General features: G+C 71.6%; 86 protein-coding genes and 1 pseudogene. 68 read left to right on the forward strand and 19 right to left on the reverse strand.

The annotated features are described in order from the left end of the window. Positions 1 to 24: 24 nt before the first annotated feature. The 3 genes and pseudogenes from rho to RH864_RS15645 all read left to right on the forward strand — a co-directional run. Positions 25 to 1,932 (forward strand): annotated as a pseudogene (gene rho / locus RH864_RS15635) (transcription termination factor Rho); the annotation flags it as partial. Positions 1,933 to 1,939: 7 nt separating this feature from the next. Continuing rightward, positions 1,940 to 3,010, forward strand: a complete 1,071-nt coding sequence (prfA, locus tag RH864_RS15640; protein ID WP_310518502.1) for a peptide chain release factor 1 — start codon at positions 1,940 to 1,942, stop codon at positions 3,008 to 3,010. A 310-nt stretch (positions 3,011 to 3,320) separates the two neighbouring features. Further along, positions 3,321 to 4,274: a hypothetical protein gene (locus tag RH864_RS15645; protein ID WP_310518503.1), complete on the forward strand. Its 954-nt coding sequence runs from the start codon at positions 3,321 to 3,323 to the stop codon at positions 4,272 to 4,274. A 226-nt stretch (positions 4,275 to 4,500) separates the two neighbouring features. On the opposite strand, the gene epsC is transcribed toward RH864_RS15645, so the two are convergent. Continuing rightward, a complete protein-coding gene (gene epsC / locus RH864_RS15650; RefSeq protein ID WP_396129993.1) occupies positions 4,501 to 5,085 on the reverse strand; it encodes a serine O-acetyltransferase EpsC in 585 nt (194 codons plus the stop codon). Between the two features lie 18 nt (positions 5,086 to 5,103). Beyond that, entirely contained in the window at positions 5,104 to 6,039 is a 936-nt protein-coding gene (gene cysK / locus RH864_RS15655; protein WP_310518504.1) for a cysteine synthase A, read from the reverse strand. Positions 6,040 to 6,116: 77 nt separating this feature from the next. Between cysK and prmC the strand changes: the two genes are divergently transcribed. Then, positions 6,117 to 7,001, forward strand: a complete 885-nt coding sequence (gene prmC, locus RH864_RS15660) for a peptide chain release factor N(5)-glutamine methyltransferase (RefSeq protein WP_396129994.1) — start codon at positions 6,117 to 6,119, stop codon at positions 6,999 to 7,001. A gap of 141 nt (positions 7,002 to 7,142) precedes the next feature. On the opposite strand, the gene RH864_RS15665 is transcribed toward prmC, so the two are convergent. After that, positions 7,143 to 8,084, reverse strand: coding sequence for a TetR/AcrR family transcriptional regulator (locus RH864_RS15665; RefSeq protein WP_310518505.1), 942 nt, complete (start codon positions 8,082 to 8,084; stop codon positions 7,143 to 7,145). A gap of 139 nt (positions 8,085 to 8,223) precedes the next feature. Between RH864_RS15665 and RH864_RS15670 the strand changes: the two genes are divergently transcribed. Then, on the forward strand, positions 8,224 to 9,177 hold the full coding sequence (locus tag RH864_RS15670) for an ATP-binding cassette domain-containing protein (RefSeq protein WP_310518506.1): 954 nt from the start codon (positions 8,224 to 8,226) through the stop codon (positions 9,175 to 9,177). Then, a complete protein-coding gene (locus RH864_RS15675; RefSeq protein WP_310518507.1) occupies positions 9,174 to 9,995 on the forward strand; it encodes an ABC transporter permease in 822 nt (273 codons plus the stop codon). Before RH864_RS15670 ends, RH864_RS15675 begins: the two co-directional genes overlap by 4 nt. A gap of 72 nt (positions 9,996 to 10,067) precedes the next feature. Here RH864_RS15675 and RH864_RS15680 read toward each other — a convergent pair whose 3' ends face one another. Continuing rightward, a complete protein-coding gene (locus RH864_RS15680; RefSeq protein ID WP_310518508.1) occupies positions 10,068 to 10,718 on the reverse strand; it encodes an HAD-IA family hydrolase in 651 nt (216 codons plus the stop codon). A 93-nt stretch (positions 10,719 to 10,811) separates the two neighbouring features. On the opposite strand from RH864_RS15680, the gene RH864_RS15685 reads away from it, so the two are divergent. The 14 genes from RH864_RS15685 (at position 10,812) to RH864_RS15750 (ending at position 22,546) form a co-directional block, all read left to right on the forward strand. Then, positions 10,812 to 11,618 (forward strand): L-threonylcarbamoyladenylate synthase, encoded by an 807-nt coding sequence (locus RH864_RS15685; RefSeq protein WP_310518509.1) that lies wholly within the window; start codon positions 10,812 to 10,814, stop codon positions 11,616 to 11,618. After that, on the forward strand, positions 11,615 to 12,916 hold the full coding sequence (locus RH864_RS15690) for an MraY family glycosyltransferase (RefSeq protein ID WP_310518510.1): 1,302 nt from the start codon (positions 11,615 to 11,617) through the stop codon (positions 12,914 to 12,916). Before RH864_RS15685 ends, RH864_RS15690 begins: the two co-directional genes overlap by 4 nt. Continuing rightward, complete coding sequence (locus tag RH864_RS15695; protein WP_310518511.1) at positions 12,913 to 13,386, forward strand: hypothetical protein; 474 nt, start codon at positions 12,913 to 12,915, stop codon at positions 13,384 to 13,386. Before RH864_RS15690 ends, RH864_RS15695 begins: the two co-directional genes overlap by 4 nt. A 181-nt stretch (positions 13,387 to 13,567) precedes the next feature. Then, complete coding sequence (gene atpB, locus RH864_RS15700; RefSeq protein ID WP_310518512.1) at positions 13,568 to 14,356, forward strand: F0F1 ATP synthase subunit A; 789 nt, start codon at positions 13,568 to 13,570, stop codon at positions 14,354 to 14,356. Between the two features lie 42 nt (positions 14,357 to 14,398). Beyond that, positions 14,399 to 14,635 (forward strand): ATP synthase F0 subunit C, encoded by a 237-nt coding sequence (gene atpE / locus RH864_RS15705; protein ID WP_108390493.1) that lies wholly within the window; start codon positions 14,399 to 14,401, stop codon positions 14,633 to 14,635. A 29-nt stretch (positions 14,636 to 14,664) separates the two neighbouring features. Then, positions 14,665 to 15,231, forward strand: a complete 567-nt coding sequence (locus RH864_RS15710; RefSeq protein WP_310518513.1) for a F0F1 ATP synthase subunit B — start codon at positions 14,665 to 14,667, stop codon at positions 15,229 to 15,231. A 3-nt stretch (positions 15,232 to 15,234) separates the two neighbouring features. Continuing rightward, a complete protein-coding gene (locus RH864_RS15715) occupies positions 15,235 to 16,029 on the forward strand; it encodes a F0F1 ATP synthase subunit delta (protein ID WP_310518514.1) in 795 nt (264 codons plus the stop codon). Positions 16,030 to 16,138: 109 nt separating this feature from the next. Beyond that, positions 16,139 to 17,776: a F0F1 ATP synthase subunit alpha gene (gene atpA, locus RH864_RS15720; protein WP_310518515.1), complete on the forward strand. Its 1,638-nt coding sequence runs from the start codon at positions 16,139 to 16,141 to the stop codon at positions 17,774 to 17,776. Between the two features lie 47 nt (positions 17,777 to 17,823). Continuing rightward, positions 17,824 to 18,723 (forward strand): F0F1 ATP synthase subunit gamma, encoded by a 900-nt coding sequence (locus RH864_RS15725; RefSeq protein ID WP_310518516.1) that lies wholly within the window; start codon positions 17,824 to 17,826, stop codon positions 18,721 to 18,723. A gap of 20 nt (positions 18,724 to 18,743) precedes the next feature. Then, positions 18,744 to 20,204 (forward strand): F0F1 ATP synthase subunit beta, encoded by a 1,461-nt coding sequence (atpD, locus tag RH864_RS15730; protein ID WP_310518517.1) that lies wholly within the window; start codon positions 18,744 to 18,746, stop codon positions 20,202 to 20,204. A gap of 2 nt (positions 20,205 to 20,206) precedes the next feature. Further along, positions 20,207 to 20,467, forward strand: a complete 261-nt coding sequence (locus RH864_RS15735) for a F0F1 ATP synthase subunit epsilon (RefSeq protein WP_310518518.1) — start codon at positions 20,207 to 20,209, stop codon at positions 20,465 to 20,467. Positions 20,468 to 20,477: 10 nt separating this feature from the next. Continuing rightward, entirely contained in the window at positions 20,478 to 21,050 is a 573-nt protein-coding gene (locus RH864_RS15740; RefSeq protein WP_310518519.1) for an AAA family ATPase, read from the forward strand. 15 nt (positions 21,051 to 21,065) lie between these two features. Next, complete coding sequence (locus RH864_RS15745) at positions 21,066 to 21,824, forward strand: YaaA family protein (protein WP_310518520.1); 759 nt, start codon at positions 21,066 to 21,068, stop codon at positions 21,822 to 21,824. 71 nt (positions 21,825 to 21,895) lie between these two features. Continuing rightward, a complete protein-coding gene (locus RH864_RS15750; RefSeq protein WP_310518521.1) occupies positions 21,896 to 22,546 on the forward strand; it encodes a DedA family protein in 651 nt (216 codons plus the stop codon). Between the two features lie 4 nt (positions 22,547 to 22,550). Here RH864_RS15750 and RH864_RS15755 read toward each other — a convergent pair whose 3' ends face one another. Both RH864_RS15755 and RH864_RS15760 read right to left on the reverse strand, forming a co-directional pair. Beyond that, positions 22,551 to 23,150, reverse strand: a complete 600-nt coding sequence (locus tag RH864_RS15755; protein WP_449224135.1) for a DNA-3-methyladenine glycosylase I — start codon at positions 23,148 to 23,150, stop codon at positions 22,551 to 22,553. Beyond that, on the reverse strand, positions 23,147 to 23,638 hold the full coding sequence (locus RH864_RS15760; RefSeq protein WP_310518522.1) for a methylated-DNA--[protein]-cysteine S-methyltransferase: 492 nt from the start codon (positions 23,636 to 23,638) through the stop codon (positions 23,147 to 23,149). The genes RH864_RS15755 and RH864_RS15760 overlap by 4 nt, the downstream gene beginning before the upstream one ends. Before the next feature lie 193 nt (positions 23,639 to 23,831). On the opposite strand from RH864_RS15760, the gene RH864_RS15765 reads away from it, so the two are divergent. Next, positions 23,832 to 25,091, forward strand: a complete 1,260-nt coding sequence (locus tag RH864_RS15765) for a DUF4192 family protein (protein ID WP_310518523.1) — start codon at positions 23,832 to 23,834, stop codon at positions 25,089 to 25,091. Here the strand turns inward: RH864_RS15765 and RH864_RS15770 are convergent. From RH864_RS15770 to RH864_RS15780, 3 genes are read right to left on the reverse strand one after another with little or no spacing between them, the layout of a single operon-like run. Next, a complete protein-coding gene (locus tag RH864_RS15770) occupies positions 25,066 to 26,493 on the reverse strand; it encodes an NAD(P)/FAD-dependent oxidoreductase (protein WP_310518524.1) in 1,428 nt (475 codons plus the stop codon). The two genes, RH864_RS15765 and RH864_RS15770, sit on opposite strands and share 26 nt — an antisense overlap. A gap of 22 nt (positions 26,494 to 26,515) precedes the next feature. Then, a complete protein-coding gene (locus RH864_RS15775; protein ID WP_310518525.1) occupies positions 26,516 to 27,907 on the reverse strand; it encodes an aspartate aminotransferase family protein in 1,392 nt (463 codons plus the stop codon). A gap of 25 nt (positions 27,908 to 27,932) precedes the next feature. Further along, positions 27,933 to 28,412: an Lrp/AsnC family transcriptional regulator gene (locus tag RH864_RS15780; protein WP_310518526.1), complete on the reverse strand. Its 480-nt coding sequence runs from the start codon at positions 28,410 to 28,412 to the stop codon at positions 27,933 to 27,935. A gap of 183 nt (positions 28,413 to 28,595) precedes the next feature. Here RH864_RS15780 and RH864_RS15785 point away from each other — a divergent pair, with 183 nt between their 5' ends. From RH864_RS15785 to RH864_RS15850, 14 genes are all read left to right on the forward strand, one after another. Continuing rightward, positions 28,596 to 30,032: an aminobutyraldehyde dehydrogenase gene (locus RH864_RS15785; protein WP_310518527.1), complete on the forward strand. Its 1,437-nt coding sequence runs from the start codon at positions 28,596 to 28,598 to the stop codon at positions 30,030 to 30,032. 51 nt (positions 30,033 to 30,083) lie between these two features. Beyond that, on the forward strand, positions 30,084 to 31,043 hold the full coding sequence (locus RH864_RS15790) for an FHA domain-containing protein (RefSeq protein WP_310518528.1): 960 nt from the start codon (positions 30,084 to 30,086) through the stop codon (positions 31,041 to 31,043). Continuing rightward, entirely contained in the window at positions 31,040 to 31,825 is a 786-nt protein-coding gene (locus RH864_RS15795; protein ID WP_310518529.1) for a PP2C family protein-serine/threonine phosphatase, read from the forward strand. Before RH864_RS15790 ends, RH864_RS15795 begins: the two co-directional genes overlap by 4 nt. 109 nt (positions 31,826 to 31,934) lie before the next feature. Beyond that, the gene (locus tag RH864_RS15800) at positions 31,935 to 33,341 is read left to right on the forward strand and encodes a serine/threonine-protein kinase (RefSeq protein ID WP_310518530.1); all 1,407 of its coding nucleotides are present in this window, start codon (positions 31,935 to 31,937) and stop codon (positions 33,339 to 33,341) included. Then, positions 33,338 to 38,854, forward strand: coding sequence for an Ig-like domain-containing protein (locus RH864_RS15805; RefSeq protein WP_310518531.1), 5,517 nt, complete (start codon positions 33,338 to 33,340; stop codon positions 38,852 to 38,854). Before RH864_RS15800 ends, RH864_RS15805 begins: the two co-directional genes overlap by 4 nt. Positions 38,855 to 38,873: 19 nt before the next feature. Then, positions 38,874 to 39,845: an AAA family ATPase gene (locus tag RH864_RS15810; protein WP_310518532.1), complete on the forward strand. Its 972-nt coding sequence runs from the start codon at positions 38,874 to 38,876 to the stop codon at positions 39,843 to 39,845. Next, positions 39,842 to 41,149: a DUF58 domain-containing protein gene (locus RH864_RS15815; RefSeq protein WP_310518533.1), complete on the forward strand. Its 1,308-nt coding sequence runs from the start codon at positions 39,842 to 39,844 to the stop codon at positions 41,147 to 41,149. The genes RH864_RS15810 and RH864_RS15815 overlap by 4 nt, the downstream gene beginning before the upstream one ends. After that, on the forward strand, positions 41,146 to 43,485 hold the full coding sequence (locus tag RH864_RS15820) for a transglutaminase family protein (protein WP_310518534.1): 2,340 nt from the start codon (positions 41,146 to 41,148) through the stop codon (positions 43,483 to 43,485). The genes RH864_RS15815 and RH864_RS15820 overlap by 4 nt, the downstream gene beginning before the upstream one ends. Beyond that, positions 43,482 to 44,051: a zinc-ribbon domain-containing protein gene (locus RH864_RS15825; RefSeq protein WP_310518535.1), complete on the forward strand. Its 570-nt coding sequence runs from the start codon at positions 43,482 to 43,484 to the stop codon at positions 44,049 to 44,051. Before RH864_RS15820 ends, RH864_RS15825 begins: the two co-directional genes overlap by 4 nt. Positions 44,052 to 44,157: 106 nt before the next feature. Continuing rightward, entirely contained in the window at positions 44,158 to 47,139 is a 2,982-nt protein-coding gene (locus RH864_RS15830; protein WP_310518536.1) for an FtsK/SpoIIIE domain-containing protein, read from the forward strand. Between the two features lie 186 nt (positions 47,140 to 47,325). Further along, on the forward strand, positions 47,326 to 48,492 hold the full coding sequence (locus RH864_RS15835; protein ID WP_310518583.1) for an ABC transporter substrate-binding protein: 1,167 nt from the start codon (positions 47,326 to 47,328) through the stop codon (positions 48,490 to 48,492). 13 nt (positions 48,493 to 48,505) lie between these two features. Beyond that, positions 48,506 to 49,723 (forward strand): ABC transporter ATP-binding protein, encoded by a 1,218-nt coding sequence (locus RH864_RS15840; RefSeq protein ID WP_310518584.1) that lies wholly within the window; start codon positions 48,506 to 48,508, stop codon positions 49,721 to 49,723. A gap of 1 nt (position 49,724) precedes the next feature. Then, positions 49,725 to 50,636 (forward strand): ABC transporter permease, encoded by a 912-nt coding sequence (locus RH864_RS15845; protein WP_310518537.1) that lies wholly within the window; start codon positions 49,725 to 49,727, stop codon positions 50,634 to 50,636. Positions 50,637 to 50,749: 113 nt separating this feature from the next. Next, positions 50,750 to 51,532: an ABC transporter permease gene (locus RH864_RS15850; RefSeq protein WP_310518585.1), complete on the forward strand. Its 783-nt coding sequence runs from the start codon at positions 50,750 to 50,752 to the stop codon at positions 51,530 to 51,532. Positions 51,533 to 51,588: 56 nt separating this feature from the next. On the opposite strand, the gene RH864_RS15855 is transcribed toward RH864_RS15850, so the two are convergent. Both RH864_RS15855 and gabT read right to left on the reverse strand, forming a co-directional pair. Next, a complete protein-coding gene (locus RH864_RS15855) occupies positions 51,589 to 52,578 on the reverse strand; it encodes an asparaginase (RefSeq protein ID WP_310518538.1) in 990 nt (329 codons plus the stop codon). A 3-nt stretch (positions 52,579 to 52,581) separates the two neighbouring features. Beyond that, on the reverse strand, positions 52,582 to 53,961 hold the full coding sequence (gene gabT / locus RH864_RS15860) for a 4-aminobutyrate--2-oxoglutarate transaminase (RefSeq protein WP_310518539.1): 1,380 nt from the start codon (positions 53,959 to 53,961) through the stop codon (positions 52,582 to 52,584). A gap of 103 nt (positions 53,962 to 54,064) precedes the next feature. On the opposite strand from gabT, the gene RH864_RS15865 reads away from it, so the two are divergent. Then, the gene (locus RH864_RS15865) at positions 54,065 to 54,541 is read left to right on the forward strand and encodes an OsmC family protein (protein ID WP_310518540.1); all 477 of its coding nucleotides are present in this window, start codon (positions 54,065 to 54,067) and stop codon (positions 54,539 to 54,541) included. A 9-nt stretch (positions 54,542 to 54,550) separates the two neighbouring features. Here RH864_RS15865 and RH864_RS15870 read toward each other — a convergent pair whose 3' ends face one another. Together RH864_RS15870 and RH864_RS15875 are read right to left on the reverse strand one after the other, a co-directional pair. Beyond that, complete coding sequence (locus tag RH864_RS15870) at positions 54,551 to 55,459, reverse strand: hypothetical protein (RefSeq protein WP_310518541.1); 909 nt, start codon at positions 55,457 to 55,459, stop codon at positions 54,551 to 54,553. 79 nt (positions 55,460 to 55,538) lie between these two features. Further along, positions 55,539 to 56,300: a lysophospholipid acyltransferase family protein gene (locus tag RH864_RS15875; protein WP_310518542.1), complete on the reverse strand. Its 762-nt coding sequence runs from the start codon at positions 56,298 to 56,300 to the stop codon at positions 55,539 to 55,541. A gap of 77 nt (positions 56,301 to 56,377) precedes the next feature. On the opposite strand from RH864_RS15875, the gene RH864_RS15880 reads away from it, so the two are divergent. The 6 genes from RH864_RS15880 (at position 56,378) to RH864_RS15905 (ending at position 62,027) form a co-directional block, all read left to right on the forward strand. Next, entirely contained in the window at positions 56,378 to 57,010 is a 633-nt protein-coding gene (locus RH864_RS15880; RefSeq protein WP_310518543.1) for a hypothetical protein, read from the forward strand. A gap of 95 nt (positions 57,011 to 57,105) precedes the next feature. Continuing rightward, positions 57,106 to 58,194 (forward strand): 1-deoxy-D-xylulose-5-phosphate reductoisomerase, encoded by a 1,089-nt coding sequence (gene dxr, locus RH864_RS15885; protein WP_310518544.1) that lies wholly within the window; start codon positions 57,106 to 57,108, stop codon positions 58,192 to 58,194. Between the two features lie 62 nt (positions 58,195 to 58,256). Next, positions 58,257 to 59,582, forward strand: a complete 1,326-nt coding sequence (locus RH864_RS15890; RefSeq protein WP_310518545.1) for a M50 family metallopeptidase — start codon at positions 58,257 to 58,259, stop codon at positions 59,580 to 59,582. Positions 59,583 to 59,739: 157 nt separating this feature from the next. Further along, complete coding sequence (locus tag RH864_RS15895; protein WP_310518546.1) at positions 59,740 to 60,897, forward strand: sensor histidine kinase; 1,158 nt, start codon at positions 59,740 to 59,742, stop codon at positions 60,895 to 60,897. A 10-nt stretch (positions 60,898 to 60,907) separates the two neighbouring features. Continuing rightward, positions 60,908 to 61,570 carry a response regulator transcription factor gene (locus RH864_RS15900; protein WP_310518547.1) on the forward strand — a complete coding sequence of 221 codons (663 nt, stop codon included), beginning with the start codon at positions 60,908 to 60,910 and terminating at the stop codon, positions 61,568 to 61,570. Between the two features lie 139 nt (positions 61,571 to 61,709). Next, positions 61,710 to 62,027, forward strand: coding sequence for an SHOCT domain-containing protein (locus RH864_RS15905; protein WP_310518548.1), 318 nt, complete (start codon positions 61,710 to 61,712; stop codon positions 62,025 to 62,027). Here the strand turns inward: RH864_RS15905 and RH864_RS15910 are convergent, their stop codons facing one another. Beyond that, positions 62,028 to 63,209: an acetyl-CoA C-acetyltransferase gene (locus tag RH864_RS15910; RefSeq protein WP_310518549.1), complete on the reverse strand. Its 1,182-nt coding sequence runs from the start codon at positions 63,207 to 63,209 to the stop codon at positions 62,028 to 62,030. It abuts the gene before it with no gap. A 206-nt stretch (positions 63,210 to 63,415) separates the two neighbouring features. Here RH864_RS15910 and RH864_RS15915 point away from each other — a divergent pair, with 206 nt between their 5' ends. From RH864_RS15915 to rbfA, 8 genes are all read left to right on the forward strand, one after another. Next, positions 63,416 to 64,537 (forward strand): YihY/virulence factor BrkB family protein, encoded by a 1,122-nt coding sequence (locus RH864_RS15915; RefSeq protein WP_310518550.1) that lies wholly within the window; start codon positions 63,416 to 63,418, stop codon positions 64,535 to 64,537. Positions 64,538 to 64,567: 30 nt separating this feature from the next. Then, on the forward strand, positions 64,568 to 65,698 hold the full coding sequence (gene ispG, locus RH864_RS15920; protein ID WP_310518586.1) for a flavodoxin-dependent (E)-4-hydroxy-3-methylbut-2-enyl-diphosphate synthase: 1,131 nt from the start codon (positions 64,568 to 64,570) through the stop codon (positions 65,696 to 65,698). A 23-nt stretch (positions 65,699 to 65,721) separates the two neighbouring features. Next, a complete protein-coding gene (locus RH864_RS15925; protein WP_310518551.1) occupies positions 65,722 to 65,916 on the forward strand; it encodes a hypothetical protein in 195 nt (64 codons plus the stop codon). 61 nt (positions 65,917 to 65,977) lie between these two features. Next, positions 65,978 to 67,744 carry a proline--tRNA ligase gene (locus tag RH864_RS15930; protein ID WP_310518552.1) on the forward strand — a complete coding sequence of 589 codons (1,767 nt, stop codon included), beginning with the start codon at positions 65,978 to 65,980 and terminating at the stop codon, positions 67,742 to 67,744. 66 nt (positions 67,745 to 67,810) lie between these two features. After that, positions 67,811 to 68,809 (forward strand): transcription termination factor NusA, encoded by a 999-nt coding sequence (gene nusA / locus RH864_RS15935; RefSeq protein WP_310518553.1) that lies wholly within the window; start codon positions 67,811 to 67,813, stop codon positions 68,807 to 68,809. Positions 68,810 to 68,866: 57 nt separating this feature from the next. After that, positions 68,867 to 69,112: a YlxR family protein gene (locus RH864_RS15940; protein ID WP_310518554.1), complete on the forward strand. Its 246-nt coding sequence runs from the start codon at positions 68,867 to 68,869 to the stop codon at positions 69,110 to 69,112. Positions 69,113 to 69,196: 84 nt separating this feature from the next. Further along, complete coding sequence (infB, locus tag RH864_RS15945; RefSeq protein WP_310518555.1) at positions 69,197 to 72,037, forward strand: translation initiation factor IF-2; 2,841 nt, start codon at positions 69,197 to 69,199, stop codon at positions 72,035 to 72,037. Positions 72,038 to 72,100: 63 nt separating this feature from the next. After that, positions 72,101 to 72,607 carry a 30S ribosome-binding factor RbfA gene (gene rbfA / locus RH864_RS15950; RefSeq protein ID WP_310518556.1) on the forward strand — a complete coding sequence of 169 codons (507 nt, stop codon included), beginning with the start codon at positions 72,101 to 72,103 and terminating at the stop codon, positions 72,605 to 72,607. 133 nt (positions 72,608 to 72,740) lie between these two features. Here rbfA and RH864_RS15955 read toward each other — a convergent pair whose 3' ends face one another. Next, positions 72,741 to 73,628 carry an HhH-GPD family protein gene (locus RH864_RS15955; RefSeq protein ID WP_310518557.1) on the reverse strand — a complete coding sequence of 296 codons (888 nt, stop codon included), beginning with the start codon at positions 73,626 to 73,628 and terminating at the stop codon, positions 72,741 to 72,743. Between the two features lie 62 nt (positions 73,629 to 73,690). Here RH864_RS15955 and RH864_RS15960 point away from each other — a divergent pair, with 62 nt between their 5' ends. Further along, positions 73,691 to 74,278, forward strand: a complete 588-nt coding sequence (locus RH864_RS15960) for a nucleoside/nucleotide kinase family protein (RefSeq protein ID WP_310518558.1) — start codon at positions 73,691 to 73,693, stop codon at positions 74,276 to 74,278. Between the two features lie 31 nt (positions 74,279 to 74,309). On the opposite strand, the gene RH864_RS15965 is transcribed toward RH864_RS15960, so the two are convergent. Next, positions 74,310 to 75,302 (reverse strand): ketopantoate reductase family protein, encoded by a 993-nt coding sequence (locus RH864_RS15965; RefSeq protein ID WP_310518559.1) that lies wholly within the window; start codon positions 75,300 to 75,302, stop codon positions 74,310 to 74,312. A 39-nt stretch (positions 75,303 to 75,341) separates the two neighbouring features. Between RH864_RS15965 and truB the strand changes: the two genes are divergently transcribed. The 5 genes from truB (at position 75,342) to RH864_RS15990 (ending at position 79,315) form a co-directional block, all read left to right on the forward strand. Beyond that, complete coding sequence (gene truB, locus RH864_RS15970; protein ID WP_310518560.1) at positions 75,342 to 76,235, forward strand: tRNA pseudouridine(55) synthase TruB; 894 nt, start codon at positions 75,342 to 75,344, stop codon at positions 76,233 to 76,235. Beyond that, positions 76,232 to 76,600 carry a hypothetical protein gene (locus tag RH864_RS15975; protein WP_310518561.1) on the forward strand — a complete coding sequence of 123 codons (369 nt, stop codon included), beginning with the start codon at positions 76,232 to 76,234 and terminating at the stop codon, positions 76,598 to 76,600. The genes truB and RH864_RS15975 overlap by 4 nt, the downstream gene beginning before the upstream one ends. An 86-nt stretch (positions 76,601 to 76,686) precedes the next feature. Continuing rightward, positions 76,687 to 77,127 (forward strand): hypothetical protein, encoded by a 441-nt coding sequence (locus RH864_RS15980; protein WP_310518562.1) that lies wholly within the window; start codon positions 76,687 to 76,689, stop codon positions 77,125 to 77,127. Beyond that, positions 77,124 to 78,053, forward strand: a complete 930-nt coding sequence (locus RH864_RS15985; protein ID WP_310518563.1) for a bifunctional riboflavin kinase/FAD synthetase — start codon at positions 77,124 to 77,126, stop codon at positions 78,051 to 78,053. Before RH864_RS15980 ends, RH864_RS15985 begins: the two co-directional genes overlap by 4 nt. Continuing rightward, positions 78,050 to 79,315 (forward strand): MFS transporter, encoded by a 1,266-nt coding sequence (locus RH864_RS15990; protein WP_310518564.1) that lies wholly within the window; start codon positions 78,050 to 78,052, stop codon positions 79,313 to 79,315. Before RH864_RS15985 ends, RH864_RS15990 begins: the two co-directional genes overlap by 4 nt. 8 nt (positions 79,316 to 79,323) lie before the next feature. Here the strand turns inward: RH864_RS15990 and RH864_RS15995 are convergent, their stop codons facing one another. After that, entirely contained in the window at positions 79,324 to 80,256 is a 933-nt protein-coding gene (locus RH864_RS15995; protein ID WP_310518565.1) for an ROK family protein, read from the reverse strand. Positions 80,257 to 80,394: 138 nt separating this feature from the next. Here RH864_RS15995 and RH864_RS16000 point away from each other — a divergent pair, with 138 nt between their 5' ends. The 6 genes from RH864_RS16000 (at position 80,395) to RH864_RS16025 (ending at position 87,416) form a co-directional block, all read left to right on the forward strand. Next, positions 80,395 to 81,339 (forward strand): sugar-binding transcriptional regulator, encoded by a 945-nt coding sequence (locus RH864_RS16000; RefSeq protein ID WP_310518566.1) that lies wholly within the window; start codon positions 80,395 to 80,397, stop codon positions 81,337 to 81,339. 58 nt (positions 81,340 to 81,397) lie between these two features. Then, complete coding sequence (gene deoC, locus RH864_RS16005) at positions 81,398 to 82,405, forward strand: deoxyribose-phosphate aldolase (RefSeq protein WP_310518567.1); 1,008 nt, start codon at positions 81,398 to 81,400, stop codon at positions 82,403 to 82,405. A gap of 21 nt (positions 82,406 to 82,426) precedes the next feature. After that, positions 82,427 to 84,061 carry an aldehyde dehydrogenase family protein gene (locus RH864_RS16010; protein ID WP_310518568.1) on the forward strand — a complete coding sequence of 545 codons (1,635 nt, stop codon included), beginning with the start codon at positions 82,427 to 82,429 and terminating at the stop codon, positions 84,059 to 84,061. Continuing rightward, a complete protein-coding gene (locus RH864_RS16015; RefSeq protein WP_310518569.1) occupies positions 84,058 to 84,918 on the forward strand; it encodes an aldehyde dehydrogenase family protein in 861 nt (286 codons plus the stop codon). Before RH864_RS16010 ends, RH864_RS16015 begins: the two co-directional genes overlap by 4 nt. Before the next feature lie 62 nt (positions 84,919 to 84,980). Further along, entirely contained in the window at positions 84,981 to 86,453 is a 1,473-nt protein-coding gene (locus tag RH864_RS16020; protein ID WP_310518570.1) for an SDR family oxidoreductase, read from the forward strand. A gap of 78 nt (positions 86,454 to 86,531) precedes the next feature. After that, positions 86,532 to 87,416 carry a glycerophosphodiester phosphodiesterase gene (locus RH864_RS16025; RefSeq protein ID WP_310518571.1) on the forward strand — a complete coding sequence of 295 codons (885 nt, stop codon included), beginning with the start codon at positions 86,532 to 86,534 and terminating at the stop codon, positions 87,414 to 87,416. 3 nt (positions 87,417 to 87,419) lie between these two features. Here RH864_RS16025 and RH864_RS16030 read toward each other — a convergent pair whose 3' ends face one another. Beyond that, entirely contained in the window at positions 87,420 to 87,698 is a 279-nt protein-coding gene (locus tag RH864_RS16030) for a metal-sensitive transcriptional regulator (protein ID WP_310518572.1), read from the reverse strand. Between the two features lie 42 nt (positions 87,699 to 87,740). Between RH864_RS16030 and RH864_RS16035 the strand changes: the two genes are divergently transcribed. Beyond that, complete coding sequence (locus RH864_RS16035; protein ID WP_310518573.1) at positions 87,741 to 89,597, forward strand: DUF2207 domain-containing protein; 1,857 nt, start codon at positions 87,741 to 87,743, stop codon at positions 89,595 to 89,597. A 15-nt stretch (positions 89,598 to 89,612) separates the two neighbouring features. On the opposite strand, the gene RH864_RS16040 is transcribed toward RH864_RS16035, so the two are convergent. After that, complete coding sequence (locus RH864_RS16040) at positions 89,613 to 89,831, reverse strand: hypothetical protein (protein ID WP_310518574.1); 219 nt, start codon at positions 89,829 to 89,831, stop codon at positions 89,613 to 89,615. A 328-nt stretch (positions 89,832 to 90,159) separates the two neighbouring features. On the opposite strand from RH864_RS16040, the gene RH864_RS16045 reads away from it, so the two are divergent. The 5 genes from RH864_RS16045 (at position 90,160) to RH864_RS16065 (ending at position 96,634) form a co-directional block, all read left to right on the forward strand. Further along, a complete protein-coding gene (locus RH864_RS16045; RefSeq protein WP_310518575.1) occupies positions 90,160 to 92,283 on the forward strand; it encodes a DEAD/DEAH box helicase in 2,124 nt (707 codons plus the stop codon). 139 nt (positions 92,284 to 92,422) lie between these two features. Continuing rightward, positions 92,423 to 93,457, forward strand: a complete 1,035-nt coding sequence (locus tag RH864_RS16050; RefSeq protein ID WP_310518576.1) for a 6-phosphofructokinase — start codon at positions 92,423 to 92,425, stop codon at positions 93,455 to 93,457. 132 nt (positions 93,458 to 93,589) lie between these two features. Next, positions 93,590 to 94,768, forward strand: coding sequence for an inorganic phosphate transporter (locus RH864_RS16055; RefSeq protein WP_310518577.1), 1,179 nt, complete (start codon positions 93,590 to 93,592; stop codon positions 94,766 to 94,768). Positions 94,769 to 94,796: 28 nt separating this feature from the next. Further along, positions 94,797 to 95,120: a peptidase gene (locus RH864_RS16060; RefSeq protein ID WP_396129995.1), complete on the forward strand. Its 324-nt coding sequence runs from the start codon at positions 94,797 to 94,799 to the stop codon at positions 95,118 to 95,120. A 65-nt stretch (positions 95,121 to 95,185) separates the two neighbouring features. Continuing rightward, entirely contained in the window at positions 95,186 to 96,634 is a 1,449-nt protein-coding gene (locus RH864_RS16065; RefSeq protein WP_310518579.1) for an NCS2 family permease, read from the forward strand. The last annotated feature ends 91 nt before the right edge of the window (positions 96,635 to 96,725 follow it).

A 96,725-nucleotide genomic window follows, 5' to 3' on the forward strand; every position in this document is an offset into this window, starting at 1 on the left:
GCACGGATCCGCCAATCGCGGTCGCCGGCGGGGTCGTCGATCGTCTGCTCCACCCCCCAGACCCCCCCGGGGCCGCCGCCTCCCGCCGAGGCATCCGAAAGCACGCCGCCGCGCCGTGGCCGTCAGCCGCGCCGGGCGACCAGCGCGACCGCTGCCGCGCTGCACGTGAACGGTGGAGGCGCCGGCGCAACGCTCGTGCCCCCGGCCGAGGCCGACGACGCGGCCCGTGAGGCCGCGCGCGCGGCGGTTCGTGAGGAGCTCGCCGCCGCCACCGGTTCTGCGCCCCGCGAGGGCAACGGTGCCAGCGGCGCCGAAGGCGCCGAGGATGAGACGCCCGCCGAACAGCCCCGCCAGGGCCGTGGCCGAAACCGCGGCCGCCGTGGCGGCGACCGCGAGCGCGGCGGTGAGCGCGATGGTCAGAAGTCCGGCGACGAAGGCCAGCGCCAGCAGAACGGCGACGGCGGCCGCAAGGCCGAGGAGTCGCGCGGCGACCGGCAGGGCGAGGGCGACCGCGCCCAGAGCGACGGCCGCAACGGTGAGCGCGGCGACAAGTCGGGCGACAAGTCGCAGGGCGATCGCGGCCAGGGCGAGAAGAACCAGAACGAGAAGAACCAGGGCGACAAGGGCCAGAGCGGCCGGCAGCAGCAGGGCCAGCAGGCCGACGGCGAAGGCGGCCGTCGCAACCGGTACCGCGACCGCAAGCGTCGCGGTCAGGGCGCGGGTGACGACGTCGAGCCCGAGATCCTCGACGACGACGTGCTGATCCCGATCGCGGGCATCCTCGACGTCCTCGACAACTACGCGTTCGTGCGCACCACGGGCTACCTGCCCGGCCCGAGCGATGTCTACGTCTCGCTCGGCCAGGTGAAGAAGTACCACCTGCGCAAGGGCGACGCCGTGGTCGGCGCGATCAAGCAGCCGCGCGACGGCGAGTCGAACAGCCGCCAGAAGTACAACGCGCTGGTCAAGGTCGACTCCGTCAACGGGCAGAACGCCGAGGAGGCCGCCGCACGCGTCGACTTCCAGAAGCTCACGCCGCTCTACCCGCAGGACCGTCTGCGGCTCGAGACCGAGCCGACCAAGCTCACGCAGCGCATCATCGATCTCGTGGCGCCCATCGGCAAGGGCCAGCGCGGCCTCATCGTCGCGCCGCCGAAGGCCGGCAAGACGATCGTGCTGCAGCAGATCGCGAACGCGATCGCGACGAACAACCCCGAGGTCCACCTCATGGTCGTGCTCGTCGACGAGCGGCCCGAAGAGGTCACCGACATGGAGCGCACGGTCAAGGGCGAGGTCATCGCCTCGACCTTCGACCGTCCGGCCGAAGACCACACGACCGTCGCCGAGCTCGCGATCGAGCGTGCGAAGCGCCTGGTCGAGCTCGGTCACGACGTCGTCGTGCTGCTCGACTCGATCACCCGCCTCGGCCGCGCGTACAACCTCGCCGCGCCCGCGTCGGGCCGCATCCTCTCGGGTGGCGTCGACGCGTCGGCGCTCTACCCGCCGAAGCGGTTCTTCGGCGCCGCGCGCAACATCGAGAACGGCGGATCGCTGACCATCCTCGCCACGGCGCTCGTCGAGACCGGGTCGAAGATGGACGAGGTGATCTTCGAGGAGTTCAAGGGCACCGGCAACTCCGAGCTGCGACTCTCGCGCCAGCTCGCCGACAAGCGGATCTTCCCGGCCGTCGACGTGAACGCGTCGTCGACGCGCCGCGAGGAGATGCTGCTCTCGCCCGACGAGGTCAAGATCACGTGGAAGCTGCGCCGGGCCCTCGCCGGTCTCGAACCGCAGCAGGCGCTCGAGGCCGTCCTCGGCCGGCTCCGTGAGACGCAGTCCAACACCGAGTTCCTGCTACTCATGCAGAAGTCGGCGCCGGTCGGCGGCAACGGGCACGGCGCGTCGCACGGCCACGAGCCCGACCACCGCTGAGCCGCACGTGTTCGAGTCCGTCCAGGCGCTGATCGCGGAGCACGGCGAGCTTCAAGAGGAGCTCGCCGACCCCGCGCTGCACGCCGACGCCGCGCGTGCCAAGCGGGTGAACCGGCGCTACGCCGAGCTCTCGCGCATCGTCGCCGCGCACACCGCCTGGCAGCAGGCGCAGGACGACCTCGCCGCGGCGCGTGAGCTCGCGAAGGAGGACGAGGCGTTCGCCGAGGAGGTGCCGGCTCTCGAGGAGTCGCTCGCCGACTCGCAGGAGAAGCTGCGGCGCCTGCTCATCCCGCGTGACCCCGACGACGGCCGAGACGTGATCATGGAGATCAAGGGCGGCGAGGGGGGCGCCGAGAGCGCCCTCTTCGCGGCCGACCTCCTGCGCATGTACATCCAGTACGCGCAGTCGAAGGGCTGGAAGACCGAGCTGCTCGAACGCGACGAGTCGGATCTCGGCGGGTACAAGAACGTCCAGGTCGCCATCAAGTCCAACGCGACCGACCCGGCGCAGGGCGTCTGGGCACACCTGAAGTACGAGGGCGGGGTGCACCGCGTGCAGCGCGTGCCCGTGACCGAGACGCAGGGGCGCATCCACACGTCCACGACCGGCGTGCTCGTCTTCCCCGAGGTCGACGAGCCCGAAGAGGTCGACATCAACCAGAACGACCTCAAGATCGACGTCTACCGCTCGAGCGGGCCCGGCGGGCAGTCGGTGAACACGACCGACTCGGCCGTGCGGATCACGCACGTGCCGACCGGCATCGTCGTGTCGATGCAGAACGAGAAGAGCCAGCTGCAGAACCGCGAGGCCGCCATGCGCGTGCTGCGGGCGCGCCTGCTCGCCCGGCAGCAGGAGGAGCTCGCGGCGGCCGCGTCCGACGCGCGCAAGTCGCAGATCCGCTCGATGGACCGCTCGGAGCGCATCCGCACGTACAACTTCCCCGAGAACCGCATCGCCGACCATCGCACCGGGTACAAGGCGTACAACCTCGACGCCGTCATGGACGGTGCGCTCGACCCGGTCATCGAGTCGGCGGTCGCCGCCGACGAGGAGGCGCGCCTGGCCGACCTCGGCTAGGCGGCTGGCGCGCCGCGCCCCGGGCGCTCCGCGCCCACCCGCGCTCCGCGCCCACCCGCGCTCCGCGCCCACCCGCGCTCCGCGCCATCTCCCGCTGACCGCGCCACGCCCGACCGTCCGCGCCATCTTCCGCTGACCGCGCCACGCCCGACGGCCTGCGCCAGCAACGACCGTCGGGGGCGGCGCAGTTCGTCGGGAGTGGCGCTGATGCAGATCCCACGGCGCCTCCACACGGGCCCCGCGGGTGGCGTTTCCTCACAGGTTTCGCGGGTTGAACGCGGTCGGGCGATGATGGGCGCAACATCGACGGATGTCTCAATCTGCGATTCCAGTCGGTGACGATGGTCTGATCCTTGCGTCGAGAGCGCGTGCGCTCGGCCGTGAGGCTGACCTGCGCCGGCTGCGTCGAAGCGAGTCGCTCGTCGGAGTGCGCCGCGGGGTGTACCTCGATCCGCACGACGCTCTCGGACGCACGGCACTGCAGCAGTATCGTCAGCTGGCGTTCGCCGTCGGCCACCAGCGCAAGTCGCCGGTCTTCGCCGCCATCACCGCAGCCGTGCTGCACGGGTTGCCCGTGATCGGGGGACCCCCCGCCGAGGTCTTCGTGCTCGCAGGCGGCAGTTCGGGCCGGCGGCGTAACGGCGTCGTCGAGATCCCCCGACGTGGGACCGAGACGATCGTCCGGCTCGATGGCCGGTCCGTCACATCGGTGGCCGAATGCGTCATCGAGGTCGCTCGGCGTGTACCGCTCGTGACGGCACTGGTTCTGGCCGATGCGGCCCTGTCCGTCCCCAGATTCGGCGCGAGTGCGCCGCGTTGCGGCATCGATGATCTCCACGCCGCCTATTCGGCTCGGCTGCCGTTTCGGTGCAGCCGTCGCGTGTTGGCACTGCTGCAGCGCGCGACCACCCAGTCGGATTCGCCGCTCGAGTCGATGAGCCGATTGAGAATCGAGGAGTTCGGATTCCCGGCGCCGGTCCTGCAGTTCCCGGTTCCGTCGCCATCAGGGACTCGGGTCAGGTACCTGGATTTCGCGTGGCCCGAGCACGGCGTGTGGGGCGAAGCGGACGGCCGCGGCAAGTACGGCGCGGCACGCGTCGACGGGTCGAACGCTGCTGCCGAAGTCATCCTCCGAGAGAAGCGTCGGGAGGATGAGATCCGGATGGCCACGGGATGGCGATGCGTTCGTTGGGACTGGCGGGATGCCTGGACCGGCGATCCTCTGCGCGAGGCACTGGTACGAGCAGGCCTTCCCCGAACATGAACGAGCGCAGCCGTCACGGCCCGCGCCACCTGTGACCGACTGCACCAGGTACGGCGGTCGTGGCTGGCGCAGTTCGTGCGCACCGGCGCGGTGCGCGCAAACGGGCGCGGAGCGCGCGAGGTGGCGCGGTGCGCGCAAACGGGCGCGGTGCGCGCGGGCTGGACCGGGAGCGCGCAAGGTGGCGCGGAGCGCGGCAGCGGGCGAATCGGCGCGGAGCGCGCGCGGGTCAGATGTGCCAGTGCCAGTCGTGGACGCCGCGTGCGGCGTCGGCCGCGGCATGCGAGAGCGGCTTCACCGTCGCCGGCACGCCGACCACGAGCGAGTGCGCGGGCGCGGGCTTGGTGACGACGGCGTTCGCGCCGACCGCACTCCAGGCGCCGACCGTGATGTCGCCGAGGATCTTCGCGCCCGCTCCCACGGTCACGCCGTCCTCGAGCGTCGGGTGTCGTTTCGTGCCGGCCGGGGTGTTTCTCGGCGCCTTCCCGCCGAGCGTCACCCCGTGGTAGAGCATGACGTCGTTGCCGACGACGGCGGTCTCGCCGATGACCACGCCCATGCCGTGGTCGATGAAGAACCGCCGCCCGATGTGTGCACCCGGGTGGATCTCGATGCCGGTGAGGAACCTCACGAGTTGCGACAGCAGGCGCGCCGGCAGCCGGAACCCGGCCGCCCAGAGCCGGTGCGCGGCACGGTGGGCCCAGATCGCGTGCAGACCCGAGTACGCGAGGAAGACCTCGAGATCGCCGCGCGCGGCGGGGTCGTGCGAACGGGCGGTCGCGAGGTCTTCCTTCAGGGTACGGAGCATCGGCACCCGATCAGTCAAGCAGACTCAGCCGAGCAGCCCCTCGTAGAGCACGGTCGACAGGTACCGCTCGCCGTAGCTCGCGACGATGACGACGATGATCTTGCCGGCGTTCTCGGGTCGCTTCGCGAGCTCGAGCGCCGCGTACACGGTCGCGCCCGACGAGATCCCGCCGAGGATGCCCTCGTCCTGCCCGAGCCGGCGTGCCGTGGCGACGGCCTGGTCGATGTTCACGTCGATGATCTCGTCGTACACGTCGCGGTCGAGGATGGCCGGCACGAAGTTGGCGCCGATGCCCTGGATCTTGTGCGGTCCGGGTGCGCCGCCGTTCAGGATGGGGGACTCGGCGGGCTCGACGCCCACGATCCGCACCTCTGGCTTGCGCTCCTTGAGCACCTGGCCGACCCCGGTCAGCGTGCCGCCGGTGCCGATGCCCGAGACGAAGAGGTCGACGCCGCCGTCGGTGTCGTTCCAGACCTCCTCGGCCGTGGTGCGGCGGTGGATGTCGACGTTGGCCTCGTTCTCGAACTGGCGCGCGAGGATTGCTCCGGGCGTCTCGGACGCGATCTGCTCGGCACGCGCGACGGCGCCCTTCATGCCCTCGGAGCCGGGCGTGAGCACGAGCTCGGCACCGTACGCCTTGAGCAGCGACTTGCGCTCCTGCGACATGGTCTCGGGCATGGCGAGGATGACGCGGTACCCGCGCGCGGCGCCGATCGCCGCGAGCGCGATGCCCGTGTTGCCGCTCGTGCCCTCGACGATGGTGCCGCCGGGCTGCAGGGCGCCGGCTGCCTCGGCGGCGTCGACGATGCCGACGCCGAGCCGGTCCTTGACGCTCGCCGAGGGGTTGTAGAACTCGAGCTTGGCGAGCACGGTCGCCTCGGCCCCGTCGGTGATGCGGTTGAGGCGGACGAGGGGAGTGCCCCCGAAAGCCTGGGTGATGTCGTCGTAGACCTTCGCCATGCGAAAACTCCTGTTCGGGTGGACTCGAGTGCGTCTTCCAGCCTAGAACCGGGCGCAGGTGGGTTACATTCCATTGCGTGAATGCGAGTGAACCGGAGTCGTCTGCGCCGAGCGTGCGCGAGGTGCGCGACGCGGCGATCGTGGCGTTGGCCGCGGCCGGGGTCCCCGATCCGGAGGTCGATGCCGAGCTGCTGATCGCGCATGTGGTCGGCGGCTCGCGCGGCGAGGTCCAGGCCCGCCTGATCGTGGGCGGCGCGATCACGGCGACGGATGCCTCGGCCATCGCCCGGCTCGTCGAGCGCCGCGCGGCGCGGGAGCCGCTCCAGCACCTCACGGGCCGGGCACCGTTCCGTTCGCTCGAGCTCGCGGTCGGGCCCGGCGTGTTCATCCCGCGACCCGAGACCGAGTACGTGGCGCAGCTGGCCATCGACGCGCTGCGTGCGGCGGCCGATCCCGAGCCGATCGGCGTGGATCTCGGGTCGGGGAGCGGGGCGATCGCGATCTCGCTGGCGACGGAGGTCCCGCATGCGCGCGTGTGGGCCGTCGAGAAGTCGCCGGAGGCGCTGCCGTGGACCCGGCGCAATGTCGACGAGAACGGAGCGGCCAATCTCACGCTTGTCTCCGGCGATCTCGCCGACACGCTCACGGAGCTCGACGGCCGGGTCGCGGTCGTGATCTCCAACCCGCCGTACGTGCCCGCCGCGGCGATCCCGCGCGACCCCGAGGTGCATCTGTACGACCCCGAGGTCGCGCTGTATGGCGGACCCGACGGGCTCGACGTCATCAGGGTGCTCTCACGACGCGCGCTCGAGCTGCTCCGCCCGGGCGGCACGCTCGTCATCGAGCACGCCGAGCACCAGTCGCCCGCGATCGCCGAGCTGCTCGCGGCCGACGGCTGGCGCGCGATCGCGCATCATCGCGATTTCACGCTGCGCGACCGCGCCACGACCGCGCTCCGCTGAGCCCGACCTGCAGCGCCGGCTCTGACCGATCGCGCCACGTACGACCGTCGTGCGTGGCGCGGGCGACGGGAGGTGGCGCGGGCGACGGGAGGTGGCGCGGGCGACGGGAGGTGGCGCGGACGACGGGAGGTCGCGCGGGGGTCAGCTGCGCGCAGCGCGCGCGCGGGCTTCTTTGAGGGCGATGCGCTCGAGCTTGCGCGCATCGCGGAGTCGCTTCTCGGCCTCCCGGCGGGCCTTCTGCGCCTCGCGGACCTTCTTGTCGGCGAGCACGGCGGGGTCCTCGTGCGGCTCCGGCGCGACCGGCGGCGCGGACCCTCCCGCCGCCTGCGCCGCGACGTAGACCTCGACCCCGTCGAGCACGCGCTCCAGGCCGAACGCGAGCGGGTCTTCGCCCTCACGGAACACCCCGGAATCGACGGCGCGTCGGAGCGCCGGGAACTCCTCGGCGGTGACGAGCGAGTCGAGCATGGCGTCGCGCGCATCGTCGATCAGCTGCGGGTCGACGCCGGCCGCGTTCGCGGCCTCGACGTACGAGCGCTCGATGATGCCCTGCCATCGCGTCTGGCCGGTGATGAGCAGCATGACGGCGATCCGCGCGTCCTCTGAGAGCGGAAGCTCGGAGAGGATCTCGAGCGCGGCGTCCATCCAGGCGAGGTTGTTGGGTGTGACGGGCGTGCCGTCGATCGGGATGTCGAGCAGCCAGGGGTGCTCGCGGTAGCGCGCGAGGGTGCCGGCGGCGTGGCGGCGAAGCCGCTCGCGCCAGGGCAGCGCCTCGTCGCCGGGTTCGGGCTCCGGCGGGACACCCGTGCCGAACTCCTGCATGAGCGTGAGCAGATCGTCTTTCGCGCTGACATACCGGTACAGCGACATGGTCGTGAACCCGAGCGCCTGCGCGACCCGGCTCATCGACACCGCGCCGAGGCCCTCGGCGTCCGCGATGCCGGCGGCGACCTCGACGATCCGCTCGATGCTCAGCTCGCGCTTCGGTCCGCGCTGCGGGTTCGCCGCGACGCCCCAGGCCAGGGCGACTCCACGCGGAAGCTCGGGTTCAGCTGACGGGCGAGCGGGGGAGTCGGGGGTCATCCGGATCCTTTCGGCGGGTGAGGTTGCACTCCATCCTAGAACTGTGTATAGATTAAACCGCGTGTGGATGCCATACACAGTTTATGCAACACACTGTTACCACTCGACATTATGTTCTCCATTCACGAAAGGCGTGATCATGACCTCTCCGACCGGCCCCGCCCTCGCGATCGACGTTCGCGGGCTCGGCAAGCGATTCGGCCGGGCGAGCGTGCTCGACGGCCTCGACCTCGTCGTGCCCGAGGGCACGGTCTTCGCCCTGCTCGGACCGAACGGCTCGGGGAAGACGACGACCATCAACATCCTCACGACGCTCGTCCGCCCGGACGCCGGGACCGCATCCGTCGCCGGTCATGACGTGGCCCGCGAGCCCGACGCGGTGCGTGAGCGCATCAGCCTGACCGGCCAGCAGGCCGCCGTCGACGAGGTGCTCACGGGCCGGGAGAACCTCGTGATGCTCGGCCGCCTCTCCGGGCTCAGCCCGCGCAGCGCGAAGGATCGCGCCGCCGAGCTCCTCGAGCGCTTCGACCTCGTGCAGGCCGCGGCGCGCCCCGTGAAGACCTACTCGGGCGGCATGCGTCGCCGGCTCGACCTCGCGTGCAGCCTCGTCGTGCCGACCCCGGTGATCTTCCTCGACGAGCCGACGACGGGCCTCGACACGGGCAGCAGGCAGGAGCTCTGGCGCGTGATCGGCGAGATCGCCGGAATGGGCGCGACCGTCTTCCTCACGACGCAGTACCTCGAGGAGGCCGACCGTCTCGCCGACCGGATCGCGGTGCTCGACGGCGGTCGGATCGTCGCCGAGGGCAGCGCGAGCGAGCTCAAGTCGCGGGTCGGCGGCGAGGTGGTTGAGCTCCGGGACGCCGACGACGCACTCCTCGCGGAGCTGCCCACCGACGGCACGGTGCACGGGCTGCGCGCCGCGATCGACGAGCTCGACCGCCACGAGGCATCCGCCCGGCCCGGCGTGCACGTGACCGTCCGGCGCCCGAGCCTCGACGACGCATTCCTCGCGATCACGAGGGGACTCATGCCGACCGCGGGCGATGCCCGCGACGCGACCGCTCAACTCATCACGAAAGGACGATCATGACCACTATCGCCCCATCGCGGCCGTCCGCTTCCGCCCCCGCGCTCGGCGCGCGCACCGCCCTCGGCCCGTTCACGGCGGAGTCCGTCTTCATCCGCCGCAGCCTCACGCACTCGCTCCGCGACGGCGAGGCGCTGCTCATGGCGATCCTGTTGCCCGTCATGCTCATGCTGCTGTTCACCTTCGTGTTCGGCGGTGCGCTCGATCCCTCCGGCGGGTACGTCGACTACGTGGTGCCCGGCATCGTCCTGCTGTGCGCGGGCTTCGGTGCCAGCTCCACGGCGACCTACGTGGCGCGCGACATGTCGACCGGCGTCATCGACCGGTTCCGCACGATGCCGCTGCGTGCCGGAGCGGTGCTCACCGGGCACGTGGTCGCGAGCGTCGCACGCAACCTCCTCGCGACCGCGGTCGTGATCGGCGTCGCGTTCGCGCTGGGCTTCCGCCCGTCCGCGGGCGTGCTCGAGTGGCTCGGCGCGATCGGCATGATCGCGTTGTACATCCTGGCGATCACGTGGCTGTTCGCCGCGATCGGCCTCGCGGCCGGCAGCCCGGACGCCGCGAACGGCTACGGGTTCATCCTGTTGTTCCTGCCGTACCTGTCGAGCGCGTTCGTCCCGGTCGACACGCTCCCCGCGTGGCTGCAGTGGGTCGCCGAGCACCAGCCCATCACGCCGATCATCGAGACCATCCGGAGCCTGCTCATGGGCACGCCGATGGGTGACTCGGGATGGTGGGCGCTCGGCTGGTGCGCCGGGATCGTCGCGTTCTCGGCCTGGTGGGGCGCGTGGCTGTTCCGCCGCAAGGCCGGGCGGCGCTGAGCGACTCGTCGGTCGAGCAGCGCAGCGCATCGAGACCCGTATGCGAGGTGTCGATGCGCTCGCCGGCGCTCACTACTCGACCAGCGGGTGCCCGCGATCCGCGGCGAACGCCCGGATCGCGGGCACCAGTTCGCGGGCGTTCGCGTCGGTGCCGCCGAGCCGGATCTGGAACGCGGTGAGGCCCGCGGCGCGCGCGCCCGCGACGTTCGCGGCGGAGTCGTCGACGAACATCGCATCAGCCGCGTCCGCGCCGTAGTGGGCGAGCGCGCGCTCGAAGATCCGTCGGTCGGGTTTGCGCGCGCCGAGGATGGCCGAGACGAGGTCGTTCCCGCCGAGGAGCGCGGCCGCCTCGGGTGCGAGCTCGGGGAAGCAGTCGCGGAAGATGATCGGATTGTTCGACAGCAGCGACGCGGTGCCGAGCGCTCCGGCCAGCCGGACCGCTTCGAGCGTCTCGGGCACGGGCGTCATCGCCGCAAGCCGCGCGTCGATCCACTGCCGTCTCGTGAGTGCGCCGCCCGTCACCTCGCGGAACGCGGTCAGATACTCCTCGGACGTCGCGTACGCGCCCTCCTCCGCTGCGGCCTCGTGCCCGGCCGCCCACCAGCTCGAGGCCAGCCGGTATTGGCTCACGCCGGTCGCCAGAGCGAGCGCGGGCAGCCGCTTGCGGAAGTCGTACGCCGACAGCGTCTGGTCGAAGTCGAAGAGGAACAGGGGAGTGCCCACACCCCGAGTATGGCAAGCCCCGCCGGAACCGCGGCGCGGAGGAGCGCCGACGCCCGGGTGACGACAAGGCCCGGGGACTAGAATCGACCGGTCATGACTTCGATCTACGACTGCTCGGCAGAGGCCGACCTGCTCACCGGCATGCGACTCGCCCGGGCCGCCATCGGGCGCGGTGAGCTCGTCGTGATCCCGACGGACACGGTGTACGGCGTGGCCGCCGACGCGTTCTCGGCGAAGGCCGTGCAACGGCTGCTCGACGCGAAGGGCCGGGGCCGCACGTCGCCGCCGCCTGTGCTCATCCCGGGTGTGCCCACGCTCGACGCGCTCGCGCGCGACGTCCCCGAACCGGTGCGCCGGCTGGTCGAGGCGTTCTGGCCCGGCGGACTCACCGTGGTGCTGCACGCCCAGCCGTCGCTTCAGTGGGACCTCGGGGAGACCCGCGGCACCGTCGCACTGCGCATGCCGCGGCACCGCATCGCGCTCGAACTGCTCTCCGAGACGGGGCCGCTCGCCGTCTCCTCGGCGAACCTCTCCGGCCGACCGGCCGCCGGCACCGCGCAGGAGGCCGCCGACATGCTCGGCGACGCCGTGGCGGTCTACCTCGACGGCGGCGCCGCCGGCGAGGAGTACGAGGCGGTCGGCGAACGTCCTGGGGACCTCTCCTCGACGATCGTGGACGCGACCGGCGACGGCCTCCGGATCGTCCGGGCCGGGGTGATCACGCGGGCCGACCTCGTCGCGGTCGTGGGGGAGGCCGCGTTCGAGCGCGAGGCCGCCGGCGAGGCATCCGCCGACGCGCCGCCCGCCGACGCGCCGCCCGCCGACGCGCCGCCCGCCGACGCGCTGCCCACCGATCTGCCGGCCGCCGCCGAGCCCGGCAGCGAGGCCTCTGTGTCATGACCCTGTTCGTCGCTCTCGCCGTGCTCGCGGCGATCGTCTCGTTCGTCGGGTCGATCGTCGTCTGGAAGCTCGGGCTCAAGTACCGGCTGTACCCGAAGATCCGCGATCGGGACGTGCACACGACGCCGACGCCACGGCTCGGCGGCATCGCGATCTTCGTCGCGTTCGTCGCGGCGTTCGCCGCCGCAGGGGTCGTCTCGGCCATCGGCGGGAGCCGGTTCTCACCCGTCGCGATCATCTTCGAGGATCCCGTCCAGGTGCTCTCGATCCTCGGGGCCGCCCTGCTCATCGTGCTGCTCGGCGTCGCCGACGACCTCTGGGACCTCGACTGGATGACCAAGCTCGCGGGTCAGTTCATCGCGGCCGGTCTCATCGCCTGGCAGGGCGTCTCGATCGTGTCGCTGCCGATCGCCGGCATCTCGGTCGGGTCCTCGTGGATGAGCGCCGTGATCACGGTGTTCGCGATCGTCCTCGTGATGAACGCCGTGAACTTCATCGACGGGCTCGACGGCCTCGTCGCGGGGGTCGCCCTGATCGCCAACGGCGTGTTCTTCATCTACAGCTACCTGCTCGTGCAGGAGACCTCGCCGTTCAACTACTTCAACCTCGCCTCGCTCATCGCGATCGTGCTGGTCGGGGCGCTCGCGGGCTTCCTGCCGCTCAACTGGCATCGGGCGAAGCTCTTCATGGGCGATGCGGGCGCGCTGCTCGTGGGTCTGCTCATGGCGACCTCGGCGATCGCCGTGACCGGGCAGATCAACCCCGGCGCGGTCGGGCTCGAGGAGCTGTTCGCGGCCTTCATCCCGATCATCCTGCCGTTCGCGGTGCTCGTCATCCCGCTGCTCGACTTCGGGCTCGCCGTCGTCCGTCGCCTGCGCGCGGGCAAGTCGCCCTTCGCGGCCGACCGCAAGCACCTGCACCACCGGTTGCTCGACATGGGGCACTCGCATCTGCATGCGGTGCTGATCTTCTACGCCTGGACGGCGGTCGTCGCGGTCGGCTGCCTGATGACCTACGTGTTCCCCGTCTATCTCGGCATCGACGCCGGCTGGGCGTTCCTGCTCCTCGGCGTCGGCTTCCTCATCTGCGCGGTGCTGACGCTCGCCCCGCTCGGCCGCCGCAAGCGGCTGACCGTCGCCGCGGAGGAGGCCCCGGTGGCCGAGCTGCCCGGCCTCGACGAGCTCGCGGCGCCCGCATCGCCCGTCGCGATGGCCGCGACGTCGGCCGCGCCGACGGATGCCTCGGCAGATGCCCGCACGACCACCCCGCCCGAGCAAGGAAACGGAACCCATTCATGACCGACGCGACTGGTGCCGGCCGCACCCCCACCTCGAACCCCGTGCTGAAGCGCGCGCTCATCTGGGGTGGCCTGCTCGCCGCCGTGATTCTCGTGGTCGCGGGCGTGCTCGGGCTGATCTTCGCAGGTGTCGAGGGGCTCGTCAGTGCCATTGTCGGCACGCTCATGGCCGTCGTGTTCATGGCCATCACCGCGGCGAGCATCCTGCTCGCCAACCGCTTCTCGGGCAGCGACGTGTTCGTCGGCGCGTTCTTCGGCATCGTGCTCGGCGGCTGGCTGCTGAAGTTCATCCTGTTCATCGTGCTCGTCGTGGTGCTGCGCGACGCCCCGTGGCTGAACACCACGGTGTTGTTCCTCAGCATCGTCGCCGGGGTCATCGCCTCGCTCACCGTGGACGTGCTCGTGGTCGCGAAGTCGCGGCTGCCGTACGCGAGCGATGTCTCGCTGCCGCGCCCGCCGGCTGACGACTGAAATCCCGGACGGCGCGAATTCGTCCTCGCGTAGAACTTGTTGCTAGAGTGATGTCGATCCCCTCGGTTTCACCTCGTGCCTCCGGCGTGTGCAGAAACCGATCCCGATGTTCGACGTCGCGAGAGCTCCGCTCCACGCCCCGACACAGGAGATAGCGCTGCTAGCTAACGCTGTGAACCTGATGGTTCCGACTGCAACCGATGATGGTGAGTTCCACGGGCCGTCGATCAACGAGTTCTTCCCTGGACCGCTGCTGTTCGAGGACACCCTGTTCGAGATCGACCGCATCATGCTGGTCCGTTTCGTCGCGGTGATCGCCCTCCTCCTGGTCTTCTGGCTCGGCACGCGCCGCATGCGCGTCGTCCCCGGTCGCTTCCAGAGCCTCGTCGAGATGGGCCTCGACGTCGTGCGCGTCAACATCGCCGATGACCTGCTCGGCAAGAAGGACGGCAAGCGATTCCTGCCGATCCTCACCACGATCTTCTTCATGGTGCTGTTCATGAACATCACGGGTGTCATCCCGTTCCTGAACATCGCCGGCACGTCGGTCATCGGTGTGCCGCTCGTCCTCGCGATCGTCGCGTACATCACCTTCATCTACGCGGGCGTCAAGAAGAGCCCGAAGAACTTCTTCAAGAACTCGCTGTTCCCGGCGGGCGTGCCGTGGCCGGTGTACATCATCGTCACGCCGATCGAGCTCATCTCGACCTTCGTGATCCGGCCCGTCACGCTCACGCTCCGACTCATGATGAACATGATCGTCGGCCACCTGCTGCTCGTGCTGTTCTTCGCGGCCACGCAGTTCTTCTTCTTCACGATGGGCGGCTGGGGCTACGCGCTCGGCGTCGGTTCACTGGCCTTCGGCTTCGTGTTCACGCTGTTCGAGATCCTCGTCGCCGTCCTTCAGGCCTACGTCTTCGCCCTTCTCACCGCGGTCTACATCCAGCTCGCGGTCGCGGAAGAGCACTGAGCCGGGCGCCCGCCCGAACATCCCTAGGAAAGGAAACCCAACGTGGACGCAACCACCGTTCTCGCTGAGATCAACGGCAACATCGCGACCGTCGGCTACGGCCTCGCGGCGATCGGCCCGGCCATCGGCGTCGGCATCGTCGTCGGCAAGACGATCGAGGGCGTCGCTCGTCAGCCCGAGCTGGCCGGCCGTCTCCAGGTGCTGATGTGGATCGGTATCGCCTTCACCGAGGCGCTCGCCTTCATCGGTATCGCGACGTACTTCATCTTCACGAACTAGTCTCTTCCGCAGCGATTTAGGAGGCCACTGTGCTTCACGCAGTACTCAGGGCTGCAGGGGAGGCCGGCGAGGCGACGCCGAACCCGGTGATTCCCGCGTGGTACGACATCATCTGGTCGTCGGTCTGCTTCGTCATCATCCTCGTCTTCTTCTGGAAGTACGTGCTCCCTCGCGTGCAGAAGCTGCTCGACGAGCGTGCCGAGGCCATCGAGGGCAACATCGCGAAGGCCGACGAGGCGCAGCGCAAGGCCGAGGCGGCGCTCGAGGAGTACACGGCTCAGCTCGCCGACGCGCGTGCCGAGGCAGGTCGTATCCGCGAGACGGCTCGTGAAGACGGCAAGAAGATCGTCAACGAGGCCAAGGACCAGGCCGTGACCGAGGCTGCACGCGTCACCTCGAGCGCGCAGGCGCAGATCGAGGCCGAGCGCCAGCAGGCGCTCGTGTCGTTGCGCTCGGAGGTCGGCACCATCGCGATCGACCTCGCGTCGGGAGTCGTCGGTGAGACGCTCTCCGACGACGCGAAGGCCAAGGCCGTCGTCGACCGCTTCCTCGCCGACCTGGAAGCCGAGCAGGCGTCCGCCGGCGGGAAGAAGTAACGCATGGGTAGCGCAACGAGGGAGGCCCTCGCGGGCACCCGCGCCGCGCTCGCCGGCATCGGCCGGGCCGAGCTCCGTGCCGCTGACGACCTGCTCGCCGCGGCCCGTGTGGTCGGCGCGACGCCGCAGCTGCGGACCGCGCTCACCGACGCCGAGGCCGACGTGGCGCAGAAGCGGGCACTCGTCGAGCAGGTGTTCGGCTCGCGCATCGCGCCCGAGGCGGTCACGCTGCTCGTGAGCGCGGCGTCGCAGCGCTGGTCGAGCGCCGGTGACTTCCTCGCCGGCCTCGAAGACCTCGGCATCCGGCTCGCGTCGATCGCCGCGGGCGACGGGGTCGCGCTGGACGCCCAGCTGTTCGACTTCGAACGCACCGTCGCCGGTGACGCGGAGCTCGAGCTCGCACTCGGCTCGAAGCTCGGCGCGGCCGACGCGAAGACGCAGCTGGTCGAGCGCCTGCTCGCGCCGAACGCGGCCGAGGCGACGATCGTGATCGTCCGGCATCTCGTGCAGCAGCCGCGAGGCCGCCGCATCGGGCAGATGCTTCGCGAGGCGGCCGCGATCGTGGCCGATCAGCGTGGCTTCGACGTGGCGACCATCACGACCGCCGTGCCGCTGACGAGCGACCAGCTCGCCCGCCTCGAACGTTCGCTCGCGGCGACGGCCGGGCGGAGCATCCGCTTCGACACCATCGTCGACCCGGCCGTCCTCGGCGGGGTGCGCATCCAGCTCGGCGACGACGTCATCGACGGCAGCGTCGCCACCCGCCTCAGCGATCTGAGGCTGCAGCTCGCCGGCTGACGCCGGCACCACCCGTCCGGCCCAGGCCCACCGCCACACGCCGCTCACAGACCGCAGCTGTACAAGTAGTACAGATTAGAGGCCCGGCCCTCACGAATAGGAAATAGCAATGGCAGAACTCACCATCAGCCCCGATGAGATCCGTTCGGCTCTCTCGGAGTTCGCCGCGGCCTACGAGCCTGGAGCGGCGCAGAAGACCGAGGTCGGGTACGTCACCGACGCGGCCGACGGCATCGCCCACGTCGAGGGACTGCCCTCGGTGATGGCGAACGAGCTCGTCCGGTTCGCGGACGGCACGCTCGGCCTCGCCCAGAACCTCGAGGAAGACGAGATCGGCGTCATCGTCCTCGGCGAGTTCACCGGCATCGAGGAGGGCATGGAGGTCACCCGCACGGGCGAGGTCCTCTCGGTCCCGGTCGGCGAGGGCTACCTCGGCCGCGTGGTCGACCCGCTCGGCACCCCGATCGACGGCCTCGGCGAGATCGCGACCGAGTCGGTCCGCGCGCTCGAGCTGCAGGCGCCGGGCGTCATGCAGCGCAAGTCGGTGCACGAGCCGCTGCAGACCGGCATCAAGGCGATCGACGCCATGATCCCCGTCGGCCGTGGGCAGCGTCAGCTCATCATCGGCGACCGCCAGACGGGCAAGACCGCGATCGCGATCGACACGATCATCAACCAGAAGGCGAACTGGGAGTCGGGCGACCCGACCAAGCAGGTCCGCTGCATCTACGTCGCGATCGGCCAGAAGGGCTCGACCATCGCCTCGGTGAAGGGTGCGCTCGAGGACGCCGGCGCGATGGAGTACACGACCATCGTCGCGGCCCCCGCCTCCGACCCCGCGGGCTTCAAGTACCTCGCGCCGTACACCGGCTCGGCCATCGGCCAGCACTGGATGTACGCCGGCAAGCACGTGCTGATCATCTTCGACGACCTGTCGAAGCAGGCCGAGGCCTACCGCGCCGTGTCGCTGCTGCTGCGCCGTCCGCCGGGACGCGAGGCGTACCCGGGTGACGTCTTCTACCTGCACTCGCGGCTCCTCGAGCGTTGCGCCAAGCTCTCCGACGAGCTGGGCGCCGGCTCGATGACGGGTCTGCCGATCATCGAGACGAAGGCCAACGACGTCTCGGCGTACATCCCGACCAACGTGATCTCGATCACCGACGGCCAGATCTTCCTCCAGTCCGATCTGTTCAACGCGAACCAGCGCCCCGCGGTCGACGTGGGCATCTCGGTCTCGCGAGTCGGCGGTGACGCGCAGGTCAAGTCGATCAAGAAGGTCTCGGGAACGCTCAAGCTCGAGCTCGCCCAGTACCGCTCGCTCGAGGCGTTCGCGATGTTCGCGTCCGACCTCGACGCCGCGAGCCGTCGTCAGCTCGCGCGCGGTGCACGTCTGACCGAGCTGCTCAAGCAGCCGCAGTACTCGCCGTACCCCGTGGAGGAGCAGGTCGTCTCGATCTGGGCCGGCACGAACGGCAAGCTCGACGAGGTTCCCGTCGAAGACATCCTGCGCTTCGAGCGCGAGCTGCTCGACTACCTCGGCCGGAACACCGACGTGCTCACGGTGCTGCGCGACACCAACGTGCTCGACGACGACACCGTCGCCAAGCTCGAGTCCGCCGTCGACACCTTCAAGCTCGAGTTCCAGACCGGCGACGGCAAGTCGCTCGCGTCGGTCGGCAAGGAGCAGTTCGAGGCCATCGCCGAAGAGGACGTCAACCAGGAGAAGATCGTCAAGGGTCGCCGCTAGGCGATCGCTGTCGAGACGTCCTCGGAAGCTACGGAAACAGGAGAGACATGGGAGCGCAACTTCGGGTCTACCGGCAGAAGATCAGGTCTGCCCAGACGACGAAGAAGATCACGAAGGCGATGGAGCTCATCGCCGCCTCGCGCATCCAGAAGGCGCAGGCACGTGTGGCCGCTTCGACGCCGTACTCGCGTGCGATCACGCGAGCGGTGTCGGCCGTGGCGACCTACTCGAACGTCGAGCACGTGCTGACGACGGAGCCCGAGAAGATCGAGCGCGCCGCCGTCGTGATCCTCACCTCCGACCGTGGCCTCGCCGGCGCGTTCAACTCGCAGGTGCTGCGTGAGGCGGAGGAGCTCTCCGAGCTCCTCCGCTCGCAGGGCAAGGAGGTCGTCTACTTCCTCGTCGGACGCAAGGCGGTCGGGTACTTCCAGTTCCGCCGTCGTGCATTCGAGCAGCAGTGGATCGGCAGCTCCGAGAACCCCGAGTTCGACCTCGCGAAGGAGATCTCCGACGCGGTGCTCGAGTCCTTCCTGCGTGATGCCGGCGACGGCGGGGTCGACGAGATCCACCTCGTGTACAACCGCTTCGTGAGCATGATGACGCAGGAGCCGTCCGTGGTCCGCCTGCTCCCGCTCGAGGTCGTCGAAGGGGTCGAAGAGCCCACCTCGACGGTGCAGCCGCTCTACGAGTTCGAGCCCGACGTCGAGACCGTGCTCGACGCCCTGCTGCCCGTGTATATCGAGAGCCGCATCTTCAACGCCCTCCTGCAGTCGGCTGCCGCCAAGCACGCGGCGACCCAGAAGGCGATGAAGTCGGCGAGCGACAACGCCGACAAGCTCATCACCGACTACACCCGCCTCGCGAACAACGCTCGCCAGGCCGAGATCACGCAACAGATCTCCGAGATCGTGGGCGGCGCGGACGCGCTCGTCGTCGCCAAGAAGTAATCCAGAAAAGAGAGAGCAGAATGACTGACATCGCAACTGCGACGGTCGCCGAGCAGGCCGCCGGCGCTGTCGGCCGGGTCGCCCGGGTCACGGGCCCCGTCGTCGACATCGAGTTCCCGCACGACTCGATCCCCGAGATCTACAACGCTCTCCAGACCGAGATCACCATCGGCGGCGAGACCACCAAGCTGACCCTCGAGGTCGCGCAGCACCTCGGCGACGACCTGGTGCGCGCCATCGCCCTGAAGCCGACCGACGGCCTCGTCCGCGGCCAGGAGGTCTCCGACACCGGCGCGCCGATCTCGGTGCCCGTCGGCGACGTCACCAAGGGCAAGGTCTTCAACGTCATCGGCGAGGTCCTGAACGGTGAGCCCGGCGAGACCATCGAGGTCACCGAGCGCTGGCCGATCCACCGCAAGCCCCCGGCCTTCGACCAGCTCGAGTCGAAGACGCAGCTCTTCGAGACCGGCATCAAGGTCATCGACCTGCTCACCCCGTACGTGCAGGGTGGCAAGATCGGCCTCTTCGGTGGTGCGGGCGTCGGCAAGACGGTCCTCATCCAGGAGATGATCCAGCGCGTCGCGCAGGACCACGGTGGTGTGTCGGTGTTCGCGGGCGTCGGCGAGCGCACGCGTGAGGGCAACGACCTCATCCACGAGATGGAAGAGGCGGGCGTCTTCGACAAGACCGCACTCGTCTTCGGCCAGATGGACGAGCCGCCCGGGACGCGTCTGCGCGTCGCGCTCTCGGCCCTGACCATGGCCGAGTACTTCCGTGACGTGCAGAAGCAGGACGTGCTCCTCTTCATCGACAACATCTTCCGGTTCACGCAGGCCGGTTCCGAGGTCTCGACGCTGCTCGGCCGTATGCCCTCCGCGGTCGGCTACCAGCCGAACCTCGCCGACGAGATGGGCATCCTCCAGGAGCGCATCACCTCGACGCGTGGTCACTCGATCACGTCGCTGCAGGCCATCTACGTCCCGGCCGACGACTACACCGACCCGGCGCCGGCGACCACGTTCGCGCACCTCGACGCGACCACCGAGCTCTCGCGTGAGATCGCGTCGAAGGGTCTGTACCCCGCGGTCGACCCGCTCAGCTCGACGAGCCGCATCATGGACCCCCGCTACCTGGGCGAGGACCACTACCGCGTCGCGACGGCCGTCAAGGCGATCCTGCAGAAGAACAAGGAGCTGCAGGAGATCATCGCGATCCTCGGTGTCGACGAGCTCTCCGAGGAAGACAAGATCACCGTCGCGCGCGCGCGTCGCATCCAGCAGTTCCTGTCGCAGAACACCTACATGGCGAAGAAGTTCACGGGCGTCGAGGGTTCGACCGTGCCGCTCAAGGACACCATCGAGTCGTTCGACGCGATCGTCCGCGGCGACTTCGACCACGTGGCCGAGCAGGCGTTCTTCAACGTCGGCCCGATCACCGACGTCGAAGAGAAGTGGGCGCAGATCCAGAAGGAGAACGGCTGAACATGGCCGCACTCAACGTGAGTGTCGTCTCGGCCGACCAGGAGGTCTGGTCGGGCGAGGCGACCATGGTGGTCGCTCGCACCGTCGAGGGTGAGATCGGTATCCTGCCGGGTCACGAGCCCATGCTCGCGATCCTCGCCGGCGGCGAGGTGCGCGTCACCCTGGCCGGCGGCGAGAAGCTCACCGCCAACGCGGAGGATGGTTTCCTTTCGGTGCAGTCGAACGCCGTGCAGGTCGTGGCGTCGCGGGCTGCCCTCGTCTGAGGAGGATCGCATGCCGGGGGAGCAGACGATCGACCGCCAGTTCGGTGACCTCACGGTCACCCAGCTCATCGTGATGGCGGGCTTGCCGGGGGCCGGCAAGTCCACCATCGGCGAGATCATGGGTGCGCGGCTCGGCGCGACCGTGATCTCGGTCGATCCGATCGAGTCCGCGATCCTGCGCGCCGGGATCGCGGCGGATCAGCCCACCGGCCTCGCGGCGTATCTCGTGGCTGAGGAGATCGCCCGGAAAGAGCTGCTCGCCGGCCGGACGGTCATCGTCGACGCGGTGAATGCGGGTGAGGCTGCGCGTCTGCAGTGGCGCGACCTGGCGAACGAGACCGAGGCGCGGCTGCGTGTCGTCGAGGTCGTCTGCTCCGACGAGGCGGTGCACCGCGAGCGGCTCGAGAAGCGCGAGCGTCGGCTGCCGCACCTCGAGGAGACCACCTGGCGCGCCGTCGAGCAGAGCCTCGAAGGGTACGCGCCCTGGATCGGGCCCTGCGCGGCCCTGCCGCGCGTCACCATCGACAGCGTCGGCACGCTCGGGGTCAACGTCGACGCGGCGCTCGCGTTCGTGGCCGCGTAGCCCCGGTCGTCCTGCGTGCGAGTCCTGCTCCCGCCGTCCGAGACGAAGCGCGACGGCGGCGCACCTGACGTGCTCGATGTCGGCGCGCTGTCGTTCCCATCGCTCGAACCCGTCCGCGACACCCTCGTCGACGACGTCGTCGCGCTGGCCGCGGACCCGCAGGCGACTATGCGCGCATTGAAGCTCGGCCCGCGGCAGGCCGGCGAGGTCGATCGCAACGCCGCGCTGCGCAACTCGCCCACCATGCCGGCGATCGATCGCTACACGGGCGTGCTGTACGACGCACTCGACGCCCCATCGCTCGATACGGCCGCACGACGTTTCGCGGGCCGCCACGTCGTCGTGCACTCGGCGCTGTTCGGACTCGTCGGCGCCCTCGACCCGATCCCGGCGTATCGGCTGTCGCACGATTCGCGCGTCCCCGGGGCGCGGCTGAAGGCGCGCTGGCGGGCACCGATCGCCGAGGTCCTCGCCGCGGGGGCCGGGCTGACGCTCGACCTCCGCTCGGAGGGCTACGCCGAGCTCGGACCGCTGCCCGACCACGACGATGCCGTGTTCGTGCGGGTCGTCAGTGAAGACGGCACGGGCCGCAGGCGCGCCCTGAACCACTTCAACAAGCAGGCGAAGGGGCGCTTCACCCGGGCCCTCCTCCAGGACCGGCCTGCGCTGTCGAGCATCGCCGAGCTCGTGGCCTGGGCCGGGTCTGCCGGATTCGTGATCGATGCCGGGACGGCGGCGACGCGCTCCGGGCGCGAGATCCAGCTCGTGGCCTGACCCGAAATCAGGGTCCCCCTAGGGCATCGGCCGGATGCGGCGCCCGGAAGCCGCCTCGTAGCGTCGGAAGCGTGGATCTTCTCCAGTTTTTGACGGACAGCGTCACCGCTCTCGCCGGCTCGCCCTGGATCTTCCTCCTGGTGTTCGTGGTCTGCGTCGTCGACGGATTCTTCCCCCCGGTGCCGAGCGAGACGATCGTGGTCGCGGCCGCAACGATCTCAGCGGCCACAGGCGCGCCACACCTCGTGCCGCTGATGGCGGCGGCAGCCGCCGGGGCGTTCGCGGGCGATGCCATCGCGTTCGCCATCGGCCGGTCGGTCGGCGTGACCCGGTTCGCGTGGATGCGGCGGCCACGCGTGCGTGCGATGTTCACGTGGGCGCGCCGAGGACTGGATCGTCGCGGCGCGATGGCGATCTTCGTCGCGCGGTACATCCCGATCGGCCGGATCGCAGTGAACATGTCGGCGGGGGCGACGGGATACCCCGCGCGGAGGTTCATCCCGATCTCGATCGCGGCAGGGATGACGTGGGCGGTGTACTCGTCGCTGTTCGGGCTCGTTGCGGGGAAGTGGCTGCACGAACAACCCCTGCTCGCCGCGGTGCTGGCCGTGGTCGCGGCGTCGGTGATCGGGATCGGCGTCGATCTCGTCGTGCGGCGCGTGCTCGATCGCGAGCCGAGCGGTGACCGTCCGTCCGCGGTCACCACGGCCGGTCAGGTGTGAGGGGTCAGCCGGTTGCGGCGCGCTCGGCTCGGAAGCAGCCGGTGAGATGGTCGTCGACCATGCCGCACGCCTGTATGAGCGCGTACATGGTCGTCGGGCCGACGAACCGGAAGCCCCGACGGCGAAGCTCGGTGCTCATGGCGGTCGACTCGTCGGTCACCGCCGGCACCTGGGCGAACGAGGTCGGCCGAGGTCGGCCCGGGTCGGGCGCGAAGCTCCACAGCAGGTCGGCCAGTGGGACGTCGAGTTCGAGCGTCGCGCGCGCGTTCTGGATCGTCGCCTCGATCTTGCCGCGGTGCCGGATGATGCGGCGGTCACCGAGGAGCCGCTCGACGTCGAGTTCGGTCATCGCGGCGACGCGTTTCGCCTCGAAGCCGTAGAACACCTCGCGGAAGGCGGGGCGTCTGCGGAGGATCGTGATCCACGACAGACCGGCCTGGAACCCCTCGAGACAGAGCTTCTCGAAGAGACGCACGGGGTCGTGTTGCGGCGTGCCCCACTCTTCATCGTGGTAGCGGCGGTACTCTGGGTCCGCAGCGCCCCATCCGCATCGGGTCAAGCCATCCTCGCCGAGCACGAGCTCGGGTCTCGGGATGACACTCACGCGGCGAAGCCGATGTGCTCGTGCTGGAGCAGCCAGAGCTTCGTCGGGACCCCTTCGCCGCCCGAATAGCCGGTGACGCGACCGTCGGATCCGAGGACGCGATGGCAGCCGACGATGATCGGCACCGGGTTGGCGCCGACGGCGCGCCCGATCGCGCGCGATGAACCGTGCTGGCCGATCGCGGCCGCGAGCGCGCCGTAGGACACCGCCTCGCCCCAGCCCAGCCGCCCCAGCTCGACCCAGACGGCTCGCTGGAACGGCGTGCCGTGCACGCGGACGGGAATGTTGAAGACGTTGCGCTCGCTCGCGAAGTACTCGCCCAGCTGTGCCGCGGCGTCGTCGAGCAGGAGATCGGATCGTAGCGGTTCGCCATCGTGGGGGAGCGCGCCACCGCGTTCGATGTGCAGCGCGGTGACGGCCTCGCCGTTGCCGATGATCTCAAGGCGGCCGATCGGGCTGTCGATACGGGTCAGGAACAGGTCGCTCATGTGGATGAGCGTAGTCGCGCCCGCGGCCAAGGTCGCGCGGAAATCGGACCTGTGCACGAAGACGTTCCGGCCGGCCGCCGCCTGTGGAGGATCTGCGCGGACGTGTCCTCCCCAGCAGGCCGTCCTCCGGCCGGATTCCACGGCCGGCACCCGGAAGCGGATCGACGAGGCCCTGCCCGGCGAGACTCGCGGCATGAACTCTCCCATCCGCATCGCCTCAGCGCAGGACCTGCTCGCGCTGACGCCCGTGCTCGCCGGGTACCGGCCCGAACGCTCGCTCGTCTGTCTCGCCTTCCGCGAGGATCGCGTCGCGGGTGTGCTCCGATACGACCTGCCCACGGCCATACCCGAGCGCGAGCCGCTCGTCAGCGCGGCGATCGGCGTGCTGTGCCGCATCCCCGACATCGAAGGCCTCGTGGTCGTGACCTATTCCGACGCGAGATTCCGGTCGCGCGCCGCCGCCGGCGAGCGCGCGCTCCTGCGGCTCCTGATGCGGCAGGCGCGACAGGCCGGGTTCGCGACCAGGGACGCGATCCGCGTGGCGTGCGACGCGTGGGGCTCGCTCCTCGATCCGGAGACCCCCGCCGACGGCCACCCGCTCGAGCTCATCGAGTCGAGCTCGGTGCTCCAGCACCCGTCGATCGCCGGCCGTGCGCCGGGGGCCATCGACGACGGGACCGCCCTGCCGCAGATCGCCGACGCCGAGGTCGAGCTCGTTCGCACGGCGCTGCGCGAGCTCGAGGCCGAGTACGGCGCAGCCGCCGGCGCCGAAGGCGCGCGCTCGCGTTCCTGGCCCGAACACGAGGCTGAGCTCCGTACGGCGCAGCCCGTCGATCTCGTCGAATCGCTGCTCGCGCGGACACCCGCGACTCCGCCGACGGACGACGACGTGGTGCGGCTCGCCTGGTTCGCGCGGCTCGCGGCGGTGCCCGTGAGCCGCGACGCCATGATGCTGCAGATCGCGTTCGGGCCCCGGGTGGGGCGCACCGCGCTCGCCGATGTCCCCGAGCCGGTCGGCGGCGCGCATCTCGCACTCGGCCGGATGCTCCTCGGCGAGACGTGCGAGCGACCCGACGACGAGCGGGTGCGGCGGGGCCGCGAGGTGCTCCTCAGGACCGCCGCGTCCGCACCGCCACGTGAACGTGCCGGCCTGCTCTGCATGGCCTCGTGGCTGGTCTGGGCCACGGGGCGCGGCACCGCCGCGTCGACGCTGCTCGACGCGAGCCTCGCCGCCGACCCCGGCCACGCGATGGCGCAGCTGCTGCATCGCTACTTCGCCACGGGCGCGCTCCCCGAGTGGCTGTTCGAGCGACGGAGCGCTCGTGCGGATGCTCAGAGGGAAGCACCGGCCACTCCGGGCGAGCCGACCACATCGCACACTCCGAGCGAGCCGGGAGCGCCGGACCCGCTGGCGCCGATGCACCCGGTCAGTGGCCGACGAACGGCCCGATGAGTCGCGCGATCCGGGAACCCCGGCCGGTGAGGCGCTCCTCGACGTCGGCGAGCTGCATCCCGGTGATCCCGAGGTTCGCACCGACGAAGCGCAACGGCTCGGGCTCCCAGAGCGGGGATCGATGATTCGCCCATGGCAGGCGCGTGAGCTCGCTGTCGCGGCCGAGCATGAGGTCGGTCAGCGTGCGCCCCGCGAGGTTGGTCGTCGAGAGGCCGTCGCCGACGTAGCCGCCCGCGAGCCCCACGCCGGTCCTCGGGTTGTAGCTCGCGGTCGCATGCCAGTCGCGCGCGACGCCGAGCGGGCCGCCCCAGCGATGGGTCACGCGCGCGTCGCCGACCGCCGGGAAGAGCTCGCCCAGGGTCGCGCGCAGATGCGCGAACACCCGGTCGTCCCGTTCGAACGCGCGCGAGACCGCGCTGCCCCAGTGATAGCGGGCCCCGCGACCACCGAACGCGATCCGGTCGTCGTGGGTGCGCTGGCCGTACACGAGCAGGTGGCGGTAGTCGCTGAACGTCTGGCCGTGTGCCAGGCCGATCTCGTCCCAGACCTCCCCGGGCAGGGGCTCGGTCGCGATCATGAGCGAGTAGATCGGCAGGATCCTGCGCCGGACCCGCGGAAGCCGGGGGCCGTACCCCTCGGTCGCGATGATGATGCGCCGAGCCGACACGGTGCCCTCGAAGCCGTCGTCAACCGAGCGGAAGCGCACTCGGCCGGCCGACCAGTCGAGCACCTCGGTGCGCTCGAACAGGCTGACGCCGAGCGTCTCGACGACCTCGGCGAGACCGCGTGCGAGCTTGGCCGGGTGCACCCGCGCACACGCCGGGTCGACGACCGCGGTCGGTGCGCCTTCGTCGGCACCCGCGACCCCGTAGCGGGCCGCGACCGTGGATGCGTCGATCGGTTCGAGGGCGTCGACGCCGAACTCGCGCGCCTCCGTCACGTCGGCCACAGCGGCACGGCGCTGGGCGGCGGTCCGTGCGAAGAGCACGGTGCCGCCCCGCGAGAAGTCGCAGTCGATGCCCTCGGCGGCGGCGACCCGGCCGACCTCGTCGACGGTGTCGACCATGGCCCGCCGCATCGCGATCGCGGCCTCGCGGCCGTGCGTGCGCTCGAGCGACGCGGCGGACCGCGGGAACAGGGCCGAGCACCACCCGCCGTTCCGCCCGGACGCGCCGAACCCGGCGATCTCTCGCTCGAGCACGGCGATGCGGAGGCCCGGTTCGGCCTTGGCCAGCGAGTAGGCGGTCCAGAGTGCGGTCAGGCCGCCGCCGACGAGCGCCACGTCGAAGGTCGCGTCCGCGGTCAGCGACGGCCGCGGTCGCAGCGCGTCGCGACCCGAGACGACGAGGTCCTCGAGCCAGAAGCTCGCGCGACGATACGCGTCCGGGGTGCCGTCGGTCACGAACCCACGAGCGCGCGCCACCTCAGAGCCGGTTCGAGGCTTCGGTGAGCACACCGCGGAGGATCTGCTCGATCTCCTGGAACTCGGCCGGGCCGATCGTCAGCGGCGGTGCGAGCTGGATCACGGGGTCGCCCCGGTCGTCGGCGCGGCAGTACAGGCCGGCGTCGAACAGCGCCTTCGACAGGAACCCGCGGAGCAGCCGCTCCGACTCGTCGTCGTCGAACGTCTCGCGCGTCGCCTTGTCCTTCACGAGCTCGATGCCGAAGAAGTACCCGGCACCGCGCACGTCACCGACGATCGGGAGGTCGAGCAGCTTCTCGAGCTCGGCGCGGAACAGCGGCGAGTTCTCGCGCACGCGTTCGTTCAGGCCCTCCTCCTCGAAGATGTCGAGGTTCTCGAGGGCGACCGCGGCCGAGACGGGGTGGCCGCCGAACGTGTACCCGTGGGAGAAGCTCGTGGTGCCCTTCGAGAAGGGCTCGTAGAGTCTGTCCGAGACGATCGTCGCGCCGATCGGGGAGTAGCCCGAGGTCATCGCCTTCGCGCACGTGATCATGTCGGGCTGGTAGCCGAACGCGTCCGCCGCGAACATGTGACCGATGCGCCCGAACGCGCAGATGACCTCGTCCGAGACCAGCAGCACGTCGTACCTGTCGCAGATCTCGCGCACGCGCTGGAAGTAGCCGGGGGGAGGGGGGAAGCATCCGCCCGAGTTCTGCACCGGCTCGAGGAAGACCGCAGCGACCGTCTCGGGGCCCTCGAACAGGATCATCTCCTCGATCCGGTCGGCCGCCCAGCGGCCGAACGTCTCGAGGTCGTCGGCCGGCGCGCCCATGTCGGCCGCGCGGTAGAAGTTCGTGTTCGGCACCCGGAACCCGCCAGGGGTCACCGGTTCGAACATCTCCTTCATGGCGGGGATGCCGGTGATCGCGAGCGCTCCCTGCGGCGTGCCGTGGTACGCGACCGCTCGTGAGATCACCTTGTGCTTGGTGGGCCGGCCCTGCAGCTTCCAGTAGTACTTCGCGAGCTTGAACGCGGTCTCGACCGCCTCGCCGCCGCCGGTCGAGAAGAAGACGTGGTTGAGGTCGCCCGGCGCGTACTCGGCGAGCCGGTCGGCGAGCTGGATCGCCGAGGGGTGCGCATACGACCAGATCGGGAAGAACGCGAGCTGCTCGGCCTGCCGCGCCGCGGCCTCGGCCAGCCGCTTGCGGCCGTGCCCCGCGTTGACGACGAACAGGCCGGACAGGCCGTCGAAGTACTTCCGCCCCTCGACGTCGTAGATGTGGTGCCCTTCGCCCCTGGTGATGATCGGCACGCCGCTCTCCATCGTGGACTGTCGCGCGAAGTGCATCCAGAGGTGGTCCTTGGCCTGCTGCTGCAGCAGCGCGCTGTCGTAGACCTGATCGGTGATGGTCATCTTCTTCCCTTCGACCGGCCCGCGCTCACCGCGTGCCCCAGTTGTAGAACTGCTTCTGCAGCTTCAGGTAGACGAACGTCTCGGTCGTCTGGACGCCGTCCAGACTCCGGATCTCGGCATTGAGGAGGGAGATCAGCTGATCGTCGTTCTCGCACACGACCTCGGCGAGCACGTCGAAGCTGCCTGCGGTCAGCACGACGTAGTCGATCTCGGGGATCTCGGCGAGCTGTTCGGCGAGCCGGCGTGTGTCACCCGACGCGCGGATGCCGATCATGGCCTGGCGGGTGAAGCCGAGCTGCATGGGATCGGTCACGGCGACGATCTGCATGACGCCGGACTCCGTGAGCCGCTGGACGCGCTGGCGCACCGCCGCCTCCGAGAGGCCGACCGCCTTGCCGATGTCGGCGTAGGACCGTCGGCCGTCGGCCTGCAGCTGCTCGATGATCGCCTTCGACACATCGTCGAGGAGCGCTGGCCGCGCCGGCGTTCGCCCGGTGGTCGTCATGCGCCCGATTCTCGCAGCGAAGATCGGCGATCGCAAGGGAATCAGTTGTCGCGGGTCGGTTTCGCAACGAAATCCACGTCGTTCCTCGATTCGGGCGACGGATGCCTCTAGCATGGGCGCGGCGTCGGTCGGCGCCGCCGACCTCGTCACCGCGGCGGGGTGCCCGCACGAGGAGAGCTCTACATGACCACCCCCACCCTTCGTAACGTGATCGACGGTGCGTCGGTCGACGCCCGCGGCGACGAGGCGATCGAGCTCATCGATCCCGCGACCGAGGAGGTCTACGGGGCCGCGCCGATCTCGAACGCCGCCGACGTCGACGCCGCGTTCCGCAGTGCGGCCGGCGCGTTCGAACGCTGGGGCCGGACGACGCCGGCCGAGCGCCAGCTCGCGATGTTCCGGCTCGCCGAGGCCGTCGCCCGGCACGCCGAGGAGTTCGCCGATCTGGAGTCCCAGGACACGGGGAAGCCGCGCGCGACCCTCGTCGCCGACGAGATCGACCAGTCCGTCGACCAGCTGCGGTTCTTCGCGGGCGCGGCCCGCAACCTGGAGGGCCTCGCCGCCGCCGAGTACCTCGCCGGGCACACCTCCTACGTCCGTCGCGAGCCGATCGGCGTCATCGGTCAGGTCACCCCGTGGAACTATCCGCTCAACATGGCGGTGTGGAAGATCGCCCCGGCGATCGCCGCGGGCAACACGGTCGTCCTGAAGCCCGCCGAGTCGACGCCGCTCTCCACGCTGAAGCTCGCGGAGGTCGCCGCCGAGGTGCTGCCCCCCGGCGTGCTCAACGTCGTCACGGGCGATCGCAGCACGGGCAGCGCGCTGCTCGGGCATGCGACGCCGCAGATGGTCGCCATCACGGGTTCGGTCCGGGCCGGCATGGAGGTCGCGCGCGCCGCCGCCGCCGACCTCAAGCGCGTGCACCTCGAGCTCGGCGGCAAGGCTCCCGCGGTCGTCTTCGACGACGTGGACGCCGAGCGCGCGGCGGAGGGCATCGTCACCGCGGCCTACTTCAACGCCGGCCAGGACTGCACGGCGGCGACCCGGGTGCTGGTCCACGAGCGCGCGCACGACGCGCTCGTCTCGGCGCTGACCGCGCGGATCCGCAGCCACGCGCAGGCAGCAGGACCGCGCGATCCCGGCGCCTTCTTCGGGCCGCTGAACAACGCCGATCAGCTGACGCGGGTCGCGGGGTTCATCGACCGGCTGCCCGACCACGCCGAGGTCGTCGCGGGCGGAGCCCGGCAGGGCGACCGCGGGTACTTCTACCCGGCCACGGTGGTCACGGGTGTCCGCCAGGACGACGAGATCGTCCAGTCCGAGGTCTTCGGCCCGGTGCTCACCGTGCAGCCGTTCCGTGAGGAGGGCGAGGCCGTCGCGATGGCGAACGGCGTGAACTACGCGCTCGCCGCGTCCGTGTGGACGAAGGACCACGCTCGGGCCATGCGCTTCGCGCGTGACCTCGACTTCGGGTGCGTCTGGATCAACACCCACATCCCGTTCGTGTCGGACATGCCGCACGGCGGGTTCAAGCACTCCGGGTACGGCAAGGACCTCTCGATGTACGGATTCGAGGACTACACGCGCATCAAGCACGTGATGAGCGCGCTCGACGGCTGAGCCGGGTGGCCCGCGTCGCCACGGGGGCGCTTCGGTGTAAGACTGGTCGGCATGGTCCCGGGCGAGGTGCGCGCGGTGCGCGACGCGGGTGCACCCGAGTGGGTGGTCGCCCTCGCCGGGCGGTTCCTGCTCGCGCTGCCGTCGAGTGCCGACGCCGAGGCGACCGTCGGCGCTGTGACCGGCTGGGCGGCCTCGGGTGAGCCAGATGGGGAGCTCGAGCAGCTGATCGCGCGCATCCCGCTCGGCGAAGGCGGCGCGGCCGGGTTCGCGCTCGTGTGGTGGCCGCCGGGTGCCGCGCGGCTCACCGCGGTCGTGCGCGGCAGCGGTGCCGTCGACCTGATGACGACGGACGGGCCTCGCCGGCTCGAGGCCGGAGGCATCCGGCCATGGCACCTCGCCGAGTTCCGTGACGTGCTCGGCGTCCGCATCGGGCCCGCGATCGCCGACGGCGTCGCGTGGGCGGATGTCTCGGACTGGCCGGGTCCCGCGGGTCACCCGGGTGCCTCGCCCCGCGTGACGAGCATCGAATGGCGCTCGACGTCCGCGGCACCGGCGACCGAGCCGATCGCCACCCAGGCGGCCGCCGGCGCGCCCGATGGCGATGACTCGGGCGACGCGCCGGAGGCGGGGGCCGCGTCGCGGGCCGCCTGGTTCCGCATGCCCGGCGGCGAGGCGCGCGACGTGGCCGGCGTCGTGCTCATCGGACGCCGTCCCGCGCCGCCGCGCATCGCGAACGACCCGCTGGAGCTCGTCCGCGTCGACCCCTCGGCCGTGGCCGTGTCCGCGACCCATCTCGAGCTGCGGCGTGCGGGTGCGCGGATCGTCGCGACGGACCTGCACTCGACCAATGGGACGATCGTGCGAACCCCTGCGGGCGCGCGCCGGATGCGCGCGGGCGAGTCGATCGTGGTCGCGGCGGGCGCGGTGCTCGAGCTCGGAGGGGATACGATCGTCGAGATCCTCCCGCCCCCGCAGGATCACGCGCACCCCGACAGGCAGGTCCCCGAGTGACGCAGATCGGCAACGGTAACACCAGGTTCCGGGCGACGCTGCCCGCGGGAACCGAGATCCGCCTCTCCTGGGCGGCGATGACGCACACGGGGCTGCGTCGGGAGGCGAACGAGGACAGCTTCGTCGCGCAGCCGCCCGTGTTCGCCGTGGCCGACGGCATGGGCGGGCACGCCGCGGGGGACTTCGCGAGCGCGGCGGTCGTGACCCGGCTCGCCGAGTACGGCGGGCGCGACATCGTCGGCACACCCGAGCTGGATCGTGCCCTGCGCATGGCGGTGCAGGACATGGGTCGCAGCGAGGGCGTCACCGACGAGGGCAGCGGCACGACGGTCACGGGGGCCGCCCTCGGCGAGATCTCCGGCGCGCCGGCCTGGCTCGTGTTCAACATCGGCGACTCGCGCGTGTACCGGCTCGTCGGCGGCGTCCTCGAGCAGCTGACCGTCGACCACTCGGTGGTCCAGGAGCTCGTCGATGCGGGGCAGATCACGCGCGAGGAGGCGGACACGCATCCGCACTCGAACGTGATCACGAGGGCGGTCGGGTTCCATGAGGCGCCTGTGCCCGACTACCGCGCGATCGCCGTCGAACCCGGCATGCGCCTCCTCATCTGCTCCGACGGCCTGACGAAGGAGCTCACGGCGTACGGGATCCGCCATTTCCTGCTCGCCAACCCGAAGAGCGAGCCCGCGGCCAGGTCGCTCCTCGACGCCGCGCTCGGCAACGGCGGCCGGGACAACATCACGGTCATCGTGGTCGACGTGCACGACGTCGTCGCCGACTGAAACTGAATCGTTCTCACTGACGCGGCAGGCGTCTCTAGAATGTGGGGACCGGGCCGCGGCCGGCGATGGGGCCGACCGCGAGAACACGGACCCGACCGCCTGGAGGAACGTGACGAGGCGCCTACCGTCCAACCCGCCCAACCTGCCGGGCTTCGCCTTCGTCCGCGTCCTCGGCTCCGGCGGTTTCGCCGACGTGTTCCTCTATGAGCAGAACATGCCGCGTCGCCTCGTCGCGGTCAAAGTGCTGCTCGCCGAGGTCGTCAATGACCAGGTGCGCCAGATGTTCCAGGCCGAGGCCAACCTGATGGCGCAGCTGTCGAGCCATCCGTCGATCCTCACGGTGTACCAGGCGAGCGTCGCCGCCGACGGGCGGCCGTACCTGGTCATGGAGTTCTGCTCGTCGTCGCTCGCGCACCGCTACCGTACGCAGCCGCTCCCGCTCAGCGAGGCCGTCTCGATCGGCGTGCGGATCGCGAGCGCCGTGGAGACGGCGCACCGGCAGGGCGTGCTGCATCGCGACATCAAGCCGTCGAACATCCTCACCACCGCCTACGGCCACCCGGTGCTCGCGGACTTCGGCATCGCGGCGACGCTCGCGCAGATCGAGCATGCGGGCTCGGTCGGGATGTCGATCCCGTGGTCGGCGCCCGAGGTCCTGCGCGAGCAGGTGTCGGGCTCGGTCGCGAGCGAGGTGTGGTCGCTCGGGGCCACGGTGTTCTCGTTCCTCGCGGGACGGAGTCCGTTCGAGTCTCCCGAGGGCGACAACAGCTCGTCGGCGCTCGTCGCGCGCATCGGCCGGGCGAAGCTGCCGCCGCTCGGGCGCGCCGACGTGCCGCCCAGTCTCGAGCAGGTGCTCGCGCGGGGGCTGCAGCGCCGGCCCGAGTCGCGGCAGGAGAGCGCGCTCGAGTTCGCACGCGACCTTCAGGCCGTGGAGGACGAGCTGGGGCTCGCGCAGACCCCGGTCGAGGTCGCGGTCGACGACTGGGCGATGACGAGCGGGGTCGACCTCGACGAGCGCACGGTCGTGAGCGGCACGCACGCGATCCCGGGCGAGGGCCCTCGGCGCCAGCGGCGGCGTGCGGCGGCCGGCACGACCGGCACGTCGACGATCAGGCGATCGGCCGATGCCGGCCGGTCGACGTCGACCGCGCCGCGCGCCGGACGGCGGCGCGTGTGGGGCGCGACGATCGCGGCGATCGTCATCGTCGGCATCCTGATCACGGTCGTCGTCCTCGCCGCCCGGTCCGGGGCCGGCGCGCCATCGGTGTCCGAGGTGCGATCCGTGCAGGGCGACGGCACCCTGACCTTCGAGTGGGACGACCCGGGCGTCGCCGCCGACGACGCGTACCTCGTGACGATCGACGGCATCGCCGCGCCCGCGCAACGCGAGACGTCCATCGTGCTGCGGGTCGTCGACGGGGAGCGGGTGTGCGCGACCGTGCGGGTGCTGCACGACGGCCGCGCGGGCGAGGCGAGCCCCGAGGCCTGCGTCGAGGTCGAGGGGCGCGCCGGATGAGCGCCGCGCGAGGACTCGACCGCCGGCGATCGGTCGCCGCGACGTCCGCGGTGGTCGCCGTCGTCCTCGCGCTCGTCGCCGGGGTCGCGATCGCCTCCGGCGGCTACCGGGCCGAGCAGGTCGACCTGGGCGACGGCTCGGTCTGGGTCGCGAACGACCGGCGCCAGTCGGTCGGCCGGGCCAACACCGTCGTGCACGAGTTGAACGCCGTGGTCGAGACCGGCGCGAACCGTGTCGAGCTCACGCAGCGCGGCTCCACCGTGCTCGCGCTCGACCGGTCCAACGCGAACGTCAGCATCCTCGACCCGGTGACCTCGACGCTGATCGACACGGTCGCGGTCCCGCCGCAGAGCCCGGTCATCGCGATGGCCGGGTCGCGCGTCGTGGTCGCGGCCGACGGGCAGGTCTGGACCACGCCGGCCGAGGAGTTCGCCGCGTTCGACGCGGACGCCGAGCCCGCACTCGAGTTCGGCGCCGGCACCATCGTCTCGGTCGACGACGACGGCATCCTGTTCGCGTACACGCCGACGACCGGTGCGATCGCGCGGGTGGACGCGGCCGCCGAGGTGACCGTGTCGGAACGCTGGGCGATTCCGCCCGCTGAAGGGCCGGGCACCCCGCAGCTGACATCGGTGGGCGGTCGCTGGGCGGTGCTGGACCCCGAGCTCGGAACGCTGCGCACCGAGGATCGCGAGATCGATCTCGGCGGAGTGCTCGGCGACGTGGACGGCGCCGTGCTGCAGTCGCCGTCGACGACCGGCACGACCGCCGCCGTCGCGACCCGAAGCGGACTGTTCGTGGTCCCGCTCGACGGTGCCCAGCCCCGCGCGGCCGTCGACGGCCGCTCGGGCGTCCCGGCACGCCCGGTGGTGCATGACGGATGCCTCAACGCGGCGTGGTCCGACGGCACCGCGTGGCGCTCGTGCGACGAGCGTGACGACGAGGGCGTGCTCGTGACGCTCGAGGGCGCGTCGGGATCGACCGGGGTCGTGTTCCGGGCCAACGGCGACGCGCTCGTGCTGAACGATCCGCGGAGCGGGCGGAGCTGGGCGGCCTCGGACGACTTCGGGCTCATCGACAACTGGGACGCCCTGCTCGCCGATCCCCGTGAGGACGAGCGGATCGAACGGAACGATCCGGCCACGCCGCCGACCCTCGAGAAGGCGCAGGCCCCGCCCGTCGCGGCCGACGACACCCTCGGTGCACGTGCAGGCCGCGCGACGATCCTGCCGGTGCTGCTGAACGACTACGACCCGAACGGCGACGTGATGGTCGTCGAACGCATCGACGGGGCGTTGCCGGACGGTGCGGCCATCGATCTCGTCTCCGACCGTCAGCAGGTGCAGCTCACCCTCGAGGGCGACGTGGGCGGCGTGCTCACGTTCGGGTACACGATCAGCGACGGCCGGGGTGGCACCGCGAGCGCACGGGTCGTGGTCGAGGTGCGCGAGCCCGACGAGAACGGGCCGCCGATGCAGATGCGTTCGACGGGGGCCGCCGTGGCGAGCGGGGGCCGGGTGAGCGTCCCGGTGCTGGGCGAGTGGATCGACCCGGACGGCGACCCGTTCTTCCTCCGCACCGCGGGTGCGTCGGAGACCGCCGCGGTGAGCGCGACGGCCGACGGAGTCGTCGTCGTCGACGAGCAGGGCGGGCCGGCGGGGACGAGGACGATCGGACTGGCCGTCTCGGACGGGCGCGACGAGGGGTCGGGCGTGCTCGAGGTCGACGTCCGCTCGCCGGGCGACGTCCCGCTGGTCGCGGAGCCGTTCGTCGCGCTCGCGACATCCGGTGAGGAGGTGCGCCTCGAGCCGCTGCGGCACGTCACGGGCGGCAACGGCGATGTCCGGCTCACCGCGGTGCCGGCGAAGCCAGATGCGCAGCTGGTCGCCGACTTCGACGGGGGTTCGTTCCGCTTCCAGAGCCAGGCCGTCCGCACCCACTACCTCGAGTACACCGTGACCGACGGCACCCAGACGGCGACCGGGCAGGTGCGGGTCGAGGTGCACGCGCCGCCCGAGCGCGACACCACGCCGATCACGGTCCCGCACACGGCCTTCGTCCGGGCGCAGCACCCCGTCGAGCTCGATGTGCTCGCGACCGACATCGACCCGCGCGGCGGCGTCCTGCTCATCAGCGGGCTCACGCGCGACGCGTCCGAGCTCGGCGTGCGAGTCGAGGTCGTCGAGCACCGGATGCTCCGAGTGACGCTCACCCGACCGCTCGAGCTCGGCTCAACCGAGGTCAGATACCGGGCGAGCAACGGGCTCGCCGACGCCGAGGGCGTCGTGACCGTGGTCGAGGTGCCCGCCCCGGCGACCGCGCAACCACCGGTCGCGGCACCCGACCGGGCCTCGGCCCGGACCGGCGACGTCGTCGACCTGGCGGTCCTCGAGAACGACGAGCATCCGGACGGGGACGCGCTCACGCTCGCGGCAGACCTCGTGAGCGGCCCCGAGCGCGGACTGATGTTCGCGTCAGGCGACCGGCTCCGGTTCTTCGCACCGGAGGAGCCCGGCGTGTACCGGGCCGTGTACCGCGTCGAAGCCCCCGACGGCCAGTTCGCGACCGCGACCGCCGAGGTGTCGGTCCGTGGCGTCGACCCCGAGACGAATGCCGCGCCGGTGCCGGCGACGGTCACCGCGCGGGCGATCGCGGGCGAGACGATCCGGATCCCTGTTCCGCTGGGCGGGACCGATCCCGACGGCGATTCCGTGCAGTTGCTGGGCGAGGAGTCGGCGCCGGAGCTCGGGCTCGTCTCCGATCGCGGCGTGGACTGGCTCGAGTACCACGCCGGCGACTACTCGGCGGGCACGGACACGTTCCGCTACGCCGTCGTCGACGCGCTGGGGGCCAAGTCGACGGGGAGCGTCCGGGTCGGCATCGCCCCGAGACTCGAGGGTGCCAGGATGCCGGTCGCGGCCCCCGACGAGGTGATCGTCCGACCCGGACGGACCATCGAGGTGCGGGTCCTCGCGAACGACTCCGATCCCGACGGCGGCGCGCTGTCCATCCTCGACGTCGAGCCGATCGCGGGAGACGCCGCGGCCGAGGTCGACGGCGACGTGATCCGGGTCACCGTCCCGGACGCGGAAGGCACCTACGGGTTCCTCTACTCGATCCAGAACGAGCAGCTCGCGACCGCGGGCAGCTATGTCACGATCGAGGCGCGCACCGATGCACCGCTCGCCCGCCCCGAGGCCGCCGACACGATGCTGAGCCTCAGCGACATCGCCGATCGGGACCGGGTCGACGTCGACGTCCTCGAGCACGTCTTCATCGCCGACGCCCCGGTGTCCCGAGCGACCGTCGACCTGGTGCCCGGTTTCGGGGACGCCGCGCGGGTGCGAGCCGACGGCCGGATCCGAGTGGAGGTCGGCGACCGGCGCCGGATCGTCCCGTTCACCGTCGGCCATCCCGACGATCCGTCCCTCACCGCGACCGCCCTCATCTGGGTGCCCGGCCGGGCGGATGCCGCGCCGCAGCTGCGGTCGGACGCCCCGCGCGTACGCGTGGACAGCGGCGACGAGGTCGAGCTCGAGCTCGCCGACTTCGTGATCGCCGCATCCGGCCGGCCGGTACGGATCACGGACGTGGCCTCGGTGCGCGCCTCGAACAGCGACGGGTCTGGACTCGTCGTCGACGCCGACACCCTGCGGTTCCGGTCGGCGCCGGGATACTTCGGGCCGGCCTCGCTGTCGTTCGTGGTGACCGACGGCGAGTCCGCCGACGACCCGAGCGGACGCACGGGCACGATCGTCATCCCCATCGAGGTCCGCGCGATGGCAGGACAGCCGCCGTCGTTCACGGGTGGCGTGGTCGACTTCGAACCCGGTCTGTCGAGGCGGATCGACCTCACCCGGCTGACCTCTACGCCGCAGTCGGACGCCGAACCTCGTCTGAGCTTCGACATGGGCGACGTGCCCGACGGCTTCCGTGCTGAGCTGCGCGGGCACGACCTCGCCATCCAGGCCGAGGACGGCGTGGCGCTCGGACAACGTTCCGCGCTGGTCATCGAGGTCGCCGACGGCGACACCGAAGGCACCCCGGGGATCATCGAGCTGCGCGTCGTGCCCTCCACCAGGCCGCTCGCGTCGCCGGCGCCGGATCAGGCGATCGCGGCGCGGGGCCAGACCACGCGCGTCGACGTGCTCGCCAACGATCAGGCCGGGAATCCGTTCCCCGGCACGCCGCTGCGAGTCGTCGGGGTCCGAGGGGTCGACGACCGTTCGCTGCCCTCCGGCCTGCGCGTGGTCCCGAGCGACGACCGATCGACGCTCGCCGTCACGGTCGCCCCGAACGCCGACCCGGTCAACACGACGGTGCAGTATCAGGTGGCGGATGCCACGGGCGATCCCAGCAGGTTCACGTGGGGCACGGTGGCGATCTCGGTCCAGGACCGCCCGAGCCCGGTCACGGACCCGCGCGTCACGGGCTTCGGAGACGGGTCGATCGACCTGGCCTTCGGAGCCGGCGTCGCCAACAACTCGGCCGTCTCCGGGTACGAGGTCACGCTCGTCGACGCCGACGACGGCGGGGTCGTCGGCGGGACGACGTGCGCGGCGACGACCTGCACGGTCCGCACACCGGGGAACGGGCAGGACGACGCCGTGCGGGTCCGGATCCAGGCGCGCAACGCGATCGGGCTGTCGGATCCCGTCGAGGTGGCCGGCTCGGTCTGGTCGGACGTCGTCCCGCCCCCGCCGTCCGGACTCGACGCACGTCCGCTCGACGGCGGCCTGCGCCTGCAGTGGCAGCCCGTCGGCACCGTGTCGGGAAGCAGCGTGCGTGCGTACGTCGTCGAGGTCGGCGGGGTCTCGACCGAGGTCGCGGCGGGCGCCGCATGCACGCCGACCACCTGCACGTTCGAGACGCACGGGCTCGCGAACGGCAGCCGGGTGCCGGTCGCCGTGAGCGCTCGCAACGAGGCGTACCCCGCGCTCGCCATGTGGACGCAGGCGACGGGCACGGGCACGCCGTTCGGTGCGCCGATCGCGGGCATGATCCAGGTGACCGGCGATGCCGCGACGGGCACGGTCACGGTGTCGTGGTCCCCGTTCGGCGGCAACGGCGACGCGGTCGCCGGGTATTTCGTGCAGCGACTCGTCCCGGACGACGCGAACGTGCCCGGAGGTCCGCAGGCCTGCCAGGTGACCGCGCCGGCACCCGGGCAGGTCGTTCCGCCCGCCAACGGCGGCAACGTCGCCGCGACCATCGGCACCGGCCCCGAGACCACGAGCGTGCAGTTCGGGGACGCGATGGGCGAGGGGACGAGGTACTCGTTCATCGTCTGGGGATACAACCGTTCGGGCTGTGCGCACACCGAGGTCGCGGGCACCGTGGTCCGGCCCGCGCCGGCTCCAGCACCCGGAACGGACCCGGCTCCGGTGGTCATGCCGGCGTTCGTGCGGGCCGCGGCGGTCCAGCGTGCTCAGGCGACGGCGCATCCGTTCGGCGAGCTGGACCGGCTCGCGGTGACCGGATGCATCGCATGTGCGGGATTCCGAGACCGGTGAGTGCGATGGAGGAGCAGCCGTGACCATGACCCCTGAGGGCGCGACCCGGTTCGCCGCGAACCTCGACCGGCTCGTCGCCGCGGTCGAGGAGGTGCTGCTCGGCAAGAACCGCATCGTGCGGCTCGCGTTCACGGCGCTGCTGAGCGAGGGGCATCTGCTGCTCGAGGACGTCCCCGGCACCGGCAAGACCTCGCTGGCCCGCGCGATCGCGCAGTCCGTCGCGGGCACGAGCAATCGGGTGCAGTTCACCCCCGATCTGCTTCCCGGCGACATCACGGGCGTCACCGTCTACGACCAGCGCACGGGTCGCTTCGACTTCCACCCGGGCCCGGTGTTCGCGAGCATCGTGCTGGCCGACGAGATCAACCGGGCCAGCCCGAAGACCCAGTCGGCGCTGCTCGAGGTCATGGAGGAGGGGCAGGTCACCGTCGACGGGCAGACGCATCCGGTGGGGCATCCGTTCATGGTCATCGCGACCCAGAACCCGATCGAGCAGGCCGGCACCTACCGGCTGCCCGAGGCGCAGCTCGACCGGTTCCTCATGCGCAGCTCGATCGGATATCCCGACCATGCGTCGACCATCCGGATCCTCGAGGGCGCCGATCAGCGGGCGCACGAGCACGTGGTCGAGCCGCAGCTGGACCCCGGCGAGGTCGCCGAGATGGCCGCGCTCGCGCGGACGGTCTACGTCGATCCCACGATCCACGACTACGTGTCGCGGCTGGTCGAGGCCACGCGCACCGCGCGTGAGGTCCGGCTCGGGGTGAGCGTGCGCGGCGCGCTCGCGCTCATCCGCACGGCCAAGACCCATGCGGCGGGACGCGGCCGCCACTACGTCGTGCCCGACGACGTGAAGGCACTCGCCGAGCCGGTGCTCGCGCACCGGCTCATCCTCGACGCCGAAGCCGAGTTCGACGGCGTGACCGCATCGAACCTGGTCGCCCAGGTGCTCATCGAGACCCCGCCACCGTCCTCGAGGCAGGCGGGGTGAGCCTGCCGACCCGGACCAGGCTCTCCGAGGACGCGGCCGGGCAGGGCGTCCTCGCGATCCTGATCGCGCGCACCGTCCACGTCGCGCACCGCATCCACGAGACCGTGCGCACGGCGGGCTCGGCGCTGCCGAAGGTCGTGACCCCGGTCGGGTGGGGCGTGCTCGTCGCGGCGACGCTGGCGCTCGCGGCGGGGTACGTCTGGGGCTGGGCGGAGCTCGTGGCGCTCGGCTGGGGACTCGCGATCGCGGTCGGCCTCGCCGCGCTCTGGCTGATCGGCACCGGCGCCTCGAAAGTCGAGCTGACGCTGCCGACGCCGCGCGTCGCGGTCGGCGAGCTCGCGGAGGCCAGGCTCACGGCAGAGAACCCGGGTCATCGCCGCTTCGGCGGCGTGCAGCTCGAGCTCCCGGTGGGCGACCGGGTCCTGGAGCGGGTCCTGCCGGCCCTGCCCCGGGGCGGCGTGGTCGACGAGCGGCTCCGCATCCCCACCCAGCGCCGAGGGGTCGTGCCGATCGGACCCGCTCGGACCGTGCGCGCCGACCCCATCGGCATCGTGCGACGTGAGGTCGTCTGGTCGGGGACGGTCCTGCTGCACGTGCATCCCCGGACGGTCGCGATGGGAGCGCTCAGCACCGGCTTCGTGCGCGACCTCGAGGGTTCGCCCACGCGGGACCTCACGGCGAGCGACATCGCCTTCCACGCGCTGCGCGAATACGTCCCCGGAGACGACCGGCGCCACATCCACTGGCGCAGCTCGGCGAAGACGGGGACCTTCATGGTCCGGCAGTTCGAGGAGACGCGCCGGAGCCGGTTGATCGTGCTGCTCGACCTCGATCCGTCGGCGTACGCCGACGATGAGGAGTTCGAGCTCGCGGTGAGCGCTGCGGCCTCGCTCGGCGCGCGCGCCATCCGCGATGCGCGCTCGCTCGCGTTCGTCGCGTCAGGTGCGGCCGGGGCCCGCTCGCCCGTCAGGCAGCTGCCGACCGTGTCGCGCGACCGACTGCTCGATGCGCTCAGCCTCGTCCAGCTCGAGTCACGGGCGGCCGCCCTCCCCGATGTGGCGCGCGCCGCAGGTGAGACCCAGCAGGGGGTCTCGCTCGCGTTCCTGGTCACCGGCACCGCGCACGGCGTGGCTCATCTGCGCCTGGCCGCCAGCCGGCTTCCGCTCGGGATCGAGACCATCGGCGTCCGCTGCGTGCCCGAGGGCGAGGCGAGCTCCCGGCAGTCCTCGGGACTCACCGTGCTCGGCATCGGGTATCTCGAGGATCTCCAGGCGATGCTCGCCAGGCGGGCGGCGAACGCATGACGACGCTCGTGCCGCGTGCGCCCGGGGGAGCCCGCGCAACCGTCGCGAAGCCCGACCGCGTGACGACCGCCACGGGCGCCGCGTTGCTCACCGGGCTGTTCGCCGCGGCGATGATCCCGTGGTGGCCGGTGTACGAGAGCACCGCGTTCGTCGTGTGCGCGGCGGTGGCCGTGTTCGCCGGGCTCGGCATCGGGATCGCGGGTGCGCGGTTCCGCTGGCCCGCGTGGTTCGTCACCCTCACGATCGCCGCTGCGTACCTCGTGCTCGGCGTGCCGGCCGCGGTTCCGAGCCGCGCATGGCTCGTCGTGCTCCCGACCCCGGCGGGCCTCGTCGACCTCGTGGCGGGTGCCGCGCTCTCCTGGAAGCAGCTGCTGACCGTGGCGGTGCCCGTCGGGTCGTATCAGGCGCTCCTCGTCCCCGTCTTCCTGCTCGGCCTCGTGGGCGCCGCGATCGCGGCGACGATCGCCTTCCGCTCGAGGCGTCCGGTCGTCGCCGCCGTCCCACCGGCGGTCGTGTTCGTGACCGGGATCGTGATGGGCGTCGTCGACGACGAGCTCGCGGCCGTCGCGGGCCTCGCCTTCCTCGTCGCCGTGATCGCGTGGCTCGTGCGTGCGGCGATCCTGCGACGTCGCGCGCTGGGCGGGTCGCCGCCGATCGAGGCCGCGCTCGCGGACACCCGGCGCGTGCTCGGGGCCACGGCACTGCTGTCGTTCGCGCTGGCCGTCGCCGCCGTCGCGGCGGTCGCCCTGCCCGTCCCGCAACGGACGGTCGCCCGCTCCGAGCTCCAGCCGCCGTTCGAGCCACGCGCCGAACGCAGCCCGCTCATCGGATTCCGCACCGCGTTCGAGCCGGCGACGCGCTCGCAACCCATGTTCGAGGTGAGCGGCCTTCCCGAGGGAGCCGGCCTCAGGGTCGCCGCGCTCGACACCTACGACGGCGTGGTCTACGCGGTCGGCGGCGAAGACGGGCAGGGGCTCTCCGGCCGGTTCGCACGGGTGCCGTACCGGCTCGACCAGTCCGCGGCCGTCGGAGGCGAGGTCCGGCTCGAGGTCAGGGTCCTCGGCTACTCCGACGTGTGGGTCCCGGGCGCCGGGAGCCTCGAACGCATCGAGTTCGCCGGACCGCGCGACGCGGCGCTCGCCGACGGATTCGTCTACAACGACGTCACGGGCACCGCCGCGGTGCGCGACGGCCTCGTCTCGGGCGATCGCTACACCGCGTGGTCGATCGTCCCGCCGGTCCCCGATGAGCTCACGGGCCTGCAGCCCGGCACGGCGGTGCTGCCGCCGGCACCCGGTCTGCCCGACGCGCTCGCGACCCTGCTCGGCGAGTGGGCGCCGGCCTCGGGCGCCCCGGGCGAGCGGCTCGCCGCGATGATCGACGGCCTGCACCGCGACGGGTACCTCAGCCACGGACAGGCCGGCGAACAGGCGAGCCGCTCCGGCCATGCCGTGGACCGCATCGCCGAGCTCGCGGTCGAGCGACCGATGCTCGGGGACGGCGAGCAGTACGCGGTCGCCGCTGCGCTCATGGCCAGGGAGATCGGGTTCCCGGCTCGCGTCGTGGTGGGATACCTCGCTCAGCAGCCGGGGTCGGACCCTGTCGGCGCGGGCGGAGATGGCGCAGGCGGAGACGTGGTGTTCCGCAACGACGACCTTCAGGCGTGGATCGAGGTGCAGACCGCGGACGGCGCGTGGCTGCAGGTCGATCCGAACCCCGACCCGCGCGAGATCCCCGAGCGGCAGCCCGACGAGCCGATCGTGGTCTCCCGGCCGCAGTCCGCGCTGCCGCCGCCGGAGCCCCGGACCCCGGTCGAGGATCTCGACGACGAACCCGAGCAGGCCGGCGACGATGACCCGGGCGAGGAGCAGCCCTGGGTGGGCATCGTGCTCGGGATCCTCAACGGCGTGGGACTCGCGCTCCTCGTCGTCAGCCTGATCGCGAGCCCGTTCCTCGCGATCGTCGCCGCGAAGCTGCGGCGCCGGCGGATCCGTCGCCGCGCACCGACCGTCGAGCAGCGCATCGAGGGCGGCTGGCAGGAGTTCGCCGACACGGCCGCGGATTTCGGGCTCCCGGTCGCGCAGGCGGGCACGCGCGCCGAACAGGCCGCGTCCGTCGGCGGGCTCGACTCGCTCGTCCTCGCGGGCGTCGTCGATCGGGCGCTGTACGCGCCCGACGTCCCGCTCGCGGGCGACGACGAACGGGTCTGGACGGCCGTCGCCGAGCTCAGGCGGAGGCTCGGCGCCGAGGCCGGGCGCCGTCGCAGCCTGCTGGCCGCGATCTCACTGGGGTCGCTCGGGGGGTACGCTAACTCGCGGAGAGGAGGCCGTTCGTGAGGTGCCGGATCTGCGGGGCCGAGTTGCCCGACGGAGCGATGTTCTGCGGGGAATGCGGCAGTTCCACGAGCGCGACCCCCGAGTCGCGTCGACGCCCGGATCCCCGGCCCGGCGACACGACCATCCTCGAACGGTCGAAGCTCGCGACCGGGGTCGTGAGCGTGCCCGTCGACGGATTCCGCCGCGTCGAGCCCGAGCCGGACCCGACGCCCGCCGCGACGGCACCGGCCGAGGCAGGCCCGGTGTCGTTCACGCTGACCTTCAGCACGGGCGAGACGCGGACGGTCGTCGGCACCGGGCTGATCGGCCGGAAGCCGCTGCCGCAGCCGGGCGAGACGTTCGATCATCTGATCCAGATCGGCGACCGGACGCTGTCGGTCTCGAAGTCCCACCTCGAGTTCGGGCAGCACGACGGCATCCTCTGGATCTCCGACCGGTTCTCGGGCAACGGCACCGTGGTGCGGCGGCCCGACGACGGCGCGCTCAGGTGCGAGCCGGGGCGCCGCTACCTGGTTCCGCGCGGCAGCCGCGTCGAGCTCGCCGAGCAGCACTTCATCGTCGACTGACGCCGCACCGCCTCACGTCTCCTCCACAGGAGGCGTCGTCCGCCGACCGTCCACCGGGCGGGCCCGGACCGGCCGTGCCCGGCGCGCCGCCTGATGGTCTGGACCGGTGGACACCGTCAGCACCGCGCGGAGCACGCACGACCCGGCCGGCTCACCCGGCCCGCGACTCGACTCGCCGCTCGCCCTGCCGCCGAGCCCGCCCGACGAGCCGCGAGCCGGGTTCCCCTGGCTGGCCTCGGGCGCGCCCGTGGTCGGCGCATTCGCGCTGTGGGCCCTGACCGGTTCGCCTCTCGCGCTCGCATTCGCGGCGCTCGGACCGGTGGTCGCGCTGGCATCGATGATCGATGGCCGCCGCCACGCGGCCGCCCGACGACGGCGGGGCAGCGCCGAACGCCTGACGGCGCTCGACGAACTGCAGCGCGAGATCGCGCGCCGACACGCCGACGAACGCGCGCAGGCGTGGCGCCGCATGCCGTCCGCGGCATCGGTCCTTCAGCATGCGCCCGGGGCGGACTGGCGCGGCGAGGGACCCGGCAGCGTCGTGATCGGGCGCGGTGACGAGCCGAGCACCCTGCGCATCGGCGGCTCGCCGACGGACGACGCCGATCGCGCCGTGCTGAGGTTCGCCGGGCAGGTCAGCGACGCGCCCGTGGCGGCGAACCCGGTCGGCGGGCTCGGCTTCGTCGGCCCGCCACCGCTCACGCGTGCCGCCGCGCGAGCCGCGCTCGTGCAGCTCATGCGGCATGCCACGCCCGGAGTCATCGCCGTGCGCGTGCCCGACGCGTCCGAGTGGCGCTGGGCGATCTCCCTCCCGCACCGGTCGGGTGCGGAGACGATCCTCGTGACGGACGCCGATGCCGCACCCGCCGGGCCGGCCGACCCCGCGCCGACCGGGGCCGCGCCGGACGATCCGGCCCTCGCCGCCACCTGGCGCATTGCGACCGCGCTCGTCCCGGCCGACCTTCCACCGGGTCTCGGCACCGTGGTGCGCCTCGAACACCCCGGGCGCGCGATCCTCGAACGCGACGGCGGCCGGCCGGCAGAGCGGGTCGTCGTCCCCGAGCTGCTCTCCGTGGCCGATGCGGCGAGCTGGGCGGAGGCGACGCGGGCGGCCGCGGTGCGCGCGGGACTCGCGGACGGGCTCGCGACCATCCCCGCCGTGGTGCCCGTGGAGTCGCTCGTGCAGCCGGCCGCACGGCGCTCGGAACGCTCCACGCTCGCGGTCACCGTCGGCGTGGGCGCATCGGGTGCCGTCCAGCTCGACCTCGTCAGGGACGGGCCGCACGCACTGGTCGCCGGCACGAGCGGGAGCGGGAAGAGCGAGTTCCTGCTGGCGTGGCTCACCGCGCTCGCCGCCGTACACCCCACGGGGCTCGTGTCCTTCCTGCTCGTCGACTTCAAGGGCGGTGCGGCATTCGAGCCGCTGCGCGGCCTGCCCCACGTCGCGGGGCTCGTGACCGACCTCGATGAGGCCGAGGCGGTCCGCGCGATCCAGAGCCTGCGTGCCGAGCTCAGACACCGCGAAGAGGTCATCCGAGCCGCCGGCCGGCGCAGCATCGCCGAGCTTCCGACCGAGGTCGAGCTGCCGCGGCTCGTCATCGTGGTCGACGAGTTCCAGGCCATGGTCGAGCGATTCCCCGACCTGGCTCCGCTCATCGGCGACATCGCCTCGCGTGGGCGTTCCCTCGGGGTGCACCTGGTGCTCGCCGCGCAGCGGCCGAACGGCGTCGTCCGGGAGAGCGTGACGGCCAACTGCGGGCTGCGCGTCTCGCTCCGGGTGCTGCACCGCGCCGACAGCCTGGCCGTGGTGGGGGTCGAGGACGCGGCGGGCCTCGACCCCTCGGCCCCCGGTCGCGCCCTGGTCGCCCGGGACGGACGGGCGACCGAGTTCCAGTCGGCGCTCGCCTCGCCCGCCGCGCTCGAGCGGGTCCGTCGGGGCGCCGTCGGCGGTCCGGTCCGGCGGCCCTGGCTCGATCCGCTTCCGCCCCGGCTCGCCGTCAGCGCCCTCGTCGATGAGGACATCGCGCCTCGCGCCGACGGCGAGCTCGCGTTCGGGCTCGCCGACGACCCCGAACACCAGCGCCGCGAGCTCGCGGTCTGGCACCCCGAGCGCGATGGGAGCGTGCTCGTCGCGGGCTCGCCCGGCAGCGGGCGATCGACCGCGCTCGGCGCCATCGCACGTGCGTTCGCCGACGCGCACGGCGACGGTGCGGTCGTGGTGCTGGGCGGCCCGCCGAGCACCGAGTGGGATGCGGTGCACGACGAGCTCGCGCGCGTGCGCGCGGGCCGCAGCGGCCGGCGACTGCTCGTGGTCGACGACCTCGACGCCAGGTACCGGTCCTGGCCCGATGAACCGCGGCAGATCCTGGTCGAGATGCTCGCCGCGCTGGGCCGCGAGGGCCGCGCGGGCGGCCTCTTCGTCGCGGCGTCGGCCACGGCGGCGCTCACGCTCCCCGGCCCGGTGCGCGAGCTGTTCGGTGCGAGCGTGCTCCTGCGTCACGCCGGGCGGTCCGAGGTCGTCCAGGCCGGCGGCATCGGTGCGCTCTGGCGGGCCGATGAGCCCCCGGGCGCGGGCCAGTGGCGCGGACGGCGCATCCAGGTCGTCGAGTCGGCGGCTCCCCGCCCGCCCGACGCTCGCCCGGTTCCGCCGCTCGCGCTCGCCGCGGGCGTCCCGGCCGCGGTGGTGAGCTCGGCACCCGCGCACGACGCCGACGCGCTCACGGCGGCGCTCGGGCGAGAGGTGCTCGTCCTGCGCCACGGCGACGACGCGGCCACGAGGGCGCTTCGTGCGCTTCACGACCCGGGAGCGCCGGCCCCGGTGGTCGTGGCCGACGCCGACGCGTGGTCTGCGAACTGGACGCTGCTCGCCGCGATCCAGGAGCGGGGCGTGTGCGTCGTGCGCGGCGGCCCGGCGGAGCTGCGCTGCGTCATCCGTGACCGGGTCTGTCCGCCGGTGCTCGACCCCGGGCGGCCGCAGTGCTGGCGGGTGGTGCCGGGGGAGGGCCCGGTGCGGTTCGGCTGGCCGCCGCGACCCGCCCACGGTGAGCTCGCCGCGGAATCCGCACCGCAAAGCACGAATTCCTCATGATTCTCGCCGAATCGATGCGGAATCAGTCGCGGATGTTCGCAGAAATTAACGATTCGGATATCGATCGGTGAATTGCGGCGCCCAATGTGGAAGTATCTAGCCACCCGCAGTGACGCGCACTCGATTGGAGTTCCCGTGACCACACGTCGCCCCCTCCCCGAAGACCCGATCGTCCGTTCCCTCGTCATGCAGGCCCGCCGGGCTCAGCTGAGCCGGCGCACGCTGCTCACGGGGGCCGGCGTCGGCGCATCCGCGCTCGCACTCGCGGCGTGTTCCACGGGCGGCGGGCAGGCGAAACCGACGGCCGCGGCCGATGAGTCGGCCACCGACAAGACCCTGAACTGGGCCAACTGGGCCGCATACATCGACGAGGACGACAACGGCGACTACCCCACGCTCACCCGGTTCACCGAAGAGACCGGCATCGAGGTGAACTACGAGGTCGCGGTCGACGACAACAACACCTACTACGGCAAGGTGAAGGACCAGCTCGCGCTCGGCCAGGACATCGGCGCCGACACCGTGTGCCTCACGGACTGGATGGTCAGCCGGTGGATCCGCCTCGGGTACACGCAAGCGCTCGACCACGCCAACATCCCGAACCTCGCCAACCTCGCGCCCGCGCTCCAGGACCCCGACTTCGACCCCGGCCGCGAGATGTCCGTGCCCTGGCAGGGCGGTTTCGCCGGCATCTGCTGGAACAAGGCGGCGATCCCCGGAGGACTCGAGTCGGTCGAGGACCTCTGGAACCCCGAGTTCAAGGGCCGCGTCGGCGTGCTCTCGGAGATGCGCGACACGATCGGCCTGCTCATGCTGCAGAACGGCGTCGACATCTCGGGTGACTGGGGCGACGCCGAGTTCGAGGCGGCGAACGATGTGCTGAGGGAGCAGGTCGAGTCTGGGCAGGTCCGCAACATCAAGGGCAATTCCTACCTCGAGGACCTCAAGAGCGGCGACACGCTCGCCGCGATCTGCTGGTCGGGCGACATCACGGTCATCAACGCCGAGGCCGGCGACCAATGGGAGTTCGCGATCCCGTCGGCCGGCGCCACCCTCTGGAACGACAACTTCCTCGTGCCGATCGGCTCGAGTCGCAAGACCAACGCCGAGACGCTCATCAACTACTACTACGAGCCCGAGGTCGCGGCCGAGGTCGCGGCGTGGGTGAACTACATCACCCCTGTCGTCGGCGCGAAGGAGGCCGCGACGGCGATCGATCCCGAGCTCGCCGAGAACCAGCTCATCTTCCCCGACGAGGAGACGCTGTCGCGCGCGCACATCTTCCGGTCGCTCACCGGGGCCGAGGAGCAGAAGTATCAGGCCGCGTTCCAGAGCATCCTGCTCGGTTCGTGAGCCGGGGAGCATGATGGCGGCAGTACGCGAGTTCTCCGAGCGGGGCGCTGACCTCGAGCTCTCGGGCATTCAGAAGCGGTTCCCGGGGTTCACCGCGATCGAGCAGCTCGATCTCACGATCCCGGCGGGCTCGTTCTTCGCGCTCCTCGGCCCGTCGGGCTGCGGCAAGACCACGACGCTGCGGCTCGTCGCGGGTCTCGAGGAGCCCACGAAGGGCCGCATCCTCATCGGCGGCCGCGACGTCACCGACACCAAAGCGCATGAGCGCCCCGTGAACACGGTCTTCCAGAGCTATGCGCTCTTTCCGCACATGACGATCGTCGAGAACGTCGCGTTCGGGCTCAAGCGCCGCCGGATCGGGGACGCGATGACCCGGGCGCACGAGGCCCTGAAGCTCGTCGAGCTCGATCACCTCGCGCAGCGACGGCCGCAACAGCTCTCGGGCGGTCAGCAGCAGCGGGTCGCGCTCGCGCGCGCGATCGTGAACCGGCCGGCGCTGCTGCTCCTCGACGAACCTCTCGGCGCGCTCGACCTGAAGCTGCGCCGCCAGATGCAGCTCGAGTTGAAGGGCATCCAGGAAGAGGTCGGGCTGACCTTCCTGCACGTGACGCACGACCAGGAGGAGGCCATGACGATGGCCGACACGGTCGCGGTCATGAACAAGGGCGCGATCGAGCAGATGGGTGCGCCCGAGGAGCTGTACGAGTTGCCGCGCACGGTGTTCGTGGCGAACTTCCTCGGGCAGTCGAACCTCTTCACCGGACCGGTCACGGGCGGCACCGATGCCGCCTTCACGATCGACGCCGGCGGCCACGCGATCACGGTGCCGACCGGGCGCGCGGAGCGTCACCGGGGCACGGTCACGGTCGGCGTACGTCCCGAGAAGGTCGTGCTGCACGTGGAGGCTCCGGGAGGGCCCGACGGGGCCGGCACCGCCGGTCGCAACACGCTCGGCCCCGGCCGGGTCGTCGACGTGTCCTTCTCGGGTGTGAGCACCCAGTACCTGGTCGACGTGCCGGGGATCGGCACCCTGATGGTCTTCGCGCAGAACGTCGGGTACGGCCCGGTGGCCGCGCTCGGCGCGGAGGTGTGGCTGAGCTGGGAGATCGCGCACGGGTTCGGGCTCGCGGACGAACAGGTCCCCGGCGGCCGGTTCGCCGCCGACGACTCGACGAGCTCGATCGCGGCCCAGCACCGCGAAGACCTCGTCACGGAGCTCGGAGACCGCTGAGATGGCCTTCGCTGCATTCGCGACGGCCGAGGCGCAACCGCAGGCGCCCAAGAAGCGCAGCCGGATCGCGCTGTTGCTCCTGCTGCCCGGCATCGCCTACCTGGTGCTGTTCTTCCTCACACCGCTGATCTCGTTGCTGCTCACGAGCCTGCAGGCGCCGAACGAGTTCGGCGACATCGGGGTCTACGACTACGCGTTCAACTGGCAGAACTACGTGACGGTGGTGAACGAGTACTGGCCGCACATCCTGCGCTCGTTCGGCTACGCGCTCGCGGCCACGGTGTTCGCCTTGCTGTTCAGCTACCCGCTCGCGTACTTCATCGGCGTGAAGGCGCGACGCTGGCCGCTGCTGCAGAGCCTCATGCTCGTGCTCGTGATCGCCCCGTTCTTCATCAGCTTCCTGCTCCGCACGCTCGCGTGGAAGCAGCTCCTCTCGGACGAGTCGTTCATCGTGACGTCGTTGAAGGCGCTGTCGCTGCTCGCACCCGACGCGCACTTCACCGGGACGCCGTTCGCGGTCATCTTCGGCCTGACGTACAACTTCATCCCGTTCATGGTGCTGCCGCTGTACACGACGCTCGAGCGGCTCGACGTGCGGTACCTCGAGGCGGGGGCCGACCTCTACGCGAACCCGTTCCAGGTGTTCCGCAAGGTGACCGTGCCGCTGTCGATGCCGGGCATCGTCGCGGGAACGCTGCTGACCTTCATCCCGGCGGCGGGCGACTACATCAACGCCAGCCGTGACTTCCTCGGCGGTCCCGACACGCAGATGATGGGCAACGTCATCGAGGCGAACTTCCTCGTGCTGCTGAACTACCCCGCGGCCGCCGCGCTGTCGATCATCCTGATGGCCGCGATCCTCGTGCTGGTCGGCGTCTACGTGAAACGCTCGGGAACGGAGGACCTGCTGTGAGCGGTGAGGTGCAGGCCGCGGCCGTGCTCGGCGGGCTGGCCGAGAACGAGCAGCTCGACGACCGCCGGCCGCCGCGCCGAGTGCGCGCGGGGCGCCTCGGACTCGGTGACTGGCTGCTCCCGGCCTACGCGGTCATCGCGTTCGTGTTCCTGCTGATCCCGATCGTGTACACGTTCGTGTTCTCGTTCAACGACTCGATCAAGTCGAACATCGCCTGGCGCGGCTTCACGCTCGACAAGTGGCTGAACGTGTGCAACGTCGAGGGCGGCGCGGTCTGTCAGGCGTTCGGCAACAGCATCGTCATCGGGCTCACGGCGACCGTGATCGCGACCGTGCTCGGCACGATGATCGCGATCGCGCTCGTCAGGTACCGCTTCCGGGCGCGATCCTCGATCAGCCTGCTGCTCTTCCTGCCGATGGCCACGCCCGAGGTGGTGCTCGGTGCCGGGCTCGCGGCGCAGTTCCTCGCGGTCGGGGTGCCGAAGGACATGACCACGATCATCCTCGCGCACACCATGTTCTGCATCAGCTTCGTCGTCGTTACGGTCAAGGCCCGCGTCGCGAGTCTCGATCCGGCGCTCGAGGAGGCGGGCCGCGACCTGTACGGCTCGCCCGCGCAGGTGTTCTGGAAGATCACGTTCCCGCTGCTGCTGCCGGGCATCCTCGCGGCCGCGCTGCTCGCGTTCGCGCTGAGCTTCGACGACTTCATCATCACGAACTTCAACTCGGGTTCGGTGACCACGTTCCCGAAGTACGTGTACATCTCGGCGTCGCGCGGCATCCCGGCCGAGGCCAACGTGATCGCCTCGGCGGTGTTCCTGTTCGCGATCGTGCTGGTGATCGTCGCACAGGTCTCGCGCGCGGCGCGCGCGAAACGCCTCGCGAGGCTCGGCTGACGGGCGCGAACCGGCGGATGCCTCGGGCACCACGTGTGCCCGAGGCATCCGCTCGCTCAGACCGTCGCACGGACCTCGCCGACCGGCTGGTCGCCGCCCATGACCCAGAGGTCGAGCTCGGCCTGCACCGCGTCGATGGCCGCGTGCTCGAGGGCGCCCTCGCGGGCGAGCAGCCGCAGCGCGACGATCGCGGTCGCGCGGGCGCTGCCGTCGAGGACCTTGACGGCGACGGTGGTGCCGTTCGGGGCGGTCATCACCATGACCCCTTCGGCGCCGATCTTGGCGAAGACCCCGAGCCGCTCGATCGCGACGGTGTCGGGGCGGCCGGGGCCGCCCGCGGCCCACGCGTGCGTGCGCACGGCGTCGGTGAGCGCGGCGGCCTCGCGGTAGAGCGCGAACGGCGAGGTCTGCTGCGCGGTCGTGATCTTCTGGATGCCGCGGGCGAGGCCCACGAGGCTGATCGCGTGCACGGGGGCGCCGCACCCGTCGACGCCGCTCGCGACGGGACGTTCGCCCGTGAAGCGCTCGAGCACGTCGAGCACCTTGCGCTGCATCGGGTGGTCGGGTTCGAGGTACCCCGGCAGCGGCCAGCCGTTCGCGGCACTCGCCGCGAGCATGGCGGCGTGCTTGCCCGAGCATTCCATGTAGACCGCAGAGGGTGAGCCGCCTGCGCGGATGACCTGCTCGCGGGCCGCGCGGTCGAGCGGCATCGCCGCCGGGCAGCCGAGCGCCTCGACGGGGACCGAGGCGCGGTCGAGCAGGCCCCGGACGAGGGCGACGTGCGCGGCCGTGCCCGAGTGGCTCGCGGTCGCGATCGCGGCGTCCTCGCCGCGGAGCGGCGCGCCCGACGTCATCGACGCGAGGGCCTGGAACGGCTTCAGGGTGGAGCGCGGGAAGATCGGCGAGCGGACGTCGCCCAGTTCGCGCGCGAGCTCACCCTCGGGGGTGAGCACGACGGCCGAGCCCGCATGGCGGGACTCGACGAATCCGTTTCGTTCGACCACGGCGAGTTCGGCGGCGTTCGTGACGGTGAAGGTCTCGGCCACGGCTCAGCCGAGGGCCGCGAAGCCGTCGTCGAGCACCTGCAGCGCGTCGTCGATGAGGGCATCGGTGACGGCGAGGCTCGGCAGGAACCGCAGCACGTTGCCATACGTGCCGGCGTTGAGGAACAGCACGCCGCGCTCGGCGGCGAACGCGATGAGCGAGGCCACCGCCTCGGGGTAGGGCTGCTTGGTCGACGCGCCGGTGCCCGGCTGGACGAGTTCGATCGCTACCATCGCGCCCCGGCCGCGGATGTCGCCGATGACGTCGTAGCGTTCGGCGAGGCGTGCGAGGCCGGCCTTCAGCGTGCCCTCGATGCGCTGCGCCTCGGCGAGGAGCCGGTTCTGCTCGATCGACTCGAACACCGCCACGGCGGCCGCGCACGCGACGGGGTTGCCGCCGAACGTGCCGCCGAGACCGCCCGGCTGCGAGGCGTCCATGATCTCCGCGCGACCGGTGACCGCGGCGAGCGGAAGGCCGCCCGCGATGCCCTTCGCGGTGAGCACGAGGTCGGGCTCCCAGTCGAACTGCTCGCTCGCGAAGAACGTGCCGGTTCGGGCCATGCCCGACTGGATCTCGTCGGCGATCATGACCACGCCGTGCTCGCTGCACCAGTTCTGCAGGATCGGCAGGAATCCGTCGGCGGGCACGATGAACCCGCCCTCGCCCTGGATCGGTTCGACGACGAGGCACGCAAGGTCCGCGGCACCCACGACCTTCTCGAGGTAGGCGATCGTGCGCGCCGCGGCATCGCCGCCGCTGAGGCCGTCGCGGTACGGGTACGAGTTCGGCGCGTGGTACACGTCGCCGGCGAACGGCCCGAACCCCGTGGCGTAGGGGTGGGCCTTGTAGTTCATCGCCATCGTGAGGTTCGTGCGCCCGTGGTAGGCGTGGTCGAGCACCGCGACCGCCCGGCGACCCGTGTGCTTGCGGGCGATCTTCACGCCGTTCTCGACCGCCTCGGCGCCCGAGTTCACGAGCACGGTCTTCTTCGCCCAGGTCCCGGGCGTCCGTTCGGCGAGCAGCTCGGCGACGCGCACGTACTCCTCGTACGGCGTGATCGTGAACAGCGTGTGGATCACGTCCTGCAGCTGCGAGGCCGCGGCCTCGACCACGCGCTCCTCGGTGTGGCCGACCGTGGTGACCCCGATGCCGGCGCCGAAGTCGATGAACTGGTTGCCGTCGACGTCGACGAGGATCGCGCCGTTCGCGCGCGCGATGTAGACGGGCAGCGCGCTGGACACCCCCTCGGAGACGACGGCCTTGCGCCGTCCGTGCAGCTCGTGCGACTTCGGGCCGGGGACGGCGGTGACGATCTTGCGCTCCTGCGGAACCGTGTAGACCGGTGCGGACGCAGCGTTGGCGTCGGCGTCGATGGTGTCAGTCATGGTGTCCCCAGCTTAGCTTTCCGGATGCTCCGGCCGAGGGGGCCGGCAGGAGCGCGCCGGACCGGCAGAATCGAAGGACACGACCGACCGGAGGGATCTGCGCATGCGACTCGGCGAACACGGCTATGCCATCGAGGTCGAGTGGACGGGCGACCAGGGGGCGGGCACGACCGGTCCGCGCAGCTACCGTCGTACACATGTCGTGCGTGCCGAGGGCAAGCTGCACGAGCTGCAGGGCAGCGCCGATCGCGTGTTCCACGGCGACCGCGAACGGTGGAACCCCGAAGAGCTGCTGCTCGCGGCACTCGCCGACTGCCACCTGATGTCCTTCCTCTACGCCGCCTCCCGGAGCGGCGTCGTCGTCCGCGCGTACACCGACTCGCCCACCGCGCTGCTTCGCGAGGACGGCCGCGGCGGGGGCGCGATCGTCGAGGCCGTGCTCCGGCCGCGCGTGGTCGTGTCGGACGCGTCGATGATCGAGCGTGCGCAGGCGTTGCACGCCGAGGCCGCCGAGCTGTGCTTCATCAACTCGTCGGTCGCGTTCCCCGTCAGGCACGAGCCGGTCTCGCTGGTCGAGTGAGCTGTGCGCCTACAGGGCGGAGCGATCGGCGGGTGCGCTGGGGATCGTCACCGGGGTTTCGGGGCACGCGTCGCCGCCGATGAGCCGCGTGCACGGGGGCAGGAATCCCGGGTACCGCTCGGCGGTCGGGTCACCGAACCAGCGGTGCCAGATCCGCCAGAAGTTGAGATTGCCGAAGGCGGAGCATCCGTCGCCGGTGTCGGGATGCTCGAGCGTCGCCGGGCTGGGCTGGTACGGCGTGTAGTTGTACAGGTTGGCCGTGGCCTGATTCCTGATCGCGACCGGCTCGGTGCCGCACGCGGGGTCGGGGTGGAACTGCACGTCGACAGTGCCGACCCGGTAGGTGCGCTCGGGCACCTCGGAGTACTGCCGGAACTGCCAGGCCGCGTGGTACACCTGGTTGAAGAACCCGAAATAGTCCTCGTCGCAGTCGGCCGAGTCGGGGCAGCCGTACCCGGTGGCCCGCAGATAGCCGCGCTCGGTGGGGCGCGTGAGCAGCGACTGCTCCTTCTGCAGGAGCACGATCAGGGTGCGCGGGCTCACCCGGCACGCCTCGGCCACGCGCTCGACGATCCGGCTCGCGCGCTCACCCGCAGCGCCACGGTATTCGGTGCAGTGCCCCGGGCCGGCCGCGGGCTGGGTCTCGGTCGTCTCCCGGTAGTCGGCGAGGCAGCGCACGCCGGCGTCGGCACGGCAGGACACCGACTCGAAGAAGGCCTGGATCTCGCGCTCGCTCATGGCCGTGCTGTCGTAGAAGCTGTCGTCGCTCACGATGTAGCCCGCGTCGAACGTCGACGTCGGCGGTTCGACGGCGTCGGCGGCCGTCGCCGGCGCGCTCGGGGCCGGCGTCGTGGCCGGCGCGCAGCCGGCGAGGAGCAGGGCCGCGATCGCGAGCACGGCGGGCAGCGGAGATCTCATCGTGGACGACGCTATCGCGACCGGCCCACGCCGGGCTGGGAATCGAGACGGCAGGACCCCGCGGACCGCCGGCCGCGGATCAGAGTCGCTCGTGCGGGACGATCCGGTCAGCGATGCGCGCGAGCGTGCCCTGGGGCGGCGCTTCGTTGTAGGTTCCGGCGAGCTCCTGCCCGGTGAGCTCGTGGATCGCCGACATGATCTCGTCGGTCGCCGCGCGGCGCGCGCGGCCGGACGTGGCGGGCCCGTGATGGGCGAGATCCAGCGCGGGGCCGAAGCGTACGGTCACCGGCCTGATCCGCGGGAGGCTCGAGCCGACGGGCTGGATCTCCTGGGTGCCGACGAGCCCGACCGGCACGACCGTGGCCCCCGTGGTCAGCGCGAGCCATGCGACGCCCGTGCGGCCACGATAGAGCCGGCCGTCGAGCGACCGGGTGCCTTCGGGGTAGAGGGCGAAGGCGCTTCCGGCCTCGAGGATCCGGCGGCCCTGGTCGAGGGCCTCCTGGGCCTGCGAGCCGGCGCCGCGCTCGACGGACACGGCGCCGATCGCGCCGAAGAACGTGCGCGACACCCAGCCGCTGAAGCCGCGGCCCGTGAAGTAATGGGACTTCGCGAGGAACTGCACGGGTCGAGGAGCTGCGAGCGGGATCACGATGCTGTCGACGAACGACAGATGGTTCGAGGCGAAGATGACGGCGCCGTGCCGGGGCACGTGCTCGGACCCGAGGATCTTCGGCCGGTAGACCAGCAGGACGAGCGGCCTGAGAATGCCGCGGATGATGCGGTACACCGGTCCCGCGGTGTTCGGCCCCGCGGGCACGGCGTCGGACGAGGGCGAAGTCACGTACCGACGTTAGGCCCGTGGATATGCGGCGCCGGGAATATCGCGGCGCAGCGACGGCCGATGGCAGGATGACACGCATGCAGGCCACGCCGGGTGAGCAGACGTGGACGATCGAGGACGCGGGGGTCACGATCGCCCGGGTGACGGGCGACCGGCACGCGCAGGGGCCCGAGCAGGTGCTGCGGCGACTGATCGCACTCGTCTCGGGCGTGCCCGACGACGACGTGGAGCTGCTGAGGCGTTGCGCCGAGTGCGGGGCGCGGCACGGCACGCCGACGGTGGAGTACCCGACGCCGCCCTCCGGCACGCGCTGGTACGCCGACGTCGCCGCGGCCGACGGCATCGTGGTCGCGGCCACCGGCACGAGGCATCCGCTCGGCGTCGCCGTCGAGCCCGCGGGGCCCGCGGGGCGCACCATCGACGAGGCGACGTTCCACGCCGGCGAGCTCGCGAGGCTCGACGCGGCCACGGGCGCGGCGCGCGACCGGCTCCGCGCCACGATGTGGGTGCGGAAGGCCGCGCTCGCGAGGGCGCTCGGGCACCGCACCTTCCTGGAACCGTCTCGCATCGAGCTCGCACCGCTCGTCGACGGTGCCGAGGTTCGGCTCGCCCGCGCCGTTCCGGAGCTCGGCGCCGGCTGGCGGTCCGTCACGGTGCACGACGTGCCGGGCGTCGACGGCATCGCGGCCGCGGTGGCCCTGCTCGGCTGACGCCGGCGGCGGGCGGCTGCACCGGCGCGCCACACACCTGACGCGCCACGCACCTGACGCGCCACGCACCTGACGCGCGCCGTACAGTGGGTCGGGTGAAGCGCGTCATCATCCTGGGCTCGACCGGCTCCATCGGCACGCAGGCGCTCGACGTCATCCGGGCGAACCCGCGTCGGTTCGAGGTGGTCGGCCTCGCGGTGGGCCGCAATCACGACGAGCTCGCCGCGCAGGCGGCCGAGTTCGGCGTCGACGACGTCGCCGTCGGCATCGCGGAGGCCGAGCAGCTGGTGCGCGACGTCGACGCCGACGTCGTCCTGAACGGCATCACGGGCTCGGTCGGTCTCGGGCCGACGCTCGCGACGCTCGAACGCGGCGCGACGCTCGCGCTCGCCAACAAGGAGTCGCTGATCGTCGGGGGAGACCTCGTGACGCGGCTGGCCCGGCCCGGGCAGATCGTGCCCGTGGACTCCGAGCACTCCGCGATCGCGCAGGCATTGCGCGGAGGAGCGGCCACCGAGGTGCGCCGACTCGTGCTCACGGCGTCGGGCGGACCGTTCCGAGGCCGCACGCGCGACGAGCTCGCCGGGGTCACGCCGGCCCAGGCGCTCGCGCACCCCACCTGGGACATGGGCCTCGTCGTCACGACGAACTCGGCGACGCTCGTGAACAAGGGCCTCGAGGTGATCGAGGCGCATCTGCTCTTCGATGTGGACTACGACCGCATCGACGTCGTCGTGCACCCGCAGTCGATCGTGCACTCGATGGTGGAGTTCATCGACGGGTCGACGATCGCGCAGGCCTCGCCGCCCGATATGCGGCTGCCCATCTCGCTCGCGCTCGACTGGCCGCACCGCGTCGGCGGCGTCGGGCGCCCGCTCGACTGGACCAAGGCCCAGGCGTGGACGTTCGAGCCGCTCGACGAGACGGCGTTCCCCGCGGTGGCGCTCGCGAAGCAGGTGGGCCGCGCCGGGGGAGAGTACCCGGCCGTGTACAACGCCGCGAACGAGGAGGCGGTCGCCGCGTTCCACGACGGCCGGCTCAGGTTCACGGGCATCGTCGACACCGTGCGGGCGGTGGTCGACGCCCACGAGTCCGCGACCGGCGAGCTCACGACCGAGACGCTCGCGGCCGCCGAGGCGTCCGCTCGCCGCGCCTCGCAGGCGCGCATCGCCGCCCGGGCGTAGGCACCGGCGAGCTCCCAGCCGGCGGAAAGCCCGCACCAAGACTCCGGCAGTACGCTCATCTGGTGGAATCCGTGCTCGCCTTCGTGATCGGCGTCGTCGTCATCGCCCTCGGCCTCGCGATCTCGATCGCCCTGCACGAGGTCGGGCACCTGGTTCCCGCGAAACTGTTCGGCGTCAAGGTGACGCAGTACATGATCGGGTTCGGCAAGACCATCTGGTCGCGGCGCGGCGGCGAGACCGAGTACGGCGTGAAGGCGCTGCCGCTCGGCGGATACATCGCGATGATCGGGATGTTCCCGCCCGCGAAGGGCGAGCGCGTGCACGAAGACAGCACGGGCTTCTTCCGCGGGCTCGTGCAGGACGCCCGCGATTCGAGCACCGAGTCCATCGGCCCGGGCGACGAGGCCCGCGCGTTCTACCGGCTGCCCGTCTGGAAGCGCATCGTCATCATGTTCGGCGGGCCGTTCATGAACCTCGTGCTCGGCGTGATCTTCTTCGCCATCCTGATCATGGGCATAGGCGTGCCGCAGGCGACGACCACCGTCGGCGCGGTGTCCGAGTGCGCGCTGCCCGCGAACAGCCAGCGCCAGACGTGCGAGCCGGGCGACCCGGCCGCGCCGGGTGCGGCGGCGGGCGTCGAGCCGGGCGACCGCATCCTCTCGATCGACGGCACGCCGGTGGAGTCGTGGGCCCAGTCGACCGCGATCATCCGCGAGCACCCGGGTGACGAGCTCGCGCTCGTCGTCGAGCGCGACGGCGAACCCGTCGAGCTGACGGTCACGCCCATGGTCAGCGAGCGCTACGCGCTCGACGCGGACGGTGAGGTCGTGACGGATGCCTCGGGCACCCCGCGCTACGTGGAAGCCGGGTTCGTGGGCATCGAGGCGATGATCGCGCGCGTGCCGCAGCCGGTCACCGAGGTGCTGCCGGCGGTCGGCGAGCAGACCGCGGGGGTCGTCGGCATCGTGATCAACCTGCCCCAGCGCATGATCGACGTCGCGAACGCGGCGTTCGGTCCGGGCGAACGCGACCCGAACGGCCCCATGAGCGTCGTGGGCGTGGGCCGCGCTGCGGGCGAAGTGGCGGCGACGGCCGAGCTGCCGATCGTCGACAAGGCCGCGTTCATGGTCGGCATCCTCGGTGCCCTGAACATCGCGCTGTTCGTCTTCAACCTCATCCCGCTGCTGCCGCTCGACGGCGGCCACATCGCGAGCGCGCTGTTCGAGGCCGTCCGCCGCGGGTTCGCGAGACTGTTCCGGCGTCCGGATCCAGGCCCGGTCGATCTCGCGAGATTCATGCCGGTCACGTTCGGCGTGGTGATCCTGCTCGGGGCCATGAGCGCCCTGCTGATCTACGCCGACCTCGTCAAGCCGGTCGCGCTCTTCTGATGGGCCCGGCATGAGGCGTGCGCCGCGATCCCGCGTCAGGGGCTCCCAGACGACGGGCCGGGTACGGCCCGGGCAGGCCCGCGTACTCCGCGTGGAGTACGGCCGCCGCCTCCGTGGCGCCGATGCCGCACCCGCACGCCGGGGATACCATCGGGCCATGCCCGCCTCCGCCGCGCCGGACGCCCGGCCGGCGTGGGGACCGCCGCCGGCGGTCACGCTGCTCGTCCCGGTCGTCGTCAGCTTCCTCGTCCAGGTGCCTGCGGCGATCGGGATCGCGGTCTGGACCGCGGCGCCCGCGTGGGCGGCCGCGCTGCAGGTCGCACTCGCCGTCGCGGGCGCGCTCGTCCTGCTCGGTGCTCGCCGTGCTCCGGGGCCGACCGTCGCGGTGGTCGCCGCGCTCGCGCTCGCCGATCTGCTGCTGACCCCCGACGCCGGGCCGCCGTTCATCGCGCTCGCGTTCGCGATCGTGTCCGGTGTGGCGCGCGGCGCGCTCGTCTGGACGGGCGTCTCGGTCGGCGCGGCCTGGATCGCCGCGCTCGTGGGCGGCACGCTCGCGGGCCTCGACTGGCATCCGTTCCGGATCGCGGTCACGACCGCGGCACTCGCCGTCTGCGTGGGCATCGGCTGGTTCGTGCGGGTCCGGCGGGCCCGGCTCGCGGCGTATCGCGTCGAGTCGCAGCAGCGGCGACAGCGAGCCGAGCAGCAGGAACGCGTGCGGATCGCGCGCGAGCTGCATGATGTCATCGGACACGCGCTGTCGCAGATCCACGTGCAGGCGAGTGTCGGACTGCACCTCATGGATCGCGATCCCGAGCAGGCGCGCACCGCGCTCAGCGTCATCAAGGCGAGCTCGAAGGATGCGCTCGAGGAGGTGCGCAGCGTGCTCGGCGTCATCCGCGAGGGCGAGGCGCCGCTCTCGCCGCAGGCCGAGCTCGCGCAACTGCCGCGGCTCGTCGACGGTGCACGGGCTCCGGGCCTCGAGCTCGAGCTCGACGACCGGCTCACCGAGCGCCCGGCTCGGGCGGTGCAGTTCGCCGCATATCGCATCGCGCAGGAGGCGCTCACCAACATAGTGCGACACGCCGAGGCGAGTCACGGCCTCGTGCGCGTCGAGCGCGACGGCGAAACGCTCGCGCTCACCGTCGACGACGACGGCCGCGGCCCGGCCGGCACGGCCGACACCGACCTGACCGAGGGCCGCGGCGTCCTGGGCATGCGCGAGCGCGCGGCGCTGCTCGGCGGCGAGGTCGAGATCTCCGAACGGCCTGGCGGAGGCACGCGGGTCGTCGCGCGGTTGCCGTGGAGCCACCTCTGATGGGCGTCGCGTGATCCGGGTCGCGCTCGCCGACGATCAGCACCTCGTGCGGGCCGGGTTCCGTGCGCTGCTCGACGCCGAACCCGACGTGACCGTCGCGGTCGAGGCGTCCGGCGGCGTCGAGCTGCTCGGGCGTCTGCGCGACGAGCCCGTCGACGTGGTGCTCATGGACATCCGGATGCCCGACGGCGACGGGCTGTGGGCGACCGAGCAGATCGCCGCGGACCCCGCCCTCGCCGGGATCGGGGTGGTCGTGGTCACGACGTTCGAGCTCGACGAGTACGTCGCACGCGCGGTGCGCGCCGGGGCGAGCGGATTCCTCGTCAAGGACACCGAGCCCGAGGACCTGGTCCGTGCCGTTCGCGCGGTCGCCGCGGGTGAGGGACTGCTGTCGCCCGGCGTCACGAGGCGTCTGCTCGACCGGCTCGCGACGGGGCTGCGCGAGGCGCCCGACACCCGCGCGCTCGACGTGCTCACCGAGCGCGAGCGGGAGGTGCTGCGGCTCGTGGGCCTCGGGCTCACGAACGAGGAGATCGCGCGCGAGCTCGTGCTGAGCCCGCTGACCGCGAAGACGCATGTCTCGCGCATCATGACGAAGCTCGGCGCACGCGACCGGGTGCGGCTCGTCGTGCTCGCGTACGAGACGGGGCTCGTGCAGCCCGGCTGGCAGTGAGCGCTCCGCGACGCACGGTCGGGGTGCTCCTCCAGGAGCATCCGAACTGTCTCCCGTAGGCGGATTCGCCGGCGTGCGCCGATCGCGAGGCTGTGATGCACCGGCCGGATCGGCCGGGTCGACGAACGAAGGATCCGCCATGCTCACCGAACTGACGACGTCAGCCACGCTCGCCTCCAGTCATGTCGCCGGCCCCTGGGCCGCCGGCTGGGGCTGGCTGTTCTTCCTGATCCCGCTGTTCTGGATCGCGGTGTTCGCACTGCTGTTCGCGTTCCTCGGGCGCCGTTGGCGCCGTGCGGCGTGGGCCGGCGACGGATCCTACGGTCCGCCGTGGGCGCGCGCGGGTGCCGTGAGCGCCGAGCAGACCCTCGCCGAGCGGTTCGCAAAGGGCGACATCGACGAGGTCGAGTACCGGGCCCGCCTCGAGGTGCTGCGTGCGAACCGTCCGAACGCCTGACTAGCGCGACAGCAGCAGCGCCTCGCCCTGCCCGCCGCCGCCGCACAGGGCCACGGCCGCGCGTCCGCTGCCGCGGCGTGCGAGCTCGAGCGCGGCGTGCAGGGCGAGACGCGCGCCCGAGGCGCCGATCGGGTGGCCGAGCGCGATGGCGCCGCCGTGGATGTTCACGCGATCGCGCGCGAGATCGAGGTCGCGCATCGACTGCAGCGAGACCGCGGCGAACGCCTCGTTGATCTCGACCAGGTCGAGATCGGCCGCCTGCCAGCCCTCGCGTCCGAGCGCTGCAGCGATCGCGTTCGACGGCTGCGAGTGCAGGGAGTTGTCGGGCCCGGCGACCTGACCGGATGCGCCGATCACGGCGAGCCATGGCAGGTTCCGTTCCTCGGCCCAGGCCCGGCTCGCGACGACGACCGCGGCGGCGCCGTCGGAGAGCGGCGAGGAGTTGCCCGCCGTGATCGTCCCGTCCGCGCTGAACGCCGGCCGGAGCTTCGCGAGCACCTCGACCGTGGAGTCGGGCCGGACGCCCTGATCGGCGTCGACCACGACCGGGTCGCCCTTGCGCTGCGGGATCTCGACGGCCACGATCTCGTCCGCGAACAGCCCCTCGGCCTGAGCCTCGCCCGCGCGCACGTGCGAGGCCGCGGCGATCTCGTCCTGCTCGGCGCGTTCGATGCCGTACCGGCCGTTGACGCGCTCGGTCGACGCGCCCATCGACTCGTGGTCGAACGCGTCGGTGAGGCCGTCGAGTGCGGCGTGGTCGACGAGCTCGACCGAGCCGTACGGCGTGCCGCGCCGGGAGCCGGGCAGCAGGTGCGGTGCGTTGGTCATCGACTCCTGCCCGCCCGCGACGACCACGTCGGCCTCGCCCAGCCGGATGAGTCGTGCCGCGTCGGTGATCGCGACGAGCCCGGAGAGGCAGACCTTGTTGACCGTCGTCGCGGGCACGCGCCACGGGATCCCGGCGGCGACGGCCGACTGCTTGGCCGGGTTCTGGCCGGCGCCCGCCTGCAGCACCTGCCCCATCAGCACGGCGTCGACGTCGTCGGGCGAGATCCCGGCCCGTTCGATGGCCGCGCGGATGGCGACGGCGCCGAGCTCGGCCGCGGTGCGCGCGGCGAGGTTGCCGCTGATGCGGGCGAACGGGGTGCGGGCACCGGCGATGATGACGGCTTCGGTGGGCATCGATCAGACTCCTTCGTCGGGGACGCGCCGGAGGCGCGCGTCTGCACGACCAGTCTACGGTTCAGTTAAGGCGGATTCACCGAGTTGTCCGAGCTGGATCCGCAGACGCGCCCGGCACTGTACGACGCCGCGCGCGGAAGCGCCAGTCCCTGCCGGCCCGCGGCCGTCGGTCGGACGATGAGTCACGTCGACGACGGGAGGCGATCATGGCCGAGACACGACACCACGAGGCATCCGCCGACCAAGGGGATCGGAAGGCGGGTGCGCCGGATCCGGACGATGCCAGGAAGCCGCAGAGCCCGCCTGAGCTGTCCAGACGCTCCTGGCTGTACGTCGCGCGGAAGAGCTTCAGGGAGTTCCTCGACGACCAGTGCACGGACTCCGCCGCGGCGCTCACCTACTTCGGCGTGCTCGCGCTGTTCCCCGGGCTGCTCGCGTTCGCCTCGCTGCTCGCCCTGGTCGGCCAGGGCGGACGCGCGATCGACGCGCTGCTCGGCATCGCCGAGCAGGTGGCGCCGGGCGAGGCCGTCGAGGTGATCCGCGAGCCGCTCGAGCAGTTCAGCGGGTCGCCGGCCGCGGGGCTCGGGTTCTTCACGGGCCTCATCATCGCCATCTGGTCGGCCTCCGGGTATGTCGGCGCGTTCAGCCGGGCGATGAACCGCATCTACGAGATCGAGGAGGGGCGGCCGTTCTGGAAGCTGCGCCCCGTGCAGCTGTTCGTGACCGTGATCGCGCTCATCCTGCTCGTGCTCGTCGCCGTGCTGCTCGTCGTCTCGGGCCCCGTGACGAGGGCCATCGGCGGGGCGCTCGGGCTCGGCGAGGCCTTCCAGATCGTGTGGGAGATCGCCAAGTGGCCCGTGCTCGCGATCGTGGTCATCCTCATCATCGCGATCCTCTACCACTCCACGCCGAACGCGAAGCAGCCCAAGTTCCGTTGGATCAGCGTGGGGGCGGTCATCGCGATCCTGCTCCTGGTCATCGCGTCAGCCGGCTTCGCGCTGTACGTCGCGAACTTCTCGAACTACGACCGCACCTACGGCTCGTTCGCCGGAGCCATCGTGTTCCTGCTGTGGCTCTGGATCGCGAACTGCGCGCTGCTGTTCGGCGCCGAGTTCGAGGCGGAGCTCGAACGGGGGCGCGAGCTGGAGGCCGGCATCGCCGCCGAGGAACGGATCCAGCTGCCGCCCCGGGACACCAGGAAGATCGACAAGGCCGCGAAGCAGGAGCAGAAGGACCTCGAGCTGGGCCGGCAGATCAGGGAGGCCCACGCCGGCGAGCACGAGGCCGAACGCGGAACCGACGGCGATCGCCCAGCGAGCCGGAAGTAGACTCGTGACGTGCCCGCAGTGAATCTCGGAATGCCCAAAGTCCCTGAGGTCTTGGCGCCGCGACGCAAGTCCCGCCAGATCAAGGTGGGCAAGGTGCTCGTGGGCGGCGACGCCCCGGTGAGCGTGCAGTCGATGACCACGACGCCCACCACGAACATCAACGCGACGCTGCAGCAGATCGCCGAGCTCACGGCGTCGGGGTGCGACATCGTGCGCGTCGCGGTGCCCAGCCGCGACGACGCCGAGGCGCTGCCGATCATCGCGAAGAAGAGCCAGATCCCGGTCATCGCCGACATCCACTTCCAGCCGAACTACGTGTTCCAGGCGATCGACGCCGGCTGCGCCGCCGTGCGCGTGAACCCCGGCAACATCCGCAAGTTCGACGACAAGGTCGGCGAGATCGCCGCCGCCGCGAAGGCCGCAGGTGTGAGCCTGCGCATCGGCGTCAACGCGGGCTCGCTCGACCCGCGCCTGCTGCAGAAGTACGGCAAGGCGACCCCGGAGGCGCTCGTCGAGTCGGCCGTCTGGGAGGCGAGCCTGTTCGAGGAGCACGACTTCCACGACTTCAAGATCTCGGTCAAGCACAACGACCCGATCGTCATGGTCAAGGCGTACCGGCTCCTCGCCGAGCGCGGCGACTGGCCGCTCCACCTCGGCGTGACCGAGGCCGGTCCCGAGTTCCAGGGCACCATCAAGAGCGCGACCGCGTTCGGCATCCTGCTCGGCGAGGGCATCGGCGACACCATCCGCGTCTCGCTCTCGGCGCCGCCCGCGCAGGAGGTGAAGGTCGGCCTGCAGATCCTGCAGTCGCTGAACCTCCGTGAGCGCAAGCTCGAGATCGTGTCGTGCCCGTCGTGCGGCCGAGCGCAGGTCGACGTCTACAAGCTCGCGAACGACGTCACCGACGGGCTCGAGGGCATGACCGTGCCGCTGCGCGTCGCCGTCATGGGCTGCGTCGTGAACGGTCCGGGCGAGGCACGCGAGGCCGATCTCGGCGTGGCGTCCGGCAACGGCAAGGGGCAGATCTTCGTCAAGGGCGAGGTCATCAAGACCGTGCCCGAGTCCGAGATCGTCGAGACCCTCATCGCCGAGGCGAACCGCATCGCCGACGAGATGGGCGTGGACGCGCCGGTCGGCAGCCCCCAGGTCCTCACCCCCTGATCGACACGTCGAAGGGAGCCGCCATGAGCGACGAGAAGTACGAGTATCCCGACGAGGCGGGCTATCCCGACGGCACGGGCACGCTCGACGAGGGCACCGGCCGCGAGGGCACCGGCCGCGAGGGGCTGGCGGGCGGCGACGACGCCGAGGCCGACGCCGCGGAGGCCGAGCTCGGCGAGTTCGCGATGCAGGACGAAGAGGACGTCGACGGCGTCTGAGCCCGGCGCCGGGCCCGAGGCATCCGTTCGCCCGTGATCGTGAGCGCCATAGAATCGTCTGGTGCCCACACGCCTGACGAACTTCTTCCTCCGCACGCTCCGCGAAGACCCCGCCGACGCCGAGGTGACGAGCCACAAGCTGCTCGTCCGCGCCGGGTACATCCGGCGCCAGGCGCCGGGCATCTTCGCGTGGCTGCCGCTCGGCCTCCGGGTGAAGGGCAAGATCGAGCGGATCATCCGTGAGGAGATGACCGCGGCGGGCGCGCACGAGGTGCACTTCCCGGCGCTGCTGCCGCGTGAGCCGTACGAGCTCACGAACCGGTGGACCGAGTACGGCGACGCCCTGTTCCGGCTGCAGGACCGCCGCGAGTCCGACTACCTGCTCGCGCCCACGCACGAGGAGGTCTTCACCCTGCTCGTGAAGGACCTGTACTCGTCGTACAAGGACCTGCCGCTCACGATCTACCAGATCCAGGACAAGTACCGCGACGAGGCACGGCCGCGCGCGGGTCTGCTGCGCGGGCGCGAGTTCACGATGAAGGACGCGTACTCGTTCGACGTCTCCGACGAGGGCCTCGACGCGTCGTACCAGGCGCAGCGCGACGCGTACGAGCGCATCTTCACGCGGCTCGGCCTCGACTACGTCATCGTCAAGGCCGACGCGGGAGCCATGGGCGGGTCGAAGTCCGAGGAGTTCCTGCACCCCACGCCCGTCGGCGAGGACACCTTCGTGCGCTCCGCGGGCGGATACGCCGCGAACGTCGAGGCGTTCACGACGGTCGCGCCCGATCCGATCCCGTTCGACGGCCTGCCCGAGGCGACCGTCCTGGACTCGCCGAACACGCCGACCATCGCGACGCTCGTCGACCTCGCGAACGCCGAGTACCCCCGGCCGGACGGCCGGGCCTGGACCGCGGCCGACACGCTCAAGAACGTCGTGCTCGCGCTCACCCACGTCGACGGCACACGCGAGCTCGTCGTCGTCGCGCTGCCGGGCGACCGCGACGTCGAGATGAAGCGCGTCGAGGTCGCCTTCGCGCCCGCAGAGGCCGAGCCGGCGACTGAGGCCGACTTCGCGGCCAACCCGGGCCTCGTGAAGGGGTACATCGGGCCGTGGTCGCCCGAGGGCCCCGTGCTCGGGGCCGAGTCGACCACGGGCATCCGCTACCTCGTCGACCCCCGGGTGGTCGACGGCACCGAGTGGATCACGGGCGCGAACCTCGACGAGAAGCACGTGTTCGGGCTGGTCGCGGGCCGCGACTTCGTCGCCGACGGCACCATCGAGGCCGCCGACGTGCGCGCGGGCGACCCCGCGCCCGACGGCTCGGGCCCGGTCGAGCTCGCGCGCGGCATGGAGATCGGGCACGTCTTCCAGCTCGGTCGCAAGTACGCCGAAGCCCTGGGCCTCAAGGTGCTCGACGAGAACGGCAAGCTCGCGACCGTGACCATGGGCTCGTACGGCATCGGCGTCACGCGCATCCTCGCGATCATCGCCGAGCTGCACAATGACGACAAGGGCCTCATCTGGCCGGCGTCGGTGGCCCCGTTCGACGTGCACGTGCTCGCGACCGGCAAGGACGCCGCGGTGTTCGACGTCGCCGAGGGGATCGTGGCCGACCTCGAGGCGGCCGGGCTCGACGTGCTCTACGACGACCGGCCGAAGCTCTCGCCCGGCGTGAAGTTCGCCGACGCCGAGCTCATCGGCGTGCCGAAGATCGTGATCGCCGGCCGCGGCGTCGCCGACGGCGTCGTCGAGATCTGGGACCGCGCGAGCGGCGACCGCACGCAGGTGGCCATCGGTGACGTGCGGTCGGCACTCCGCGGCTGATCGGCTACCGTAGACATCTGCCGCATGATCGACAGCGGCGTGAGAGCTGAATAAGGGAGGCCGGGGATGGATATCGACCTCAGCGTGCTGCGGATGATGGAGCGCGAGAAGGAGATCCCCTTCGACGAGTTGGTGCAGATCATCGAGCAGGCCATCCTCATGGCGTACCTCAAGCACACCAACCCCGGCCAGCACGGGCACGCCAACCCGAACGGCGCGCGTGCGCACCTCGACCGCAAGACAGGGCACGTGTCGGTCTACGTGCCCGAGCACGATGAAGACGGCGAGGTCATCGGCGAGGTCGAGGACAGCCCGAGCGACTTCGGCCGCATCGCGGCGTTCGCCGCCAAGCAGGTCATCAACCAGCGCCTCCGCGACCTCGCGGACGACGCGGTGCTCGGCGAGTTCCGCGGGCGCGAGGGCGACATCGTCGCGGGCGTCATCCAGCAGGGGCCGAACCCCAGGATGGTGCACATCGACCTCGGCACGGTCGAGGCGATCCTGCCGCCCGAGGAGCAGGTGCCCGGCGAGGAGTACCCGCACGGCCAGCGCATCCGCGTGTACGTGACGAGCGTCGCGAAGGGTCCGAAGGGGCCCTCGATCACGGTGTCGCGCACGCACCCGGCGCTCGTGCGCAAGCTGTTCGCGCTCGAGGTGCCCGAGATCGCGTCGGGCGTCGTGGAGATCGTCTCGCTCGCGCGCGAGGCGGGCCACCGCACGAAGATCGCGGTGCGTGCCAACCAGCCGGGCGTGAACGCCAAGGGTGCGTGCATCGGCGAGCTGGGCCAGCGCGTCAGGGCGGTGACCTCCGAGCTCGGCAGCGAGAAGATCGACATCGTCGACTGGAACGAAGACCTCGCGACGTTCGTCGCGTCGGCCCTGTCGCCCGCGAAGGTCACCAGCGCGTTCGTGATCGACGAGTCGATGAAGGCGGTCCGGGCGCTGGTCCCCGACTACCAGCTGTCCCTCGCGATCGGCAAGGAAGGGCAGAACGCCCGGCTCGCGGCCAAGCTCACGGGCGCGAAGATCGACATCCAGCCCGACTCGGTGCTCGACGAGGCGTGAGCCGTCGCGGCGCTCGGGAGCCCGGCTGTCCCGGAGTGCTCGCGCCAGAGGTGTAAGATGGAACCCGTCAGAACGTGCATCGGCTGTCGTGCGCGTGCCCCGCGATCCTCACTTCTGAGGGTCGTGCTCCGAGAATCCCAGGTCGTCACCGATGTGTCGGCCGTGCTTCCCGGGCGGGGTGCGTGGATGCATCCGACGCTCGAGTGCTTCCGGCTCGCCGAGCGGAGACGCGCCTTCGGGCGCGCACTCCGTGCGCAGGGCGAGCTGGATTTCCATGGAGTAGAGAACAGGCTGAACGGCTAATGGATTACTCATGAGCGGCTCGAAATGAGACCCGACTAACTACGGTCTGCCCCTGTCCGGGCGCAGGCCCGGAACAGGAGAGAAGTGGCTGCGAAACCACGCGTACACGAGATCGCGTCTGAGCTCGGGGTCGACAGCAAGGTCGCCCTCGAAAAGCTCAAGGAGATGGGCGAATACGTCAAGGGCCCGTCATCCTCGATCGAACCCCCCGTCGCCCGCCGGCTGAAGGCCGCGCTCGAGGCGTCAGGGGCGAAGACCCAGGCGGCACCCGCCGCCGACGGTGCGGCGAAGCCCGGCGCGAGCCGTCCCGCAGCGCCGAAGCCCGGCCCGAAGCCGGGACCCCAGGCCGCGGCGCCCGCCGATGACGCCGCACCGACGGCCGACGCACCGATGTCGGTCGCCGAACGCCAGGCCCAGGCCGAGAAGGCCCTGGCCGAGAAGGCCCAGGCCGAGAAGGCCCAGGCCGAGCAGGCGAAAGCCGAGCAGGCGCAGGCCTCCGACACGCAGGCCGGCCCCGACTCGGGCTCCGCGCCCACGTCGGACGCCGTGAAGCCCGCCGCGCCGAAGCCGGCCGGTGCCGCGCCGCGCCCCGGGCCCAAGCCCGGCGGCTCGCGCCCCGGCAACAACCCCTTCGCAAGCTCTCAGGGCATGGGCCAGCGTCCCGCGCAGCCGCGCCCGGGCAACAACCCGTTCGCGAGCTCGCAGGGCATGGGCCAGCGCCCGACGCCCGGCAACATCCCGCGGCCGCAGGCGCCCCGCCCCGGCGCTCCGCGTCCGGGCGCCCCGCGTCCCGGCGGCGCAGGTCGCCCCGGTGGCGGCGGTCCGCGTCCCGGAGCCCCGCGTCCCGGCGGGTTCCGTCCCGGTGCTCCGGGCGGCGCGGGCCGTCCGGGCGGTCCCGGCGGTGCCGGTGGCGGCTTCCAGCGTCCCGGCGGCGGCTTCGGCGGCCCGCGTCCCGCGGGTGGCGGCGGTCGTGGTCGTGGCCCCGGCGGCGGCACGGCCGGTGCGTTCGGTCGCGGTGGCGGCAAGAGCAAGTCGCGCAAGTCGAAGCGGACGAAGCGGGCAGAGTTCGAGATGCGGGAGGCTCCGTCGCTCGGCGGGGTGAGCGTGCCCCGCGGCGACGGCGAGACGGTCATTCGGCTGCGTCGCGGCTCCTCGATCTCGGACTTCGCAGACAAGATCGACGCCAACCCGGGCTCGCTCGTCACGGTGCTGTTCCACCTCGGTGAGATGGCGACCGCGACCGAGTCGCTCGACGAGGCCACGTTCGAGGTGCTGGGCGCCGAGCTGGGGTACAAGATCCAGGTCGTCTCGCCGGAGGACGAGGACCGCGAGCTGCTCGAGGGCTTCGACATCGACCTCGACCAGGAGCTCGAGGACGAGGGCGACGACGTGCTCGAGGCGCGTCCGCCGGTCGTGACCGTCATGGGTCACGTCGACCACGGTAAGACGCGACTGCTCGACGCGATCCGCAACGCGAACGTCGTCGCGGGCGAGGCCGGCGGCATCACCCAGCACATCGGTGCGTACCAGGTGCACACCGAGCACGACGGGCTGGACCGCGCGATCACCTTCATCGACACCCCGGGTCACGAGGCGTTCACCGCCATGCGTGCACGTGGTGCGCAGGTGACCGACATCGCGATCCTCGTGGTCGCGGCCGACGACGGCATCATGCCGCAGACGATCGAGGCGCTGAACCACGCGCAGTCGGCCAACGTGCCGATCGTGGTCGCGGTCAACAAGATCGATAAGCCCGACGCCAACCCGGCGAAGGTGCGTCAGCAGCTGACCGAGTTCGGCCTCGTGGCCGAGGAGTACGGCGGCGACGTGCTGTTCGTCGACGTCTCGGCCCGCGAGAACATCGGCATCCAGGAGCTGCTGGACGCCGTGCTGCTCACCGCGGACGCCGGGCTCGACCTGCGCGCGAACCCCGACAAGGCCGCGCGTGGTGTCGCGATCGAGGCGAAGCTCGACAAGGGCCGTGGCGCGGTCGCGACCGTGCTCATCCAGTCGGGCACGCTCAAGGTCGGCGACGCGATCGTCGCGGGCACGGCCTATGGGCGTGTGCGTGCGATGAGCGACGAGAACGGCGACCCGGTGAAGGCCGCGACGCCGTCGCGTCCGGTGCAGGTGCAGGGTCTGTCGAGCGTGCCGCGCGCGGGTGACACCTTCCTCGTCACCGAGGAAGACCGCACCGCGCGTCAGATCGCCGAGAAGCGCGAGGCCGCCGAGCGCAACGCGCAGCTGGCGAAGGCCCGCAAGCGCATCTCGCTCGAGGACTTCACGCGTGCGCTCGAAGAGGGCAAGGTCGAGGCGCTCAACCTCATCATCAAGGGCGACGTGTCGGGTGCCGTTGAGGCGCTCGAGGAGTCGCTCATGAAGATCGAGGTCGACGACTCGGTGCAGCTGCGCATCCTGCACCGTGGTGTGGGTGCCGTGACCGAGTCGGACATCGACCTGGCCACGATCGACAACGCGATCGTGATCGGCTTCAACGTCCGGCCCGATGTGAAGGCGCGCGAGCGTGCCGCCCGCGAGGGTGTCGACGTGCGCTTCTACAACGTCATCTACAACGCGATCGACGACATCGAGGCCTCGCTCAAGGGCATGCTCAAGCCCGAGTACGAAGAGGTCCAGTCGGGTGTCGCCGAGATCCGCGAGGTGTTCCGCTCCTCGAAGTTCGGCAACATCGCGGGTGTCATCGTGCGGTCGGGAACGATCACGCGGAACGCCAAGGCGCGCGTTATCCGCGACGGCGTCGTGGTCGGCGACAACCTCGCGATCGAGTCGCTTCGCCGGTTCAAGGACGACGTCACCGAGGTCCGGACGGACTTCGAGGCGGGTATCGGCCTCGGCAAGTACAACGACATCCAGGTCGGTGACGAGATCGAGACGATCGAGATGCGCGAGAAGCCTCGCGCGTAAGACACAGCACGGGGGTGGCGGTGATCCGCCGCCCCCGTTCTGCTCCCCGGAAGGAGTTCAAGCATGGCCGATCCGCAGCGGGCCAGGAAGATGGCCGACCGCATCAAGGAGATCGTCGCGCGCCGACTCGACAAAGGTCTGCGCGACCCGCGTCTGGGGTTCGTGACGATCACCGACGTGCGGGTGACCGGTGACCTGCAGCACGCCTCGGTGTTCTACACCGTGTACGGCACCGATGAGGAGCGCCGCGACTCGGCGCTTGCGCTGAAAGCGGCGACCGGGATGCTCCGCACCGAGGTGGGCCGCAACCTCACGTCGAGGCTCACGCCCTCGCTCGAGTTCATCGCGGACGCGATCCCCGAGAACGCCGAGCACATCGAGTCGCTGCTGCGCGAGGCGCGCACGCGCGACGCCGAGAGCGCGGATCTCGCGAAGTCGGCGCAGTACGCCGGCGACGCCGACCCGTACGTCAAGCCGCGCGACCTCGATGAGGATGACGCGGACGACGACGCACTCGACGACGAGGCATCCGATCTCTCAGACGACGCGGAGGCCGGCGGGCCTCGCTGATCGCCCCCTCCGTTGGTCGAGTGAGCTACGCGCCAGCGAGCGTATCGAGACCCGGCGTGGGGCTCTCGGGATCGGGTCACGGGGTCTCGATACGCGTGCTCGTTCCTCGCGCGCTACTCGACCGGCGAGGGGGTCACGTCTCGGGCAGGGTGTACGCGTCGTCGTCCACGACCGCGAGGCCGTCGGCGACCAGGCCGCGGATCGCGCGGTCGAGCTGTTCCACGTCAGCCCAGAGCGGCGTGAGCTCGGCGCGCGAGACCGCGCCGTGCGCGGCGCGGAGCTCGCGCATGACGAGGCCGCGCACCTGCCGGTCGCTGCCCTCGAACCTCGCCTGACGGCGCGGGCCGGGGCCGGATGCCTCGGGGTAGCCCGCGGCTCGCCAGGCGCACAGCTGCGCGACCGGGCACTCCTCGCACTTCGGGGCGCGTGCGGTGCAGACGGTCGCGCCGAGCTCCATCGCTCCGGCGTTGAACGCGTGTGCCGCGTCGCGGTCCTCGGGCAGCAGCGCCTCCATGGCCGCCAGGTCGCGCCCGGCCGACGGCGCGCCGGCCCGGGCCCGCCCCTCGACGGCTCTCGCGATCACGCGCCGCGTGTTCGTGTCGACGACGGGGTGGCGGTCGCCGAATGCGAACGCGGCGACCGCGCGCGCGGTGTATGGTCCGACGCCCTGCAGTGCGAGCAGGGCGTCGAGGTCGCGCGGCACCTGGCCGCCGTGCCGCTCGACGAGCTCGGTCGCGGCTCGGTGCATCCAGAGCGCCCGGCGCGGGTAGCCGAGCCGGTCCCACGCACGGACGGCCTCGGCCGGCGGCTCGGCCGCGAGGTCGGCGGGGGTGGGCCAGCGCGCCATCCAGGCCTCGAACCGCGGGAGCACGCGCGCGACCTGGGTCTGCTGCAGCATGAACTCGCTCACGAGCACCGCCCACGGCGAGAGGTCCGCGGCCCGCCAGGGGAGTGGCCTCGCCGCGCCCGCGAACCAGCGGACGACGGCGTCGGCGAAGCGCGCGGCGGATGGGGGAGGCATCCGTCTCAGCGTAGGCGACCGGCGCCGGCGCGGGCGTTCCGGCGTGCGAGTAGCGTGGACGCATGCGACTGGTGACGACGCCCCGGGTGGCGGTGCTGCGCGCGGTGGCGGACGGCATCATCCGCCGCTACGGCCGAGGGCGCATGATCGTCGCGGTCGCTGGGCCGGCCGGCGCCGACGCGGCCGCCCTCGCCGACGACCTGCGCGACGTGCTCGCCGAGCACGACCACGCGGTGTTCCGCGCGAGCGAGGCCGGCTTCCACCGTTCGCGCGAGGCCCAGGCCGCCTTCGGGCAGGACACACCCGAACGATACGTCCGCCACGGCATCGACGAGTCCGCGCTGCTGAGATCGCTCGTCGAGCCGTTCCGGCTCGGGGGCTCGACGGCGTTCGTGACGCGCGTGCTCGACCCGGCACGGGACGCCTGGGTCGAGCCCAGGTGGCTGACCGGTCCCGAGGACGCGATCCTCGTCATCGACGGCCGGTTCATGCTGCGCGAGCGGCTCGCCCGGCTGTGGGACTACCGGATCGCGATCGACGGCGAGCCCGCCGACCCGGCCGATGTGATCGCCTACGCCGAACAGGATCCGCGCGCCGTGGCCGACGTCGTGCTCGATCTCACGGACCCGGCGCGGCCCCGGCTCGGCTGACCGCCGCGTCACCCGCGTCGGTGCAGCGCGCTCAGCGTTCGAGCACCGCGAGCACGCGCTCGTCGGGCAGGAATCCGTCGCGCTCGACCTCGTGCACGAGCGCGACGAGCCTGCGGTTGATCGGGGCGTCCGTGCCGGCGAGCCCGGCCTCGCGGACGACGGCGCCGTTCAGGTGGTCGATCTCGGTCGGCTGGCCGCGCCGGACGCTCTGCTGCGTCGAACCGAGGTTGGGCACGCGTCCCATGCGCCTCGCCATCAGCCAGGGCAGCACCTGGCCGACCGCGAGCGGCACGCGTGCGAAGAGCCGAAGCCGGAGATCGCTGAGGCCCTGCAGCGAGCCGAACGTCGTGCCTCTGGCGAGGCCGACGCGGACGCATTCGCGCATCGAGGCCGTGACCACGCGCCGGAGGCGTGGATCGGCGATGACCTCCTGCACGCTGCGGCCGACGATGGTCGGCACCGCGTTCAGCATGTTGACGGTGAGCTTCGTCCACTGCGCGCCGCGGAAGCCCGGGATGGCGACGACGGGCACGGCCTCGGAGAGCACCGCGGCCACGCGGACGGCATCGGGCGCGACCGGGCCTTCGCCCGCACCGAGGTAGCTCGTCGCGGGCGCCGTCACGCGGACCACGCCGGGCTCGGTGTGGTTGGCGGCGATGATCGACAGCAGGCCGAGACACGAGGAGGACGGCAGGATCCTCGCGGCGGTGTCGACGCCGTCGAGGCCGTTCTGCACGACGACGACGGTCGCGCCGTCGATCAGGTCGCGGTTCGCGGTGATCGCGGCCTCGGCGTCGTGGGCCTTGGTGCACACGAGCACGAGCTCGGGGCGTCGTGTGAGCCGCTCGGCCACGGCGACCCCGGCGTGCGCGTCGCCGTACCCGCCGCTCAACCGGATGCCGTGCTCGCGGATGGCCTCGAGGCCGCGCCCGCGTGCCGTGACCTCGACGTCGTGCCCCGCGCGCGAGAGCAGCACGGCGAACATGCCGCCGAGCGCGCCCGCCCCGATGATCCCGATGCGCATCGTTTCAGCGTAGAGGAGCCCGGGGTATAGCCTTGATCGGTGATCAGCGGCATCCTCCTCGTCGACAAGCCGCAGGGGATCACCAGCCACGACGTCGTCAGCCGCGTGCGTCGGCTCGCGGGCACGCGCAAGGTCGGTCACGCGGGCACGCTCGACCCCATGGCGACCGGCCTGCTGATACTCGGCGTCAACGACGCCACGAGGCTGCTGCACTACCTCGTCGGGCTCGACAAGGCGTACACGGCGACGATCCGCCTCGGCTGGGGCACGACGACCGATGACGCCGAAGGCGAGGCGCTCGAGCACGCCTCGGCGGAGGCGGTCGCGGCCCTCGGCGAAGACCGGATCGCGGCCGGCCTGCGATCGCTCACGGGCGAGCTCGAGCAGGTGCCGAGCTCGGTGAGCGCGATCAAGGTCGACGGCAAGCGCGCCTACGCCCGCGTGCGCGGCGGCGAGACGGTCGAGCTCGCCGCACGGCCGGTGCGCGTGGCCGAGTTCGAGCTGGTCGCGCTCCGCCGCGGCACCGAATGGGTCGACCTCGACGTCAGGGTCGAGGTCTCCTCTGGCACGTACGTGCGCGCGCTCGCGCGCGACCTGGGCGCGGCGCTCGGCGTCGGCGGCCACCTGACGGCGCTCCGGCGCACGCGCGTGGGCGGGTTCACGGTCACGGATGCCTCGCCGCTCGAGCACCTCGACGTCGGCGCCGCGATCGTGCCCGCGGCCATCGCGGCACGGTCGGCGTTGCCGGTCGTCGAGCTCGATCCGGCTGCGGCGGTCGACCTCGGGCACGGCAAGCGCATCGCTGCGCCGACCGACGCCCCGGCTGATGCGCCGCTCGCCGCGATCGCGGACGACCGGCTGGTCGCCGTCGTCGAGCGTCGTGGAGACCGGCTCCGCGTCCTCACCGGGTTCCCGGCGGGAGGGGCCGCATGATCGAGTGGTTCACGTGGGTGCAGGTCGGGGTCGCCGTGATCGCCGGGGTGCTGTGCCTCGTGCTCGGCTTCGCCGGGCGTGTGCCGAGCGACGTGTCGATCGGCGCGCTGGCCCTCGTCGAGGCGCTCCTGATCGTCCAGGCCGTCGTCGCGATCGCGGCGCCCGCGTTCGGCAACGAGCCGACCGGCAGCGTGCTCGAGTTCGTCGTGTATCTCGTGGGCGCGCTCCTGATCCCGCCCGCAGCCGGCTTCTGGGCGTTGCTCGAACGCAACCGCTGGTCCACGGTGGTGCTCGGCGTCGCGGCCCTCGCGGTCGCGGTCATGGTCTACCGGATGCTGCAGATCTGGACGGTGCAGCTCGCGTGACGCGCGAGCTCGCCAGGTCCCAGTCGATGAGAGACCGGCCCCTGTTGATGAGAGACCGGCCGCTGTTGATGAGAGAATCGAACGTCATGACCTCCGCCCGCCCGACCGCCGCGACCGAGTCCCGCCGACCCCGCCGAGTGAGCGGCATCGGCCGCGTGCTGATCGCCGTGTACGGCGTGCTCGCCATAGCGGCCGTCGGGCGTTCGCTCGTGCAGATCGTCGAGAAGTTCGACGAGGCGCCCCTCGCGTACGCATTGTCGGCGCTCGCGGCGGTCGTGTACGTCATCGCGACCGTCGCGCTCATCGTCCCCGGCCGCGCGTGGTACCGGGTCGCCTGGGCGACCATCGTCTTCGAGTTCACGGGCGTGGTCGTCATCGGCACCATGAGCGTCGTCCTGCCCGAGCTGTTCCCGCACGACACCGTCTGGTCGTGGTACGGGCGGGGGTACCTGTTCATCCCGCTCGTGCTTCCCGTGCTCGGCATGTGGTGGCTCGCGAAGCACCGCCCCGCGGGGGCCGGCCGGTGAGGACGTTCGAGGGGCTGGCTTCGGTGCCGGCGGGGTTCGGGCCGTCGGCCGTCACGATCGGCAAGTTCGACGGTGTGCATCAGGGGCATCGTGCGGTGATCACCGAGCTGCGGGAGGTCGCCGAGGCCCGAGACCTCCGTTCGGTCGTCGTGACCTTCGACCGGAACCCGCTGGCGCTGCTCGCACCCGAGAAGAACCCCGATGAGCTCGTGAGCGTCCGGCAGAAGCTCGGCCTGCTCGCGACGACGGGCCTCGACGCGGCGCTGGTCCTGCCGTTCGACCGGGCGCTCGCGAGCCTCGCACCCGAGACGTTCGTGCAGCGGGTCCTCGTCGACGCGCTCGACGCACGTGCGGTCCTCGTGGGCTCCGACTTCCGGTTCGGCGCGCGCGGGGCCGGCGACGTCGCACTGCTCGAGCGGCTCGGCCGTGAGCTCGGGTTCTCGGTCGAGATCATCGACGACGTGCGACCCGAGGGCGAGCGCCGGGCGTCGTCGACCTGGATCCGCGAGCTGCTCGCCGAGGGCGACGTCGAGCATGCCGCGCTGCTGCTCGGCCACGCGCCGACGGTCTCGGGCATCGTGGTGCACGGCGCCGCGCGCGGTCGGGAGCTCGGCTACCCGACGGCGAACCTGTCGCCCGACTCGGAAGGGCTGATCCCCGCCGACGGCGTGTACGCCGGCTGGCTCACCGACGCCGGCACCCGGTATCCGGCTGCGATCTCGGTCGGCAACAACCCCACGTTCGAGGGCGTGCCGCGCAAGCAGGTCGAGGCGTATGTGCTCGACCGCGAGCTCGACCTCTACGACCGCATGGTCGAGGTCGAGTTCGTGCACCGTATCCGCGGCATGGTCGCGTTCGAGACGATCGAGGCACTGATCGAGCGCATCCAGGTCGACGTCGACCTCGCGCGGAGCCTGCTCGAGTGAGCCGCCCCGCCGAGCGCGTCGACCACGGCGGTGCGCCCGCCCCGCTCTGGGCCGGGCGGACCCTTGCGCTCATCGGCATCGTGCTGGTGGCCTTCAACCTGCGGTCGGCGGTCGCCTCGCTCTCGCCGATCCTCGCCGAGCTGGAGGCCGAGATCGAGCTCGGCGTGATCGCCATCGGCGTGCTCGGCATGCTGCCGCCGCTCTGCTACGCGGTGTTCGGCATCGTCACGCCGTCGGTCGCGAAGCGGTTCGGGCTCGAGGTGACGCTCGTGGCCGCGCTCGCGGCGCTCACGGTCGGCCTCGCGGGGCGAGGGCTCGCGCCCGACGCGCTCTGGCTCGTGCTCGCGAGCGCGCTGACGTTCGCTGCGATCGGCGTGGGCAACGTGCTGTTGCCGCCGCTCGTGAAGCGGTACTTCCCGGATCGGGTCGGGCTCATGACGACGGTCTATGCGACGGCCATGGCGGTGAGCACATTCGTGCCGCCGTTGGTCGCGGTTCCGGTCGCGACGGCCACGCACTGGCGCATCTCGCTCGGCGAGTGGGCCGTGTTCGCGGCGCTCAGCCTGATCCCGTGGATCGTGGTGCTCGTACGGCCGGCACGCGGCCGCACGGCCGGCGTGCCGCGGGAGGCGGTGCCGTCCGAGCTCGGCCGGCTCGCGCGGTCGCGGCTCGCGTGGGCGCTCACGACGATCTTCACCGTCTCGGGGTTCAACGTGTACGCCCTCTTCGCCTGGCTTCCGGCGATGCTGCACGACCTCGCCGGGACGAGCCATGCCGAGAGCGGCGCGCTGCTGTCCTGGTACGCGGCGATGGGGCTGCCCGCGAGCATCCTCGTGCCGCTCGTCGCCGCGAGGTTCGGCCGCATCAGGCCGGTGGTCTACGTCTCGGTCGTGACGCTCATCGTGGGCTACGGCGGACTCCTGCTCGCCCCGGCGACGGCGACGTGGCTCTGGGTCGCGCTCGCGGGGATCGGGCCGCTGCTCTTCCCGCTCTCCCTCGTGCTCATCAACCTGCGCACGCGTACGCCCGCCGGCTCGGTCGCGCTCAGCGGGTTCGTCCAGTCGGTCGGGTACCTGCTGGTCGCCGCCGGCCCGTTGCTGATCGGCGGGCTGCACGAGTGGACGGGTGGCTGGACCTGGCCGATCCTGATCCTCGCCGCGACCGCGGTGCCGGCCGCGATCGGCGGTCTCATCGTCGCGCGCCCGCGAATGCTCGAGGACGAGCTCGCCGAGCAGCGCGCGCATTCCCGCCGAGAGCGGTAGCGCCCGGGTCAGCCGGTCGGCTGCGGACGGTGCACGAGCGCGCCCGCGCCGATCAGCGGGCCCTCGTCGGAGAGGCCCGACGGCTCGATGCGGGTGCGCTGCACGAAGTCGAATGCGGTCCGCTCCGCGAGTGCGGCGCGCGCGTGGTCGAACAGCGCGGGGGAGACGCGCGAGAAGCCGCCGCCGATCGCGACGAGGTCGAGGTCGACGAGGTTCGTCGCCGAGGCGATGGCCTGGCCGATCGCGGTGCCCGAGCGCTCGACCGCGGCGACCGCGATCGGATCGCCCGCGGCGTGGGCGGCGGCGAGGTCTTCGCCGGTCTCGCCCGTGAATCCCTGACGGCGTGCCCACGCCACGGTGCGCGGGCCGGACGCGATCGCCTCGAGGCATCCGCGCCCGCCGCACGCGCAGGGGTCGTCGAACCCCGCGACCTCGACGTGACCGATGTGCCCGCCGTTGCCCGAGGGGCTCGGTGCAGCGGCGCCGCCGAGCAGCAGACCGCCGCCGACGCCGGTCGAGACCACCATGCCGAGCAGGTTGCGGCTGCCGCGTCCGACGCCCACCCAGGCCTCGGCGAGCACGATGCACAGGCCGTCGATGCGCAGGTCGACCGGGATGCCCGGGACCAGCCGGGCGACGTCGTCCGCGAGCGGGTGCCCGCGCCAGGCGGGCACGTTGAGCGGCGAGACGCTGCGGGTGACCAGGTCGACCGGACCGGCCGAGCCGATGCCGGCGCCGATGAGCTCGGCGTCGGCGGGCAGGGCGTCGCGCGCGGCCTCGACCACGTCGGCGACGGCGCGCTGCAGCTCGGCGGAGGCGGCTTGGGGGCCGGTGGGCCGACGGTGGCGGCTGCCGGGCAGGAGCGTGCCGCGGTCGTCGACGAGCGCGGCCTCGACCTTGGTTCCGCCGAAGTCGACGGCGAGTGCGATGGAGCGGGGCATGCGCTCAAGCCTAGGGTCTGTCGGGCCCGCACTCCGTGCGCGCGCGATCCGGCCGGACTGCTCATGTGAGCACGAATGGCTGCGAGTGTTGCTGATCGTCGTGCGGCTGCCTACGCTGGAATGCGGGATGGGAGGCGCATGGACGAGATCGACGAGCTGCTCTCGATTCGGGCTGCCGAGCTCTACTACGAAGAGAACAAGACCCAGGACGAGATCGGGCAGGCGCTGCGGCTGACCCGCTGGAAGGTGGGCCGTCTGCTCGCGCAGGCCAAGCAGCGCGGGTTCATCCGCATCGAGATCCTGCATCCCCGCGCGCGCCGGCTGCCCATCGAGCGCCGGCTCCGCGACGAACGCGGGCTCACCGAGGCGGTGGTCGTCTCATCGGCCGGCGTCTCATCACCCGAAGAGCTGCAGGCGAGGACGGCACAGGCCGCCGCCGACTATCTCACCGCGCTCCGGCCGATCCCGCGCACGCTCGGCGTCAGCTGGGGCCGCACGCTGTTCGAGATCTCGCAGCACCTGCGGAACGGCTGGGCGACCGGGGTCGGCGTCGTGCAGATCAACGGCGGCGTGAGCCTGAACCGCAGGCCGGGCACGGCGGCCGCGACGGCCGTCGGCATCGCCCAGAAGGGCGGCGGCAGCGCGACGCTCCTGCCGAGCCCGGCGATCCTCGAGCACGTCGCCACGAAGGAGGCGATCGAGTCCGACCGGGTCGTCGCCGGCGTCATCGAGCTCGCCCGTTCGGCCGACGCCTACCTCTTCAGCGCGGGCGCGGCCGACCACAGCTCGGTGCACGTCGAGAGCGGCTACCTCTCGGCCGCCGACGTCGACCTGCTCGTGCAGAAGGGCGCCGTGGGCGACGTCGTGGGCCGGTACATCGACTCCGACGGCAACATCGTCGATCCGGCGCTCGACGCCCGCACCGTGGGGCTCACGCTCGGCGAGCTGCGTGCCGCACCGCTCGCGATCGCGGTCATCGCGGGCCAGAGCAAGCATCCCGTCGCCGACGCGGTCGTGCGCAGCGGGCTGTGCTCGGTGCTCGTGACCGACGAGGCCACCGCGCTGCACCTCCTCGACGGCTGACCGCCGCGTTCGAGCGATCCCATCACCATCTGCAGGACCACAGAATCGGCAGGAACACATGACCGGCACCTCACTCGTCACGGCCCGTGAGCGCACGCTCGCGGTGCTCGGCGGCGAACCCGACGACGCGACGCTCCGTCGCTATCTGCACGGCATCGCGGGTGTCGACGCGGTCGGCCTCGAGCAGCGCGCGGCCGCGCTCGGCACACGGTCGATCAAGACCTCGTCGAAGGCGTGGGCGCTCGACCGCATCATCTCGCTCATCGATCTCACGACGCTCGAGGGGGCGGACACGCCGGGCAAGGTGCGTTCCCTGGTCGGCAAGGCGGTCACCCCCGATCCGGCGGATGCCTCGACGCCCCGCGTCGCGGCCGTGTGCGTCTACGGCGACCTCGTCGGCACCGCGGTCGAGGCGCTCGGCGGCGCGCACGGCGATCCCGACGACGGCGGGATCGCGGTCGCGGCCGTCGCGACCGCATTCCCTTCGGGGCGCGCCTCGCTCGACATCAAGCTGGCCGACACGGCCGAGGCCGTCGCCGCGGGCGCCGACGAGATCGACATGGTCATCGACCGCGGGGCGTTCCTCGCCGGGCGGTACGCCCTGGTGTTCGATCAGATCGCCGCGGTGAAGGAGGCGTGCCGGCGGCCCGACGGCACGAGTGCGAGCCTCAAGGTCATCCTCGAGACGGGTGAGCTCGTGACGTACGACAACGTGCGCCGCGCGTCGTGGCTCTCGATCCTCGCGGGCGGCGACTTCATCAAGACCTCGACCGGCAAGGTGCCGTCGGCAGCGACGCTCCCGGTGACGCTGCTCATGCTCGAGGTCGTCCGCGACTGGCACCGGGCGACCGGGCAGCGCATCGGCGTCAAGCCCGCCGGGGGCATCCGCACCTCCAAGGACGCGATCAAGTACCTCGTGACCGTCGCCGAGACCGCCGGCGAGGAGTGGCTGCAGCCGCATCTGTTCCGCTTCGGCGCGTCGAGCCTGCTGAACGACGTGCTGCTGCAGCGGCAGAAGATCCGCACCGGGCACTACTCGGGCGCCGACTACGTGACGATCGACTGACCCGAGAAGAAGGCGAACCTCATGAGCTTCCTCGAATACGCGCCCGCGCCCGAGTCGCGCGGCATCCTGTCGCTCCGCGACCAGTACGGGCTCTTCATCGACGGCGAGTTCGTCGACGGCCGGGGCACCCCGTTCCAGACCATCTCGCCCGCCGACGAAGCCCGGATCGCGACCGTCGCCAACGCGAACGCCGCAGACGTCGACGACGCGGTCGCGGCGGCGCGCCGCGCGTACGACGGCGTGTGGTCGCGCATGTCGGGGCGGGACCGCGGCAAGTACCTGTTCCGCATCGCGCGGCTCGTCCAGGAGCGGGCCCGCGAGCTCGCCGTCGCCGAGTCGCTCGACAACGGCAAGCCGATCAAGGAGTCGCGCGACGTCGACGTCCCGCTCGTCGCGGCCTGGTTCTTCTACTACGCGGGCTGGGCCGACAAGCTCGACTACGCGGGGCTCGGGCAGAGCCCGCGCGCGCTCGGTGTCGCCGCGCAGGTCATCCCGTGGAACTTCCCGCTGCTCATGCTCGCGTGGAAGATCGCGCCGGCGCTGGCCGCGGGCAACACCGTCGTGCTGAAGCCCGCCGAGACGACGCCGCTCAGCGCGCTCATCTTCGCCGAGATCGTGCAGCAGGCCGACCTGCCGCCCGGCGTCGTGAACATCATCACGGGTGCCGGGGACACCGGCGCCGCGCTCGTCGCCCACGACGGCGTCGACAAGGTCGCGTTCACGGGCTCGACCGCCGTCGGCCGGCAGATCGCGAAGACGGTCGCGGGGTCCTCGAAGAAGCTCACGCTCGAGCTCGGCGGCAAGGCCGCGAACATCGTGTTCGACGACGCACCCATCGATCAGGCGATCGAGGGCATCGTGAACGGCATCTTCTTCAACCAGGGTCACGTGTGCTGCGCAGGGTCGCGCCTGCTCGTGCAGGAGTCGATCCACGACGAGGTCGTCGACCGGCTGAAGGCGCGCCTGTCGACCCTGCGACTCGGCGACCCGCTCGACAAGAACACCGACATCGGCGCGATCAACTCGCGCGAGCAGCTCGACCGCATCCGTGAGCTGTCCGACGCGGGCGTCGCCGAGGGCGCCGAGCGGTGGAGTGCGCCGTGCGAGATCCCGGCGAACGGCTTCTGGTACGCGCCGACCGTGTTCACGAACGTGCAGACCAGTCACCGCATCGCCCGGGAGGAGATCTTCGGCCCGGTGCTGTCCGTGCTGAGCTTCCGCACCCCGCAGGAGGCGATCGCGAAGGCGAACAACACGCCGTACGGTCTCTCGGCCGGCATCTGGACCGACAAGGGCAGCCGCATCCTCGCGGTCGCGGACGGCCTCAAGGCGGGCGTCGTGTGGGCCAACACCTTCAACCGGTTCGACCCGTCGAGCCCGTTCGGCGGCTACAAGGAGTCGGGCTACGGGCGCGAGGGCGGCCGGCACGGGCTCGGCGCGTATCTCGCTCCGGCCGGTCTCGGCCGGGGCGCGGCGGGCTCGGCCGCGGCGATCGCCGCGGAGGTCGCGGGCGGCACGATCGAGCCGGCAGGGGAGTCCGCACCGGCACCGGTCGAGGCATCCGCTCAGCCCGAGGCATCCGCCCAGCCCGAGGCATCCGCCCAGCCCAAGCGACGCCGAACCGCCAAGCCCGCGAAGAAGGGATCAGCCAAGTGAGCCGCCTGTCCGTGCCGAAGACGTACAAGCTCTTCATCGGCGGCGCCTTCCCGCGCAGCGAGTCGGGCCGCACCTCCGAGGTCCGCGCGGCCGACGGCGCGTTCCTCGCCAATGCCGCGAAGGCGTCGCGCAAGGACGCCCGCGACGCGATCGTCGCCGCGCGCGGCGCGGTCTCCGGCTGGGCGGGCGCGACCGCGTACAACCGCGGCCAGGTGCTCTACCGCATCGCGGAGCTGCTCGAGGGCCGGCGGGCGCAGTTCGTCGCCGAGATCGAGGAGGCCGAGGGCGCGAGCCGAGAGACCGCGACGGCGCAGGTCGACGAGGCCATCGACCGCTGGGTCTGGTACGCGGGGTGGGCCGACAAGTTCGCACAGGTGACGGGCAACGCCAATCCGGTCGCCGGTCCGTACTTCAACATCTCGGTGCCCGAGCCGACGGGTGTGGTCGCGATCGTCGCGCCGCAGGACTCGTCGCTCGTCGGGCTGGTGTCGGCGATCGCGCCGGCCCTGGTCGCGGGCAACGCCGTGGTCGTGGTCGCGAGCGAGCGCTTCCCGCTGTCGGCGATCAGCCTCGCCGAGGTCATCGCGACGAGCGACGTGCCGAAGGGCGTCGTGAACGTGCTGACCGGCTCGCCCGCCGAGATCGCGCCGTGGCTCGCATCGCACGCCGACGTGAACGCGCTCGACCTCGTCGGCGCCGGGGAGCTCGACTGGGTCGATCTCGAGATCGCCGCCGCCGACACGCTCAAGCGCGTGCTGCGGCCCGAGGCGGGTCCGGATGCCGCGGCGCCGGCGCTCGACCGGATCGCCGCGTTCACCGAGACCAAGACGGTCTGGCACACCAAGAGCCTGCGCTGAGGATGTCTCGCGGCGGAGGGTGAGCCTCCGCTGAGGGCTTCTCGCACACGAGGGGAGGCCGCATGCGCGTGCTCGTGACCGGCGCGACCGGCTACATCGGCGGGCGGCTCGTCCCGCGGCTCGTCGAGGCGGGGCACGACGTCCGTGTGCTCGTCCGACGGCCCGAGCGGGTGCGCGAGGTCCCGTGGGCCGGCCAGGTCGAAGTCGTCGAGGGTGACCTGCTCGACGGGCCCGCGGTCGAGCGGGCCGTCGAGGGCGTCGACGCGGTGTACTACCTCGTGCACGGCATGGCCGCGGGCGGCGACTTCGAGGAGGTCGAGCGCACCGCCGCGAGGCACGTGGCCGACGCTTCGGCCGCCGCGGGCGTGCGGCGCATCGTGTACCTCGGTGGCCTGCACCCCGACGACTCGGAGCTCTCGCGCCACCTGCGGTCGCGCGTCGAGGTCGGTCGCGTCCTGCTCGCATCCGGGGTGCCGACGATCGTGCTGCAGGCGGGCGTCGTGATCGGCTCGGGGTCGACGTCGTTCGAGATGATCAGGCACCTCACCGAGGTGCTGCCGTACATGCCGGCGCCGCGCTGGGTGCGGTCGTCGATCCAGCCGATCGCGATCCGCGACGTGCTGCACTACCTGGTCGCCGCGCTCGACGTCCCCCGCGAGGTGAACCGGGCGTTCGACATCGGCGGGCCCGACGTGTACCGCTACGGCCAGCTCATGAACGGCTACGCGGTCGAGGCCGGGCTCCCGCAGCGACCGATCGCGGCGTTGCCGGTGCTCACGCCGTGGCTGGCGGCGCAGTGGGTGAACCTCGTGACGCCGATCCCGAGACGACTCGCGATCCCGATCATCGAGTCGCTGCAGTTCGACTGCGTCGTGCGCGAGCACGACATCGACGGGGTGATCCCGCCGCCCGCCGAGGGCCTCGTGCCCTACCGGCGAGCGGTCCGGCTCGCGCTCGCGCGCGAGCGCGCCGGCGAGGTCGAGACGAGCTGGCGGAATGCTGGGGTGCCCGGTGCGCCGAGCGACCCGTTGCCGAGCGACCCCGAATGGGCCGGGTACCCCGTGTTCGTCGACGAGCGCGAGCGGGTCAGCTCGGCGGGGCCGGATGCGCTCTGGACCGTCATCGAGGGGGTCGGCGGTTCGCGTGGATGGTACTCGTTCCCGCTGGCCTGGGCGGTGCGCGGCTGGATGGACAAGCTCGCGGGGGGAGTCGGCCTCGCGCGCGGACGCCGGGACCCCGATCGCCTGCACGAGGGCGACGCGCTGGACTTCTGGCGCGTCGAGCGTCTCGAGCGCGGCGCGCTGTTGCGGCTCAGGGCCGAGATGCGGGTTCCGGGCCGTGCGTGGCTCGAGTTGCGCGCGGAACCCGCTGGCGCCGGCTCGCGGTATCTGCAGCGCGCGGTCTTCTTCCCGAAGGGGCTCGCCGGGCGCCTGTACTGGTGGGCGATCTTCCCCTTCCACGGGGTGATCTTCGCGGGGATGGCGAATCGGATCACGGCGGAGGCCGAGGGTGCGGCGTCGGCGCACCGGAGGTAACGATCAGGTAACGGTGTGTGCTAGCGTGACGGCACCCGGCGGGCAACGGTGCACGGCGGGTGGGAAGGCCCGGTTCCTGTGTCCCGTCACCGCGCGAGTGTCATCCTCCGCCGCGCCGCGCTCGTCGCGGGCGCGGCAGTGCTCACCGGTGCCCTGATCGCCGCGCAGGTGCCGCCGCGCGTGCACGCGGGCGACCTGTTCGGCGCGATGCGGGCGCCCGGCGAGGCCGCGTTCACCGTCGGTCATCGCGGCGACCGTGCCTCGGCACCCGAGAACACCATGCGATCGCTCGAGCTCGCGATGGACGAGCTCGCCTACGTCGAGACGGATGTGCGGCTCACCCGCGACGGCGTGCCCGTGCTGTTCCACGACGTGACGCTCGAACGCATCGCGGGCGTCGGCGGCCGCATCGAAGACCTCACGCTCGACGAGGCACGGCGCCTCGACGTCGGCGCATGGTACGCGGACGAGTTCGCGGGTGCCACGGTGCCGACGCTCGACGAGTTCCTGACCGCGCTCGCCGAGCGGCCCGAGGCCCGGGCGCTGGTCGAGCTCAAGGCCGGCTGGAGCATCGCGGGCGTCCGCACCGTCGCCGGGCTCATCGACCGGCACAATCTGCGCACGCGCGTGGTCCTGCAGAGCTTCAGCATCGAGACGCTGCTCGCGATCCGGTCGGCCTCGCCGAGCACGCCACGCATCATGCTCACGCGCGAGCTGCCCGCCGACCCCCGCGCGCTCGCCGACCAGCTCGGCGTGATCGGGTTCGGCGCGCCCATCGGCGCGGTGCGGCGCGAGCCCGAAGCCGTCGCGCGGGCCCATGACGCCGGGCTCGCGGTGCTCTGCTACACACTGAACTCCGACACCGACTGGGCCGAGGTGCGCCGGCTCGGGGTCGACGGCATCATCACCGATCAGCCGAGCGATCTCGACGCGTGGCTCGCCGTCACCGCACCGGGCACCTGAGGTTCAGCTCCGATTGTTCGACAGCTCGAAGAGCCGCACGAGCTCGGCGACCGCGGCCTCGCGCTCATCGCCGCCCGCCTCGTACTGATGCGAGACATGCGTGCGCAGGTGGTTCTCGACGAGCAGCTTGTTGAGCGAGGCGAGCGATTTCTGCACCGCGAGCGAGAGCGTGATGATGTCGACGCAGTAGTCCTCGTTCTCGATCATCTTCTCGATGCCGCGCAACTGGCCCTCGATGATCTTCGTGCGGTGCAGCGCGCGCTTCTTGATGTCCTCGATCACGATCAGCAAGGCTACTCTTCCGCGCCTCGATAGCGTTGAGGTATGCCGCTCCCGCGATCCGTCCGTCCCGTCGCCGCAGTGCTCGCCGCACTGCTCGCCGCTGCGGCGGCGGTGCTCGCCCCGGCCGCGGCGGTCGCGGCGGTCGCTGCCCCGGCCCGGGCGGCCGCGGTCGCGCCGGCCGCGTCGGTCGTCTCGGCGGATCCCTCGGCCTTCAGCTTCCTGTCCTTCGACGCGGTGTACGAGTTGTCGGCCGACGAAGACGGCCACTCGGTGCTGCACACGACCGAGACGCTCGTGGCGGTGTTCCCCGAGACCGATCAGAACCGGGGCATCCGGCGCGCGCTCCCGCTCGACTACGACGGGCACCCCACCGATCTCAGCCTGCGCTCGGTGACCGATCTCTCCGGCGAGGCGCTGGCCTACGAGACCGAGGAGGACGACGGATTCCTCGTGGTCACCATCGCGGACGACGAGTACGTGCACGGCGAACAGGGCTACGTGATCTCCTACGAGCAGCGGAACGTCACGCACGCGCCCGACGACGCCGACATCGACGAGTTCGCCTGGGACGTGAACGGCGTCGGATGGGACCAGCCGTTCATGCTCGTCTCGGCCGAGGTGCGCATCGACCCGGCGCTCGCGCCGGCGTTCACGGGCGACGCGGCCTGTTACCGCGGACCGGAGGGCTCGACCGAGGACTGCGGCGTGCTCCGGATCCAGCCGTCGCCGCTCGCGATCAGCGCGATCACCACCGACCTCGCTCCCCGGGAGAACCTCACCGTGGCGGTGGCGTTCGAGCCCGGCACGTTCACGCCACGCGACGACCGGTTCCTGTCGTCGCCCGCGGCGGTCATCGGCGCGATCGGCGCACTGCTCGCGGTCGCGGCGGCGATCGCCGCGATCGTGCTCCGGATGACGCGCTGGCGCGCCCACCCCGGCCGAGGGGTGATCATCGCGGAGTACGCGCCACCGCGCGACGTCACGGTGCTGGAGGCGGCCGAGCTCACGGGCCACGCCGATCGGGGCGTCGCGGCGACGCTGCTCGCGCTCGCGGTGGACGGCGACCTGCGCATCGTCGAGACCTCGGCGAAGAAGGGCTCGCCGAAGTTCGCGGTCGAGGCATCAGCAGGCGGCGCACCCGGTGCCGACGCCGACGGCGCCGAGCTCGTGGGCCTGCTCTTCCCTGACGGCGCTCAGGGGGAGCGACGCGACCTCGCCGCACGCGACGCCAAGCTCGCGCGGAAGCTGTACGGGTTGCGCTCCACGGTCGCGAAGCGCGTCGTCGCCAAGGGCTGGCGCACCACGCCCGATCCTGCGCTGCGGCTCGTGCTCGCGCTCGTCGCGGTCGCCGGCGGGCTGACCGCGCTCGTCGGCGGCATCCTCGCGCTCAGCGCCGCGATGGGTGGGTTCTGGCCGCTCGTGGCGCTCATCGCGGGGCTCGCGGGCGCGATGGTCGCGATCGGCGCGGTCGCGGTGGTGCGCCCGCTCACCGAGACGGGCCGTGCGCTCCGCGACCACCTCGAGGGCCTGCGCGAGTACATCGGGCTCGCCGAGGCCGACCGGCTGCGGATGCTGCAGAGCCCGAGCGGGGCGCTCAGGAGCGATGCCGACGTGCTGCGACTCACCGAGCGGCTGCTGCCGTACGCGGTGCTCTTCGGCCTCGAACGCGAGTGGTCGGACGTGCTCGCGGCGCTGTACGACGCGCGCGGCGAGACGCCCGCGTGGTACGCGGGAACCGACGGGTTCAGTGCCGTCGCGTTCGCGAGCGGCGTGCACGGGTTCAGTGCCGCGTCGACCGCGAGCTGGTCGGGCTCGGCCTCGAGCTCGTCGTCGAGCTCGTCGGGAGGTGGCGGCGCGTCGGGCGGCGGCGGTGGCGGAGGCGGCGGCGGCGGGGTCTGACCTCGCCGCGGGATGCTACTCGCCGGCCGGCGGCGCGACGGTCGGATCGTCGGAGAGATCGACCCGCCGTTCGGCGTCGATGCCGGGCTGTTCGTCGACGGCGCCGTCGTCGATCGAGCGTTCCTCGTCGGCCTCGACCGCCTCGGCCTCGTCGAACTCGGTGTCCTGCGCGACCGTGAAGTCGTCGTCCTGTTCGGGGGAGATCTCGCCGCCCGCCTGCGCTCGCTCGTCCATGTCGCCATGCTAGGCCGGGTGCCGCCGCCTCCGCACCGGTGCGCGGATCGGCGGCGCGGACCGCTAGTATGGTGGTGCGCCCGACGAATCCGTTCACGGCCCGACGGCGCGGGCTCCGCCCGCGTCCTGCTCGACTGGCCCGCTGTGCCGATGCGACTGTCGTGCTGATGTGAGTGCTGCGTCGATGGGACTGCGGTGCTGAGGCGACTGCGCGGCGGCTCGGGATTCTCGGATCGCACCTCGTATCGACGACGCGGGGTGCACGGTCTCGATCGGCGATCGAGAGCTCGGGCGCACCGGATCTACCCCGAACACACGGGAGGACTCTTTGGCCCAGACGAGGCAGCGCCAGCGCGCGCGTTCGCGCGACGACGACGCCCCCATCATCCCGATCCTCGCGCGCAAGGTGCGCGAGGTCGAGCAGAAGGCGCAGAAGAACAAGCTCGGGCCGACGAACCGCACCAAGTTCCAGGTCATCGCGCTGCTGATGCGCGAGGAGCGCGCGCGCGTGAAAGCCGACGCCGAGATCACCGACGCGACGCGCGCGGAGCTCCTGAAGCGCCTGGACGGCATCGCGCAGATCCTCGCCAAGACGGCGGCCCGCGACACGAGCCTGATCGCGCTGCTCGAGCCCGACGCATCCGTCGGTCAGGTGGCGCAGCGGTTCCGTCGGGACTGGCTGATCGAGTCCGGTGCCGAGCTCAGCGCCGACGAGCTCATCATCACGCGTGAGCCCGAGCCCGCCGCGGTGCTCGCGGAGAACCAGGTGGTCCCCGACTCGGTGCGCGCGTTCCAGCTCGCGAACCCGTTCCGTGCGCCCGACTTCTCGGCCGCAGTCCCGGCCGCCGTGCCCGTGCGGCGCCTTGCGAACTGGGAGCTGCTCGGCCCGCTGTTCAAGTCGTTCGAACAGGGTTCGGGCGGGCAGGCGGCCAGCATGGAGCTGCCGGAGGCCCCCGAGGTGGATCGGTTCGCGCCGCGCGGCCTCGAGCTCATGCCGCACCAGGCGAGATTCGTCGAGGCGGTCCGGCAGGGCCACCGCAGGTTCCTGCTCGCCGATGAGCCCGGACTCGGCAAGACCGCCCAGTCGGTGCTCGCCACGTCGGTGGCCGGGGCCTACCCGCTGCTCGCCGTCGTGCCGAACGTGGTCAAGATGAACTGGGCCCGCGAGGTCGAGCGGTGGACCCCGCTCCGCCGCGCGACCGTCATCCACGGCGACGGTGACGACCTCGACGCGTTCGCCGACGTGGTCGTCGTGAACTACGACGTGCTCGACCGGCACATGGCGTGGCTGTCGACGATGGGCTTCCGGGGCATGGTCGTGGACGAGGCGCACTTCATCAAGAACCTGTCGTCGCAGCGTTCGCGGAACGTGCTCGCGCTCGCGGAGCGCATCCGCTCGAACGCACCCGGCGGCGACCCGCTGCTGCTCGCGCTCACGGGTACCCCGCTCATCAACGACGTGGACGACTTCCGGGCGATCTGGCAGTTCCTCGGCTGGATCAACGGCGACAAGCCGTCGCCCGAGCTGCTCGGCCGGCTCGAGGCGAACGGGCTGACGCCCGCCGAGCACGGGTTCTACGCCGCGGCACGGCAGACCGTGATCGATCTCGGGATCGTCCGGAGGCGCAAGGTCGACGTGGCCGCCGACCTGCCCGACAAGCGCATCGCCGACCTGCCGGTCGAGCTCGACGACGACCTCGGCCGGTCGGTGCGGGCCGCCGAGCGCGAGCTCGGCCACCGCCTCGCTTCGCGCTTCCGTGCCCTCGTGGAGGCACGCGGTCTCCGCGTCGGCGACCTCGACGAGGATCAGCGCGACCAGTACGTCCGTGCGGTCGCGCACGCCGAGCTCGAGGAGTCGAAGTCGGCGAAGTCGGGCGAGAACGTGTTCACGATGGTGCGCCGCATCGGGCAGGCGAAAGCCGGCCTCGCGGCCGACTACGCCGCGCAGCTGGCACGCTCGGCCGGCAAGGTCGTGTTCTTCGCCAAGCACATCGACGTCATGGACCAGGCCGAGGCCGCGTTCGCGTCGCGTGAGCTGCGCACGGTGTCGCTCCGCGGCGACCAGACCGCGCTCGCCCGTCAGGCGGCGATCGACGCGTTCAACACCGACCCCGACGTGCACGTCGCGGTCTGTTCGCTCACCGCGGCGGGCGTCGGCGTGAACCTGCAGGCCGCGTCGAACGTCGTCCTCGCCGAGCTGAGCTGGACGAGTGCCGAGCAGACGCAGGCGATCGACCGCGTGCACCGCATCGGGCAGGACGAGCCCGTGACGGCCTGGCGGATCATCGCCGCGCACACCGTCGACGCGCGTATCGCCGAGCTGATCGACGCGAAGCAGGGGCTCGCGGCCCGCGCGCTCGACGGCAGCGACGTGGAACCGGGCTCGGCGGACTCGGTCCAGCTCGACGCGCTGCAGCACCTGCTGCGGGCCGCGCTCGACGGCGCGCTCTGACCTGGCGCGCTCTGACCCGGCGGCCGCGCCGCGGATTCGCGGTGCGGCCCCGGCCTCACGCTAGACTTCCGCAGGTCGGCGTGCCCCGAGGATGCGGCCAGCGACACCTCCCGAGTCTCGCTAAGGAGCGACAGCACGCATGAAGATCGGCATTCTCACGAGCGGCGGCGACTGCCCAGGCCTCAACGCGGTCATCCGCGGTGCGGTCCTGAAGGGCGTCATCTCACACGATGCCGAGTTCGTGGGCTTCCGATGGGGCTGGCGCGGCGTCGTCGAGAACGACGTCGTGCCGATCACGCGCCACGACGTCCGCGGCCTCGCCCGGCAGGGCGGCACGATCCTCGGGTCGAGCCGTACGAACCCGTTCGAGGGCGAGCACGGCGGACCCGAGAACATCCAGCGCACGCTCGACGAGCACGGCATCGACGCGATCGTCGCGATCGGCGGCGAGGGCACGCTCACGGCGGCTCGCCGGCTGCACGAGGAGGGCGGCATCAACGTCGTCGGCGTGCCGAAGACGATCGACAACGACCTCGCCGCGACGGACTACTCGTTCGGCTTCGACACCGCGGTCGAGATCGCGACCGAGGCGATCGACCGGCTGCGCACGACGGCCGACTCGCACGGGCGCTGCATGGTGCTCGAGGTCATGGGCCGGCACGTCGGCTGGATCGCGCTGCACTCGGGCATGGCCGGCGGCGCGCACGCCATCCTCATCCCCGAGCAGCCGCAGTCCATCGAGCAGATCTGCGAGTGGGTGGAGTCCGTGCGCGACCGTGGCCGGGCGCCGCTCGTCGTGGTCGCCGAGGGCTTCCACCTCGACTCCATGGGCGGCGAGGCGCACTCGCACAAGGGCCTCGACGCGTTCGACCGGCCCCGGCTCGGCGGCATCGCCGAGCTCCTCGCGCCCGAGATCGAGGCGCGCACGGGCATCGAGTCCCGAGCGACCGTGCTCGGCCACATCCAGCGGGGCGGCGCGCCGAGCGCGTACGACCGCGTGCTCGCTACCCGCCTCGGCATGGCGGTCGTGGACGCGGTCTACGAGCGTGCATGGGGTTCGATGGTGACGCTGCGCGGCACCGACATCGAGACCGTCACGATCGCCGAGGCGGTCGGCAGCCTGAACCGCGTGCCGCAGGCACGGTACGACGAGGCGAGCATCCTGTTCGGCTGATCCAGCTCGTTCGGATGGCAGCTTCCCTCCGGGGAGCGCGTAGGATCGTCCCGGCGCACGCCGTCTCACGCGAACTCCGCAAGGCTCATCGCATGAACTGCAGGTGAACCGCTCCTCACGAGAAAGACGCCGGTGGACCTCACCCTCATCGTCGTGCTGGTCATCGCACTGGCCCTCTTCTTCGACTTCACGAACGGCTTCCACGACACCGCGAACGCGATGGCGACGCCGATCGCGACCGGCGCACTGCGCCCCAAGGTCGCGGTGGCGCTGGCCGCCGTGCTCAACCTGATCGGGGCCTTCCTCTCGACCGAGGTCGCCAAGACCATCTCGGGCGGCATCATCCGCGAGGGCGACGACGGCGTGCTGATCACGCCGGAGCTCATCTTCGCCGGACTGATCGGCGCGATCGTGTGGAACATGATCACCTGGCTGCTCGGGCTGCCGTCGTCGTCGAGTCACGCGCTCTTCGGCGGCCTGATCGGTGCCGCACTCGTCGGGTTCGGCGTGCAGGCGATCGACTTCTCGGTCGTGCTGTCGAAGGTGATCCTGCCGGCGATCCTCGCACCGCTCACGGCCGGATTGATCGCGTACGCCGCGACCAAGCTCGCGTATGCGATCACGCGCCGGTACGACGGCCGGCCCGACGGCCGCTCGGGCTTCCGTCACGCGCAGGTCTTCTCGAGCTCGCTCGTCGCGCTCGCGCACGGCACGAACGACGCACAGAAGACGATGGGCGTGATCACGCTCACACTCATCTCGGTCGGCCTGCAGCCCGCCGGCACCGGCCCGGAGTTCTGGGTCGTCGTGGTCTGTGCGGTGGCGATCGCGCTCGGCACGTACATGGGCGGCTGGCGCATCATCAAGACGCTCGGCACGGGACTCACCGACGTCAAGCCCGCGCAGGGGTTCGCCGCGGAGACCTCGACCGCCGCGACCATCCTCGCCTCGAGCCATCTGGGCTTCGCCCTTTCGACGACGCAGGTCGCGTCGGGATCGGTCATCGGATCGGGTCTCGGCCGCCGCGGCTCGAAGGTGCGCTGGCGCACCGCGGGCCGCATCGGGGTCGGCTGGCTGCTCACGCTGCCCGCGGCCGGCGGTGTCGGGGCGCTCGCGGCGCTCGTGGCCCACCTCGGCCCCGCCGGCATCCTCATCGACACCGTGGTCGGCGTGATCGTGATCGCCGGGATCTTCCTCTGGTCCAAGCGCAGCGAGGTCTCCTCGGCCAACGTCGTGAGCGAGGTCGCCGCCTCCGGCACGGCCGTGAAGATCAAGCGGAACCCCAAGCCCAAGAAGAAGGCCAGGTCATGAGTGAGCAGGTGGTCGCGTGATCGACTGGATGGCGTTCGTCATCGTCCTCGTGTCGGCCATGATCGGCGCCACGGTGGTGGTGAGCACGTATTCGCTGGGCATCCGGCTGCTGACGGTGTCGGGGCGGACGCCCATCGTGACCCCCGCCGAGTTCACCGACGCGATCACGATCATGACGCCCGCTGAGGCGGCGCACGCCGCGAAGCGAGCGGCGAAGGCCGCGAAGAAGAGCCCGCTGACCGCAGGTCAGAAGCGCGCCGCGTTCGTCGGCGCCTGCGCGTGCTTCACGCTCTCGGGCCTCGCGGTGCTGTACGGCATCTACCTCATCGTCCCGGCCCTGCACGGCGGCTGAGCTCCGGCGCTGCCCGTCACATCCCCGGGTGCCCTGCACCCCCGACCCATCTGGAAACGCTCACCATGACCTCTCCCACGCCCACCGAGGCCCCGCCCGCGCGCGGATTCCGCTCGACCGTCGACCGCTTCTTCGAGATCTCCGCCAGGGGCTCCTCATTCGGAGCCGAGGTGCGCGGCGGTCTCGTGACGTTCGTCACGATGGCCTACATCGTCATCCTGAACCCGATCATCCTGTCGTCCGGTGTGGACGTCGACGGCGATCAGCTCGGATTCGCCCAGGTGGCCGCGGTCACCGGCCTGACGGCGGGCGTCATGACGATCCTGTTCGGGCTGGTCGCCCGCCTGCCGTTCGGGTTCGCGGCGGGACTCGGCATCAACTCGTTCCTCGCGGTCTCGGTGGTCGGCGAGGTCACCTGGCCCGAGGCGATGGGCCTCGTGGTCATCAACGGCCTCATCATCGTGCTGCTGGCGGCGACCGGGCTGCGTCGCCTGATCTTCAACGCGGTCCCCATCCAGTTGAAGCTCGCGATCACCGTGGGCATCGGGCTCTTCATCGCGTTCATCGGGTTCGTCAACGCGGGCTTCGTGACCTCGACGGGCCTCGGCTCGCCGCCGGTCGGGCTCGGCGCCGACGGCTCGATCGCGACCGTGCCCACGCTGGTCTTCGTCGCGACGCTGCTCGTCACGGGCATCCTGGTGGCCCGCAAGGTCAAGGGCGGCATCCTCATCGGCCTGCTCTCGGGCACGGTGCTCGCGATCGTCGTCGAGGCGATCTGGAACCTCGGACCCTCGACCGACAACCCCGACGGCTGGGGCCTCTCGGTGCCGGACCTGCCCGCCCAGTGGGTGAGCCTGCCCGACCTCTCGCTCGTCGGTCAGGTGAGCTTCGGGTCCTTCGAGCGCATCGGCGTGCTCGCCGCGCTCATGCTCGTCTTCACGCTCGTGTTCACGAACTTCTTCGACGCCATGGGCACCATGACGGGCCTGTCGAAGGAGGCCGGCCTCGCGGACGCGAAGGGCGACTTCCCGCGGCTGCGGTCGGCGCTCATCGTCGAGGGCGTCGGCGCGGTCGCCGGTGGCGCGACCTCGGCGTCGTCGAACACGGTCTTCATCGAGTCGGGTGCCGGCATCGGCGAGGGTGCGCGCACCGGGTTCGCGAATCTCGTCACGGGTGTGCTGTTCCTGGCCGCGATGTTCGTGACCCCGCTGGTGTCGATCGTGCCGAGCGAGGTCGCATCGGCGGCGCTCGTCATCGTGGGCGCGCTCATGATGAGCCAGATCACGTCGATCGACTTCCGCGACTTCTCGGTGCTGCTGCCCGTGTTCCTCACGGTCACCGTGATGCCGTTGACCTACTCGATCGCGAACGGCATCGGTGCAGGGTTCCTCGGCTGGGTCGTCGTGCGCGCCCTCTCGGGGAAGGCTCGCGAGATCAGCCCGCTGCTGTGGATCGTGGCCGCCGGCTTCCTGATCTTCTTCGCGCGCGGACCGATCGAGGCGCTGTTCGCCTGATCCACCACGAGACGACGGATGCCTCGGCCGCACACTTGAACTGGTCCCCAGATGTTGGACTGGCCGAGTAGGAGCTTAGGGCTACGCCGCG

The sequence above is a fragment of the Agromyces aerolatus genome, from assembly GCF_031432255.1.
In the GTDB taxonomy this organism is placed as follows: domain Bacteria; phylum Actinomycetota; class Actinomycetes; order Actinomycetales; family Microbacteriaceae; genus Agromyces.

Coding starts and splice junctions, on each gene's coding strand:
- RH864_RS15645 (WP_310518503.1), top strand. CDS start 3,321: ATGTCTCAATCTGCGATTCCAGTCGGTGACGATGGTCTGATCCTTGCG.
- cysK (WP_310518504.1), bottom strand. CDS start 6,039: ATGGCGAAGGTCTACGACGACATCACCCAGGCTTTCGGGGGCACTCCC.
- RH864_RS15665 (WP_310518505.1), bottom strand. CDS start 8,084: ATGACCCCCGACTCCCCCGCTCGCCCGTCAGCTGAACCCGAGCTTCCG.
- RH864_RS15670 (WP_310518506.1), top strand. CDS start 8,224: ATGACCTCTCCGACCGGCCCCGCCCTCGCGATCGACGTTCGCGGGCTC.
- RH864_RS15675 (WP_310518507.1), top strand. CDS start 9,174: ATGACCACTATCGCCCCATCGCGGCCGTCCGCTTCCGCCCCCGCGCTC.
- RH864_RS15685 (WP_310518509.1), top strand. CDS start 10,812: ATGACTTCGATCTACGACTGCTCGGCAGAGGCCGACCTGCTCACCGGC.
- RH864_RS15690 (WP_310518510.1), top strand. CDS start 11,615: ATGACCCTGTTCGTCGCTCTCGCCGTGCTCGCGGCGATCGTCTCGTTC.
- RH864_RS15695 (WP_310518511.1), top strand. CDS start 12,913: ATGACCGACGCGACTGGTGCCGGCCGCACCCCCACCTCGAACCCCGTG.
- atpB (WP_310518512.1), top strand. CDS start 13,568: ATGGTTCCGACTGCAACCGATGATGGTGAGTTCCACGGGCCGTCGATC.
- RH864_RS15715 (WP_310518514.1), top strand. CDS start 15,235: ATGGGTAGCGCAACGAGGGAGGCCCTCGCGGGCACCCGCGCCGCGCTC.
- atpA (WP_310518515.1), top strand. CDS start 16,139: ATGGCAGAACTCACCATCAGCCCCGATGAGATCCGTTCGGCTCTCTCG.
- RH864_RS15725 (WP_310518516.1), top strand. CDS start 17,824: ATGGGAGCGCAACTTCGGGTCTACCGGCAGAAGATCAGGTCTGCCCAG.
- atpD (WP_310518517.1), top strand. CDS start 18,744: ATGACTGACATCGCAACTGCGACGGTCGCCGAGCAGGCCGCCGGCGCT.
- RH864_RS15735 (WP_310518518.1), top strand. CDS start 20,207: ATGGCCGCACTCAACGTGAGTGTCGTCTCGGCCGACCAGGAGGTCTGG.
- RH864_RS15740 (WP_310518519.1), top strand. CDS start 20,478: ATGCCGGGGGAGCAGACGATCGACCGCCAGTTCGGTGACCTCACGGTC.
- RH864_RS15760 (WP_310518522.1), bottom strand. CDS start 23,638: ATGAGCGACCTGTTCCTGACCCGTATCGACAGCCCGATCGGCCGCCTT.
- RH864_RS15765 (WP_310518523.1), top strand. CDS start 23,832: ATGAACTCTCCCATCCGCATCGCCTCAGCGCAGGACCTGCTCGCGCTG.
- RH864_RS15775 (WP_310518525.1), bottom strand. CDS start 27,907: ATGACCATCACCGATCAGGTCTACGACAGCGCGCTGCTGCAGCAGCAG.
- RH864_RS15780 (WP_310518526.1), bottom strand. CDS start 28,412: ATGACGACCACCGGGCGAACGCCGGCGCGGCCAGCGCTCCTCGACGAT.
- RH864_RS15785 (WP_310518527.1), top strand. CDS start 28,596: ATGACCACCCCCACCCTTCGTAACGTGATCGACGGTGCGTCGGTCGAC.
- RH864_RS15790 (WP_310518528.1), top strand. CDS start 30,084: ATGGTCCCGGGCGAGGTGCGCGCGGTGCGCGACGCGGGTGCACCCGAG.
- RH864_RS15805 (WP_310518531.1), top strand. CDS start 33,338: ATGAGCGCCGCGCGAGGACTCGACCGCCGGCGATCGGTCGCCGCGACG.
- RH864_RS15820 (WP_310518534.1), top strand. CDS start 41,146: ATGACGACGCTCGTGCCGCGTGCGCCCGGGGGAGCCCGCGCAACCGTC.
- RH864_RS15835 (WP_310518583.1), top strand. CDS start 47,326: ATGCAGGCCCGCCGGGCTCAGCTGAGCCGGCGCACGCTGCTCACGGGG.
- RH864_RS15840 (WP_310518584.1), top strand. CDS start 48,506: ATGGCGGCAGTACGCGAGTTCTCCGAGCGGGGCGCTGACCTCGAGCTC.
- RH864_RS15845 (WP_310518537.1), top strand. CDS start 49,725: ATGGCCTTCGCTGCATTCGCGACGGCCGAGGCGCAACCGCAGGCGCCC.
- gabT (WP_310518539.1), bottom strand. CDS start 53,961: ATGACTGACACCATCGACGCCGACGCCAACGCTGCGTCCGCACCGGTC.
- RH864_RS15865 (WP_310518540.1), top strand. CDS start 54,065: ATGCGACTCGGCGAACACGGCTATGCCATCGAGGTCGAGTGGACGGGC.
- RH864_RS15870 (WP_310518541.1), bottom strand. CDS start 55,459: ATGAGATCTCCGCTGCCCGCCGTGCTCGCGATCGCGGCCCTGCTCCTC.
- RH864_RS15880 (WP_310518543.1), top strand. CDS start 56,378: ATGCAGGCCACGCCGGGTGAGCAGACGTGGACGATCGAGGACGCGGGG.
- RH864_RS15895 (WP_310518546.1), top strand. CDS start 59,740: ATGCCCGCCTCCGCCGCGCCGGACGCCCGGCCGGCGTGGGGACCGCCG.
- RH864_RS15905 (WP_310518548.1), top strand. CDS start 61,710: ATGCTCACCGAACTGACGACGTCAGCCACGCTCGCCTCCAGTCATGTC.
- RH864_RS15910 (WP_310518549.1), bottom strand. CDS start 63,209: ATGCCCACCGAAGCCGTCATCATCGCCGGTGCCCGCACCCCGTTCGCC.
- RH864_RS15915 (WP_310518550.1), top strand. CDS start 63,416: ATGGCCGAGACACGACACCACGAGGCATCCGCCGACCAAGGGGATCGG.
- ispG (WP_310518586.1), top strand. CDS start 64,568: ATGCCCAAAGTCCCTGAGGTCTTGGCGCCGCGACGCAAGTCCCGCCAG.
- RH864_RS15925 (WP_310518551.1), top strand. CDS start 65,722: ATGAGCGACGAGAAGTACGAGTATCCCGACGAGGCGGGCTATCCCGAC.
- nusA (WP_310518553.1), top strand. CDS start 67,811: ATGGATATCGACCTCAGCGTGCTGCGGATGATGGAGCGCGAGAAGGAG.
- RH864_RS15940 (WP_310518554.1), top strand. CDS start 68,867: ATGGAACCCGTCAGAACGTGCATCGGCTGTCGTGCGCGTGCCCCGCGA.
- rbfA (WP_310518556.1), top strand. CDS start 72,101: ATGGCCGATCCGCAGCGGGCCAGGAAGATGGCCGACCGCATCAAGGAG.
- RH864_RS15955 (WP_310518557.1), bottom strand. CDS start 73,628: ATGCCTCCCCCATCCGCCGCGCGCTTCGCCGACGCCGTCGTCCGCTGG.
- RH864_RS15960 (WP_310518558.1), top strand. CDS start 73,691: ATGCGACTGGTGACGACGCCCCGGGTGGCGGTGCTGCGCGCGGTGGCG.
- RH864_RS15965 (WP_310518559.1), bottom strand. CDS start 75,302: ATGCGCATCGGGATCATCGGGGCGGGCGCGCTCGGCGGCATGTTCGCC.
- RH864_RS15975 (WP_310518561.1), top strand. CDS start 76,232: ATGATCGAGTGGTTCACGTGGGTGCAGGTCGGGGTCGCCGTGATCGCC.
- RH864_RS15980 (WP_310518562.1), top strand. CDS start 76,687: ATGACCTCCGCCCGCCCGACCGCCGCGACCGAGTCCCGCCGACCCCGC.
- RH864_RS15995 (WP_310518565.1), bottom strand. CDS start 80,256: ATGCCCCGCTCCATCGCACTCGCCGTCGACTTCGGCGGAACCAAGGTC.
- RH864_RS16000 (WP_310518566.1), top strand. CDS start 80,395: ATGGACGAGATCGACGAGCTGCTCTCGATTCGGGCTGCCGAGCTCTAC.
- deoC (WP_310518567.1), top strand. CDS start 81,398: ATGACCGGCACCTCACTCGTCACGGCCCGTGAGCGCACGCTCGCGGTG.
- RH864_RS16010 (WP_310518568.1), top strand. CDS start 82,427: ATGAGCTTCCTCGAATACGCGCCCGCGCCCGAGTCGCGCGGCATCCTG.
- RH864_RS16020 (WP_310518570.1), top strand. CDS start 84,981: ATGCGCGTGCTCGTGACCGGCGCGACCGGCTACATCGGCGGGCGGCTC.
- RH864_RS16035 (WP_310518573.1), top strand. CDS start 87,741: ATGCCGCTCCCGCGATCCGTCCGTCCCGTCGCCGCAGTGCTCGCCGCA.
- RH864_RS16040 (WP_310518574.1), bottom strand. CDS start 89,831: ATGGACGAGCGAGCGCAGGCGGGCGGCGAGATCTCCCCCGAACAGGAC.
- RH864_RS16050 (WP_310518576.1), top strand. CDS start 92,423: ATGAAGATCGGCATTCTCACGAGCGGCGGCGACTGCCCAGGCCTCAAC.
- RH864_RS16060 (WP_396129995.1), top strand. CDS start 94,797: ATGGCGTTCGTCATCGTCCTCGTGTCGGCCATGATCGGCGCCACGGTG.
- RH864_RS16065 (WP_310518579.1), top strand. CDS start 95,186: ATGACCTCTCCCACGCCCACCGAGGCCCCGCCCGCGCGCGGATTCCGC.